The organism is Pseudoxanthomonas helianthi (genome assembly GCF_017939625.1).
In the GTDB taxonomy this organism is placed as follows: Bacteria; Pseudomonadota; Gammaproteobacteria; order Xanthomonadales; family Xanthomonadaceae; genus Pseudoxanthomonas_A; species Pseudoxanthomonas_A helianthi.
This window is the reverse complement of sequence record NZ_JAGKTC010000003.1, coordinates 1-115,343: the sequence shown is the minus strand read 5'-3', so window position 1 is coordinate 115,343 and position 115,343 is coordinate 1. Positions and strand designations below refer to the sequence as shown.

Annotated in this window: 91 protein-coding genes (1 of these 91 running past the window's edge); 55 read left to right on the top strand and 36 right to left on the bottom strand. The window is 66.7% G+C overall.

Features of this window, described 5'->3' with window-relative positions; all coding sequences use genetic code 11:
• Both J5837_RS12540 and J5837_RS12535 read right to left on the bottom strand, forming a co-directional pair.
• Positions 1–1,383, bottom strand: partial view of a hypothetical protein gene (locus J5837_RS12540; RefSeq protein WP_210537116.1) — the 5' portion only. 150 nt of this gene lie to the left of the window's left edge; 1,383 of the gene's 1,533 nt are visible here — the first part of the coding sequence; the start codon lies at positions 1,381–1,383; the stop codon falls past the left edge of the window.
• 15 nt (positions 1,384–1,398) lie between these two features.
• Positions 1,399–1,995: an NfuA family Fe-S biogenesis protein gene (locus J5837_RS12535; RefSeq protein WP_210537115.1), complete on the bottom strand. Its 597-nt coding sequence runs from the start codon at positions 1,993–1,995 to the stop codon at positions 1,399–1,401.
• Positions 1,996–2,088: 93 nt separating this feature from the next.
• Here J5837_RS12535 and J5837_RS12530 point away from each other — a divergent pair, with 93 nt between their 5' ends.
• Together J5837_RS12530 and J5837_RS12525 are read left to right on the top strand one after the other, a co-directional pair.
• Entirely contained in the window at positions 2,089–2,430 is a 342-nt protein-coding gene (locus tag J5837_RS12530; RefSeq protein ID WP_210537114.1) for a 4a-hydroxytetrahydrobiopterin dehydratase, read from the top strand.
• 7 nt (positions 2,431–2,437) lie between these two features.
• Entirely contained in the window at positions 2,438–2,851 is a 414-nt protein-coding gene (locus J5837_RS12525; protein WP_244755943.1) for an energy transducer TonB, read from the top strand.
• Between the two features lie 161 nt (positions 2,852–3,012).
• On the opposite strand, the gene J5837_RS12520 is transcribed toward J5837_RS12525, so the two are convergent.
• Entirely contained in the window at positions 3,013–3,993 is a 981-nt protein-coding gene (locus tag J5837_RS12520) for an RluA family pseudouridine synthase (RefSeq protein WP_210537113.1), read from the bottom strand.
• A gap of 428 nt (positions 3,994–4,421) precedes the next feature.
• Between J5837_RS12520 and rne the strand changes: the two genes are divergently transcribed.
• Positions 4,422–7,442 (top strand): ribonuclease E, encoded by a 3,021-nt coding sequence (gene rne / locus J5837_RS12515; protein WP_210537112.1) that lies wholly within the window; start codon positions 4,422–4,424, stop codon positions 7,440–7,442.
• 36 nt (positions 7,443–7,478) lie between these two features.
• Here the strand turns inward: rne and J5837_RS12510 are convergent, their stop codons facing one another.
• Entirely contained in the window at positions 7,479–8,126 is a 648-nt protein-coding gene (locus J5837_RS12510; protein ID WP_210537111.1) for a response regulator, read from the bottom strand.
• A gap of 128 nt (positions 8,127–8,254) precedes the next feature.
• On the opposite strand from J5837_RS12510, the gene J5837_RS12505 reads away from it, so the two are divergent.
• From J5837_RS12505 to J5837_RS12490, 4 genes are all read left to right on the top strand, one after another.
• Complete coding sequence (locus tag J5837_RS12505) at positions 8,255–9,622, top strand: FAD-dependent oxidoreductase (protein WP_210537110.1); 1,368 nt, start codon at positions 8,255–8,257, stop codon at positions 9,620–9,622.
• Positions 9,622–11,064, top strand: a complete 1,443-nt coding sequence (gene sbcB / locus J5837_RS12500; RefSeq protein WP_210537109.1) for an exodeoxyribonuclease I — start codon at positions 9,622–9,624, stop codon at positions 11,062–11,064. Before J5837_RS12505 ends, sbcB begins: the two co-directional genes overlap by 1 nt.
• A 107-nt stretch (positions 11,065–11,171) precedes the next feature.
• The gene (locus J5837_RS12495) at positions 11,172–11,858 is read left to right on the top strand and encodes a DUF2461 domain-containing protein (protein WP_210537108.1); all 687 of its coding nucleotides are present in this window, start codon (positions 11,172–11,174) and stop codon (positions 11,856–11,858) included.
• A gap of 119 nt (positions 11,859–11,977) precedes the next feature.
• Positions 11,978–12,514, top strand: a complete 537-nt coding sequence (locus J5837_RS12490; protein ID WP_210537107.1) for a DUF2939 domain-containing protein — start codon at positions 11,978–11,980, stop codon at positions 12,512–12,514.
• A gap of 121 nt (positions 12,515–12,635) precedes the next feature.
• On the opposite strand, the gene J5837_RS12485 is transcribed toward J5837_RS12490, so the two are convergent.
• The 5 genes from J5837_RS12485 to J5837_RS12465 form a co-directional block, all read right to left on the bottom strand.
• Positions 12,636–13,556: a 5'-nucleotidase gene (locus J5837_RS12485; protein ID WP_210537106.1), complete on the bottom strand. Its 921-nt coding sequence runs from the start codon at positions 13,554–13,556 to the stop codon at positions 12,636–12,638.
• Positions 13,557–13,605: 49 nt separating this feature from the next.
• On the bottom strand, positions 13,606–14,121 hold the full coding sequence (locus J5837_RS12480) for a hypothetical protein (protein WP_210537105.1): 516 nt from the start codon (positions 14,119–14,121) through the stop codon (positions 13,606–13,608).
• Between the two features lie 107 nt (positions 14,122–14,228).
• A complete protein-coding gene (locus J5837_RS12475) occupies positions 14,229–14,999 on the bottom strand; it encodes an NAD kinase (RefSeq protein WP_210537104.1) in 771 nt (256 codons plus the stop codon).
• A 26-nt stretch (positions 15,000–15,025) separates the two neighbouring features.
• Positions 15,026–15,634, bottom strand: a complete 609-nt coding sequence (locus J5837_RS12470; protein ID WP_210537103.1) for a hypothetical protein — start codon at positions 15,632–15,634, stop codon at positions 15,026–15,028.
• 90 nt (positions 15,635–15,724) lie between these two features.
• Positions 15,725–20,755 carry an NAD-glutamate dehydrogenase gene (locus J5837_RS12465; RefSeq protein WP_210537102.1) on the bottom strand — a complete coding sequence of 1,677 codons (5,031 nt, stop codon included), beginning with the start codon at positions 20,753–20,755 and terminating at the stop codon, positions 15,725–15,727.
• Positions 20,756–20,897: 142 nt separating this feature from the next.
• Between J5837_RS12465 and J5837_RS12460 the strand changes: the two genes are divergently transcribed.
• From J5837_RS12460 to J5837_RS12425, 8 genes are all read left to right on the top strand, one after another.
• Positions 20,898–21,107 carry a hypothetical protein gene (locus J5837_RS12460; protein WP_210537101.1) on the top strand — a complete coding sequence of 70 codons (210 nt, stop codon included), beginning with the start codon at positions 20,898–20,900 and terminating at the stop codon, positions 21,105–21,107.
• A 23-nt stretch (positions 21,108–21,130) separates the two neighbouring features.
• On the top strand, positions 21,131–21,784 hold the full coding sequence (locus tag J5837_RS12455; protein ID WP_210537100.1) for a TetR/AcrR family transcriptional regulator: 654 nt from the start codon (positions 21,131–21,133) through the stop codon (positions 21,782–21,784).
• Between the two features lie 42 nt (positions 21,785–21,826).
• Complete coding sequence (locus tag J5837_RS12450; protein ID WP_210537099.1) at positions 21,827–23,023, top strand: efflux RND transporter periplasmic adaptor subunit; 1,197 nt, start codon at positions 21,827–21,829, stop codon at positions 23,021–23,023.
• Positions 23,024–23,032: 9 nt separating this feature from the next.
• Complete coding sequence (locus J5837_RS12445; protein ID WP_210537098.1) at positions 23,033–26,182, top strand: multidrug efflux RND transporter permease subunit; 3,150 nt, start codon at positions 23,033–23,035, stop codon at positions 26,180–26,182.
• Between the two features lie 125 nt (positions 26,183–26,307).
• Positions 26,308–26,838, top strand: a complete 531-nt coding sequence (locus tag J5837_RS12440; protein ID WP_210537097.1) for a GNAT family N-acetyltransferase — start codon at positions 26,308–26,310, stop codon at positions 26,836–26,838.
• A gap of 143 nt (positions 26,839–26,981) precedes the next feature.
• A complete protein-coding gene (locus J5837_RS12435) occupies positions 26,982–27,344 on the top strand; it encodes a DUF2946 family protein (protein WP_210537096.1) in 363 nt (120 codons plus the stop codon).
• 61 nt (positions 27,345–27,405) lie between these two features.
• Complete coding sequence (locus J5837_RS12430; RefSeq protein WP_210537095.1) at positions 27,406–29,736, top strand: TonB-dependent receptor; 2,331 nt, start codon at positions 27,406–27,408, stop codon at positions 29,734–29,736.
• 148 nt (positions 29,737–29,884) lie between these two features.
• Positions 29,885–30,766, top strand: a complete 882-nt coding sequence (locus J5837_RS12425; protein WP_210537094.1) for a TolB family protein — start codon at positions 29,885–29,887, stop codon at positions 30,764–30,766.
• A gap of 31 nt (positions 30,767–30,797) precedes the next feature.
• Here the strand turns inward: J5837_RS12425 and J5837_RS12420 are convergent, their stop codons facing one another.
• Together J5837_RS12420 and J5837_RS12415 are read right to left on the bottom strand one after the other, a co-directional pair.
• Positions 30,798–32,669: a DUF885 domain-containing protein gene (locus J5837_RS12420; protein WP_210537093.1), complete on the bottom strand. Its 1,872-nt coding sequence runs from the start codon at positions 32,667–32,669 to the stop codon at positions 30,798–30,800.
• A 352-nt stretch (positions 32,670–33,021) separates the two neighbouring features.
• Positions 33,022–34,218, bottom strand: a complete 1,197-nt coding sequence (locus J5837_RS12415; protein ID WP_244755942.1) for an acyl-CoA dehydrogenase family protein — start codon at positions 34,216–34,218, stop codon at positions 33,022–33,024.
• A gap of 71 nt (positions 34,219–34,289) precedes the next feature.
• On the opposite strand from J5837_RS12415, the gene J5837_RS12410 reads away from it, so the two are divergent.
• The 5 genes from J5837_RS12410 to J5837_RS12390 all read left to right on the top strand — a co-directional run bounded on the left by J5837_RS12410 (position 34,290) and on the right by J5837_RS12390 (position 41,095).
• Entirely contained in the window at positions 34,290–35,219 is a 930-nt protein-coding gene (locus tag J5837_RS12410; RefSeq protein ID WP_210537091.1) for an ArsR/SmtB family transcription factor, read from the top strand.
• The gene (locus J5837_RS12405; protein WP_210537090.1) at positions 35,216–36,319 is read left to right on the top strand and encodes a homocysteine S-methyltransferase family protein; all 1,104 of its coding nucleotides are present in this window, start codon (positions 35,216–35,218) and stop codon (positions 36,317–36,319) included. The genes J5837_RS12410 and J5837_RS12405 overlap by 4 nt, the downstream gene beginning before the upstream one ends.
• Positions 36,316–39,003: a methionine synthase gene (gene metH, locus J5837_RS12400; protein ID WP_210537089.1), complete on the top strand. Its 2,688-nt coding sequence runs from the start codon at positions 36,316–36,318 to the stop codon at positions 39,001–39,003. Before J5837_RS12405 ends, metH begins: the two co-directional genes overlap by 4 nt.
• Before the next feature lie 192 nt (positions 39,004–39,195).
• A complete protein-coding gene (locus tag J5837_RS12395; RefSeq protein ID WP_210537088.1) occupies positions 39,196–39,891 on the top strand; it encodes a hypothetical protein in 696 nt (231 codons plus the stop codon).
• A gap of 4 nt (positions 39,892–39,895) precedes the next feature.
• The gene (locus J5837_RS12390) at positions 39,896–41,095 is read left to right on the top strand and encodes an MFS transporter (RefSeq protein ID WP_210537087.1); all 1,200 of its coding nucleotides are present in this window, start codon (positions 39,896–39,898) and stop codon (positions 41,093–41,095) included.
• 160 nt (positions 41,096–41,255) lie between these two features.
• Here the strand turns inward: J5837_RS12390 and J5837_RS12385 are convergent, their stop codons facing one another.
• The 5 genes from J5837_RS12385 to J5837_RS12365 form a co-directional block, all read right to left on the bottom strand.
• Positions 41,256–41,876, bottom strand: coding sequence for a DUF2058 domain-containing protein (locus tag J5837_RS12385; protein WP_210537086.1), 621 nt, complete (start codon positions 41,874–41,876; stop codon positions 41,256–41,258).
• Positions 41,877–41,886: 10 nt separating this feature from the next.
• Positions 41,887–42,138 (bottom strand): SlyX family protein, encoded by a 252-nt coding sequence (locus tag J5837_RS12380; protein WP_210537085.1) that lies wholly within the window; start codon positions 42,136–42,138, stop codon positions 41,887–41,889.
• On the bottom strand, positions 42,128–43,480 hold the full coding sequence (locus tag J5837_RS12375) for a UDP-glucose dehydrogenase family protein (RefSeq protein WP_210537084.1): 1,353 nt from the start codon (positions 43,478–43,480) through the stop codon (positions 42,128–42,130). Before J5837_RS12375 ends, J5837_RS12380 begins: the two co-directional genes overlap by 11 nt.
• A gap of 28 nt (positions 43,481–43,508) precedes the next feature.
• Positions 43,509–44,423 (bottom strand): FKBP-type peptidyl-prolyl cis-trans isomerase, encoded by a 915-nt coding sequence (locus tag J5837_RS12370; RefSeq protein ID WP_210537083.1) that lies wholly within the window; start codon positions 44,421–44,423, stop codon positions 43,509–43,511.
• 76 nt (positions 44,424–44,499) lie between these two features.
• Positions 44,500–45,063, bottom strand: coding sequence for a glutathione peroxidase (locus J5837_RS12365; RefSeq protein ID WP_210537082.1), 564 nt, complete (start codon positions 45,061–45,063; stop codon positions 44,500–44,502).
• Between the two features lie 133 nt (positions 45,064–45,196).
• Here J5837_RS12365 and J5837_RS12360 point away from each other — a divergent pair, with 133 nt between their 5' ends.
• The 7 genes from J5837_RS12360 (at position 45,197) to J5837_RS12330 (ending at position 49,550) form a co-directional block, all read left to right on the top strand.
• The gene (locus J5837_RS12360) at positions 45,197–45,439 is read left to right on the top strand and encodes a hypothetical protein (RefSeq protein ID WP_244755940.1); all 243 of its coding nucleotides are present in this window, start codon (positions 45,197–45,199) and stop codon (positions 45,437–45,439) included.
• Between the two features lie 10 nt (positions 45,440–45,449).
• The gene (locus tag J5837_RS12355) at positions 45,450–45,809 is read left to right on the top strand and encodes a GntR family transcriptional regulator (protein WP_210537557.1); all 360 of its coding nucleotides are present in this window, start codon (positions 45,450–45,452) and stop codon (positions 45,807–45,809) included.
• Positions 45,806–46,678, top strand: coding sequence for an ABC transporter ATP-binding protein (locus tag J5837_RS12350; RefSeq protein WP_342345544.1), 873 nt, complete (start codon positions 45,806–45,808; stop codon positions 46,676–46,678). The genes J5837_RS12355 and J5837_RS12350 overlap by 4 nt, the downstream gene beginning before the upstream one ends.
• Complete coding sequence (locus J5837_RS12345; RefSeq protein ID WP_210537080.1) at positions 46,675–47,643, top strand: ABC transporter permease; 969 nt, start codon at positions 46,675–46,677, stop codon at positions 47,641–47,643. The genes J5837_RS12350 and J5837_RS12345 overlap by 4 nt, the downstream gene beginning before the upstream one ends.
• A gap of 64 nt (positions 47,644–47,707) precedes the next feature.
• Positions 47,708–48,355, top strand: coding sequence for a hypothetical protein (locus J5837_RS12340; RefSeq protein ID WP_210537079.1), 648 nt, complete (start codon positions 47,708–47,710; stop codon positions 48,353–48,355).
• Positions 48,356–48,370: 15 nt separating this feature from the next.
• The gene (locus tag J5837_RS12335) at positions 48,371–49,126 is read left to right on the top strand and encodes a YggN family protein (RefSeq protein WP_210537078.1); all 756 of its coding nucleotides are present in this window, start codon (positions 48,371–48,373) and stop codon (positions 49,124–49,126) included.
• Positions 49,127–49,196: 70 nt separating this feature from the next.
• Positions 49,197–49,550: a hypothetical protein gene (locus tag J5837_RS12330; protein WP_210537077.1), complete on the top strand. Its 354-nt coding sequence runs from the start codon at positions 49,197–49,199 to the stop codon at positions 49,548–49,550.
• Positions 49,551–49,759: 209 nt separating this feature from the next.
• Here J5837_RS12330 and J5837_RS12325 read toward each other — a convergent pair whose 3' ends face one another.
• A complete protein-coding gene (locus J5837_RS12325; protein ID WP_210537076.1) occupies positions 49,760–51,169 on the bottom strand; it encodes a class II fumarate hydratase in 1,410 nt (469 codons plus the stop codon).
• A 402-nt stretch (positions 51,170–51,571) separates the two neighbouring features.
• Here J5837_RS12325 and purB point away from each other — a divergent pair, with 402 nt between their 5' ends.
• From purB to J5837_RS12260, 13 genes are all read left to right on the top strand, one after another.
• Entirely contained in the window at positions 51,572–52,954 is a 1,383-nt protein-coding gene (gene purB / locus J5837_RS12320) for an adenylosuccinate lyase (protein WP_210537075.1), read from the top strand.
• 118 nt (positions 52,955–53,072) lie between these two features.
• A complete protein-coding gene (gene bla, locus J5837_RS12315) occupies positions 53,073–54,017 on the top strand; it encodes a subclass B3 metallo-beta-lactamase (protein ID WP_210537074.1) in 945 nt (314 codons plus the stop codon).
• On the top strand, positions 54,014–54,409 hold the full coding sequence (locus J5837_RS12310) for a VOC family protein (RefSeq protein ID WP_210537073.1): 396 nt from the start codon (positions 54,014–54,016) through the stop codon (positions 54,407–54,409). Before bla ends, J5837_RS12310 begins: the two co-directional genes overlap by 4 nt.
• Complete coding sequence (locus J5837_RS12305; protein WP_210537072.1) at positions 54,406–55,626, top strand: ribosomal protein uL16 3-hydroxylase; 1,221 nt, start codon at positions 54,406–54,408, stop codon at positions 55,624–55,626. Before J5837_RS12310 ends, J5837_RS12305 begins: the two co-directional genes overlap by 4 nt.
• Before the next feature lie 123 nt (positions 55,627–55,749).
• Positions 55,750–56,652, top strand: a complete 903-nt coding sequence (locus J5837_RS12300; RefSeq protein ID WP_210537071.1) for a GNAT family N-acetyltransferase — start codon at positions 55,750–55,752, stop codon at positions 56,650–56,652.
• Between the two features lie 172 nt (positions 56,653–56,824).
• Positions 56,825–59,686: a 2-oxoglutarate dehydrogenase E1 component gene (locus tag J5837_RS12295; RefSeq protein ID WP_210537070.1), complete on the top strand. Its 2,862-nt coding sequence runs from the start codon at positions 56,825–56,827 to the stop codon at positions 59,684–59,686.
• Between the two features lie 56 nt (positions 59,687–59,742).
• On the top strand, positions 59,743–60,960 hold the full coding sequence (gene sucB, locus J5837_RS12290) for a dihydrolipoyllysine-residue succinyltransferase (protein WP_210537069.1): 1,218 nt from the start codon (positions 59,743–59,745) through the stop codon (positions 60,958–60,960).
• Between the two features lie 199 nt (positions 60,961–61,159).
• Positions 61,160–62,596, top strand: a complete 1,437-nt coding sequence (gene lpdA / locus J5837_RS12285) for a dihydrolipoyl dehydrogenase (RefSeq protein WP_210537068.1) — start codon at positions 61,160–61,162, stop codon at positions 62,594–62,596.
• 73 nt (positions 62,597–62,669) lie between these two features.
• On the top strand, positions 62,670–63,263 hold the full coding sequence (locus J5837_RS12280) for an LOG family protein (RefSeq protein ID WP_210537067.1): 594 nt from the start codon (positions 62,670–62,672) through the stop codon (positions 63,261–63,263).
• Positions 63,260–63,676, top strand: a complete 417-nt coding sequence (locus tag J5837_RS12275; RefSeq protein ID WP_342345543.1) for a GIY-YIG nuclease family protein — start codon at positions 63,260–63,262, stop codon at positions 63,674–63,676. Before J5837_RS12280 ends, J5837_RS12275 begins: the two co-directional genes overlap by 4 nt.
• Before the next feature lie 107 nt (positions 63,677–63,783).
• Positions 63,784–64,779, top strand: a complete 996-nt coding sequence (locus tag J5837_RS12270) for a YhdH/YhfP family quinone oxidoreductase (RefSeq protein WP_210537066.1) — start codon at positions 63,784–63,786, stop codon at positions 64,777–64,779.
• Positions 64,780–64,863: 84 nt separating this feature from the next.
• The gene (gene pilH, locus J5837_RS12265; RefSeq protein ID WP_210537065.1) at positions 64,864–65,271 is read left to right on the top strand and encodes a twitching motility response regulator PilH; all 408 of its coding nucleotides are present in this window, start codon (positions 64,864–64,866) and stop codon (positions 65,269–65,271) included.
• 22 nt (positions 65,272–65,293) lie between these two features.
• Complete coding sequence (locus J5837_RS12260) at positions 65,294–65,608, top strand: hypothetical protein (protein WP_210537064.1); 315 nt, start codon at positions 65,294–65,296, stop codon at positions 65,606–65,608.
• 469 nt (positions 65,609–66,077) lie between these two features.
• Here J5837_RS12260 and J5837_RS12255 read toward each other — a convergent pair whose 3' ends face one another.
• Positions 66,078–66,965, bottom strand: coding sequence for a DnaJ C-terminal domain-containing protein (locus J5837_RS12255; protein WP_210537063.1), 888 nt, complete (start codon positions 66,963–66,965; stop codon positions 66,078–66,080).
• 90 nt (positions 66,966–67,055) lie between these two features.
• Positions 67,056–67,511, bottom strand: coding sequence for an Hsp20/alpha crystallin family protein (locus J5837_RS12250; RefSeq protein ID WP_210537062.1), 456 nt, complete (start codon positions 67,509–67,511; stop codon positions 67,056–67,058).
• 167 nt (positions 67,512–67,678) lie between these two features.
• On the opposite strand from J5837_RS12250, the gene J5837_RS12245 reads away from it, so the two are divergent.
• The 3 genes from J5837_RS12245 to J5837_RS12235 all read left to right on the top strand — a co-directional run bounded on the left by J5837_RS12245 (position 67,679) and on the right by J5837_RS12235 (position 69,576).
• Positions 67,679–68,158 carry a peroxiredoxin gene (locus J5837_RS12245; protein WP_210537061.1) on the top strand — a complete coding sequence of 160 codons (480 nt, stop codon included), beginning with the start codon at positions 67,679–67,681 and terminating at the stop codon, positions 68,156–68,158.
• Between the two features lie 93 nt (positions 68,159–68,251).
• Positions 68,252–68,899 (top strand): hypothetical protein, encoded by a 648-nt coding sequence (locus J5837_RS12240; RefSeq protein ID WP_210537060.1) that lies wholly within the window; start codon positions 68,252–68,254, stop codon positions 68,897–68,899.
• Positions 68,900–69,012: 113 nt separating this feature from the next.
• Entirely contained in the window at positions 69,013–69,576 is a 564-nt protein-coding gene (locus J5837_RS12235) for a ferritin-like domain-containing protein (RefSeq protein ID WP_210537059.1), read from the top strand.
• 157 nt (positions 69,577–69,733) lie between these two features.
• On the opposite strand, the gene pbpC is transcribed toward J5837_RS12235, so the two are convergent.
• From pbpC to ligA, 7 genes are all read right to left on the bottom strand, one after another.
• Positions 69,734–72,100, bottom strand: coding sequence for a penicillin-binding protein 1C (gene pbpC, locus J5837_RS12230; protein ID WP_210537058.1), 2,367 nt, complete (start codon positions 72,098–72,100; stop codon positions 69,734–69,736).
• 395 nt (positions 72,101–72,495) lie between these two features.
• Positions 72,496–77,439: an alpha-2-macroglobulin family protein gene (locus J5837_RS12225; protein ID WP_210537057.1), complete on the bottom strand. Its 4,944-nt coding sequence runs from the start codon at positions 77,437–77,439 to the stop codon at positions 72,496–72,498.
• Between the two features lie 161 nt (positions 77,440–77,600).
• Positions 77,601–80,258, bottom strand: a complete 2,658-nt coding sequence (gene gyrA, locus J5837_RS12220) for a DNA gyrase subunit A (protein WP_210537056.1) — start codon at positions 80,256–80,258, stop codon at positions 77,601–77,603.
• Between the two features lie 406 nt (positions 80,259–80,664).
• Positions 80,665–81,723 (bottom strand): S-methyl-5-thioribose-1-phosphate isomerase, encoded by a 1,059-nt coding sequence (gene mtnA / locus J5837_RS12215; RefSeq protein WP_210537055.1) that lies wholly within the window; start codon positions 81,721–81,723, stop codon positions 80,665–80,667.
• Between the two features lie 54 nt (positions 81,724–81,777).
• Positions 81,778–82,548 (bottom strand): DUF3011 domain-containing protein, encoded by a 771-nt coding sequence (locus tag J5837_RS12210; RefSeq protein WP_210537054.1) that lies wholly within the window; start codon positions 82,546–82,548, stop codon positions 81,778–81,780.
• Positions 82,549–82,646: 98 nt separating this feature from the next.
• A complete protein-coding gene (gene epmA, locus J5837_RS12205) occupies positions 82,647–83,636 on the bottom strand; it encodes an EF-P lysine aminoacylase EpmA (protein WP_210537053.1) in 990 nt (329 codons plus the stop codon).
• Positions 83,637–83,757: 121 nt separating this feature from the next.
• The gene (ligA, locus tag J5837_RS12200; protein ID WP_210537052.1) at positions 83,758–85,833 is read right to left on the bottom strand and encodes an NAD-dependent DNA ligase LigA; all 2,076 of its coding nucleotides are present in this window, start codon (positions 85,831–85,833) and stop codon (positions 83,758–83,760) included.
• Between the two features lie 86 nt (positions 85,834–85,919).
• On the opposite strand from ligA, the gene J5837_RS12195 reads away from it, so the two are divergent.
• Positions 85,920–87,050: a pyridoxal phosphate-dependent aminotransferase gene (locus J5837_RS12195; RefSeq protein WP_210537051.1), complete on the top strand. Its 1,131-nt coding sequence runs from the start codon at positions 85,920–85,922 to the stop codon at positions 87,048–87,050.
• 173 nt (positions 87,051–87,223) lie between these two features.
• Here J5837_RS12195 and J5837_RS12190 read toward each other — a convergent pair whose 3' ends face one another.
• From J5837_RS12190 to smc, 4 genes are all read right to left on the bottom strand, one after another.
• The gene (locus J5837_RS12190; RefSeq protein ID WP_210537050.1) at positions 87,224–87,715 is read right to left on the bottom strand and encodes a LuxR family transcriptional regulator; all 492 of its coding nucleotides are present in this window, start codon (positions 87,713–87,715) and stop codon (positions 87,224–87,226) included.
• 112 nt (positions 87,716–87,827) lie between these two features.
• Positions 87,828–88,295: a hypothetical protein gene (locus tag J5837_RS12185; RefSeq protein WP_210537049.1), complete on the bottom strand. Its 468-nt coding sequence runs from the start codon at positions 88,293–88,295 to the stop codon at positions 87,828–87,830.
• Positions 88,296–88,413: 118 nt separating this feature from the next.
• A complete protein-coding gene (gene zipA, locus J5837_RS12180; protein WP_210537048.1) occupies positions 88,414–89,136 on the bottom strand; it encodes a cell division protein ZipA in 723 nt (240 codons plus the stop codon).
• 186 nt (positions 89,137–89,322) lie between these two features.
• Positions 89,323–92,826, bottom strand: a complete 3,504-nt coding sequence (gene smc, locus J5837_RS12175; protein ID WP_210537047.1) for a chromosome segregation protein SMC — start codon at positions 92,824–92,826, stop codon at positions 89,323–89,325.
• A 313-nt stretch (positions 92,827–93,139) separates the two neighbouring features.
• On the opposite strand from smc, the gene J5837_RS12170 reads away from it, so the two are divergent.
• Genes J5837_RS12170 through J5837_RS12155 form a run of 4 tightly spaced genes read left to right on the top strand, consistent with a single transcriptional unit; the run spans position 93,140 to position 98,434 of the window.
• Positions 93,140–93,550, top strand: a complete 411-nt coding sequence (locus J5837_RS12170) for a GntR family transcriptional regulator (protein ID WP_210537046.1) — start codon at positions 93,140–93,142, stop codon at positions 93,548–93,550.
• Between the two features lie 35 nt (positions 93,551–93,585).
• On the top strand, positions 93,586–94,500 hold the full coding sequence (locus J5837_RS12165) for an ABC transporter ATP-binding protein (RefSeq protein ID WP_210537045.1): 915 nt from the start codon (positions 93,586–93,588) through the stop codon (positions 94,498–94,500).
• A 29-nt stretch (positions 94,501–94,529) separates the two neighbouring features.
• Entirely contained in the window at positions 94,530–96,347 is a 1,818-nt protein-coding gene (locus J5837_RS12160) for a hypothetical protein (RefSeq protein WP_210537044.1), read from the top strand.
• Positions 96,348–96,349: 2 nt separating this feature from the next.
• On the top strand, positions 96,350–98,434 hold the full coding sequence (locus J5837_RS12155; protein WP_210537043.1) for a S9 family peptidase: 2,085 nt from the start codon (positions 96,350–96,352) through the stop codon (positions 98,432–98,434).
• A 197-nt stretch (positions 98,435–98,631) separates the two neighbouring features.
• Here J5837_RS12155 and clpA read toward each other — a convergent pair whose 3' ends face one another.
• Both clpA and clpS read right to left on the bottom strand, forming a co-directional pair.
• On the bottom strand, positions 98,632–100,908 hold the full coding sequence (gene clpA, locus J5837_RS12150; RefSeq protein ID WP_210537042.1) for an ATP-dependent Clp protease ATP-binding subunit ClpA: 2,277 nt from the start codon (positions 100,906–100,908) through the stop codon (positions 98,632–98,634).
• A gap of 110 nt (positions 100,909–101,018) precedes the next feature.
• Positions 101,019–101,339, bottom strand: coding sequence for an ATP-dependent Clp protease adapter ClpS (gene clpS, locus J5837_RS12145; protein ID WP_210537041.1), 321 nt, complete (start codon positions 101,337–101,339; stop codon positions 101,019–101,021).
• Between the two features lie 139 nt (positions 101,340–101,478).
• On the opposite strand from clpS, the gene J5837_RS12140 reads away from it, so the two are divergent.
• The 4 genes from J5837_RS12140 to J5837_RS12125 all read left to right on the top strand — a co-directional run bounded on the left by J5837_RS12140 (position 101,479) and on the right by J5837_RS12125 (position 104,407).
• A complete protein-coding gene (locus J5837_RS12140) occupies positions 101,479–101,943 on the top strand; it encodes an NUDIX hydrolase (protein WP_210537040.1) in 465 nt (154 codons plus the stop codon).
• A 112-nt stretch (positions 101,944–102,055) separates the two neighbouring features.
• Entirely contained in the window at positions 102,056–103,171 is a 1,116-nt protein-coding gene (mnmA, locus tag J5837_RS12135; protein ID WP_210537039.1) for a tRNA 2-thiouridine(34) synthase MnmA, read from the top strand.
• On the top strand, positions 103,168–103,779 hold the full coding sequence (gene hflD, locus J5837_RS12130) for a high frequency lysogenization protein HflD (protein WP_210537038.1): 612 nt from the start codon (positions 103,168–103,170) through the stop codon (positions 103,777–103,779). Before mnmA ends, hflD begins: the two co-directional genes overlap by 4 nt.
• 160 nt (positions 103,780–103,939) lie before the next feature.
• Positions 103,940–104,407: an REP-associated tyrosine transposase gene (locus tag J5837_RS12125; RefSeq protein WP_210537037.1), complete on the top strand. Its 468-nt coding sequence runs from the start codon at positions 103,940–103,942 to the stop codon at positions 104,405–104,407.
• A 130-nt stretch (positions 104,408–104,537) separates the two neighbouring features.
• Here the strand turns inward: J5837_RS12125 and acnB are convergent, their stop codons facing one another.
• Genes acnB through J5837_RS12110 form a run of 3 tightly spaced genes read right to left on the bottom strand, consistent with a single transcriptional unit; the run spans position 104,538 to position 107,762 of the window.
• The gene (gene acnB, locus J5837_RS12120) at positions 104,538–107,129 is read right to left on the bottom strand and encodes a bifunctional aconitate hydratase 2/2-methylisocitrate dehydratase (RefSeq protein WP_210537036.1); all 2,592 of its coding nucleotides are present in this window, start codon (positions 107,127–107,129) and stop codon (positions 104,538–104,540) included.
• A 34-nt stretch (positions 107,130–107,163) separates the two neighbouring features.
• On the bottom strand, positions 107,164–107,565 hold the full coding sequence (locus J5837_RS12115; protein ID WP_210537035.1) for a type II toxin-antitoxin system VapC family toxin: 402 nt from the start codon (positions 107,563–107,565) through the stop codon (positions 107,164–107,166).
• Positions 107,562–107,762, bottom strand: a complete 201-nt coding sequence (locus J5837_RS12110) for an AbrB/MazE/SpoVT family DNA-binding domain-containing protein (RefSeq protein ID WP_210537034.1) — start codon at positions 107,760–107,762, stop codon at positions 107,562–107,564. Before J5837_RS12110 ends, J5837_RS12115 begins: the two co-directional genes overlap by 4 nt.
• A 169-nt stretch (positions 107,763–107,931) precedes the next feature.
• On the opposite strand from J5837_RS12110, the gene acnA reads away from it, so the two are divergent.
• On the top strand, positions 107,932–110,694 hold the full coding sequence (gene acnA, locus J5837_RS12105; RefSeq protein WP_210537033.1) for an aconitate hydratase AcnA: 2,763 nt from the start codon (positions 107,932–107,934) through the stop codon (positions 110,692–110,694).
• A 56-nt stretch (positions 110,695–110,750) separates the two neighbouring features.
• Here acnA and J5837_RS12100 read toward each other — a convergent pair whose 3' ends face one another.
• Positions 110,751–113,408 (bottom strand): S8 family serine peptidase, encoded by a 2,658-nt coding sequence (locus J5837_RS12100; protein ID WP_342345542.1) that lies wholly within the window; start codon positions 113,406–113,408, stop codon positions 110,751–110,753.
• Between the two features lie 423 nt (positions 113,409–113,831).
• On the opposite strand from J5837_RS12100, the gene J5837_RS12095 reads away from it, so the two are divergent.
• Complete coding sequence (locus J5837_RS12095) at positions 113,832–115,007, top strand: thiolase family protein (RefSeq protein WP_210537031.1); 1,176 nt, start codon at positions 113,832–113,834, stop codon at positions 115,005–115,007.
• 149 nt (positions 115,008–115,156) lie between these two features.
• On the top strand, positions 115,157–115,343 hold a 187-nt coding region (locus J5837_RS12090), incomplete at its 3' end, for a hypothetical protein (protein WP_210537030.1).

Here is a 115,343-nt window from a genome sequence, read left to right as displayed (position 1 = left end):
GCCGGGAATCGACACCTCCACCTCGCGGATGTTCCGCCGCACCCATTCCTGCAACAGGCTTTCGCGCGGATGCCAGTCCTTGTCGAACATCGTCGGTTCGTAAGGGAACGGCACGCGCTTGAGGAAAGTGTTGGCCGCCGCGTCGTCGCGGGCCTGCGCCTGGCGCGAGCCGGGTACGCCCGGTTGCGTGCTGGCATTGCCGACCGTATCGCCGGGCAGGTTCGGACGGCCGTCGGAGTTGAACAAACCATTGCCGGCTTGCGCGCCGGGCTGTCCGGCGTTGTTGCGCGTCGAATCGCCCCAGTCGTCGGCGCGGCGCGGACTGGGCAAGGCACCCGGCTTCGGACCCGTTGTCGGTCCCGACGCCGTGGCGGATGGCGTGCTGCCCGCGGCGGGCGCCGGCTTGCTCGCCTGGCTCACGCCGGACGCAGCCGGTGGCGCTGGCGTCGTCGCCGGACCGGGCTGCGGCATCGCGACCTCGCGCTCACGCACCTGCTGGGTCGGCGCGCTGCGACTGGGCACGTTGGCGATCGGCGTTTCGATCCGTTGCACGTTCGGCTGCGACAACGGCACCGACACCTCGCGTTCGCGCAGCTGCACGTCGGGCGCACGCACGCTCGGCGTCGGCAATTCGCGGGGCCGGATCGCCGGCGTCGCGGTCGGCACTTCGACCACGGTCACTTCGCGCTCGACCACGTTCTGCTGCGGCGGGCGCACCGAGGGCGTCGGTACCGGGTTCTCCCGGACCGTCGGCGGCGGCACCACGAATTCCTGCGTCGGCTGCTCGGTTTCGGTTACCTGCAACGGCTGGTCGGCCGGCGCGGGAGCGGGAACTTGGGTCGCCGGCGCGGGCGCGGCGCTGGGCGGCGGTGTACTCGCTGCCGCCGCGGGCTGGCTGCTCGACGCCGCGGGCGCGGGCGCCGAGGGAGCCGGCGGGCCGCTGCCGGTCTGTTCCGGCGTGCCTTCGCCGATGTATTCCAGCCGCGTGCGGCTTTCCTCGGCGGCGGGCGGAAACGGTTCGATGTTCACCCACGCCAGCCACAGGATGACGATGGCGAACAGCACATGCAGCAAGAGGCTGGCGAACCCGGCGAACCAGCGCAGGCCGCGCTCGTGCCGCGGCGCCGGTTCCCAACCCTGCTGGAACAGCGAACGGAACGCGCCGATGCGGCCGTATTCGATCTCGCGCGCGAACGTCGGCAACGGTCGCGTCGCCTGGTGGTCGGTCAACGCCTGCGCGCGCTCAGGAGTGATCGCGCCGCGCTTGTCGCGCAGGCTGCGCAGCCACAGGCCCCAGCCGTACGGCATGCGGGTCTGTTTTTCCAGGGTGGGCGCGGGCTTGCGTGGCAGCAGCGCGGCGATGATGTCGGCGGCTGTCGTCACGGCAGGAAGGGAAACTCAGGCCGCGTTGTCGCGAGGAATGTAGGGGGCATCGCCGCTGGCGTGGTCGGTGGCGTCGCGTACCGCCGTCACCCCGCTCACGCGCGACATCAGGGTCTTTTCGATGCCCTGCTTCAGGGTCACGTCGACCATGCCGCAACCGTGGCAGCCGCCGCCGAAGCGCAGCCACACCACGCCATCGCCATCGACCTGTTCCACCGCGACCCGGCCCTTGTGCTGGGCCAGCTGCGGATTGACTTCGTTGTCGACCACCCAGCGCACGCGCTCGACCAGCGATGCGGATTCGGCTGGCACCTTGCCCTTGATGCGCGGCGCCTTGATCGTCAACTGGCCGCCGACGCCCTGGGTGACGTAATCGATCTCCGCCGCGTCCAGCCAGTGCACGCTGGCCGCATCGACGTACAAGGTGAATCCGTCGCAGTCCACCGCCCACTCGTCGCCGGCCAGGTCGCGCGGCTCGGCGAATTCCAGCCGCGCGTCGGCGCGCGGCGTGCCCGGATCGACCGCGCTCAGGCGCACGCCCAGCCCGGGCAAGGCCTCGCGCTCGATCAGCTTGCGGAAATGCGCCTGCGCGCTGTCGGAGATCTGGATCATGCGGCTATTCTAGCCACGACCACGCGACACACCCACCGAATCCCTAACGACGTGCGTGCTACGTTCAGCCGCCGCCGAGAGAAACCCGCCGCCATGCCCGATCTCGTCCCCCTCGTCCGCGCCCACTGCCTGCCGCTGAAGGGCAGCGAACACCGGCTCAGCCCCGCACGCATCGCCGAGCTGCTGCCGCAGGTGCCGGGCTGGGAACTGGCCGAAAACGGCCACGCCCTGGTCCGCACCTTCGCCTTCGACAACTATTACCAGACCATGGCCTTCGTGAACGCGCTGGCCTTCATCGCCCACGAGCAGGACCACCATCCCGACCTGGGCGTGCACTACAACCGCGCCGTGGTGCGTTATTCGACCCACGACGTCGGCGGCCTGAGCGAGAATGACTTCATCTGCGCGGCCAAGGCCGACGCATTGATCGGCTGATCCGACCATGAGGAATGCGATGAAACACCACGGCTCCAAGCTCGGCATGCTCGCCGCCCTGCCCGCCTTGCTGCTGGCCGCCTGCGAACAGAAACCGCAGGCGCCGATCATTCCGCCGACCGAACTGGCCGCGATCAACACGCCGCCGCCCGAATATCCGGAGAAGCTGGCCTGCGCCGGCATCGGTGGCACCGTCGTGTTCCGGGTGACCATCGCCCGCAACGGCAAGCCGGCGAAGGTCGAGCAGATCGGCAGCAGCGGCCAGTCGGAACTGGATCAGTCCGCGATGAAGGCCGTGCGCGACTGGGAATTCAAGGCTGGCACCCGCAACGGCAAGCCATGGGTGCAAGGCATCCAGGTGCCGGTGACCTTCACTCCGCCGGTGGAGAAGCCGACGCGGTGCTTCCAGTACGACAAGTGATCGGCCGTTGGCGGTACCGAGCCGCTAATACTCCACGACGTGGGAGTGGTGGCGTAGCCACCGGTAAGTCGCGATGCTTTTCAGGCACCCGAGCGAAGCGCTTCGCGACTTACCGGTGGCTACGCCACCACTCCCACATCGAAGTTCAGCCCTGCCCGCCACTAACCCAACCGATCCAGCGCCGCCGCCAGGTCATCCGCCAGCGGCGCGTTGAGCACGTAGGGCGTCTTCCCGCCATCCAGCGCGAACTGCAGCGACGCGGCGTGCAGGAACAGCCGCTTCAGGCCGATCTGCTCGCGCAGCCGTTTGTTCACCGCCGCATCGCCGTACTTGTCGTCGCCGGCGACCGGGTGGCCGAGATGCTGGGCATGCACGCGGATCTGGTGGGTGCGGCCGGTTTCGATCCGCACCTCGCAATACGAATGCCCGCCACGCCGCTCTAGCACGCGGAAATGGCTCAGCGAGGGCTTGCCGGCGGCATTGACCTGCACATGGCGCTCGCCGCCCTGGCGCAGGCCGACCAGCAACGGCGCGTCGACGCTCATCACCCCGTCGGGCATGCGCCCGACCAGCAGGGTCAGGTAGCGCTTCTCGATGCCGTCTTCATGGTCCTCGCGCAGCAGCGCCTGCAATTCGGTCAGGGCCGAACGCTTCTTCGCCAGCACCAGCAGGCCGGAGGTATCCCGGTCCAACCGGTGCACCAACTCCAGCGACTGGCCGGGCCGCAGGGCACGCATGGTTTCGATGGCGCCATGGCTGATGCCGCTGCCGCCATGACTGGCCACGCCGGTGGGCTTGTTCAGCACCAGCAGGCGGGCGTCCTCGAAAACGATGGCCTGCTCCATCCGCTTCAGGAAGGCTGGCGGCGGCGGAGCCGAATCTCCCGCTTCGGCGAGACTGACCGGCGGAATCCGCACCTCGTCGCCCGCCTCCAGCTTGCGCTCGGCCTTGGCCCGGCCGCCATTGACCCGCACCTGGCCGCTGCGGACCAACTTGTAGACCAGGCTGCGCGGGGCGCCCTTGAGCTGGCCCAGCAGGAAATTGTCCAGGCGCTGGCCTTCGCGGTCGGCCGGCACCGTCACGGTGCGAACGGCACTGCGGGCGACCCCGTCGGGGCGCGGGGGCGGGGTCGGAGGGGTCATTCCGGCATTTATCTGTTACACTCGGCGGGCGAGATAAGGGTTTGATTTCGCAGGAAGTTGAAGGGCAGGCATTCACCCGAGGTGAACCGCCGGCCGGGGCCAGAAGCCCGTCTTCCCGCGAAGGCGTCCAGGGCGCAACCACCACCCACGGGGTGGCCATGTTAGCGGCTGAACGGCAAACCCGGCCATCGTCCGGCGAGTCAGACGCTGGTGCTGAACAACAGTCCCGAGCGGCGCGAAGGCTCCTGCCCCAGCTGCCACCGGCCCGCAACAACCAGAACCAAAGCGCTCCCGCGGCCTGCCGTGGTGTCGTAGCGCTGGAAGCCAAAGCCCGCCCCGCCCGCGCCTGGCGCGAGGGGCGGCGACGAGTGACCAGAAGCGAAGCCCCACGGCGTTCCGCGCGGTAGCAGCGCGCGAGGAACGCAACAATGAAGCGAATGCTGATCAATGCCACGCAGGCGGAAGAACTGCGCGTGGCCATCGTCGACGGCCAGACCCTGTACGACATCGACATCGAACAGCCGTCGAAGGAACAGAAGAAGTCCAACATCTACAAGGGCCGCATCACCCGGCTCGAACCCTCCCTCGAAGCGGCCTTCGTCGACTATGGCGCCGACCGCCACGGCTTCCTGCCGCTGAAGGAAATCTCCCGCGACTACTTCCAGCCCGGCACCGACCACAACAAGGCCGGGCTGAAGGAATTGCTGCGCGAGGGCCAGGAAATCGTCGTCCAGGTCGACAAGGAGGAACGCGGCAACAAGGGCGCGGCCCTGACCACGTTCATCTCGCTGGCCGGCCGCTACATGGTGCTGATGCCCAACTCGCCCACCGCCGGCGGCGTCTCCCGCCGCATCGAGGGCGAGGACCGGGCCGAGCTGAAGCGGGCGATGGACGCGTTGAACATCCCCGACCACATGGGCGTGATCATCCGCACCGCCGGCGTCGGCCGCGACGCGGAAGAACTGCAGTGGGACCTCGACTACCTGCTGAGCGTATGGAAGGCCATCGCCGAAGCCGCGCTGAGCAAGCCGGCGCCGTTCCTGATCTACCAGGAAAGCCGGCTGATCGTCCGCGCCCTGCGCGACTACCTGCGCAACGACATCGGCGAAATCCTGGTCGACACCGAGGACATGTACGCCACCGCGCAGGAATTCATGCAGCAGGTGATGCCGCACAACCTGCGCAAGCTGAAGCACTACAAGGACGACATCCCGCTGTTCAACCGCTTCCAGATCGAATCGCAGATCGAGGGCGCGTACGAACGCGAAGTGCGCCTGCCCTCCGGCGGCGCGCTGGTGATCGACCAGACCGAGGCGCTGACCGCGATCGACGTCAACTCGGCGCGCGCCACCCGCGGCGGCGACATCGAGGAAACCGCGTTCCACACCAACTGCGAGGCGGCCGAGGAAGTCGCGCGCCAGTTGCGCCTGCGCGACCTGGGCGGCCTGGTGGTCATCGACTTCATCGACATGGCCAGCAACAAGCACCAGCGCGAGGTCGAGAACCGCCTGCAGAACGCGCTGAAGTACGACCGCGCCCGTGTTCAGCTGGGCCGCATCTCGCGCTTCGGCCTGATGGAAATGAGCCGCCAGCGCCTGCGCCCGTCGCTGGGCGAGTCCAGCCAGATCGTGTGCCCGCGCTGCGAAGGCCATGGCCGCATGCGCAGCGTCGAATCGCTGTCGCTGTCGATCATCCGGGTCGCCGAGGAACACGCGATGAAGGAGAACACCGGACAGGTGCTGGTGCAGGCCCCGGTGGAGATCGCCAACTTCCTGCTCAACGAGAAGCGCGGCGCCCTGCGCGAGATCGAGACGCGCCACGACGCGCCGATCGTCATCGTCGCCGACGAGCAGATGCATACGCCGCACTACGAAGTCACCCGCATCCGCGAGAACGAGCTGGGCGAAGAGACTTCCAAGCCCAGCTACCAGCGCGGCACCCCGCGCAAGCTGCCGGTGCATGCGCTGACCAAGGCGCAGCTGAACATCCCCGCCGCCCCGGCAGTGACCACGGTCAAGCACGCCCAGCCCGCTCCGGTGCGCGAGGAACGCGAAGCGCCCGCACCGGTCCCGGCGCCCGCGGCAGTGGCCGCGCCCGTCGCCGCACCGAAGGTCAACGGCGGCGTGGTCGGCTTCTTCAAGCGCCTGTTCGGCGGCGAAACGCCGGCCGCCCCCGCTCCGGCGCCGCAGGCCGACAACCGCCAGCGCAACGATCGCGATCGCGGCGGCAACCAGAACCGCCGCGACGGCCGCGGCGGCCAGCAGCAGGGACGCGGCAACAACAACCCGCGGCGCGACGAAGGTCGACGCGACGACAACCGCAACAAGCCGCAGAACGCCCAGCAGGCCGAGTCGCAGAAGCAGGCGCAGGGCGGCCAGCAGCAGAAGCAGCGCAACGAACAACAGCAACAACAAAAGCAGCAGAACAAGCAGCAGCAACAGCCGAAGGCCCAGCAGCAGAAACAGCAGCAGGCGCCCAAGCCGCCACGCAACGAAGCCCCGCAGGCCGCCAAGCCGGAAACGGCCAAGCCGGAAGCCGTCGAGGCCAAGGACGTGGCCATTGCCGCCCCCGCCGCTGCTGCAGTCGTCGCCAACGAAACCGTTGCGCCGGTGAACGCCGTCGCCGTTGCCCCGACCGAAGCCGAAGCCGCGGAGACCACCACATCCGCCGAAACCACGCCTGCTGCCGAAGCCAATGCTTCCGCGGAAGGCGGTGAAGGCGGCGCGCGTCGCCGCCGTGGCCGTCGTGGCGGCCGTCGCCGTCGCCGTGGAGGCGGAGCCGCTGGCGAAGCCGCCGCGGACGCCTCTGGCGAAAACGCGGGCGACGACGATTTCGACGACGAAGAAGTCACGCCGGTCGTGCAACGCGGCAACCAGCCCGAGTTCGATTTCGACGACGTGCCGCAGGCTCCGGCCGCGCCCGTGCAGGAACCGAAGGCGAGCGTCGAAGCCACGGCTCCCGCGCAGGCCGGCACCGACGACGTATCCAGCGAAGAAGAGCTGATGTGGGCGCAACGCGAAACGAAGCCGGTCGTCCAGGCTCCGGTCGAACCCGTCGCCGAAGTCCCCGCCCCGGCCTCGCCGCCCAGCGAGCAGTTTTCGCTGATCGAACCCGTCGTCGAGCCTGTCGCGCCGGCCCCGGCGGCGGCGCAGGAAACGGCCAGCGTGGCCGCACCGGAACCGGAGCCGATCGCCGTCGAAACCGCGAAGCCCGAAATCGCGAAGCCGGCACCGGTACGCGCGCCCGCGGTGAATTCGGGTTCCCTGTTCTTCGCGATGGATGCGGACACCCCGCCGTCGGTGATTCGTCAGCTGCTGACGCCGGTGACGGCGCCCCATGCCGATACCGACGAAGACGAAGTCGAAGCCGAGGACGATGCGGCCGAGACGCAGGTCGCCGCCGCGCCGGCGCCGCAGGCCGAAGGCGAAGAAACCCGCCGCGACGCCTGATCCACGTCGCGGGAGCGGATTGGACCGCTCCCGCGATTACAGCGTGCGCGTGGGTTCGATCAAGCCGTACTGCGCGGCCAGTCGCGCCAGCGCGATATTGTCCTGCACGCCGATTTTCTCGAACAACCGGCTCTTGTGCGTGTTCACCGTCTTCGCGCTCAGGCTGAGGCGCTTGGCGATTTCTTCCTGGCGCAGGCCCTGGATCAGCAGCATCGCCACTTCCAGTTCGCGCGGCGACAGCTCGTCGAACGGCGACGCACCGCCACCCATGTTGGACAGCGCCAGGTTCTGCGCGATGTTGCTCCCCAGGTAGCGCTTGCCGCGCGCCACGTCGCGCACCGCGCGCAACAGTTCGGTCGCATCGCCGGCCTTGCCGACGTAACCGGACGCGCCGGCTTCCAGCAACCGCTTCGGCAGTGGTCCGTCTTCCAGCACCGACACCACGATCACCCGCGTGCCCTGGCCGCCGCGCACGATGCGTTCGGTGATCTCGAGGCCGCTCAAGCCCGGCAGGTGCAGGTCGCACAGCACGATGTCGGGTTTCAGTTTCCGCACCAGCGGCAGGCCGGCTTCGCCGCTGTCCGCCTCGCCGACCACTTCGATGTCGGTCTCGCCGGCCAAGATCATGCGCATGCCTGTACGAATCAGCGCGTGGTCGTCTATCAGAAAAATCCTGATCGTCATCCCTGAAATTTCCCCCTTTTCCGCGTCCTGTCCCGAGACTAGCCCCATCCTGAATACGCCGCAAGCGCAACGATGGTTGCAAGGCTTCCAGTAAGATGCGGCGTCGCCGGTCACGATCCAGGTTCCGCATGCCGCCCCCATCGCAGCGTTCCCTCAGCATCGTCGGCGCGGGCCTCGCCGGCGCCTTGTTGGCCACGCTGCTCGCGCGCAAAGGTTGGCGCATCGACGTTTACGAAAAACGCGGCGACCCGCGCGTGCAGGGGTATGCCGGCGGGCGTTCGATCAACCTGGCGCTGGCCGAACGCGGGCGCCACGCATTGCGCCAGGCCGGCGCGGACGATGCGGTGATGCGCCAGGCGGTGATGATGCGCGGACGCATGGTGCATCCGCTCGGCGGCGCGCCGCAGTTGCAGCGCTACGGCCGCGACGACAGCGAGGTGATCTGGTCGATCCATCGCGGCGACCTCAACATCACCCTGCTCGACCTGGCCGAAGCCGCCGGTGCCCGCGTGCATTTCGACCGCAGGCTCGATTCGGTCGACTTCGATGCCGGCCTCGCCCATTTCCACGACGAACGCGAAGGCATCGCCTTCGCCCACGCCTTCGACGCGCTGGTGGGCGCGGACGGGGCCGGCTCGTCGTTGCGCGCGGCGATGGGCAAGCACGAAGACCTCGGCGAGCGCAGCGAATTCCTCGACCATTCGTACAAGGAACTGGAGATCCCGCCGGCCGCCGACGGCGGCTTCCGGATCGAGCCGAACGCCCTGCACATCTGGCCGCGTGGCCGTTACATGTGCATCGCCCTGCCCAACGACGAGAAGACTTTCACCGTCACCCTGTTCCTGCCGAACGAAGGCGATCCCAGTTTCGCCAGCGTGCGCAGCAGCGCCGATGCGCGTGCGCTGTTCGAGCGCGACTTCCCCGACACCCTGCCGCTGATCCCGGAGCTGGAGGCCGATTGGCAGCGCAACCCGACCGGCCTGCTGGCCACGTTGTACCTGGATCGCTGGCACCTCGGCGGGCGCGCCGTGCTGCTCGGCGATGCCGCGCACGCGATGGTGCCGTTCCATGGCCAGGGCATGAATTGCGCGTTCGAGGATTGCGTGGCGCTGGCGCGGCAACTCGAAGCGCACGCCGACACGGCGGCCGCGTTCGCTGCGTTCGAGGCCGAGCGCAAGCCCAACGCGCTCGCGATCCAGCAGATGGCGCTGGAAAACTACATCGAGATGCGCGACAAGGTCGACGACCCGGATTTCCTGCTGCAGCGCGAGCTGGAGCGCAAACTGCAGGAACGCCATCCCGGCCGATTCGTCCCGCATTACACCATGGTCACCTTCATGCGCATCCCGTATGCGGTGGCGCTGGAGCGCAGCGACGTCCAACGCGAGATCCTCGTCGAAGCCACGCGCGGCCTGCGCTCGCTGGATTCCGTCGACTGGGCCGCGGTCGATGCACGCGTGCTGGCACGCCTGGAACCCCTGCAGGACGCCGCCTGATGCCGGCGAGTTTCCTGTTCTACGACCTGGAAACCTTCGGCGCCGACTGGCGCAAATCGCGCATCGCCCAGTTCGCCGCCGTGCGCACCGATGCCGAACTGAACCATGTCGACGAGGCGGTCAGTTTCTTCGTGCGGCCCGCCGACGATCTGCTGCCCTCGCCCGTCGCGACGATGATCACCGGCATCACCCCGCAGCGCGCGTTGCGCGAAGGCGTCAACGAAGCCGAGGCCTTCGCCCGCATCGGCGAACTGATGGCGCAGCCGGAGACCTGCACGCTGGGCTGGAACACGCTGCGCTTCGACGACGAGTTCGTGCGCTACGGCCTGTTCCGCAATTTCCACGATGCCTACGAGCGCGAATGGCGCGGCGGCAACTCGCGCTGGGACCTGCTCGACGTGGCCCGGCTGTTCCATGCACTGCGTCCGGCTGGCGTGGCATGGCCGCAGCGCGACGACGGCAAGGGCACGTCGTTCAAGCTGGAGCATCTCGCCCTCGCCAACGACGTGCGCGTCGGCGATGCGCACGAGGCGTTGTCCGACGTGTTCGCCACCGTCGGCATCGCCCGCAAGCTGCGCGCCGCCCAGCCGCGGCTGTGGGACTACGCGCTGCAACTGCGCGACAAGCGTTTCGCCGCGCGCCTGCTCGACACCGCCGCGATGCAGCCGCTGCTGCACGTATCGCAGCGCTACCCCGCCAGCCGCTTCTGCGCCGCGCCGGTACTGCCGCTGGCGCGCCATCCGCACATCGACAGCCGCACCATCGTGTTCGACCTCGAAGGCGACGCCGACGCCCTGCTCGACCTCGACGCCGCCGCCATCGCCGACCGCCTGTACACGCCCGCGGCCGCTCTGCCCGAAGGCGTGCAGCGGATCGGACTGAAGGAAGTGCACGCGAACAAGTGCCCGGCACTGGTCGCATGGCAGCACCTGCGCGAAGAGGACTTCGCCCGACTGTGCATCGACCGCCCTGCCGTCGAAGCCACGGCGGCACGGTTGCGCCCGCATGCCGCGATGCTCGCCGAGAAGATCCGGCAGGTATTCGCAGTACAACGCGAATACGCGACCCCGGACGTGGATGCGTCGTTGTACGACGGCTTCATCGGCGATGGCGACAAGCGCCGCTTCGCCGATGTGCGCGGCACGCCGCCGGAATTGCTGGGCCAGCGCGATTTCGGTTTCCGCGACCCGCGCCTGCCCGAACTGCTGTTCCGCTATCGCGCCCGCAATTGGCCCGATACGCTCACGCAGCCGGAACAGGAACGCTGGGACGATTACCGCCGCCTGCGGCTGGGCAGCGACAGCGGCCTTTCCGAAAATACCTTCGAATCGTACTTCCGTGAAATCGATGCGCTGCGCACCCAACATGCCGGCAGCGGCGAAAAACTTGCACAGCTCGACCAGATCGAGGCCTGGGGCCGCGAACTGCAGGCCACCCTGTAGGAGCGCACTTCAGTGCGCGACCGGGACAAGGGCGCCGCATGGAAAATCGGTGAATCTGAAAGATTGCGGTCGCGCACTGAAGTGCGCTCCTACATTAGGATGATGGCATGACCACCTATTTCACGGATGCCAGCTTCAAGTTCCTGCGCGGCCTGGCCCGGCACAACGACAAGACCTGGTTCGCCGCACACAAGGCGCAATACGAGGAACACGTGCGCCAGCCGTTCCAGCGCCTGCTGACCGACCTGCAGCCCGACCTGGCCAAGGTCAGCACGCATTTCCGCGCCGAGCCCAAGCCGGTGGGCGGATCGCTGTTCCGCATCTATCGCGACACGCGTTTTTCCGGCGACAAGGCGCCCTACAAGCCCTGGCAGGGCGCACGCCTGTTCCACGAACGCAGCAAGCAGGTGCCGGCGCCGTCGTTCTACCTGCACCTGCAGCCGGGCGAATGCTTCGTCGGCGCCGGCCTGTGGCATCCGGAGCCGGATACGCAGCGGCGCGTGCGCCAGTTCGTCTTCGACAATCCCGGCACGTGGAAGGCCACCGCGCACGATGCGAAGTTCCGCAAGCGCTTCGACTTCGAGGAAAGCGAAATGCTGACCCGGCCGCCACGCGGCTTCCCGGCGGATTTCGAGTTCATCGAGGACCTCAAGCACAAGAACTTCGTGTTCTGGCGCGACCTGGACGACGCGACCATCACCGGGCCGAAACTGCGCCAGGTCGTTGCCGCCGACCTGGCCGCGCTGGGGCCGTTCGTCGATTACCTGTGTGCGGCATTGGACCTGGAGTTCTGACGTTCCCTGTCGTTCCGGGCATGGCGAGGGATCGGCTTTTGCCGGTCACTCGAAGGAAGGGCAAAACAGATCCCTCGCTACGCTCGGGATGACAACATGAAGGCGCCCGGAGAATCGACATGAAAAAATGGATCGCACTCGTTCTCGTCGTATTGCTGGCCCTGCTCGGCTACGTCGCCGCGGGGCCGTACCTGGCGATCAATGGCATCCGCCAGGCGCTGGCCGAGCAGGACATGGGCAAGCTGGAGCGGCATGTCGATTTCCCCGCGCTGCGGGTCAACCTGCGCGCGCAGGTCGAGGACTGGTTGGCGCGCAAGGCGGGCCCGGACGTGCAAGGCAACGTGATCGGCTCATTCGCCCTGTCCATCGCCAACAACGTCGCCGGCCGCGGCGTCGACACGGTGGTCACGCCGTTGGGCATCGCCGGCGTGCTGCAGGGCCGCTCGTTGTGGAAACAGATGTTGCGCGAAACCGTCGATGGCGACAGCTACGGCAAGCCGATACCGGCCGACCCGTTGAAGCAGGCGCAAACCCGCTACGAATCCCTTTCGCGCTTCACCGCCACCACCACCGACGAGGACGGCAAGCCGATCGTGTTCGTGTTCACCCGCCAGGGCCTGCGCTGGAAGCTGACCGACATCCGCTTGCCGCGGTAGAGCCTGTCCGTACTCGATACGAGAGTAGTCCCGTGCCGTCATCGGAACGGAGGGATTCAGTGGTGGGCGTTGGCCCGCCATCCAAATAGATGGGTTGATCGATGGCGGGCCAGGGCCCGCCCTACGAGGCGGATGATTCGTTGGCGACGCCGTGCGGTACATGCCCGGCGGTGACATGCTGGCGCGCGCTGTCGATGTTGTGCTGGGAATCGTCGAAGAACAGGTCGGCGCCGAACGCCTCGAGGAAGGGCCCCTTGTGCCGGCCACCGAGGAACAGCGCCTCGTCCAGGCGCACGCCCCATTCGCGCAGGGTACGGATCACCCGCTCGTGCGCAGGCGCGGAGCGCGCGGTGACCAATGCGGTGCGGATCGGCGCATCCTCGCCGCTGGGAAACGCGGCCTGCAGTTCGTGCAGCGCCGAAAGGAAGCCCTTGAACGGCCCGCCGGACAACGGCTCGCGCGCGCGTTCGCGCTCGTTGCGGGCGAAGGCCTCGACGCCCTGCTCGCGCGAGACCCGCTCGCTTTCGTCGCCGAAGATCACCGCGTCGCCGTCGAAGGCGATGCGCAACTGGTCGTGGCGCTGCTGCGGGGTCTTCGCCTCGGGCAGGATGGTCGCCGCGGCGATGCCCTGCGCCAGCGCACGCCGCACCGATTCGGGGTTGGCGGACAGGAACAGGTTGGCGGCGAACGGCTTCACGTAGGGCCAGGTCGGCTCGCCCGAAGTGAACACCGCGCGCACGATGCCCAGGCCGTGGTGCTGGATCGAATTGAAGATGCGCAGGCCGGTATCGGCGGAATTGCGCGACAGCAGGATCACCTCGACCCGGGGCGCATCGGCCGGCGCTCCGGCGTTCAATGCCAGCAGCTTGCGCACCACCGGGAAGGCGACCCCGGGCGACAGCACGTCGTCCTCGCGATCGCGCTGGTAATCGCTGAAGGCGTCGACGCCTTCGCGTTCGAACAGCGCATGGCTTTCTTCCAGATCGAACAGCGCGCGCGAAGTGACGGCGACGGTCAGCAGTCGGGGGGTGTTGTCGGCCATGCGGGCATTATCCGCGCTGGCGTCTCCGCCGGCGAGAACGCCGCGCGGATCAGTCCAGGTCCAGCGAATCGATGGTCAACCTCGCCGGCGGACCGCGCAGGTTGTTGCGGGTCACCGCCCGCACCTCGACTTCCATGCGCAACGGCTGCTGCCGCCCCGGCGGATCGTCGGGCCAGAAGAACAGCAGTTCGCTGCGACGGTCGCCGGTGGTGACCGCGACGGGTTCGGCCGGGAACACCGCGTACGGCGATTGCGACGCGACCACGCGGAATTCGAAACCGACCTGGTCGATGGCATAGTCGCCGCGAGGCCAGTCCAGGCGCAGGGTCAGGATGCCCGAACCGTCGCACGTACCCGGCGCGCCGCCGATGCCCCGGTCCAACCGCAAGGCCTTCAGTTCCGGGGCGCGCACGGTTTCCTCGTCGACATCGGTCGGCGTGGTCCCGGCATCCACCTGGAACGGTACGTGGTGGCTGTTCAGTCCACAGCTCTGCGCATGCGCAGCCGCGCTGCAGGCCAAAACCAGCACGGCCACCGAACGGCCAAGCCATTGCGACGCTTTCATAACCCCTTACCCCGAAATCCGGACCCCACCGCGACGCAGGATGTTAGCGCCGCTCCCCCGGCAATGAGTATGGCATCACGAAAACGGCGCGGAAACGGAACTGCGTCTCAAACCACGAACTGCTCGCTGAGGATGCGTTCTTCGAGGTTGTGCTCGGGATCGAACAGCAAGGTGACCATGCGGTCGCGCGATTCGCGGATGGTCACTTCCACCACGTCGCGGATTTCGTGCGAATCGGCGGTGACGCTGACCGGACGCTTGTACGGGTCCAGCACACGGAAGCGTACCTCGGTGTCGGCCTTGAGGATGGCGCCGCGCCAGCGCCGCGGCCGGAACGGCGCGATCGGGGTCAGGGCGATGGTGTTCGAGCCCAGCGGCAGGATCGGTCCGTGCGCGGAGAAGTTGTAGGCGGTGCTGCCGGCCGGCGTGGCCACCATCACCCCGTCGCAGATCAGCTCGTCGACGCGGGTCTGCCCATTGAGGTCGATGCGGATGTGCGCGGCCTGGCGGGTCTGGCGCAGCAGCGAAACCTCGTTGTAGGCCAACGAAGCGGTACTGGCGCCGGATTCGGCCTGGGCAAGCATTTCCAGCGGGCGCAGCTTGGCCGGTTCGGCCGCGGCAATGCGCTCCAGCAGGCCTTCCGGGCGGAACTGGTTCATCAGGAAACCGACCGTGCCCAGCTTCATCCCGTACACCGGCTTGCCCAGTCCGCCGTGCCGGTGCAGGGTCTGCAGCATGAAGCCGTCGCCGCCCAGCGCGCACAGCACATCGGCCTGGTCGGGCTCGTGCGCGCCATGCTCGCGGACCAGGTCCGCCAGCGCCTCCTGGGCCTCGGGCGTGGGACTGGCGAGGAAGGCGATGCGGGGCGTCTGGCTCATCCGTGGCTCCGGCAAATCGGCACAGCTTACTTGCTCGGGCAGCGGGCGACGACGGAGCGGAGATCCAGTGCCCTGGCGACCTGCCCCGGTTCGGACAGCATCATGGGGCCGTGGTCGCGGGTCCAGTAGGCATAGGCCAGTTGCCTGACCTGCGGGTCGGTGATGGCGAACTCGCCGGCCGCCTCCTTCTGTTCCAGCAGCTTGCGCGTTGCGTCGAACGCCTCGACGCCGCCCTGCTGGAACAGCACGCGTCCACCGCCGAACGCGTCGTACAAGGCCTTCTGCAACTTGATATTGCCGCCCAGGCCCTGCAGGACCTTGTCGCGCATGGCCGGGTTCTCGGGCAGCGTGTAGTCGTTGCCGCTGCAGGCGGCGTACGCGCGGATATCGTCCGCCAGGCGCGTGGCCTCCTCCGCGCTCAACTTGAATTGCGCCGCATGCTGCCTGGCCCAACCCTGCACGATGGGCCTCATGAACAGGTTGCGCGCCGCCTCCGCCTGCTCCTGCGCGGTCTTGCCGACGATCTGGTCGGCGTACACGGCCTGGCCCTTCACTTGCCCGACCTGCTTGCGCGCCTGCGCGAAACCCGTGCCGGCGACCAGCAGCAGTACGACCAACCATCCGATGCGGCGCATGGGCTATTCCCGAAAAAGAAGGGGCGATCCGAAGATCGCCCCGATTCTAGCCAAGTGGGATGGCAAGCGGACAACCGCCCGCGATCATGTTCAAGCCTTCGCCAGCTGGGACAGGCGCTGCACCGCCACCGACGCGGTGGGGTAGTCCAGCGTCTTCTGCGCGGCCAGTTCGTTGAGCATGTTCATGGTGAAGCGCAGGCTGGCGTCGTCGCGTTCCAGCCAGCTCTTGACCTTGGCGTCCGGCGTGGCGCCCGGCATCGCCAGCACCTGCGAGGTCAGCGCCCGCTGGTGCGTGGCCAGTTCGTCGCGCAGCACGCCGCGTGCGACCGCATGCCAGCGTCCATCGACCTTCAGCGCGTCGATCTGCGCCTGCAGCCACGGCAGGTGCAGGGCTTCGCCGAGGCGGTAGTGCACCTTCGACACCTCGACCGGCTTCAGCTTGCGCGCCAGTGCCACTTCGATGATGTCGGCGCAAGGCTCCAGGTACGGCAACGCCGCCAACTGCTCGGCCAGCGCGTTGGGCACGCCCTTGGCCTTCCAGTCCTTCAGGCTGGCTTCGTAGGGCGGACGCAGCGCCGGCGGCAGCACGCCGCCCGCGGCGCGGATGTCGTTGAAGCCGTCGTGGTAGCGGTTGACCGCCGCGGTGATGTCGGGGATCGCGCCGGCGCGGTTCAACAGCCAGCGGGTGAACGAGCGCTGCAGGTTCCAGATCACCTGCAGGGCGTCGATCTGCACGCTTTCCTCGACCTTGCCGTCGAGCGCGTCGATCTGGGCCCATAGCGCGCGCGCGTCCAGCGTCTCGCGGGTGATGGTGAAGGCCTTCGCCACTTCCGCCGTGCTGCGGCCGGTGTCCTCCTGCATGCGCAGCAGGAAGCTGGCGCCCATGCGGTTGATCGTGGTGTTGGTCACCGCGGTGGCGATGATTTCGCGCTTCAGCCGGTGCTTCTCCATCTCGGCCGCGTACTTCTTCTGCAGCGGCTCGGGAAAGTAGCGCTGCAGCTCCTTCGACAGGTACGGGTCTTCGGGGATGTCCGAATCCAGCAACTGCTGGAACGCGACCAGCTTGGAGTACGACAGCAGCACCGACAGCTCGGGCCGGGTCAGGCCCATGCCGCGGGCCTTGCGTTCGGCCAGTTCGGCGTCGGACGGCAGGTATTCGATCTGCCGGTCGAGCAGGCCCTGCGCTTCCAGGGTCTGGATGAAGTGCTGCTTGGAACCCAGGCGCGACACGCTCATCCGTTCCATCAGGCTGAGCGCCTGGTTCTGCCGGTAGTTGTCGCGCAGCACCAGCTCGGCGACTTCGTCGGTCATCTCGGCCAGCAGCTTGTTGCGCGCGTCGAGGGTCAGCTTCTTCGCCTGGACCACGCCGCCCAGCAGGATCTTGATGTTGACCTCGTGGTCGGAGGTATCGACGCCGGCCGAGTTGTCGATGAAGTCGGTGTTCAGCAGCACGCCGTGCAGCGCGGCCTCGACGCGGCCCAACTGGGTCAGGCCCAGGTTGCCGCCCTCGCCCACCACCTTGCAGCGCAGGTCGCGGCCGTCGACGCGGATCGCGTTGTTGGCGCGGTCGCCGACGTCGGCGTTGATCTCGTTGCTGGACTTGACGTAGGTGCCGATGCCGCCGTTCCACAGCAGGTCGACCGGCGCCTTCAGGATCGCGCTCATCAGCTCGTTGGGCGACAGCGACTTCACGTTGTCGGCCAGGCCCAGCGCCGCGCGCGCCTCGGGCGCCAGGTCGATCGATTTCAGCGAACGCGGGAACACGCCGCCGCCCTTGCTGATCAGCTTGCGGTCGTAGTCGTCCCAGCTGGAGCGCGGCAGCTTGAACATGCGCTGGCGTTCCTTGAACGACTTCGCCGCGTCCGGGTTCGGATCGAGGAAGATGTGACGGTGGTCGAACGCGGCGACCAGGCGGATGTGTTCGCTCAGCAGCATGCCGTTGCCGAACACGTCGCCGGACATGTCGCCGATGCCCACGCAGGTGAAGTCCTGGGTCTGCGAGTCGCGGCCCATCGCGCGGAAGTGGCCCTTGACCGATTCCCAGGCGCCGCGCGCGGTGATGCCCATGCCCTTGTGGTCGTAGCCGACCGAGCCGCCCGAAGCGAACGCGTCGTCGAGCCAGAAGCCGTGCGCGCGGGCGATGCCGTTGGCGATGTCGGAGAAGGTCGCGGTACCCTTGTCGGCGGCGACGACCAGGTACGGGTCGTCGTTGTCGTGGCGCACCACGTCGTTCGGCGGGACGATCTTGCCGCCGACGATGTTGTCGGTCAGGTCGAGCAGGCCGTTGATGAAGCGCTTGTAGCAGGCCACGCCTTCGTTGAACCAGGCTTCGCGGTTGACCGAGGCATCCGGAAGCTGCTTGCAGAAGAAGCCGCCCTTGCTGCCCACCGGCACGATCACCGTGTTCTTCACCATCTGCGCCTTGACCAGGCCCAGCACCTCGGTGCGGAAATCCTCGCGGCGGTCGGACCAGCGCAGGCCGCCGCGCGCGACCGGGCCGAAACGCAGGTGCACGCCTTCGACGCGCGGGCCGCAGACCCAGATCTCGCGGTACGGACGCGGCTTCGGCAGGTCGGGCACCTTGGCCGAGTCGAACTTGAAGCTGAGGTAATCGGCGGGGCCGCCGTCGGCGCGCAGACCGTCGCGGTACTTGATGTAGTAGTTGGTGCGCAGGGTCGCGTCGATCACGCCCATGTAGCTGCGCAGGATGCGGTCGTCGTCGAGGCTGGACACGCCGTCGAGCAACTTGCGCAACGCCTTGTGGATGGCCTCGGCCTGACGCTCGCGGCTGTCGCTGCGAGCATCGATCACGCCCTGCAGCACGGCCAGGGTGGCTTCGTCGCCGCCGGCCAGGCCGCGCAGCTGCTGCGCGAAGCGTTCCTGGCCCTGCTTGATCTCGGCCTTGCTCTCGCGGCCGGTGGCCGGGTCGAAGCGCGCTTCGAACAGCTCCACCAGCAAGCGCGCCAGCAACGGATAGCGGGCCATCGTCGATTCGACGTAGCTCTGCGAGAACGGCACGCCGGCCTGCATCAGGTACTTGCAGTACGCGCGCAGCACCGCGACCTGGCGCCAGCCGAGGCTGGCGCGCAGCACCAGGCGGTTGAAGCCGTCGTTCTCGGCGTCGCCGCGCCAGATCGAGGCGAAGGCCTCTTCGAAGGCGAGGTGGCGCGCGTCGAGGTCGAGCGCACCGGTCGATTCGACTTCGAACTGCTGGATGTAAGCCGGGCTGCCGTCGATCTCCAGCCGGTACGGATGTTCGGAGATCACCCGCAGACCCATGTTTTCCATCAGCGGCAGCACGTCGGACAGCGGGATGTCGCTGTTGCGGCGATACAGGTTCAGGCGCAGCGGGCCTTCGCCGGCCAGCGGCGCGCGCGCGCGGTGCAGGCTCAGGCGCAGGTCGTCGCCGTCGTCCAGCGCGGCGAGGTTCTCGACGTCGCTGGCAGCGACCTCGGCCGACACCGACTCGATGTAGCCGGCCGGCAAGGCGCGGCCGAAGCGCGCGGCCAGCTTCAGGCCCTCGCCTTCGCCGCGGCGCGCGATCAGGGTTTCGCGCAGGTCGTCCTGCCAGTTGCGCAGCAGGTGGGCCAGTTCCTGTTCCAGCGCGGCGGTGTCGACGTCGACCTGGTCGCCGACCTTCGGCCGCACCACCAGGTGCAACTGGGCCAGCGGCGATTCGCCGAGCTGCACGTTGGTGTCGACGAACTCGCCGCGCAACGCCTGCTTCAGCAGCGCCTCGATGCGCAGGCGCACGTCGGTGTTGAAGCGGTCGCGCGGGATGTAGACCAGCGCGGAGTAGAAGCGGCCGTAGCGGTCGCGACGCAGGAACAGGCGGCTGCGCACGCGCTCCTGCAGGCCGAGGATGCCCATCGCGGTGCGGGTCAGTTCCTCTTCGCTGGACTGGAACAGTTCCTCGCGCGGCAGCGTTTCCAGGATGTGGCGCAGGGCCTTGCCGCTATGGCTGTTCGGCGACAGGCCGGACTGGCGCATCACGTGTTCGTGGCGCTCGCGCACCAGCGGGATTTCCCACGGCCGGCGGTTGTAGGCGCTGGAGGTGTAGAGGCCGATGAAGCGCTGCTCGGCGACCGGGCGGCCCTGGGCGTCGAATTCCAGCACGCCGATGTAGTCCATGTTGCCGGGACGGTGCACGCTGGAACGCGCATTGGTCTTGGTCAGGATCAGCGTGTCGACCGAACCGGACTGCGGCATGTAATGCGCGGCCAGGGTCTTCACCGGCCGCGCGTGCGAGCTTTCCTCGCCGCGCAGCAGGCCCAGGCCGCTGCCTTCGATCGCGTGCAGCACGCCGCCGTCGATGCGGTATTCGCGATAGCCGAAGAAGGTGAAGTGGTCGTTCGCGGCCCAGCGCAGGAATTCCTGCGCCTCGCGGCGGCCGGCGTCGCCGACCGGCATGCGCCGCGTGGCCAGGTCGTCGGACACGGCCAGCATCTTCTCGCGCATCACGCTCCAGTCCTGGACGATGGCGCGCACCTGTTCCAGCACTTCGCGGATGCGCGATTCGATCTTCGGCATCTGCTCGGCCGGCTGGCGGTCGATCTCCAGCAGCATCATCGATTCGGGCTTGCCCTCGCCGACCGCGGTCAGCTTGCCGGCCTTGTCGCGACCGACCCGGATCACCGGATGGCCGAGCACGTGCACGCCCACGCCGAGGTCGGCCAGCGCCATGCTGACCGAGTCGACCAGGAACGGCATGTCGTCGTTGGCGATCTGCAGCACCGAATGCTGCGATTCCCAGCCATGCGACTTCTGCGTGGCGTTGAACACGCGCACGTTGGCGGTGCCCGGCTTGCGGTTGCGGACGAAGTCCAGCATGTCGGCGACCAGCGCAGCCCAGCCGTCGGCGCTGTGGTGCACGTATTCGTCGGCTTCCATGCGCTTGTAGAACGCCTCGGCGAAGGCGACCGCTTCCGCCGCGCGTGCGGCCGGCAGGCGCTTGCGCAGCGCGGCGAACACCGGCTCCAGCGAGAAGCCCGCGGCGGCCTCCTGTTTCGGTGCGGCGGCGCGCGCCTTGGCGGGCGCCTTCGTCGCCTTGGCAGGCGCGCGCTTGGCGGAAGACGCGGTGGAATTCTTCGCAGGCTTTTTCGCGGGAGTGGTGCGGCTCATGTGCAACGCGGCTCGATGAAGAAAAAAGTAGTCGCACATTGTAACGACCCGTACGACGACAACATTGCTGCGAAGCGACATGAAACGCAGGCGGATCGCGCCTGCACGAACCGCATGCGACTCGCCTCGCCGTCGATTCGCAATGCGCACGATCCATTTCGACCACGAACAGCTTCGCCATCGGCGGATCGCACGCGCGACGCGAACCGGCCGCGCCGTGTCGGGACGCGATGCCATTCATGCCATCGTCGGGTTCGGCGGCGCCCGGATGCCGAAGCCCGTCGGCGGTTTCTCCGGGACGGCCGCCACGAAACCGGAAATCCCCCGCCTTGTCGGGGTGGTTATTTCTTGAACTGGACGGTATAGTCCACCGCCATGTACGCCGCCGCCCTCGCCCCCGCTGCCCAGCGTCGCTTGCGCGTGCGCCAGGCCGTTGTGCAACTGATGTCGGAACACGGTTTCCGTTTCAGCATGGATGCGGTGGCCGAACGCGTCGGCTGCTCCAAGCAGACCCTGTACTCCCAGTTCGGCAGCAAGCAGGCGCTGATGCGCAGCGCGATGCTGGAGGAACTGGCCCTGGCCACGGTGCGCCTGGACGTGGACGCCAACGACCTGCGCGCCGGCCTGCTCGGTTTCGCCACCGACCAGTTGGAACGCCTGTCCGACCCGACCCTGGTCGCAGCCTGTAAGCTGGTCAACGCCGAGGCCCACCTGTATCCGGAAGAAGCCCGCAGCCTGTTCACCGACGCCTGCGAAAAGCTGCTGGAACGGTTGGCGGCCTGGCTGCAGGCGGCGATGCGCCGCGGGCAGCTGCGCCATGACGATCCGCACATGGCGGCCGAGCTGTTGCTGAGCATGATCAGCGGGTTGGATTTCGAGCGGCAGCGCTTCAACCTGCCCTACCGCGACAGCGACGCGTCGCGGCGCCAATGGGCGGAATTCGTTGTCGATGCTTTCCTGCGCGCGTTCGCACCGGCTGCGACGCATGCGCGCGACGCTGTGCCGTCACACCGTTTTCGACAAGCTTGATCCGACAATCCCGAAAAACAACTAGATCCCGGAGCAGACCCCATGACCGCTTCCCTGCGTATCCCTGCGCTTCGCGGCGCCCCGTTGCTGGTGCTCGCGCTGGCGCTGGCCGCCTGCAAGGCGCCCCCGCAGCAACAGATGCCCCCGCCGGAAGTCGGCGTGGTCACCGTGCAGCCGCAATCGGTGCCGTTGCAGCGCGAGCTGGCCGGTCGGCTGGCGCCGTTCCGCAGCTCCGACGTGCGCGCCCGCGTGTCCGGCGTGTTGCAAAAGCGCGTCTACCAGGAAGGCAGCGACGTCAAGGAAGGCCAGTTGCTGTTCCAGATCGACCCGGCGCCGCTGCAGGCCGCATTGAGCTCCGCCCAGGCCAGCCTGGCCTCGGCCGAGGCCAGCTACGCCAATGCCCGCGTCTCCGCCAACCGCGCGCGCCAGCTGGCTCCGCAGAAGTTCGTGTCGAAGTCCGACCTGGACAACGCCGAAGCCGCCGAACGCAGCGCGGCCGCGGCCGTGCAGCAGGCCAAGGCCAACGTCACCGCGGCGCGCATCAACCTGGGCTACGCCAGCGTCACCGCGCCGATTTCCGGCCGCGCCGGCAAGCAGCAGGTCACCGAAGGCGCGCTGGTCGGCACCGGCGACGCGACCCTGCTGACCACGATCGACCAGATCGATCCGCTGTACGTCAACTTCTCCGTCGGCGCCAGCGAACTGGAACGCCTGCGCAACGCCAGCAACGTGTCGCTGGCCGGAAAGGGCCAGGCCACGGTCAGCGTGGTGCTGGGCGATGGCAGCGTCTATCCGCAGCCGGGCACGGTCGACTTCGCCGACACCGTGGTGGATCCGTCCACCGGCGCGGTGTCGTTGCGCGCGCGCGTGGCCAATCCGGAACACAAGCTGATGCCCGGCAGCTTCGTCACCCTGAAGGCGACCTTGGGCGAGCAGCAGGGCGCGTTCCTGGTGCCGCAGGCGGCGATCCAGCGCGACGCGGCGAGCGCCTACGCGATGGTGGTGGGCAAGGACGGCACGGTCGCGCGCAAGAACGTGACGATCAGCGAAGCCGGCAACGGCCAGTGGCTGGTTTCCTCCGGCCTGGCCGCCGGCGACCAGGTCGTCGTCACCGGTCTGCAGGCGATCGGCATGGCCCAGCAGATGTCGGGCGGCAAGCCGGTCAAGGCCAAGACCACGCCATGGAAGCCCGAGGCCGCGCCCGCCGGCGCACCCGCCGCCGCCGCGACCCAGCACTAAGGAGCCGTCATGTCACGTTACATGATCGACCACCCGATCTTCGCCTGGGTGGTGGCGATCCTGATCTCGCTGGGCGGGATCATCGCCATTTTCAACCTCGGCATCGAGTCGTATCCGAGCATCGCCCCGCCGCAGGTCACGGTCAACGCCAGCTATCCCGGCGCCAACGCCGAGGCGGTGGAAAAGGCCGTCACCCAGGTCATCGAGCAGCAACTCACCGGCATCGACAACCTGCTGTATTTCAGTTCGTCGTCCAGCGCCAGCGGCGGCGTCAGCATCACCCTGACCTTCCAGACCGGCACCGACCCCGACATCGCCCAGGTGCAGGTGCAGAACAAGGTCTCACTGGCCACGCCGCGCCTGCCCTCCGACGTGACCCAGCAGGGCATCGTCGTGGCCAAGGCCAGCTCCAGCTTCCTGATGGTGCCGGCATTGCGTTCCAGCAACCCGGCCATCGGCATGGACGCGCTGCAGGACCTGATCAGCTCGCGCGTGCTCGACCAGATCGCGCGCGTGCCGGGCGTCGGCAACACCCAGCAGTTCGGCAGCGAATACGCGATGAACATCTGGCTGAACCCCGACCAGTTGCAGGGTTACGGGCTGTCGGCGGCGCAGGTACTGAACGCGGTGCGCAGCCAGAACGTGCAGTTCACCGCCGGCGTGATCGGTTCGGAACCGGCCGCGCGCGGCCAGGGCTTCACCGCCTCGGTTTCGGCCGAAGGCAAGTTCACCAGCCCCGAGGAATTCGGCAACATCCTGCTGCGCGCCAATCCCGACGGTTCGGCGGTGCGGCTGAAGGACGTGGCCAAGATCGGCATCGGCGCCGGCGCCTACGGCTTCGAAACGCGCTGGAACGGCGATCCCGCAGCCGGCTTCGCGGTGATGTTGCTGCCCGGCGCCAACGCCCTGAACGTCGCGGAGGCGGTGCGCAGCAAGATGGGCGAGCTGTCCGCCAGCTTCCCGCCCGGCGTGACCTGGTTCGTGCCGTACGACACCACCGACTTCGTCAAGATCTCGATCGAGGAAGTGGTGAAGACCCTGTTCGAGGCGATCGTGCTGGTGTTCCTGGTGATGCTGGTGTTCCTGCAGAACTTCCGCGCCACCATCATCCCGACCCTGGTCATCCCGGTGGCGCTGCTCGGCACCTTCCTCGGCATGACCGTAGTCGGCTTCACCATCAACCAGCTGACCCTGTTCGGCATGGTGCTGGCCATCGGCATCGTGGTCGACGACGCGATCGTGGTGATCGAGAACGTCGAGCGCATCATGACCGAGGAAAACCTGTCGCCGCGCGACGCGACGATCAAGGCCATGCACCAGATCAGCGGCGCGGTCATCGCCATCACCCTGGTGCTGTCGGCGGTGTTCATCCCCAGCGCCCTGCAGGGCGGCAGCGCCGGCGAGATCTACAAGCAGTTCGCCCTGACCATCGCCATCGCGATGCTGTTCTCGGCGTTCCTCGCGCTGGGCTTCACCCCGGCGCTGTGCGCGACCATGCTGAAGCCGACCGGGCACCACGAGAGCCGCCATGCGGTGTTCCGCTGGTTCAACAAGTACTACGACAAGATCAGCCACACCTATGTGGGCCACATCGGTTCGGCGGTGAAGCACGCGCCGCGCTGGATGCTGGTGTTCGCCCTGCTGGCGGCGCTGTGCGGCTTCCTTTTCACCAACATGAAAGGCAGCTTCCTGCCCGAGGAAGACCAGGGCTACGCGCTGGCCATCGTGCAGCTGCCGCCGGGCGCGACCATGCAGCGCACGCAGAAGGTGTTCCACCAGGTACGCACCCAGCTGAGCAAGATGGAGGGCTTCGACGGCCTGTTCGAAGTCACCGGCTTCAGCTTCGTCGGTCAGGGCGAAAACGTCGGCATGGGCTTCATCAAGTTGAAGCCCTGGGACGAACGCAAGATCGACGCGACCAGTTTCATCCAGCAGGCCAATGGCGCGCTGTTCGGGATCAAGGAAGCGCAGATCTTCGTGGTCAACCTGCCCACCGTGAACGGCCTGGGCCAGTTCGGCGGCTTCGACATGTACCTGCAGGACCGCTCGGGCAAGGGCCGCGAGGCGCTGATGCAGGCGACCGGCCAACTGCTGGGCAAGGCCAACAACCCGCAGGCCAGCCCGGCGCTGACCGGCGTGCGGCCGAATGAGCTCGAACCTGCGCCGCAGCTCAAGCTGTCGGTGGATCGGGTGCAGGCACAGTCGATGGGCATCTCGGTCTCCGACGTGTTCAACACCATCCAGCTGATGCTGTCGCCGGTGTACGTCAACGACTTCTTCTACGACGGCCGCATCAAGCGGGTGACCATGCAGGCGGATTCTCCGTACCGCATGGGCGCGGATTCGCTGAGCCACTTCTACACGCCCAGCACGCTGGCCGCCGACGGTTCGATGATCCCGCTGAGCAACGTGGTCAAGCCGCAATGGATCACCGCCCCGCCGGCGCTGACCCGCTACAACGGCTACGCGGCGGTCAACATCGTCGGCTCGCAGGCGCCGGGACACAGCTCCGGCGAAGCGATGAAGGAGATGGAGGACATCGTCAACAAGGACCTGCCGCAGGGCTTCGGCTACGACTGGTCGGGCTTGTCGTACCAGGAAATCCTGTCCGGCAACACCGCCACCCTGCTGCTGGCGCTGTCGATCCTGGTGGTGTTCCTGTGCCTGTCGGCGCTGTACGAGAGCTGGTCGATCCCGGTCGCGGTGCTGTTGGTGGTGCCGCTGGGCGTGCTCGGCGCGATCGTGTTCTCGCTCGCGCGCGGACTGTCCAACGACATCTTCTTCAAGATCGGCCTGATCACCATCATCGGCCTGGCGGCGAAGAACGCGATCCTGATCGTCGAATTCGCCGTGGAGCAACGCCGCGAGGGCAAGACCCTGCGCGAGGCCACCATCGAGGCAGCGCGTCTGCGCTTCCGCCCGATCCTGATGACCTCGCTGGCCTTCATCCTCGGCGTGACCCCGCTGGCCCTGTCCACCGGCGCCGGCGCCAACGCCCGCCACGCGATCGGCACCGGCGTGATCGGCGGCATGATGTTCGCCACCTTCCTCGGCCTGCTGCTGATCCCGGTGTTCTTCATCGCCGTGCGCCGCGTGCTGGGCGACAAGCTGGACGAGCCCTCGAAGGAGTATCTGGCGCATCAGCACCAGGGCGATTGATCTGGCAGTGGCCTGAAACGGAAACCCCGGCGAAAGCCGGGGTTTTTCTTTATTGGCGGCACGGTACGATGAGCGGGCGATCCGCGCTCCCATTCCGTCCGCCGAAAAATCATCTCGCCTCCGCCATGCTTCTCACCCACCGACTCGCCCGCCACAGCGACCTCGATGCGCTGAAGGCCTTGATGGACGCCGCCATCTCCGAACTGCAGAAGGATTTCCTCGACGCCGGGCAGATCGCCTCGAGCCGTGCGATCATGGGGCTGGATACGCAGCTGATCGACGATGGCACCTATTTCATCGTGGAGACCGACGGCCAACTTGCCGGTTGCGGCGGCTGGAGTCGGCGCGCGACCCTGTACGGCGGCGACCACTCGCCCGGCCGCGATGCGGCGCTGCTCGATCCCGCAAGGGAGCCGGCGCGAATCCGCGCGATGTACACCCATCCCGGCCACGCGCGCAAAGGCGTCGGCCGGCTGATCCTGACCCTATGCGAGGAAGCTGCGCGGCATGAAGGCTTCCGCCGCGCCGAGATGATGGCGACGCTGGCCGGCGTACCGCTGTATCGCGCTTGCGGTTATTCGCCGATCGAGGATGTCGTCGATCGGCGCGGCGGCGCGCCGGTGCCGCTGGTGCGGATGGGCAAGGCGCTCGCATAGGCGCCGTTCCTCGATGCGTTGGTCCGGCGAGAAAAAAAGCCGGATCGACCGGGGCTTTTTACATGGCGGAAACCGCAACGCGCGGCGGCGGGATAGAATCGCCGCGAATGCGATCGCACGCCTTCCAACGTCGAATGGGCCTGATGGCGCTGCTCGCCCTGCTGCTGCTCGTGCTCATGCCGGTCGCGAGCCGGCTGCTCGCCGCGGGCGACGGTGCGGCCGGAAGCGTCTGGTCGCAGATGTGCACCACGGCCGGACTCAAGCTGGTCAAGCTGGACCTCGGCGATGCCGGGGCGAAGACCCCGCAACCCGCCGGCGACATGCCGATGGGCGACGACTGCCCCTATTGCCCCGTGCTCAACGCGATCGCTTCGCTGGCGCTGTGCATCGCTCTGGTGTTCCCGCGCATCGTCGGCGCGTTCCATCCGCGTCGCCTGCTGTCGCCGCCCGCGTTCCGCTGGCATCCCTGCGGCCTCGGCTCGCGAGGACCGCCGCTCGCTCTCTGAAGGACCACTAATCCGCGCAAGGCTTCCGCCCTGCGCGCCTTCGTGACTTTCGGAGTCTTCGATGTCGAACTACCGCTTCGCGATGCCGCGCGCATCGCTGTTGGCCGTGGCCGTTGCCATGGCCTTGCTTCCCGCCTTTCCCGCCCGCGCAGCCAACAGAGGCGCGGAGCCGCAATCCTCCGGCGAACCGCGATCCGGCGATGGCGAAACCACCACTTTCGGCACGATCCGGGTACGCGGCCCGCAACCCACCTCGCTGCCGGCGCGCATCCCCACCACGATGGAAGGCATCACCGGCGCGGAGATCCGCGACCGGATCAACGCCACCGACGCCGAGGACGCGCTGAAGTATTTCCCCAGCTTGCTGGTGCGCAAGCGCTACATCGGCGACTACGACCATGCCGTGCTGGCGACCCGCGCTTCCGGCACCGGCAACAGCGCGCGGTCGCTGGTCTACGCCGACGGCATCCTGCTGTCCAACCTGCTCGGCAACGGCGCATCGTTCACCCCACGCTGGGGTCTGGTCGCGCCGGAGGAAATCGAACGCGTCGACGTGTTGTACGGCCCGTTCTCCGCCGCCTATTCCGGCAACTCGGCCGGCGCCGTGGTCGATTACGTCACCCGCATGCCCGAACGCTTCGAGGCGCACCTCAAATACGGCCATTACCGCGAACGCTTCCGCCTGTACGGCACCGAGGCGGTCTATCCCGCCCGATCCACCTCGGCTTCGCTCGGCAACCGCTGGGGCGGGTTTTCGGCCTGGGTGTCGCTGAACCGCCTCGACAGCGATGCGCATCCGATCGCGTTCGCGACCTTGCCCGAAAGCGCGGGCACGACCGGGGGCGGCACCGCGGTGGACGGCGCCGTTGCCGGATCGAATCCACGCAACCAACCCTGGTGGCTGGTCGGCGCCAGCGGACAGACCCATACCGTGCAGGACCAGGCCAAGTTGAAGCTGGCCTACGACTTCACCCCGGAGCTGCGCCTGAGCTATGTGTTCGGGTTGTGGAAGAACGAGGTCCTGCGCGATTCGCAGGCCTATCTGCGCGACGCCGCCGGCAGGCCCGTGCATGCCGGCCACGTGCTGATCGACGGTCGCCGCTACACGCTGGCGCCGACGGCCATTTCCCTGCAGCGCGCCGGACAGGAACAACGGATGCACGGCCTGACGCTGAGGCGCAGTGGCGGCGGATGGGATTACCTGCTGGCGTGGAGCCGCTTCGACTATGCGAAAGACCTGTTGCGTTCGCCGCTGCTCGCCCGGCCCGCGGCGGACACCGGCGGCGCGGGCCGCATCGCCGATGGCCATGGCACCGGCTGGACCACGGCCAATGCGCGTGCGACATGGCAACCCGACCCGTCGCACACGCTCGAATTCGGCCTGCAGGACGATCGGTTCGAACTGCGCAGCACGGTCTTCGATACCAGCGACTGGATTCGCGGCATTCCGCGAACGCGATATTCCGCCTTCGCCGGCACCACCGGACTGCGCAGCGCCTTCGTGCAGGACACCTGGCGATGGTCTTCGCGCTGGACCGGCACGTTCGGCTTGCGTGCGGAGCATTGGACGGCGCGCGATGGCCGGATTGCCAACGCGGTATCGGAACTCGGCTTCCCGCGCCGACGGGAGAACGCGCTGTCGCCGAAGGCCGCGGTCGAGTTCGCGCCCTCGCCCGTCTGGTCGCTGAAGGCTTCGATCGGCCGCGCCGTGCGTTTTCCCACGGTCAGCGAGTTGTACCAGGGCAGCATCGCGACGAACGTCATCGTCAACAACGACCCGGACCTGGCACCGGAGCGTTCGGTCACTTCGGAACTTTCGTGGGTACGCCGCCTGGAACATGGGCGCTTCCGGGCGACGCTCTTCCACGAACGCACCCGCGATGCGCTGTACTCGCAGACCAACGTGACCGTGACGCCGAACGTCACCAGCATCCAGAACGTCGACGCGATACGCACCAGCGGCGCCGAGCTGGCGACGGAGCTGACCGGCATCGGCCTGGACGACCTCGACCTGGCCGCCAGCCTGACCTTCGCCGATTCGGTGATCCGCGAGAACCGCAACTTCCCGGCCAGCGAAGGCAAGTGGCAGCCGCGCGTGCCGCGCTGGCGCGCCAACCTGCTGGCGACGTGGCATCCGGGCGATCGCTGGAGTTTCACCGGCGGCCTGCGCTATAGCGGCCGGCAGTTCAACACGCAGGACAACGCGGACCTGCACGGCGACGCCTATACCGGCACCAGCCGGTTCCTGGTCGCCGACGCGCGCGTGCGCTACCGACACGACGCGCACTGGAGCGGTGCGCTGGGCGTGGACAACCTGGCCAACCGGACCTACTGGAACTTCCATCCCTACAACCAGCGCACCTGGTCGGCGGAACTCCGCTACGACTACTGAAAGAAAAGCCCCGGCCGTACCGGGGCTTTTCACATTGCGTAAACCGGAACACGCGTCGCCAGTGCGCGTCCAGCCACGTGCCGGATCGCACTTGTCCGCGACCGACGCCCTGCACTAGTCTCCACCGCGACCTGCCGGGAGAAGCGCGATGGCGATACGAAAGTCGGTGGTACTGGCGTCGTTGTTGGCCTGCGGCTCGGCCGTGCCGCAGGAATTCAGCATCGAGGGCATGGGCGTGGTGTCCACGCCGCAACGCGAGGTGCGCGCCAGCGTCAGCCCGGACGGGCGGCGCATCGTCTGGGGTACCGGCGAACGCGCCGGCAGCCCGGGCAGCTACGATCTGTGGCAGGCGACCAAACGCGACGGCCATTGGGCCGATCCGCGACCGCTTTCGATCGACACCCCGGCCAAGGAGTTCGACCCGTTCTTCAGCGCCGACGGCAAGTGGCTGTACTTCTTCTCCAATCGCGAAGGCGGTTTCGGCGGCGACGATCTGTATCGCGCCGCCGTGCTGGCCGACGGCGACTTCGGCACGCCGGAAAACCTCGGCCCCGGCGTCAACGGCAAGGGCGACGAATGGGCGCCGGCGACCACCCACGATGGCGAGCATCTGCTGTTCGCCAGCGACAGCTTCGGCGGCGCCGGCGGCCACGATCTGCTGATGGCGCATTGGGACGGCAAGGCCTTCACCGCTCCCCGGCCGGTGCCCGGCGTCAATACGCCCGGCGACGAATTCGACGCCGCCTGGATTGAGGACGGCAAGGCGATCGTGTACGCCTACGCCAGGGACATCGCCAAGGATCCGGTGCGCCTGCTGCTGGCGCAATGCGACGGCGAGCGCTATGTCGATCCGCAGCCGTGGGCGCTGGCGTTCAATGGTCCGCAGGACAATACCTACGGACCGTCGGTCGATCTTTCCAGGCCGGGCGAAATGCTGGTCAACGGCATCGCGAAAGCGCCGACTGCGGGCAAGCAGGACATCTATCGCGTGCGCACCCCGACGGTGACCGGCCAGAGCGGATGCGTCTAGCGGCGCATCCGCTCTGGCCTGAGCGGCCGGATCAGGCCTTCTTCGCCTTTTGCTTCGCGACCCACTGGTCGACGCGACGTTCGAGCAGGGTCAACGGCAACGCACCGCCGCCGAGCACGGCGTCGTGGAAGCCCCGGATGTCGAACTTGTCGCCCAGTTCGGTTTCGGCCTTCTTGCGCAGTTCCTGGATGCGGATCATGCCGACCTTGTAGGCGGTGGCCTGGCCCGGCATGATCAGGTAACGCCGCACTTCCGACTTGATCGCGGTCAGCGGCACCGCGCTGTTGGCGTGGAAGTATTCGACGGCCTGCTCCTCGGTCCAACCCTTGGCGTGCAAGCCGGTATCCACCACCAGGCGGATCGCGCGCCACATTTCCGAACTCAAGCGGCCGAATTCCGAATACGGATCCTGGTAGGTGCCCGGCATTTCCTTGGCCAGCCATTCCGCGTACAGCCCCCAGCCTTCGGCATAGGCGGTGAACCCCGCCTGGGTGCGGAATTTCGGCACGCCGGTCAGTTCCTGGGCGATCGAAATCTGCATGTGGTGGCCCGGAATGCCTTCGTGGTACGCGATCACTTCCAGCTCGGGCTTCGGCATCGCGTTCATGTCCGAAAGATGCGCGTAGTAAACGCCCGGGCGCGAACCGTCCGGCGTGCCGGGGTAATAGTGCTGCGCAGCGCCATCCTGTTCGCGGAACGGCTCCACCCGCTTGACCACGAGGTCGGCCTTCGGCAGCAGGCCGAAATACTTCGGCAGCACCTTCTTGATGTTGTCGATGTCGCGCGTAGCCTCATCGAGGTAGGCCTTGCGCCCCGCATCGGTGTTCGGGAACTTGAACTGCGGGTCGGTATCGATGAAGTGGAAGAAGGCCTGCAGGTCGCCCTTGAAGCCCACCTTGTCCTTCAACGCGGTCATCTCGCCCTTGATCCGTGCCACTTCCTTCAGGCCCAGCTCGTGGATCTGTTCGGCCGTCATGTCGGTGGTGGTCATCTGGCGCAGCTGGTACTCGTAATACGCCTTGCCGTTCGGATGGGTGACGCCCACGCCGGTGGCGTTGACCGCGGCCTTCGGCAGCTCTTCCTCGCTCCACGCGATGACACGCTCGTAGGCCGGCTTGAACTGCTCCAGCAGCGCCTTGCGCGCGTCTTCCTTCAGCGCGGCGGCGCGCGCCGCGTCGATCTTGCCCGCCTTCACCAGCTCGTCCGCCTTGGCCTGGGCGTCGGCCCAGATCGCCGAGTCCTTGCCCGCGGCGAAAGGCGCGCCGGCGATGACCTTCTTCGACTGCTCGATCACGCCTTCATAGGCGAACTTGGGCGGGCGGATGCCTTGCTTGGCGGAAGCGCGCGCGCGTTCCAGCAACTGGTCGAAGGCACGCCCGGTGGCCGCGATCCGCGACACGTAGGCCTTGTAGTCCGCCTCGTCTTCGACCTTGTGGAAGCTGATCAGGAAGGTCGGCAGGAAGTTCTGCGCGCCGTTCATCTGGTCGAAGGCGTAACCGTCGACGAGGAACGGCAAGCCGTCGCGCGCGTTCTCGTACTGCAGCTTCCACAAGTCGTAGGAAAGCTTGGCCTCGTCGTCGAGCTTGGCGTAGTCGAAGGACTTCTCCATCTCCTCCACGCTCGCCTTCTGCCAGGCCACCTGGTCGCGCTGGGCCTTTTCGGACATGTCGTCCAACTGGTCATACAGGTCCTTGCGGCCCTGGAAGGTCAGCTGGATCGGGCTGAAGTGCAGTTGTTCCTCGTACTTCTTCTCGAACCACTGGTTCAACCGCGCGGTTTCCGCGGTGATGTCGGCGGCGGAAGCGGTCGTGGCGGCGGCCGGACGACCGGCTTCAGGCGTGGCGGTACGGTCGCAGGCGGCCAGGGCCAGGGCAATGGCACAGACGATCAGGGTCTTGCGCATCGGTTTCTCCGGGAATTCGGGCAGAGGGGTGGCCGCACTCTAGCCCACGGCCCCTTCGCCGTCCCATGACGAAAGCTTGGCCGGCCAGGAAACTGGGCGTGGGAGCGACGTAAGTCGCGAATATCGAAGCCGCAGGCTGCCCAACGCCTGTGAGTTCCAGGATGGGAGTGGGGGCGAGATCAAGCGGCCCCGATTTTGATGGCGAGTGGAAGCCAGTCGCTTCGATATTCGCGACTTATGTCGCTCCCACTGGGAAGCCATTGGACGACCCGTCACCTGGGCCATTGAAAAGCGACCCTGCTTGACCAGCCATTCGGCTGTTGAAAGACGCGGGATCGTGAGCAAAGACGGCTCAGCGCAACCCGGTCTCGTTCCGCGCAATGACCAGGCGCTGGATTTCCGACGTACCCTCGTAGATCTCGGTGATCTTGGCATCGCGGAAATAGCGCTCCAGCGGCATTTCCTTCGAATAGCCCATGCCGCCGTGGATCTGCACCGCCTGGTGGGTGATCCACATCGCCGCTTCCGAAGCGGTCAGCTTGGCGATGGCCGCCTCGTTGCTGAAACGCCCGCCCTGCGCCTTCACCCACGCCGCGCGCAGGGTCAGCAGCAGGGCCGCATCCAGCTTGCACTTCATGTCGGCGATCTTGGCCTGGGTCATCTGGAAGGTGCCGATCGGTGCGCCGAAGGCCTTGCGCTCCTTCACGTACTCGATGGTCTTCTCGTAGGCGGCGCGGGCGATGCCGATGGCCTGCGAGGCGATGCCGATGCGGCCGGCGTCGAGCACGCCCATCGCGATCTTGAAGCCCTCGCCCTCCATGCCCAGCACGTCTTCCGGCTGGACGACGTAGTCGGTGAATTCGATCTCGCAGGTCGCCGACGCGCGGATGCCGAGCTTCGGCTCGGTCTTGCCACGGTGGAAGCCGGGCTTGTCGCCATCGATCAGGAACGCGGTGATGCCGCGCGCGCCCTTTTCGGGTTCACTGATCGCGAACAGGACGAAATACTTCGCGACCGGGCCGGAGGTGATCCAGCTCTTCTTGCCGTTGATCACGAAGCTGCCATCGGCCTGCTTCACCGCGCGGCAACGCATCGCGGTGGCGTCGGAACCGGACTGCGGCTCGGTCAGGGCGAAGGCACCGATCTCGCGGCCTTCGGCGATGGCGCGCACGTACTTCTGCTTCTGCTCCTCGGTGCCGAACTTGAGGATGCCGTTGCAGAACAGCGAGTTGTTCACCGACACGATGGTGCTGTGCGCCGCATCGCCGGCGGCGATCTCGACCATCGCCAGTACGTAGGCGACCGGATCCATGCCCGCGCCACCGTATTCCTCCGGCACTTCGATGCCCATCAGGCCGTTTTCGCCGAGCAGGCGGATGTTGTCGAGCGGGAATTCGCCGGTGCGGTCGTGGTGCTCGGCGCTGGGCGCGATCTTCTCCTGGGCGATGCGCCGGGCCACGTCCTGGATCATCAACTGCTCTTCGGTATAGCCGAAATCCACGTCCCCACTCCGTTCCAAGTCCAAGGCAATGGGTGCAATTGTAACCATTCGCCCCTTGCGGCTTGACCCCGGCCGGGTCGGGGAACAGAATATCTTTATATCGCGATAGGAAGATATTTATGGATCTGGAAGCCTGGTCGACCCGGCTGAAGGTCTTCGCCGACGCCACCCGCGTCCGCCTGCTGGCCCTGCTGGCCGGGGAAGAGCTGACCGTGGCCGAGCTGTCCTCGATCACCCAGCTGGCCCAACCGCGGGTCTCCACCCATCTGGCCAAGCTGAAGGAAGCCGGGCTGGTCCGCGACCGGCGCGCCGGCGTCTCGGCCTACTACCGCTTCGACGAGGACAAGCTCGACCCGGCCCAGCGGGAGCTTTGGCGCAGCCTGCGCGAAGGCAGCGACGACCCGCTGCTGCGCCAGGATGCCGAGCGGGTGCCGGCCGTGCTGGCCAGCCGCGCCGCCGAACAGAACTGGGCCGACAGCGTCGCCGGCGACATGGAGCGCCACTATTCGCCCGGGCGCACCTGGGAAGCACTGGCCCGCACCGTGCTGCCGCTGTTCGAAGTCGGCGACGTGCTCGACATCGCTTCCGGCGACGGCGTGCTGGCCGAACTGTTGTCGCCGCACGCCAAGCGCTATGTCTGCATCGACACCAGCGCGCGCGTGGTCGCCGCCGCCGGCGAGCGCCTGCGCCGCTTCCCCAACGTCGAGGTGCGCGAAGGCGACATGCACGCGCTGCCCTGCAAGGACAACAGCTTCGACCTGGTCGTGCTGATGCACGCGCTGACCTATTCGGCCCAGCCCGCGCAGGCGGTGGCCGAGGCCGCGCGCGTGCTGCGTCGGGGCGGCCGCGTGCTGCTCAGCAGCCTGGCCAAGCACGAACACCGTGCCGTGGTCGAAGCCTATGGCCACGTCAACCTCGGCTTTACGGCCAAGGAACTGCGCAAGTTCGCCGAGAAGGCCGGGCTGGAAATCGCCAGCTCCGAAACCGTGACCCGCGAGCGGCGCCCTCCGCATTTCGAAGTGATTTCGCTGATCGGCATCAAGAAATGAAAACTCTCCCTTGGCTGCATCCCGACCGCGTCGCCAAGCTGCAACAGGCGCTGGCACAACGCATTCTGATCATCGACGGCGCGATGGGCACGATGATCCAGCGCCACAGGCTGGAAGAAGCCGACTACCGCGGCGAACGCTTCGTCCACGGCTACGACGTTGCGCACGCCGAGAACGGCCATGTGCACGGGCCCGGTTGCGACCATGCCGGCCACGACCTCAAGGGCAACAACGACCTGCTGCTGCTGAGCAAGCCGGAAGTCATCGCCGGCGTACACGAAGCCTACCTGGAGGCCGGTGCCGACCTGCTCGAGACCAATACCTTCAACGCGACCACGATCAGTCAGGCCGACTACCACCTCGAACACCTGGTCTACGAACTGAACAAGGCAGGCGCCGCCCTGGCCCGCGCCTGCTGCGACAAGTTCGAGGCACAGACCCCGGACAAGCCGCGCTTCGTCATCGGCGTGCTCGGCCCGACCAGCCGCACCGCGTCGATCAGCCCCGACGTCAACGACCCGGGCTTCCGCAACGTCAGCTTCGACGAGTTGCGCATCGCCTACCGCGAAGCCGCCGACGGGCTGATCGATGGCGGCGCCGACACCCTGATGGTCGAAACGATCTTCGACACGCTCAACGCCAAGGCCGCGCTGTACGCCATCGAGGAAGCCTTCGACGCGCGCGGCGCGCGCCTGCCGGTGATGATCTCCGGCACCATCACCGACGCGTCCGGACGCACGCTGTCGGGGCAGACCGCCGAAGCTTTCTACACGTCGCTGGCGCACAGCCGGCCGCTGTCGATCGGCCTGAACTGTGCGCTGGGCGCGAAGGATCTGCGACCGCACGTCGAAACCTTGGCGACCGTCGCCGACAGCTTCGTCAGCGCGCATCCCAACGCCGGCCTGCCCAATGCCTTCGGCGAATACGACGAAACGCCGGAGGAAATGGCCGCCACGCTGAAGGAATTCGCTCAGAGCGGCCTGCTGAACCTGGTCGGCGGCTGCTGCGGCACCACGCCGGCGCACATCAAGGCCATCGCCGACGCGGTCGCCGGCATCGCCCCGCGCAAGCTGCCGCAGGCATTGGACCGGGCCGCATGAGCGCCACTGCCCGCCCCACCCGCCTGTCGGGCCTCGAGCCGCTGGTCATTACCCCGGAACTGCTGTTCGTCAACGTCGGCGAACGCACCAACGTCACCGGCAGCGCGCAGTTCCGCAAGCTGGTCAAGGAAGACCGCTACGAGGAAGCGGTCGAAGTCGCCCGCCAGCAGGTCGCCAACGGCGCGCAGATCCTCGACGTCAACATGGACGAGGGCCTGATCGATTCCGAGAAGGCGATGGTGCGCTTCCTCAGCCTGATCGCTTCCGAGCCGGACATCGCCCGCATCCCGGTGATGGTCGACTCGTCGAAATGGAGCGTGATCGAGGCCGGCCTGCAATGCCTGCAGGGCAAGAGCGTGGTCAATTCGATCTCGCTGAAGGAAGGCGAGGAAGCCTTCGTCGAACATGCGCGCAAGGTGCTGCGCTACGGCGCGGCCGCGGTGGTGATGGCCTTCGACGAACAGGGCCAGGCCGACACCTGCGCGCGCAAGGTCGAGATCTGCACGCGCGCCTACAGGATCCTGACCGAGGAAGTCGGCTTCCCGCCCGAAGACATCATCTTCGATCCGAACATCTTCGCCATCGCCACCGGCATCGAGGAACACGACAACTACGCGGTCGACTTCATCGAGGCCACGCGCCTGATCAAGGCGACCCTGCCGCATTGCCACGTATCCGGCGGCGTGTCCAACGTGTCGTTCTCGTTCCGCGGCAACGAACCGGTGCGCCAGGCGATCCACTCGGTGTTCCTGTACCACGCGATCCAGGCCGGCATGGACATGGGCATCGTCAACGCCGGCGCCATGCCGATCTACGACGACCTCGAACCCGAGTTGCGCGAACGCGTCGAGGACGTGGTGCTGAACCGGCGCAAGGACGCAACCGAACGCCTGCTGGAAATCGCGGAGAAGTACAAAGGCAAGAAGGGCGAAGCCAAGGCCGAGGACCTGGCCTGGCGGGAGAAACCGGTGCGCGAGCGCCTGGCCCATGCGCTGGTGCACGGCATCGACGCCTTCGTCGATGCCGACACCGAGGAAGCCCGCCAGCAGGCCGCGCGCCCGCTCGACGTGATCGAAGGTCCGCTGATGGACGGCATGAACATCGTCGGCGACCTGTTCGGCGCCGGCAAGATGTTCCTGCCGCAGGTGGTGAAGTCGGCGCGGGTGATGAAGAAGGCGGTGGCCTACCTGCTGCCTTACATCGAAGCCGAGAAGCAGAAGACCGGCGACGCCGGCAAGTCGAACGGCAAGATCGTCATGGCCACGGTCAAGGGCGACGTGCACGACATCGGCAAGAACATCGTCGGCGTGGTCCTGGCCTGCAACAACTTCGAGGTCGTCGACCTCGGCGTGATGGTGCCGGCGCAGAAGATCCTCGACACCGCCCGCGCCGAGAACGCGGACATCATCGGCCTGTCCGGGCTGATCACGCCGTCGCTGGAGGAAATGAGCCATGTCGCCCGCGAGATGCAGCGGCAGGGCTTCGAAATGCCGCTGCTGATCGGCGGCGCGACCACTTCGCGTGCGCACACCGCGTTGAAGATCGACCCGCACTACAAGGCGCCGACGGTGTGGGTGAAGGATGCCTCGCGCGCGGTCGGCGTGGCCCAGTCGCTGATCTCGCGCGACCTGCGCGCGGCCTTCGTCGCCGCCAACGACGCCGACTACGCCGAAATCCGCGAACGCCACCGCAACCGCGGCGACGCCAAGCGGCTGGTTTCCCTGGAGCAGGCGCGTTCGCAGAAATTCGACGGCGGCTGGGACGCCTACACCCCGCCAGCGCCCAAGCAACCGGGTCTGCACGTTTTCGACGACTATCCGCTCGCCGAGCTGGTCGAATGCATCGACTGGACGCCGTTCTTCAGCGCCTGGGAACTGGCCGGCAAATTCCCGGCGATCCTCGACGATGCCGTGGTCGGCAAGCAGGCGACCGAGCTGTACCGCGATGCGCGGGCGATGCTGGAGCAGATCGTCGCGGAGAAATGGCTGACCGCCAAGGCCGTGTTCGGCCTGTGGCCGGCGAATTCGGTCGGCGACGACGTCGTGCTGCGTACCGACGCCGGCGACGAAACCCTGCACTTCCTCCGCCAGCAGGTCGACAAGCCGGTCGAGCGCCCGGATTTCTGCCTGGCCGACTTCATCGCGCCGCAGGCTTCCGGCAAGCAGGACTGGATCGGCATGTTCGCGGTTACCGCCGGCATCGGCATCGACCAACACGTCGCCCGCTTCGAGGCCGACCACGACGATTACAACGCGATCCTGCTGAAGGCGCTGGCCGACCGCCTCGCCGAGGCGCTGGCCGAACGCCTGCACCAGCGCGTGCGCATCGAGTTCTGGGGCTATGACGCCCAGGAGACGCTCGACAACGAAGCGCTGATCGCCGAAAAATACCGCGGCATCCGCCCGGCGCCGGGTTATCCGGCCTGCCCCGAGCATAGCGAGAAGGCGACGCTGTTCCGCCTGCTCGACGCCGGCGGCAACGCCGGCATATCGCTGACCGAAAGCTTCGCGATGCTGCCGACCGCCGCGGTGTCCGGCTACTATTTCAGCCATCCGCAGAGCCAGTACTTCGTCGTCGGCCGAGTGTCCAAGCAACAGGCCGAGGACTACGCGCGGCGCAAGGGGGTGTCGTTGGCGCAGGTAGAGCGCTGGCTGGCCTCGAACCTGGATTACGATCCCGAATAACCCAACGAGGAAGCTCGCTCCTGCTCGTCATTCCCGCGAAGGCGGGAATCGCTCTTGCTTTTCGCGGGAGCGGGCCGTGCTCGCGATGCCTTGGTAAGAACGTGCGGAGAGCGATTCCCCCTTCGCGGGAATGACGAGCAAAGGCCGCCGCGCATCGTTTAGCATCCGTCTTCCCTACCCGCCTCCGCCCGCATGGATGCCGTCACCGACACACGCAACGCCGACTTCCTCCGCCAGCATGCCGCGCCGGGCCGCATCGGCCTGTGCGGCACCTCGGACTGGATCGGCAAGGCCATCCGCAAGGCGCAGGCGCCGCTGACCAACGACGGCCATCGCAGCCTGTGGTCGCACGCCTTCCTGTTCTGCGAACGGCGCATCGACGGCCACTGGTGGGTGCTGGAATCCGACCTGGACCTGCGCTACCGGCAGATCCGCCTGGGCGTACAGGAAAACCGCGCCGACCGTTATTTCGATGCGGAGGCTTTTCCCAACCTGGCCATCCTCGACTTCGGCCTCGATGAGGCGCAGGTCCGCAAAGTGCAAATCGCGGCGCTGGACCTGCTGGCCGGCCTGTCCAGCTATTCATTGAGCGAACTGGTCGGCACCCTGTTCGCCATGCACAGTACGCGCCTGCGCCGGCGCGGCAACCTGCTGGCCAAGGAAGGCGCGCTGTACTGCTCGGCGATGGTGCAACACTGCTATGCCGCGGCGGGCATCGAATTCATTCCCGGCGTGCACGGCAAGAACATCGCGCCGCAGGACATCTACGATTCGGAGCTGCCGCACCGGACCCATTCGCTGATCCGCGACCTGGGCATCTCGCGGCTGCGCCGCCTCGCCCACGAAACGGAAGAACTGTTGAATACCCCGGTCGAGGACCTGTTCTGAGCCGATGACGCGCAACCACGCCCCGCACCCGGTGCCGATGCTGCGCCTGGCGAGCTTCTACTTCGCCTACTACGCCGCGTTGGGCGCGTTCACGCCGTACTGGAGCCTGTACCTGCAATCGCAGGGCATGGGCGTGGCCGCGATCAGCGTGCTGATGAGCCTGTGGTACGCGACCCGGGTGCTGGCGCCGAGCGCATGGACCACGCTGGCGGCGCGTTCGTCACGGCCGATCCGCTGGCTGCACCTGGGTTGCGCGCTGACCGTGGCCAGCTTCGCCGGCTTCCTGGTGCCTTGGAAGTTCGCCGGCCTGTTCGCGGTGATGTGCGCATTCTGCTTCTTCTACAACGCGGTGATGCCGCAGTTCGAATCGATCACCCAGTCGCACCTGCACGGGCGCAGCGACCGCTATGGCCTGATCCGGGTCTGGGGCTCGATCGGCTTCATCATCGTGGTCGCGCTGTACGGCGTGCTGATCGACGAGCTGGGCGCGGCGAAGCTGCCGTGGCTGATGCTGCCGCTCTTCGCCGGCTTGCTGGTTTCGGCGTCCTGCAACCACTACGCGCAACCTCCCGCCATCGCCGCGCACGGCGCGGAAGCGGGCTTCCGCGAACGCCTGCGCCGGCCGGAGGTGCTGGCCTTCTTCGTCGCCGCGTTCCTGGTGCAGGTGTCGTTCGGGCCGTACTACACGTTCTTCTCGATCTACCTGGGCGAACACGGCTACTCGCCTTCGACCCAGGGCGTGCTGTGGAGCATCGGCGTGCTGGTCGAGATCGGCCTGCTGTTCCTGTCGCGGCGCATCTTCCGCCGCTGGGGCGCGCGGCGCCTGCTGGTGTTCTCGCTGGGCATCACCGCGGTGCGCTGGTGGGTGACGGCGACGTGGCCCGATTCGCTGGCGCTGATGATCGTCGCGCAGACCAGCCATGCCTTCAGTTTCGCCGCGTTCTTCGCCGCGGCGATGCTGCTGCTGGCCGAATACTTCCCCGGCAAGCTCAACGGCCATGGCCAGGGCGTGTTCTACGGACTGTCGTCGGGCATCGGCGGCGTGGCCGGCGCGCTGCTCGCCGGCCAGCTATGGCGCTTCAGCGGGCAGACCGCCTTCGCCGTGTCGGGTTTCGTCGCGCTGGCGGCGTTCGCCACCGCATGGCACTGGCTGTTGCGGCGACCTCGGTCGATTGCGAAAGCAATGCGGGAAACTGCTTTGTAGAGCCGAGCAAGCTCGGCTGTTTTTGCCGTTGCGGCTGTAGAAGCCGGGCTTGTCCCGGCTTGCTTTTCGTGCATCGCCGCAAAGATCAAAAGCGTGCCGGGACAAGCCCGGCGCCTACGAAAAACCAAGGGCAGCCGAGCATGCTCGGCTCTACAAAGACCTACCAGACCAGATCGTCGGGGACCTGATATTTCGGATCGGCGTAGGGATCTTCCTCAGCGGGCGCGTTCGGATCGACCTTCAAGGCAACGGACGGTGCGAACACCGATCCGGCCTCTTCCAGCGTCGCGGCGTCGACCAGCAGGTAACGGCCGTTCAACTGCACCACGCCGAGTTCGCCTGCGTTGAGCTGCTTCAGTTGCGCCGCGTTGACGTAGATGCGCTTGATCTTGCCGCCATAGGGAAAGTGCCTGGCGATGTCGGCCTCGGCATCGTTCAGCGCCTTGTCCTTGAGCAGGACTTCGAGCTTGGCCTTCGCCTCGCGGCGCAGGCGCGCTTCTTCCTGTTTCTGCCGCTCGGCCTCGATGCGCTCGTCCTTTTCCTTCTGCGCGCGCATGGCGTAGGCCTTGGCCAGGTCGAATTCCTGGCGCTGGCGCGCGGGCTGGGCCGGCTTGTTCGAGTGGGCGGGCTTGCCGGCATGCGCAGGCTTGCCCGCGCCATGGCCGCCCTTGCCGGGTACCGGCTTGCCGCCGTGCGGCTTGCGCTGTTCGGGCCTGCGTTCCGGCTTGGGCGCCGGCTTGAAACCCAGGCCCAGCAATTGGTCGCGGAGGGAATCGCTCATTGCGGAAGGATCAGTAGTGCGGTGGCGGCGGTTCGTCCTGCGCGTCGACGTGCAGACTGTTGCGCAGCTTGCCGAGGTCGGCCAGCAGGTGGCGCAGCAACTCGGCGTTGCGTGCGCCTTCGATGCGGGCGTCGGCCAGGGCCTGGCTCAGCTCCGACATCGCCTGTTCCTGGAAGGCCAGTCGCGTTTCCAGTTCGACCAGCCGTTGTTCGAGCACGCGATCCTGCGCGTGCTCGCCGTCGCGGAGCAAATCATGCTGCATGCAGCGAACGTCCCCGGCCGATGCCGTAATACGCCAGGCCCGCGGCTTCGACTTCCGCGGGGTCGTAGAGGTTGCGGCCGTCGAAGATCGCCGCGTCCTTCAACGCGACCTTCAGTCGGGCGAAATCCGGGCTGCGGAACTGCTTCCATTCGGTGACCACGACCAGCGCATCGGCACCCTGCAGCGCCTCGCTTGCCGATCCGCACAGAACCAGGTCGTCGCGTTCGCCGAAGATGCGCCCCGCTTCGTGCCGCGCTTCCGGATCGTAGGCCCGGGCCTTCGCGCCGGCTTCCCACAGTTGGGCCAACAGGCGCCGGCTGGAGGCCTCGCGCATGTCGTCGGTGTTCGGCTTGAACGCCAGCCCCCACACGGCGATGGTCTTGCCGCGCAGGCCTTCGTCCTCGCCGGTGTCGTAATGGCGCTGCATCAGTTCGAACAGATGGCCCTTCTGCGCGTCGTTGACCGCTTCCACCGAATCCAGCAACTGCGCGGTATAGCCGTGCTGCTGCGCCGTGCGCGCCAATGCCTGCACGTCCTTGGGGAAGCACGAACCGCCGTAGCCGGCGCCCGGGTAGATGAAGTGCCAGCCGATGCGCGGATCCGAACCGATGCCCTTGCGCACGTGCTCGATGTCCGCGCCGACGCGCTCGGCGATATTGGCGATCTCGTTCATGAAACTGATCTTGGTCGCCAGCATCGCGTTGGCCGCGTACTTGGTCAGTTCCGCCGAACGCACGTCCATCGTCACGATGCGGTCGTGGTTGCGGTTGAACGGCGCGTACAGGCGCTTGAGCTTTTCCACCGCGGCCGGGTTGTCGGCACCGATGACGATGCGGTCCGGGCGCATGCAGTCCTCGACCGCCGCGCCTTCCTTGAGGAATTCCGGATTGGAGACGACGTCGAACGCGACCTGCGCATCGCGCGCCTGCAACTCCGTCGCAATGGCCGCCCGCACCTTGTCGGCGGTGCCGACCGGTACGGTGGACTTGTCGACCACCACGGTCGGCCGCTCGATGTTGCGTCCGATGGTCCGCGCCACGGCCAGCACGTATTGCAGGTCGGCGCTGCCGTCTTCGTCCGGCGGCGTACCCACGGCGATGAACACGATGTCGCCATGGGCGATCGCCGCGGCCGCGTCGATGGTGAACTTCAGCCGTCCGGCGGCATGGTTGGCCTTGACCATCGGCTCCAGCCCCGGTTCGTAGATCGGGATGATGCCGTTGTTCAGGCCTTCGACCTTCGCCGCGTCGACGTCGACGCAGACCACGTCATGGCCGACTTCGGCCAGGCAGGTGCCCGTGACCAGACCAACGTAGCCGGTACCGAAAATGCTTACTCGCATGCGTTATTCCAGTTCGATGTCCGTGCGTTTATTGCACGCCCAACAATTCCACATCGAACGTGAGCGCCGCGTCGGGACCGATGCCGCCCTGCGGCTGGCCGCCCGGGCCATAGGCCAGTTCGGAAGGGATCCAGAAGCGGTACTTGGCGCCCACCGACATCAGCGGAATGCCTTCGGTCCAGCCGGCGATGACCCCGGTCAGCGGGAAGGTCGCCGGTTGCCCGCGCTTGTAGGAGCTGTCGAACACGGTGCCATCGAGCAGCTTGCCCTCGTAATTGACCTGCACCGTGCTCGAAGGCAGCGGACGCGCGCCGTTGCCCGCGCGCAGCACCATGTACTGCAAGCCGGACGGCGTGGTGATCACACCCTTCTGGGTCTTGTTCTTGGCGAGGAAGGCGATGCCTTCCGCGCGGTTCTTCGCTCCGGCCTGCGACTGCTGGCGCTGGCCGAAGGCCTGCAGGGTCGCCTGCGCTTCCTCGGGGGTCAGCAGCAACTTGCCGTTGGCGAACGCGGTGCGCACCGCCTGCATCACCAGCGGCAGGTCGATTTCGTCCTTGATCCGCGCCAGCCCCGGACCGACCGCGCGATCGCCGAGCATCAGGCCGACCTTGGTCTTGTCCACCGCCGGCGGCAGCGTGCCCGGTGCAGCGCCCTGCACTGCCATCATGCTTTTGCGCAACGCATCGTCGGTGGCCTTGGCTTCGGCTTCCGACTGCAGCGGCTGGCCGCCGGCGAAGGCGTTCTTCACCGCCTTTTCCATCGAGGCGACGTCGATCTGCTGCGAGATCGGAGCGAACGAACGCGCCACGTCCAGGCCGATCGCGTAGCTGAGTTTCTCGCGCTCGGTGGCCAACGTGGTCTTGTCCTGCGCCACCGAGTTGCCCGCCAGCAGCGCCGCCGCCAGGGCGACCCATGCGGCCAGGCCGAATACCGACTGCTTCATTCCGTCATCTCTCTTTGGTCGAGGCGCCACGGCGCGGCGCAACGCGTTCATTGTCGCATGTGCGCCGGCCGGTTCATCAATGCGCCGGGCGTGGCGCTTTCAGTTCGCGTTCGATGGCCTCTACCAGTTGCGGATCGTCCGGCTTGACCTTGCTGGGGAACTGGGCGACGACGCGGCCATCGCGACCGATCAGGTACTTGTGGAAGTTCCAGCCGGGTGCGACGCCGGTTTCCCGCGCCAGTTCGCGGTACAGCGGCGTGGTTTCCGCGCCGGTCACGTGCACCTTCTCGAACATCGGGAATTTCACCCCATAGGTCAGCGTGCAGAACTCCTGGATCTGCCGTTCGCTGCCCGGCTCCTGACCCTTGAAATCGTTCGATGGGAAGCCGAGCACGGCGAATCCCCGGTCTGCGTATTTCTGGTGCAGGGCTTCCAGACCCTCGTACTGCGGGGTGAAACCGCATTTGCTGGCGGTATTGACCACCAGCAGCACGTCGCCGGCGTACTTCTGGTTCAGGTTCACCGGGGTCTTGCCGGCCAGCGGACGGTAATTGTGGTCCAACAGGGCACCCGCCATGGCCGCGGCCGCAACAGCGCAGAGCACGACAAATACCAGAAATTTCAACAAGTTGACTCTCATTTTCAGCTTCCCAAGAGGTTGCCCGGAAGTATGCCTTTAGTTGGGGCAAGAAAGTGTTGCGGAGGCTTGACGACCGCTGTTTAGGTGTTATAGTTACATACAACACCACTCACCCCATCAACGGGAGAGCGCCATGCCAAGCAAGTCCCTCCATCTTCTGCCCACGCTCGGTGCCAGCGGCGCCGTGCTCGGCCTGGCCTTGCTGGCCAGCCTGGCGGGCTCCGGCCGGGGCCGGGCCGTCGAAGCCGAAATCGGCGCCGACCTGACCGGGACCGAGGCGATCCGGGCCGACGAAACCACGCCCCGCCGCCATCGCCGGCACTCCCTGACGATGCCCTACTTCTCCTTTGCGCAGTCGCTGCGTCCGAGGAACTGACATGATGATGATGACTTCCGTGCAATGGGCCGACGGCGCGCCGATCTACCGCCAGTTGAAGGACCGGGTGATCGCGATGATGCTGGACGGCGTGCTGAAGCCGGGCGATGCCCTGCCCTCGGTCCGCCAGGTCGCGGCCGAATACCAGCTCAACCCGATCACCGTATCGCGCGCCTACCAGGAACTGGCCGACGAGGCCCTGGTCGAGAAGCGCCGCGGGCTGGGCATGTTCGTGACCGACGAAGCGGCGAAGAAGCTGCTCGGCAGCGAACGCGAACGCTTTCTCAACGAAGAATGGCCGCCGGTCGCCGAGCGCATCCAGCGCCTGGGCCTGTCCGCCGAAGAACTACTGAAGGGGATCGCCAAGTGAACGCTGCCGCCAACAACGTCGTATCCGCGCACGGCCTGCGCAAGGCCTACAAGAACAAGCTGGCGCTGGACAACACCAGCTTCGACATCGAACCCGGCAAGATCATCGGCCTGATCGGTCCGAACGGCGCCGGCAAGACCACCGCGCTGAAGGCCATCCTCGGCCTGATCCCGTTCGAGGGCGAGCTGAAGGTGCTGGGCATGGACCCGCGCACCCAGCGCGACGAACTGATGCGCGACGTGTGCTTCATCGCCGACGTGGCGGTGCTGCCGCGCTGGTTGCGGGTGAAGGAAGCCATCGACTTCGTCGCCGGCGTGCACCCGCGCTTCGACCGCGCCAAGTGCGAACGCTTCATCGCCCACACCCAGCTGTCGCCCAACCTGCGCGTGCGCGAAATGTCCAAGGGCATGATCGTGCAGCTGCACCTGGCCCTGGTGATGGCGATCGATGCCAAGCTGCTGGTGCTGGACGAACCGACGCTCGGCCTGGACATCCTGTACCGCAAGCAGTTCTACCAGCGCCTGCTGGAAGACTACTTCGACGAGCAGAAGACCATCCTGGTCACCACCCACCAGGTCGAGGAGATCGAGCACATCCTCACCGACGTGATGTTCATCCGCGACGGCCGGATCGCCCTGACCGCGCAGATGGACGAAGTGGCCGAGCGCTACACCGAACTGCTCGTGTCCGCCGACAAGGCCGAGCAGGCGCGCGCGCTGAAACCCATCGACGAACGCGCCCTGCCGTTCGGCAAGACCGTGCTGCTGTTCGACAACGTCCCGCGCGAACAGCTCGCCGCGCTGGGCGAAACCCGCACCCCCGGCCTCGCCGACCTGTTCGTCGCCATCATGAAAGGAACCTACGCATGAACGCCGTCGCCACGCACAAGACCAACACGTTCCAGTGGCTGCTGAAGCGCGAATTCTGGGAGAACCGCGGCGGCTTCGTCTGGGCCCCGGCGATCACCGGGATCATCGCCGCGTTCTTCGCCGCGATGGCCGGCCTGATCACCACCCTGGTCCGCAGCAAGCACGACATCCACGTCGATGACCTCGCCGAGGCCAGCCGCGTCGCCGGCCAGGTCGGCGACGGTGCCCTGCTGCTCGGCATCGGCCTGGCCATGGCCGTGGTGACCTTCGTGGTGTTCTTCTACTCGCTGGGCTCGCTGTACGACGACCGCCGCGACCGCAGCATCCTGTTCTGGAAGTCGCTGCCGGTGTCGGACACGCAGATGGTGCTGTCGAAGCTGGCGTGGGCGCTGCTGCTGGCGCCGCTACTGGCCCTGGCCGCCGGCGTGCTGACCGGCGTCGCGTTCTGGCTGATCGCCGCGCTGACCTCCGCGATCAACGGCGTGCCCGGCGCGAGCGGCATCCTGACCCACTCGCATCCGCTGCGCATCATCGGCAACGTGCTGCTGTCCTTCCCGGTGCAGATCCTGTGGTCGCTGCCGACCGTCGGCTGGCTGATGCTGTGCTCGGCCTGGGCGAAGCGCTTCCCGTTCCTGTGGTCGGTGCTGATCCCGTTCCTGTTCTGCGCGATGGCCGGCGTGGTGGCGCTGATGTTCAAGATCGCCTCGGACATCGAGCTGCCCTACGGTTCCCTGCTGTACGTGGTGCTGTACCGCGGGCTGCTGAGCATCGTGCCCGGGACCTGGCTGCCGCTGATCGACAACGCCGGCCCGATGCACGAACCGGCCGACCTGGCATCCAAGCTGAGCCTGGGCACCAGTTGGCAAGCGCTGGGCCACGCCGACATCTGGATCGGCATCGTCGCCGGCGTCGCGATGATCTACCTGGCCATCCGCATGCGTCGCTGGCGCGAACTGGCCGACTGATTCCGCTTCCTTCTGTCGCTCACACGGTCGGGGACGTGTCCCCGGCCTACCCCGGAGAATCCTCATGAAAACCCTCCGCATCACCGCTCTCGCCCTGGCCCTGCTGCTGCCGTTGGGCGCCCAGGCCGGCAGCGTCCGCGACGACGTCCGCCACGACATGGCCGAAGCACGCAGCGAAGTGCGCGCCGAACTGGCCAAGGCCCGGGTCGAACTGGACACGGAAAACCTGGAAGTCGGCAACAGCTTCCATTTCGGCAAGGACGGGAAAAGAAAGGCCTCGCGCGACGAGAAACTGCCGAAGGCGGAAATCACCCCGCGCGGCGATTTCCTGATCGAAGGCAAGGCCGTGGCCGTCAATGCCGCGCAACGCCAGCAGCTGCTCGGCTATCGCGGCCTGGTCATCGAAATCGCCAAGGACGGCATCGACGCGGGCGAGCACGCGGCGATGGCCGCGATCGAGGCCACCGACACCTCGCTGTTCGGCCTGATCTGGGGCGGGATGACCGGCAGCCTGGAACGGCGCGTCGAACGCACGGTCAAGCAGCACGTCGAACCGATGGTGCGGCGGATCTGCCATAGACTGCCCGACGTGCTGGCCTCGCAGCAGCAGCTGTCCGCCAGCCTGCCGCAGTTCCGGCCGTACGCCACGCTCGAGCGCGACGACGTCGACGACTGCGAGAAGGACATCCGCAACGATTTCGCCATGCGCTGACCCGGGACCCTCGCCATGAACAGACTCCACGCCATCGCCTTCCTCGCCACGCTGTCGCTGTGCGCCTGCCACAAGGCATCCGCCCCGGCCGCCGACCCCAACGCCCCTGCGGCGCCACAGACCGCGATCGGCAAGATCGCAGCCAAGGGCATCGCGGAAGCGCGCAAGGAACTGCAGACCAAGAACCTGACCCTGAACGGCGATGGCGGCATCAACATCAACGGCCGCAGGTACGGCGGCAGGAACGATCCCAGCCTGCCCAAGGCCGAGATCACCCCGCAGGGCGACCTGCTGATCGACGGCAAGGCGGTGGCGATCACCCCCGAGCAGCGCAAGCAGTTGCTCGATTACCGCAGCAACCTGCTTGGCGTGGCCGAGGCCGGCATGACCGTCGGACTGAAGGGCGCCGACCTGGCCGGCAAGGCGCTGACCGAGTCGCTGGGCAGCATTCTCAGCGGCGATACCGACGAATTCGAAAAGAAGATGGAAGCCGAGGGCAAGAAGCTCGAAGCCGACGCGATGCAGATCTGCGCGCACCTGGGCCCGATGCTGGTCGCCCAGGACAAGCTCGCCGCTTCCCTGCCCGAGTTCAAGCCGTACGCGACGATGACGCAGGAAGACGTCGACGACTGCGGCAAGGACCACAAGGGCGCGGCCGCGTTCTCCGACGAAGACCGGGCCAAGCTGCAGCAGGAAGTGCGCGACGGCGTTCGCGATGCGGTGCGTGGCGGCGCGCAGGCTGCGACGGAACCGAAGGATACGACCCCGTGATCGACTGCAGGCCGGGATTGTTCCCGGCCTGCTGCTTCATGGATACGGTTCGACCGATGCATCAGGCGCCATGAACCGGATATCCGGGACGATCACGAAACTCGTGGCCACGGCTTTCTGGGGCGTCGCCCTGGTGGCGGCATTCGCGACTACGACGCCCCGACCCTGGTTGCTCGCGACTGTCGGCATCGGCCTGGGGTGCCTGTCCGGCCATTTCCGCTCGCGGGCCATCGAGGCGGGTACCCGCACCAGATCGATCAATGCGTTCGGCTGGCTGTGCGGTATCGGCCTCCTGGTCCTGGCCATGGCCATCGCCGAGGACATGTTCATCGGCGCCTGGGCCGCCAGCCTTGCGGGCTACTTGTTTGCGGATGGCCTGTGTTCGTTCCCGGCCGTGCGTCCCAAAGAGCGGCAGGGAACATGATATTCAACCCACTGCCACATGCGGGCCAGCGAAGCATGTGGGCGTGGGAGCGACGTGAGTCGCGAATTCGAAGCCGGGAACACTTCGATCGCGCCGCCATTCGGGAGCCGGTTACCTGATCCGGCGATATGTCTCACGGCATGGATACAGGTGATTGGCTGCATGGATTCGCGACTCACGTCGCTCCCACGCCGAAGATCACAGCTGCTTCAACCTCCGCCGCCACCCGCTTTCCCATGAATTCCGCCCTTCGCCAACGCCGCCGGATCCAGCAGCGGCTTCAGCACCTTCTCCGATAGACCGGTGATTTCCTTCGCCACTTCCAGCACCGGCCGGCCCTGCTTGTAGGCCTGCTTGGCGATGGCCGCGCCCTTCTCGTAGCCGATCACCGGGTTCAGCGCGGTGACCAGGATCGGATTGCGGTCCAGCGCCTCCTTGACCCGGTCCATGCGCACTTTCAAGCCCGCGATGGCGTCGTCGGCGAGCAATCGCGACACATTGGCCAGCAGGCCGATCGAATCCAGCAGGTTCGCCGCGATCAGCGGCAAGGTGACGTTCAACTGGAAATTGCCGGTCTGGCCGGCGATGGTGATCGCCGCGTGGTGGCCCATGACCTGTGCGCAGACCATCACCACCGCTTCCGGGATCACCGGATTGACCTTGCCCGGCATGATCGAGCTGCCCGGCTGCAACGCCGGCAATTCGATTTCGCCCAATCCGGCCAGCGGCCCCGAATTCATCCAGCGCAGGTCGTTGGCGATCTTGGTCAGCGCCACCGCCAGCGCGTTGAGCTGGCCGGAGACCTCCACCGCGTCGTCCTGCGCGGCCAGGCCTTCGAACTTGTTGGCCGCGCTTTCGAATTTCGTCCCGGTCAGTTTCGACAACTCCGCGGCGACGCGCTGGCCGAAACGCGGGTCGGCGTTGATGCCGGTGCCGATCGCGGTACCGCCCAGCGGCAAGCGGCGCAGGCGTTTCAGGCTGTCGCCCAGGCGCGCTTCGGCCGAGGCCAGTTGCGCCGACCAGGCGGAGAATTCCTGGGCGAAGGTCAGCGGCATCGCGTCCATCAAGTGGGTGCGGCCGGTCTTGACCACCTTCGACAACGAACGGCCGCGCCGGTCGATGGTCCGGCGCAGGTGTTTCAGCGCCGGCAACAGGTCCTCGACCACGGCCAGCTGCGCGGACACGCGGATCGCGGTCGGTACCACGTCGTTGGAACTCTGGCCCAGGTTGACGTGGTCGTTCGGATGCACCGCCCGCGCCCGGCCCGCACGCGACGCGAGGTGGGCGATGACCTCGTTGGCGTTCATGTTCGACGAAGTGCCGGAGCCGGTCTGGTACACGTCGATGGGGAAATGCGCGTCGTAGCCGCCATCGGCGACGGCCAGCGCCGCGCCGCGGATCGCTGCGGCCGTGCCCTTGGGCAGCAGCCCCAGCCCGGCGTTGACCTGGGCGGCGGCGGCCTTGATCAGGCCCAGCGCACGGATGAAGCCGCGCGGCATCGGCCGGCCGGAAATCGGGAAATTCTGCACCGCACGCTGGGTTTGCGCGCCCCACAGGGCGTCGGCGGGTACACGCAGTTCGCCCATGCTGTCGTGTTCGGTGCGGTAGGCCTGGCTCATTGATGGCTCCATCGGTTTCTTATCCGCCGAGGATACGCCTGCCGTTCGGGAGCCTGTGGGATAATGAGCCGTCGTCCCGGCGCAAGTCGGGATCCGGTTTTTGCTCGTCATTCCCGTGAAAGCGGGAATCCATGGACGTCGCTTCTATCCATGAAGCGTTCCGCCCTGACGGGCGGGTTACTTTCTTTGCTTGTGCAAAGAAAGTAACCAAAGAAACACACCCCGGCGGCACGCCCCGCGCTTCGCGCGGGGTTCGCGTTCGGAACGGGAATTTTCGGAAGCCGCATCCTGCGGCTCCGAAAACGGCGCACATCCCTGTGCGCCGCCCCTTCGGGGTTTACCCATTCCGAACGCCGTGCCTCAAGGGGCCCCAAAGCCAAAGCCAAGGCCACTCCTCTCCTTATGTCCGCAACCACCCAGCAAGAAGCCGCCCTGCTCGCCCTGTCTCCGCTCGATGGCCGCTATGCCGGCAAGGTCGATGCACTGCGTCCGATCTTTTCCGAATACGGCCTGATCCGGGCCCGGGTGAAGGTCGAAATCGAATGGCTGCTGGCCTTGGGCGCCGAACCGGGCATCGTCGAACTGAAGGACTTCTCCGGCGCCGGCAAGCAGAAGCTGCGCGCGCTGGCCGATGGTTTCTCGGTTGCCGACGCCGCGCGGGTCAAGGAAATCGAGCGCACCACCAACCACGACGTCAAGGCGGTCGAGTACTTCATCAAGGAACGCTTGAAAGACGATGCCGAGCTCGGCCCCGCGCTGGAATTCGTCCACTTCGCCTGCACCAGCGAGGACATCAACAATCTCAGTTACGGCCTGATGCTGGAACAGGCCCGCCGCGATGTGCTGCTGCCGGCGTTCGACGGCATCGCCAGCACCTTGCGCGCATTGGCGCAGGCGCAGGCCGCGCAGCCGATGCTGTCGCGCACGCATGGGCAGACCGCGTCGCCGACGACGCTGGGCAAGGAAATCGCCAACGTCGTCGCCCGCCTCGAACGCCAGCGCAAGCAGATCGCGGCGGTCGAGCTGACCGGCAAGATCAACGGCGCGGTCGGCAACTACAACGCGCACGTCGTCAGTTATCCCGACGTGGACTGGCCGGCGTTCGCGCGCCGGTTCGTCGAAAGCCTCGGCCTGGTCTTCAATCCCTATACCACGCAGATCGAGCCGCACGACAACGTCGCCGAGATCGGCGATGCCACCCGTCGCGCCAATACCGTGCTGGTCGACCTGGCCCGCGACATCTGGGGCTACATTTCGCTCGGCTATTTCAAGCAGCGGCTGAAAGAAGGCGAAGTCGGCAGTTCGACCATGCCGCACAAGGTCAACCCGATCGATTTTGAGAACGCCGAGGGTAACTTCGGTCTGGCCAACGCGCTGTTCGAGCATTTCAGCGCCAAGCTGCCGATCAGTCGCTGGCAGCGCGACCTGACCGACTCCACCGTGCTGCGCGCCCTGGGCACCGCCTTCGGGCATACGCAGGTGGCGCTGGATTCGCTGGCCAAGGGCCTGGGCAAGCTGGAAACCAACCCGCAACGCCTCGACGCCGACCTCGACGCGGCATGGGAAGTGCTGGCCGAAGCCGTGCAGACGGTGATGCGCCGCCATGGCCTGCCGAATCCCTACGAGCAACTGAAGGCGCTGACCCGCGGCCAGGGCATCACCGCCGATTCGATGCGCGCCTTCATCGAATCGCTGGAATTGCCGGCAGACGCGAAGCAGCGACTGCTCGATCTGACACCGGGAAGCTACATCGGCCTGGCGGACAGGCTCGCCAGGAGCATCTGACGCGCGGTATCCCGGCACAGCACAGCCCGGAATCAGCCTTCAACCGGGTTTTTCCTTCACCCGGACGGTCGCAAAAATAGCGCCGGCCTGCGCCGGGATGGCGAACTGACAATTTCCCATGAACATCCGCTCCGCACTTGTTTCCCTGCCGACAATTGCCTACATCGCCCTGGCGACAGGTTGTGCGGCCCCCCGAGCCACGCCCAGTGCCGGCAGCACAGCAACCGCAAATGCCGTCGCCTGCTTCGCCGACGCCGACCCGATGGATGGATGGAACGACCGCGCGCCGCCGCAGCGGATCTTCGGCAATACCTGGTACGTCGGCACCTGCGGCATCAGCGCCCTGCTGGTGACTTCGCCGCAAGGCCACGTGCTGGTCGACGCGGGCACCGAAAAGGCCGCGCCGCTGGTCGAAGCCAACATCCGCGCGCTGGGCTTCGACCCGCGCGACGTGAAGTTCATCGTCGGCTCGCACGAACACAACGACCATGCCGGCGGCATCGCGCAGCTGCAGCGCGACACCGGCGCTACCGTACTGGCCCGCGCCCCCGCGGCGGTGGCGCTGGAACGCGGCAACGTCGACCGCACCGATCCGCAGTTCCTGATCCACCAGCCTATGCCGGCCACCGCCAGCGTGCGACGCATCGATGACGGGCACGTGCTCGAGCTCGGCTCCCTCCGCTTGAGCGCGCATGCCACGCCAGGACATACGCCCGGCGGCACCAGTTGGACCTGGCGCAGCTGCGACGACGCCGGGCAATGCCGCGACTTCGCCTATGTCGACAGCCTGAGCGCGATCGCCGACGATGTTTTCCGCTATGGCGACGACGCCGCGCACCCAGGCTACCTGACCGCCTTCCGCAAGACGCTGGACACCGTCGCGATCCTGCCCTGCGACGTCCTGGTGACCCCGCACCCCGCGGCCAGCAAGTTGTGGAATCGCATCGGGCCCACCGCGAAGCAGCCGTTGGTCGCTGCCGACGCCTGCCGCAACTACGCTGCCGTTGCCCGCAAGAACCTCGACGCGCGCCTGGCCGGTGAGAAGTCGAAAGCGACGCCGTGAAACTGCTGCTCAACATCGATGTCGATGACCTCCAACGGGCCGAGGCGTTCTATTGCGCGGCATTCGGCCTGGTGCCCGGTCGCCGCTTCGATGGCGTGATCGAACTGCTCGGTGCGGAAGCGCCGATCTACCTGCTGCAGAAGGCACCCGGCAGCGAAGGCGCATCCGGTTCGCGGCGCGACTATGCGCGTCACTGGACGCCGGTGCACTGCGATGTAGTCGTCGACGATCTCGAAGTCGCATTGCAGCGCGCGCTGACGGCCGGCGCCGTGGCCGAGGGACCGGTTCGCGAAGCCGAATGGGGTCGCATCGTGCAGGTCGCCGATCCCTTCGGCCATGGCTGGTGCCTGCTACAGTTCCTCGGCCGCGGTTACGACGAAATCCAAAGATGAGCCCCCGCAAACCCGCGCCTTCCTTCGAGATCGACGCCAGCAAGCTGCCGCCGCTGGGCATGCCGCCGGCGCAGTTCCTGCGCGATTACTGGCAGAAGCGGCCGTTGCTGATCCGCAACGCCTTCCCCGGCTTCGTCTCCCCGATCCAGCCGGAGGACCTGGCCGGCCTGGCCTGCGAGGAAGCCGCGCTGTCGCGCATCGTCGTCCACGACCGCCCCAGCGACGCCTGGACGCTGCGCAGCGGTCCGTTCCAGGAAGAAGAATTCCCCGGCATGCCGCACCACGACTGGACCCTGCTGGTGCAGGACGTGGACAAGTGGGACGAAGACGTGCGCGCACTGCTGGCGCATTTCGATTTCCTGCCGCGCTGGCGCATCGACGACATCATGGTCAGCTTCGCCGCGACCGGCGGTTCGGTCGGCGCGCACGTCGACCAGTACGACGTGTTCCTGCTGCAGGCGCAGGGCGAACGCCGCTGGCAGATCGACGCGCGCCCGAATCCGCCCACGGCTTTCCGCGACGACGTGGAATTGAAACTGCTGCGCGAATTCAACCCGACCCACGACTGGGTGCTGCAGCCGGGCGACATGCTGTACCTGCCGCCGGGCGTGCCCCACCACGGCGTCGCGGTGAATCCGTGCCTGACCTTCTCGGTGGGCATGCGCGCGCCGTCCGCCGCCGAGTTGATCGGCGACTACCTCGATACGCTGGTCGCCGATGCCGACGAAGGCCTGCGCTACGGCGACCGCGACTTGACGCCGCCGACCGATCCGTACGAAATCGACACCGCGGCGATGGGCCGCGTGGTCGAAGCGTTGAACGCGTTGCGGATGAACGACCCGGACAAGCTGGCCGGCTGGTTCGGCCGCTTCATCACCACCTATCGCAGCGCGGGCGAAGTCGCGCCGACGCCTTCCGCTCGCTCGCGGATCGAGATCGAGTGGGACCTCGGCCATGGTGCGGAACTGCATCGCCACCCGATGTCGCGACTGGCGTGGCGGAAAGCGACGCGTTCCACGAAAGCCGGCGGTGCGCAACTTTTCTGCAGCGGCCTGGAGTTCACCCTGCCGGTAAAGGACGCGCAGCGCATCGCCGCGGCGGAAACGCTGGACGGCACCGGTTATTCCGCGTTGGGTGAAGCCGGACGCGAGGCCGTGCTGGAACTGCTGGCGCTGGGCCATTACCAGCTGCTGGGCGAAGCCGGCGACGAGGACTGAACCTGTGCAAGCGGCCTTGGCCGCGAATGCTTTCCCGGAACTCCGGTAATCGCCGAAAAGCATTCGCGGCCAAGGCCGCTCCACGAAACCCTTCCCGGCGAAGTCCGCTCCTACAATGCCGCCATGCCCGACTTCCTCGTCCAGCCCGTCGATTTCGCCACCGGCGCCGAAGACCTGCGCAAGGTCCGCGAAGCCGTGTTCGTCCTCGAACAGGGCGTACCCGCCGCGCTGGAATGGGATGGTTCGGACGCCGCCTGCCACCACGTCATCGCCCGCGATGCCGCCGGCGCGCCCATCGGCACCGGTCGCCTGACCCCGGATCGCCGGATCGGTCGCATGGCCGTGCTGCCCCAATGGCGCGGGCGCGGCATCGGCGACGCGCTGCTGCTGGCCCTGCTGGAACAGGCCCGCGCGCTGGGCTGGTCCGAAGTTTCGCTGCACGCCCAGGTCTCGGCCGAGCACTTCTATGCCCGCCATGGGTTCGTGCCGCAGGGCGGGCGATTCGAGGAAGCCGGCATCGAACACCAGACCATGCGGCGCGCGCTGCGCGGAGCCACCGCCATCGAGCAACGCTCCGCCGCCGTGGCGATGACCGCCGCGCTGGCCACGCAGGCCCGGCGCTCACTGGTCATCTACAGTCGCGACCTGGATCCCGGCCTGTTCGATGCCCCGCTGGTGCTGGATGCGTTGCGCCGGCTGGCCACGCGGCTGGGCCCGGTGGAGATCCGCGTGCTGCTGCACGACGCAGCCGCGCCACAACACGCGCTGGCCCCGCTGCTGCCGCTGGCCCAGCGCCTGCCCAGCGTATTCGCCTTCCGCGAGATCCACGACCCGGTCGATCGCGCCTGGCCCTCCGCCTTCGTCGCCAACGACACCGGCGGCTGGTACTTCCGCCCGCTCGGCCATCGCCTGGAGGGCGAAGCCCGCCTCGACGAACCTGCGCGGGCCCGCCAGCTGCAGGAAGAATTCACCCGTACCTGGGAACGCGCGCGGATCTGCACCTTGTACCGGGCCCTGGACCTGTAAACCCCGCCTTTGGTCTAAGTCGTTGATATCGAATGACGCCCCGGCCGCGGGGTGCGCGTATAATTTGCGGGCTATCGACCGTGCCTGACGGCCCGGCCTTGGTTTTCCGCCAAACCATCCGCACCGAACAAGAGCCGTCACGGCCATTCCCCCGCAAAAGCCAGCCAACATCGTGGACAACCTACTCAAGCAGTTCGCGCAATCCTCGCAACTCAACGGGGGCAATGCCTCCTACGTCGAAGACCTCTACGAGCAGTACCTGGTGGCACCCGACAGCGTCGGGCCGAAGTGGAAGGCCTACTTCGACGCCTTCAAGGGCCGCGAAGCCGGCGACGTGCCGCATTCGGCGGTCATCGCCCAGATCGCCGAGGCGGCGAAACATGCCCACAACGGCCTGGCCGCCGGCAACGGCGCCGCGGCCCCGACCGCCAGCGACGAGCGCGGCCGCAACGTCGGCCGCCTGATCACCGCCTACCGCTCGCGCGGCCACCTCGCCGCCAACCTCGATCCGCTGGGCCTGACCCCGCGGCTGGACTCGCCGGACCTCGGCCTGGCCTTCCACAACCTGTCCGACGCCGACCTCGACGGCGAATTCAGCACCGGCGGCGTCGCCGGGCAGCCGCGGATGAAGCTGCGCGACCTGCTGGCCCGGTTGAAGGCCACGTATACCGGCAGCATCGGCGCCGAGTTCATGCACATCCCGGAAGTGGCCCAGCGCAAGTGGCTGTACGAGCGCCTGGAAGCCGCCGGCGGCCGTTTCGGCCTGGATCCGGCCGCCAAGCGCCGCACCCTGGAGCGGATCACCGCCGCCGAGGGCCTGGAGCGCTACCTGCACACCAAGTACGTCGGCCAGAAGCGCTTCTCGCTGGAAGGCGGAGATGCACTGATCCCGCTGCTCGACGTGGTCGTGCGCCGCGCCGGCGCCGACAAGGTCAAGGACATCGTGGTCGGCATGGCCCACCGCGGCCGCCTCAACGTGCTGGTCAATACGCTGGGCAAGAACCCGCGCAAGCTGTTCGACGAGTTCGAAGGCAAGTTCGAGCACGCCGCCAGCGACCGCGCCCACACCGGCGACGTGAAGTACCACATGGGCTTCTCCGCCGACATCGCCACCGATGGCGGTCCGGTGCACCTGGCGCTGGCGTTCAACCCGTCGCACCTGGAAATCGTCAACCCGGTCGTGGCCGGCAGCGTGCGTTCTCGCCAGGAGCGCCGCGGCGACACCGAGCATGCCCAGGTCCTGCCGGTGCTGATCCACGGCGACGCCGCCTTCGCCGGCCAGGGCGTCAACATGGAACTGCTGCAGATGTCGCAGGCGCGCGGTTTCGTGGTCGGCGGCACCGTGCACGTGGTGGTCAACAACCAGATCGGCTTCACCACCAGCGCGCGCGACGATGCCCGCTCCACCCTGTACTGCACCGACGTGGCCAAGATGGTCGGCGCGCCGATCCTGCACGTGAACGGCGACGACCCGGAAGCGGTGGTGTTCTGCGCGCAGCTGGCCTACGACTTCCGCCAGGCGTTCAAGAAGGACGTGGTCATCGACCTGGTCTGCTACCGCCGCCACGGCCACAACGAAGCCGACGAACCGGCCGCGACCCAGCCGGTGATGTACCAGGTCATCCGCAAGCACAAGACCACGCGCGAGCTGTATGCCGCGCAGCTGGAAACCGAGGGCACGCTGAAGGCCGGCGAGGCCCAGGCGCTGGTCGATGGCTACCGCAACAAGCTCGACTCGGGCGAAGTCACCACCGAGCTGGCCACGGCCAAGGCCGAGGACTACGAACTCAACATCGACTGGTCGAAGTACCTGTCGGGCAAGCTCAGCGACAAGGTCGACACCACCTTCAAGAAGAGCAAGCTGCAGCAGCTGGCGAAGATCATCAACACGATCCCCGCCGGCGTGACCCTGCACCCGCGCGTGGCCAAGATCTACGAAGACCGCGCCAAGATGACCGCCGGCGAATTGCCGGGCGACTGGGGCTTCGCCGAGAACCTGGCCTACGCCACGTTGCTGTCGGAAAACCACCGCCTGCGCCTGGTCGGCCAGGACGCCGGCCGCGGCACGTTCTTCCATCGCCACGCGATCCTGCACGACCAGAAGACCGACAGCTACTACCTGCCGCTGCGCCAACTGGTCGACTCGCCGAACGATGCCACCGTGATCGACTCGCTGCTCAGCGAGGAAGCGGTGATGGGCTTCGAATACGGCTATTCCACCGCCGACCCGAACACCCTATGCATCTGGGAAGCGCAGTTCGGCGACTTCGCCAACGGCGCGCAGGTGGTGATCGACCAGTTCATCGCCGCCGGCGAGGCCAAGTGGGACCGCATCAGCGGCCTGGCCCTGTTCCTGCCGCACGGCTACGAAGGCCAGGGCCCCGAGCACAGCTCGGCGCGCCTGGAACGCTTCCTGCAGCTGTGCGCGCTGGAGAACATGTTCGTCTGCGTGCCGACCACGCCGGCGCAGGCCTTCCACATGATCCGCCGGCAGATGCGCATGACCACGCGCAAGCCGCTGGTGGTGATGACGCCGAAGTCGCTGCTGCGCCACAAGCTGGCGGTGTCGTCGCTGGACGAACTGGCCGACGGCGGCTTCCAGGAACTGATCCCCGACAGCAACGCCGCCGACCCGAAGAAGGTCAAGCGCGTCGTCGCGTGCTCGGGCAAGGTCTACTACGACCTGCTGGAAGACGCGCAGAAGCGCGGCCAGAACGACGTCGCCATCATCCGCATCGAACAGCTGTATCCGTTCCCGCGCGAACAGCTGGCCGCCGAACTGAAGCGCTACCCAAAGGCCACCGACGTGGTCTGGTGCCAGGAAGAACCGCAGAACCAGGGCGCGTGGTACCAGATCAAGCACCACCTGCAGGCCTGCCTGGCCGACAACAAGGGCCAGACCCTGCACTACGCCGGTCGCCTGCGCTCGCCGTCGCCGGCCGCGGGCCATTTCGCCGAGCACGTCGAGGAACAGCTGAAGCTGGTCGCCGACGCGCTGGTCAACCCGCTCGGCAACCAGATCGCCGCCGAATAAGCGCCCCCCCACTCCGCACCGCAACCCATACGAACACCCAAAGGACGCCTTTCCCCATGGCCACCGAAGTCAAAGTCCCGGTACTTCCCGAATCCGTCTCCGACGCCACCATCGCCGCCTGGCACAAGAAAGTCGGCGACGCGGTCAAGCGCGACGAGAACCTGATGGACCTGGAAACCGACAAGGTGGTGCTGGAAGTGCCCAGCCCGGTCGACGGCGTGCTGAAGGAAATCAAGTTCAAGGAAGGCGATACGGTGACCAGCCAGCAGCTGCTGGCGATCATCGAGGAAGGCGCGGTTGCCGCCGCGCCTGCACCGGCCGCCGCCGAAGCGCCGAAGGCCGCTGCACCGGCGCCTGCCGCTGCCGCCCCGGCTCCGGCCGCCCCGGCCGCGCCTGCCCCTGCGAAGGCCGCTTCCTCCGCCGCCGACGCGCTGCCGCCGGGTGCGCGCTTCACCGCGGTCACCCAGGGCATCGATCCGGCCGCCGTCGAAGGCACCGGCCGCCGCGGCGCGGTGACCAAGGAAGACCTGATCAATTACGCCAGCGGCAAGACCGCGGGCGTGTCCGGCGGCGCGCGTCCGGAAGAGCGCGTGCCGATGACCCGCATCCGCAAGCGCATCGCCGAGCGCCTGATGCAGTCGAAGGAATCCATCGCCATGCTGACCTCGTTCAACGAGGTCAACCTGGCCAAGGTCGCCGCCGCGCGCAAGGAGATCGGCGAGGAATTCCAGAAGACCCACGGCGTCAAGCTCGGCTTCATGAGCTTCTTCGCCAAGGCCGCGGCCAACGCGCTGAAGAAGTACCCGATCGTCAACGCCTCGGTCGACGGCGACGACATCATCTACCACGGCTACGCAGACATCAGCATCGCCGTGTCCACCGACAAGGGTCTGGTCACCCCGGTGCTGCGCAACGTCGAACGCATGTCGTTCGCCGACATCGAGAAGGGCATCGGCGACTACGCGACCAAGGCGCGCGACGGCAAGCTGGCGCTGGAAGACCTGCAGGGCGGCACCTTCACCATCACCAACGGCGGCACCTTCGGTTCGCTGATGTCCACGCCGATCGTCAACCCGCCGCAGAGCGCGATCCTGGGCATGCATACCATCAAGGAGCGCCCGATCGCCGAGAACGGCCAGGTCGTGGTCGCGCCGATGATGTATATCGCGCTGTCCTACGACCACCGCATCATCGACGGCAAGGACGCGGTGCTGTTCCTCGTCGACATCAAGAATCAGCTCGAGAACCCGAGCCGCATCCTGTTCGACCTCTGATCGCGCTTCGAGCCCCTCTCTCTGCGGGAGAGGGGTCGGGGTGAGGGTACGGCGAAGCGAAAACCCCTCGACTCCCGATTGCGACAACCAGCTCGAACACCACCGCTTCGCCGAACCTCACCCGCTTGATGCGGCTTCGATATCCGGCGCTTCGCGCCACCTTCTCCCGAGGGAGAAGGGAAAGGCAAAGGACACTGAAATGGCAGAACAATTCGACGTCGTCGTCATCGGTGCCGGTCCCGCCGGCTATCACGCCGCGATCCGCGCCGCGCAACTGGGCATGAAGACCGCCTGCGTCGACGCCGCGCTGGGCAAGGACGGCAAGCCCGCACTCGGCGGCACCTGCCTGCGCGTCGGCTGCATTCCGTCGAAGGCGCTGCTGGATTCGTCGCACCAGTACCACAACCTGACGCATTCTTTCGACCAGCACGGCATCAGCTTCAAGGACGCGAAGATCGACGTGGCCAAGATGATCGGCCGCAAGGACGCCATCGTGAAGCAGTTCACCGGCGGCATCGCCCAGCTGTTCAAGGCCAACAAGGTCGCTGCGTACTACGGTTTCGGCCAGTTGCAGCCCGGCAACATCGTCAAGGTCAAGCAGCACGACGGCAGCGAGGTCGAGCTGAAGGGCACCAACGTGATCATCGCCGCAGGCTCGGATTCCATCGAACTGCCGTTCGCCAAGTTCGACAACGAAAACATCGTCGACAACGTCGGCGCGCTGGACTTCACCGAAGTGCCGAATCGCCTCACGGTGATCGGTGCCGGCGTGATTGGCCTGGAACTAGGCAGCGTGTGGAAGCGCCTCGGCGCCGAAGTGACCATCCTGGAAGCCCTGCCCGACTTCCTGCCCGCCGCCGACGCGGAAGTCTCGAAGCTGGCTGCGCGCGAGTTCAAGAAGCAGGGCCTGGACATCCGCCTCGGCGCCAAGGTGTCCAAGACCGAGTTGTCCGGCAAGGGCAAGAAGAAGGAAGTCGTCATCACCTACACCGACGCTTCCGGCGAGCAAACCCTGACCGTCGACAAGCTGCTGGTGGCCGTGGGCCGCCGCGCCGCGACCAAGGGCCTGCTGGCCGACGGTACCGGCGTCAAGCTAGATGCGCGCGGCGTGATCGAGGTGGATGCGCATTGCCACACCGGCGTCGACGGCGTGTGGGCCATCGGCGACTGCGTGCGCGGCCCGATGCTGGCGCACAAGGGCTTCGAGGAAGGCATCGCGGTGGCCGAGCTGATCGCCGGCCTGCCCGGCCACGTCAACTTCGACACCATCCCGTACGTCATCTACACCTCGCCGGAAATCGCCTGGGTCGGCAAGACCGAGCAGCAGCTCAAGGCCGAAGGCGTGGCCTACAAGACCGGAACCTTCCCGTTTGCGGCGGTGGGCCGCGCGGTGGCGATGGGCGAGCCGGTGGGCTTCGCCAAGGTGATCGCCGATGCGGAAACCGACCGCGTGCTGGGCCTGCACCTGATCGGCCCGAACGTGTCCGAGTTGGTCCACGAAGGCGTGCTGACCATGGAATTCCACGGCAGCGCGGACGACCTGGCGCGCATCTGCCACGCGCACCCCAGCCTGTCCGAGGCCATCCACGACGCGGCGATGGCGGTGGACAAGCGCGCCATCCACAAGGCGAACTGATCGAACCCAATGGCACGAAAGGCTCCGCAAACGCGGAGCCTTTCGCGTTTCAGGCACGGCAACGGAGTCATCGATGAAAAGCATCTGCGTCTACTGCGGTTCCAATACCGGCGCCAAACCCGTCTACGCCGATCGCGCCGTCGCGCTCGGCCAGCGCATCGCCCGCGAAGGCCTGGCCCTGGTCTACGGCGGCGGCAACGTCGGCCTGATGGGTACCGTTGCCGACGCCGCGCTGCAGGCCGGCGGCGAAGTGATCGGCGTAATCCCCGAACAGCTGGTCGGCTGGGAAGTCGCGCACCAGGGCCTGAGCCGGCTCGAGGTCGTTGCCAACATGCACGAACGCAAGATGCGCATGTTCGATCTGTCCGACGCCTTCATCGCCCTGCCCGGCGGCTTCGGCACGTTGGACGAGATGTTCGAGATGCTCACCTGGCGCCAGCTCGGCATCGGCGACCGGCCATGCGCCTTCCTCGACGTGGACGGCTTCTACGCGCCGCTGATGGCCATGATCGACCGCATGGTCGAGGAACGCTTCCTCCACCCCGACCAGCGCCAAGACCTGTGGCACGGCGACGACCTCGACGCGCTGTTCGCGTGGATGCGCGACTACCGGCCGGCGCAGGCGGACAAGTGGATGGATGAGAAGCGGCGCAAGTCGTTGCGTTGAGCGCCGTCCCACTCGCCTTTCGTTGTGCCGTTGCTTCGCTTTTGCTCGTCATCCCGGCGGAAGCCGGGACCCAGCCTCTGCCTTTCATGGTTCAATTGGAACACGGTCTCCAATGGAAGGAAGCCATGAAAGAACCCTGCGTCTACATCCTCGCCAGCGGCTATCACGGGACGTTGTACATCGGCGTGACTTCGGACCTGATCCAGCGAATCTGGCAGCACAAGAACGATCTTGTAAGCGGATTCACAAACAAGTATCGGATTCATGAACTCGTCTGGTTCGAGCAACACGCGACGATGGATACTGCAATCGCACGCGAAAAAGCCATGAAGGAATGGAAACGGGCCTGGAAAATCGAACTCATCGAAAAGGAAAACCCTCGATGGCTTGATTTGTACCCGAAGTTGATCTGAGAGCAAAATCGAATGCTGGGTCCCGGCTTTCGCCGGGATGACGAGCAGAAGCGACGACGACAGCAACAGCAACAGCAACTACAACGACAGACTCGCAGGCAGTCACGATGCCCTCCTCGACCACCTTCAAAGCCTTCCGCATCCACAACGACACCGCCGGCTACCGCAGCGGCCTGGAACAGATCGCGCTGGACGACCTCACCCCCGGCGAAGTCGTCGTCAAGGCCGCCTACTCGTCGGCCAACTTCAAGGACGCTCTCGCTGGCACCGGCAAGGGTAAGATCCTGCGCAGGTTCCCGCTGGTCGGCGGCATCGATGTCGCCGGCCATGTCGTCGCGTCGACCGATGCGAAGTTCAAGGAAGGCGATCCGGTGCTGGTCACCGGCAGCGGCCTCAGCGAAACCCGCGACGGCGGTTATGCCGAATACGCGCGACTGGAATCGCAGTGGGTCATTCCCCTGCCCGCGGGCCTCGACCTGCGCGAAAGCATGATCCTGGGCACGGCCGGCTTCACCGCTGCGCTGGCGCTGTACCGGATGCGCGAAAACCGGCAAACGCCGGAACTGGGCCCGCTGGCGGTGACCGGCGCAAGCGGTGGCGTGGGTTCGCTGGCCGTGGATATCTTCAGCAAGGCCGGTTTCGAAGTGCATGCGATCAGCGGCAAGGCGGAACAGGCCGCTTACCTGCAGTCCATCGGCGCATCGCAGGTGCTCGGCCGCGAGACGCTGGCGACGACCCGGCCGATGGAGTCGGCGCGCTTCGGCGGCGGCCTCGACAACGTCGGCGGCCCGATGCTGACCAGCCTGCTTGCGCAGACCGCGCCGTACGGCAATGTCGCCTCGGCCGGACTGGCGGCGAGCGCCGACCTGCCGATGACGGTGATGCCCTTCATCATCCGCGGGGTGTCGCTGCTGGGCGTGGCCAGCGCCGGCACCGCGCGCGACATCCGCGAGGCGGTCTGGGAAAAGCTCGCCGGCGAATGGAAGCCGCGCCACCTCGACACGATCTGTACCCGCGAGGCGACGCTGGAGGAGCTCCCGCAGGTGTTCGACACGATGCTGGCCGGCGGTTCACTGGGCCGCACGCTGGTCCGGATTGGATAGCCTCCCGGCCAGGGCACGGAGCGGCATTGCCATCGCGCCACGGCTTCGGCCTACAATCGGGTCGACGCCCCCGAGTCCCTGGCCATGGCCCGCATCCTGATCGTCGACGATTCGCCTTCGCAACTGTTCGGCATCCAGCGCCTGGTCGAGAAGATCGGCCACGAATCGCTGACCGCCGAGGACGGCGCCAGCGGCATCGAGCTGGCCAAGCAGGCCCAGCCTGACCTGGTGCTGATGGACGTGGTGATGCCGAACCTCAACGGCTTCCAGGCTACCCGCCAGCTCAGCCGCGAACCGAGCACCCAGCACATCCCGGTGGTGCTGGTGACCACCAAGGACCAGGATACCGACCGCATGTGGGGCCTGCGCCAGGGTGCGAAGGCCTACCTGACCAAGCCGTTCGGGGAAGCCGAGCTCGCGGAGGTGATCGATCGGTTGTTGCCGATGACGGGAGCGCCCGCAAACGAAGCGCCGCCCGAAGCGACGGCATGAACTGTCACACCACTCCTACCCCATGACCGAAAATCTCGGCGCGATTCTGATCTGGGCTTCATGGGCTTACATTGCCGTTGCAGTCATCGCTGCCAGAGTGATGATCAACAAGGCGAGACGGGCGAATCCTACATATTTCCGTACTTCGCAGAATTCATCGCCTGATCCCTTCAACTTCGCAAGAGCTCGCGATATTTTGGAACTAATCGCGGACAGCTCGCCTGAGACAAAAGGATTTGATGCATCAATTCTCAGGCTAGCGCGAGTAGTCAAGGCCATGTATCTGTCTGCGCCGATTGCATTAATCCTATTTTTTATGGGAATACTAATTAGATAGGTCGGCGACCTCTCGAAACCGACTTACGCTAAAGTAGTCGCCACACCGGTGAAAGTCGGGATGGCGACATACTCCATTCAAGCCTACAGCTCGGTGGCATGCCTCCGACGCAAATGTTCAACCTAGCGCTTCCCCAAAACTCTCCGCTGGCTTGCGATAAGCCTCCCGCTGCGCCTCATCGCCCGCACGCGGCGCGGTGACTTCCAGCCGCCGTAGGTCGGGTTCACGTCGCCGACCGAATTCGACGTATGCGCTGCTGGCCATGCTGTACCGATCCACCTATCCACGCGTCGTCATTCCCGCGAAAGCGGGAATCCATGAGCGTTTCTGTTGCTGCTGCTTTCAAGGCGAAAAAGCGGATTCCTCACTATCGTTCGGAATGACAAAGCTCATGAGCAACGTCCATGGATTCCCGCTTTCGCGGGAATGACGAGCATAAAAGGGATGCGCGCCAGCGGACGATCCGGCTTTAGCCCGCCGCTTCGCCGAAACTCTCCGCCAGCTTGCGATAAGCCTCCCGCTGCGCCTCATCCGCCGCACGCGGCGCGGTGACTTCCAGTTCGACGATCTGGTCGCCCGCCGGATTGCCCGGCAAACCGCGGCCACGCAGGCGCAACTTGCGCCCCGCCTCCGAATCCGCCGGTATCTTCAATTCCACCGGCCCGCCCAGCGTCGGCACGCTCAGCGTCGCGCCCAGCGCCGCCTGCCATGGCGCCACCGGCAACACGTAGATGATGTTGCGGCCATCGACTTCGAATTGCGGATGCGCCGCGTATTCGATCTCCAGCAGCAGGTTGCCGCCGCCATTGCCCTGCCCGGCCAGACGGATCGACTGCCCCGGCTTGATGCCCTTGGGAATGCGCACGTCGAGCTGCCTGCCGTTCAAGTCGATGCGCACGCTGCCGCCGTCGTACACCGCCTGCAGCGGCACGGCGAATTTCGCCCGCGTATCGCCACGCGGCTGCGGTCCGCGCGCGCCGGACTGCGCGCGGCGGCCGAACAGGTTTTCGAAGAAATCGCTGAAACCGCCGCCGCTGCCGCCGGTGTTGCCGAAGATTTCCTCGAAATCGAAATCCTGGCCATTGCCGAAGCCGCCATGGCCGAAGTTCGGTGGCGGCCGGAATTCCTCGCCCGGGCGATAGCCCTGCGCGCGCAACTGGTCGTAGGCCGCGCGTTTCTGCGGATCGCGCAGCGCCTCATAAGCCTCGTTGACCGCCTTGAACTTTTCCTCGGCGCCGGCTTCCTTGCTGACGTCCGGATGGTACTTGCGCGCAAGGCGGCGATAGGCGGTCTTGATCTCGGCTTCGCCCGCACTGGGCTCGATGCCGAGGATGGCGTAATAGTCCTTGAATTCCATCGAATACCTCAGGGAACAAAGCGGCCCGCGGCATTGCTGCCGCGGGCCGATTCTACTCGTCGCTGGGCGTCGCGGTGGCGCCCGGCCGCATCACTGCACGGATTGCACGCCGACCTGGATCTTGCGTGGCGCGGCTTCCGGCTTCTTCGGAATGACGATTTCCAGCACGCCGTTCTTGCCGTGCGCCGAAATGCCGTCGGCATCCGCGCTGTCCGGCAAGGCGAAGCGGCGGTGGAAGCTGCCGTAACGGCGTTCGATGCGCGAGAAGCGTTCGGTCTGGGTGCTCGACTCGCTGCCGCGCTCGCCCTTGATGCTGAGGATGCCCTTGTCCATCTGCACCTCGATGTCGGCCGGATCGATGCCCGGCAGGTCGGCATAGATGACGAACCGGTCGGTTTCTTCCTTGATGTCGACCAGCGGCGCCCATTGCGCCGTGACCACGGCGGAACCATCGGTCTCGCCATTGTCGAAGAAACGATCGAACACCTGCTTGATCTCGTTCTGCAGCGCCTGGGCCGGCCACTGCTGGTAGCGGATGAGATTCATGGTTGGTCTCCTGCTGTACGTTGCGTTTGCGACGGCGACGGGCGCCGCCCTGACCACCCACGTAGGTGCCGCCCCGGGCTTTTCAAGGGGTTTTCCACCGCAGTCCGCTTGTATGTCGCGGCCCGACGGCCGATCATTCATTTTCCCGTTAGCTGCGAGGTCCCCCCATGACCATCAAGATCGGCGATTCCCTGCCCGAAGCGACCCTCAAGCGGATCGGCGAAGGCGTCGAAACCGTGGATACGCGTGCGTTGTTCGACAGCAACAAGGTCGTGCTGTTCGCGGTGCCGGGCGCATTCACCCCGACCTGTTCCGAACGCCACCTGCCCGGCTTCGTCGCCCATTACGACGATTTCCAGCAGCGCGGCATCGGCGTGTACTGCGTGTCGGTCAACGACCCGTTCGTGATGCAGGCCTGGGGCAAGGACCAGCACGTGCCCGACGGCCTGCAGATGCTCGCCGACGGCAATGGCGACTTCACCAAGGCGCTGGGCCTGGAAATGGATGCCAGCGGCTACGGCATGGGCCTGCGCTCGCGCCGCTACGCGCTGTACGCCGAGGACGGCGTGGTCAAGGGCTTGTGGGTCGAAGCGCCGGGCGAGTTCAAGGTGTCTTCGGCCGAGCACGTGCTGGCGCAGTTGGGCTGAGCCGTGTCCCGATGCCGTAGGGGGATTGGTTCGCCCGTCTCTCCGGCAACATTGCTGCGTCGACGGATCCATGTGAGCGCGCCCCGTTTGCACATGAGTCTGATCGTTGCGTTCACGGCAGGCGCAGGTTTTCTTTCTTCCGTTTTGCTGCAGGCGGCGGGCATGCAGCGCATGTGGTTGCGCTATGCACTGTGCATCGCCATCGCCTACGCCGTTTTCATCTCGCTGATCGGCCTCTGGCGGCGCTGGCGCGAATGGGATCTGTCGTTCGACTTGCCCGGTCCCGAGCATGCCGGCAACGCGCAGAGCTGGAGCGGCCAAGGTGGCTCCTCCGGCGGTGGCGGCGCTAGCGCCAGTTTCGAGGGTGTGCCGCTGGCATCCCCGCCAGAGTGCGCGGATGCCCCGGACCTGCCCGATCTGCCGGATGTCGATATCGGCGAAGGGATCTGGCTGCTGCCTCTTTTGCTGATAGCCGCGGGCATGTTGATTGCTGTGGCATGGTTGATCTGGGTCGCCCCGGTACTGCTTGCGGAAGTCGCGGTCGACGCTGCACTGTCTGCCGGCTTGTACCGCCGGCTTCGCCACTCCGATGCCGAAGACTGGCTCTTCGCAACCATGCGCCACACCTGGAAGCCCTTTCTGTTGGCCGGCGTCTGCGCGGTCATCATCGGGGCAATCCTGGGCCACATCGCGCCGGAAGCAGCTACGCTCGGTGAAGCGGTTTCACATTTGTCCCGTTAATGCGCGGAGCGATCCTGGCCTTCTCCCCTGGAGCACGTGCTGGCCGAGCTGACGCGAGGCTAACGAATGGTGGCCTAGGCTGAGCGGAGTTTTCCGCCAGCCAAAGGTCGACCATGTCCAAGCCCGCCAGGAAAGCACTCGTCACGACGCCGTTCACCGACAAGAGCACCCTCCGCGCCAACGCGCGCAGGGATATCGACAAGGGCGCCGTCACCCATACCTACAGCGCGGACCGCAAGACCGTCATCGCCAAGCTCAACGAAGCGCTGGCGACCGAGTGGGTCTGCGTGCTGCGCTATTACCGCCACTATTTCAGCGCCTCCGGCATGCTCGCCGATTCGGTCAAGGCCGAATTCCTCGAGCATGCGCAACAGGAGCTGGCCCACGCCAACCAGATCGCCGAGCGCATCGTGCAACTGGGCGGCGAACCCGATCTGGACCCGGCCACCCTCGCCGCGCGCTCGCACGCCGAATACAAGCCCGGCAAGGACCTGCGCGACATGGTGAAGGAGGACCTGGTCGCCGAGCGCATCGCCATCGACAGCTATCGCGAGCTGATCGATTACGTCGGCGACAAGGACACCACGACCAAGCGCATGCTCGAAGGCATCCTCGCGCAGGAAGAGGAGCATGCCGACGAGTTCGCCGACTTGCTGGCCGGGTGGATCGGCGATTGACCCTGCTTCCCTTCTCCCACCGGAAGAAGGTGCCCCGAAGGGGCGGATGAGGGCGGAAGTTATCAAGCACTAACGCAGCTCCCTCGCGCGTGTCGGCTTACGCCCTCATCCGGCGCTGCGCGCCACCTTCTCCCGGTGGGAGAAGGAAAGCCAGGAGCTATCGCAACACGCTGAAGCGCACCTGCTTCCACGCGCCGCTGTCGGCCAGCGCGGTGAGGGTGTGCTCGCCGGTTTCCTCGTAGTCGCGGGTGAAGGCCTGCGTGCCGTGGGTTTCGGCGATCCAGCGGCCGTCGAGCAGCCATTGCACGCGCGCTTGCGTGCCCAGCGCGCGCACCGCCAGCCGCGCGCCGTGCGAGCTGCCCGGCGCGCGGGCCAGCGTGGCGCGCTCGTTGATGCCTTCGATATGCAGTTCCTCGCCGGCATCGCGACCGTCGGCTGCGCAATCGGGCGATAGCGGCGGCAGCTTCGATTCCTGCCGCACCTGCGTCGGCAACCACGGCGACGCCAGTGCGGGCCAGCGCGCGATTTCCGCTTCGACCGCCACATGGGATTTCGTACATTCGGCGGAAAGGCGCAGGCCGGTCTTCGCGTCCTTGCGGAAACTTTCGCGCCCCGGATTCCACAGGCGCGCATCGCGCTCGGCGAAAGTGGGCGGAACCGCCCCATCCAGCGTCCAGGCTTTCATCCGGCGCTGGCAGAGACGCGGCGCGGCGGTTTCCGGCGGTAAGCCCAGCGGCCAGCAGATTTCGGCTTCGGCCACGGTGGCCGGCGGCGGCTGCGGCACGGCATCGCCGGGCGCGCGCGGCAGGCTGTCGATCGTCTCGAACATCAGCGGCAGCGCGGTCACCGCGCCGTACTGGCCCGGCAACGGCGTACCGTCCGGGCGGCCGACCCATACCCCGACGGTGTAGCGGCGCGTGCTGCCGACGGCCCAGGCGTCGCGGAAACCGTAGCTGGTGCCGGTCTTCCAGGCCACGCGCGGGCGCGCACCGACATCGAACGCGCCTTGGCCGTAACCCGGCCGCGGATTGGCTTCGAGGACCTCGCGCACGATCCACGCCGCGCCGGGCGACAGGATGCGTCGCTCCGTCTTCTCTTCCGCCTGCGTGTAACGCACGCGCCCCGCGACGCCGCCGCGATTCAGCGCGCTGTAGGCGCCGACCAGGTCTTCCAGCCGCGCGCCGGTGCCGCCGAGGATCATCGCCAGGTTCGGCTTGGCGCCGGGCGGATACTTCAACGCGATGCCGCCGTTGGCGAGCCGCGCGGAAAAGCGTGCCGGACCCACGCGGTCGAGCAGGTCGACGGCCGGCACGTTCAACGACAGGCGCAACGCTTCCGCCGCGCCGATCGGACCGTTGAACGCCGCATCGAAGTTGCCCGGGCGGTAACCGCCGAACGACTGCGGCGCATCGACCAGCAGGCTTTCGGAATGGATCAGCCCGTCTTCCAGCGCCAGGCCGTACAGGAATGGCTTCAGCGTGGAACCTGGCGAGCGCCAGGCCTGCACCATGTCGACATGGCCGAGCCGCGCCTTGTCGCCGAATTCGACGGAACCGATGTAGGCGCGCGCTTCCAGGCTGGCGTTGTCCATCACCAGCAGTGCGGCCGAAGTGCGTTCGGGCAGCTGCGAGAAATAGGCGGCGACGCGATCCTCCAGCGTGCGCTGCAGCCCGGGGTCGATGGTCGTGGCGATGCGCGCCACCGTCGGTTGCGTCTGGCGCAGGCGTTCGGCCAGCAACGCCGCATGCAGCGGCGGTTGCAGCGAACGTGCGACCACCGGCTCGATGCGCGCATCGTCGGCATCCGCCTTCGTCCATACGCCCAGGCCGACCATCCGCGCCAGTACCTTGTCGCGTGCGGCGCGTGCGGCTTCCGGGTGGCGATCCGGACGCAGGCGGCTGGGCGATTGCGGCAATACCGCCAGCAGCGCCGCCTCGGCCCGCGACAATCGCGACGCGGGTTTGCCGAGGTAGGCCCAACTCGCGGCCTCGACCCCTTCGATCGTGCCGCCGAACGGCGCGCGCTCCAGGTACAGGGTCAGGATTTCGCGCTTGGACAGGTGCGCTTCCAGCTGCAGCGCGCGCAGCAACTGCTTCAGCTTGCCCCAGGGCGTGCGCGAATGCCTGTCGAGGATGCGCGCGACCTGCATGGTCAGGGTCGAACCGCCGGACACGATGCGCCCGCCTCGGATCCACTGCCCGCCCGCGCGCAGCAGCGCCCACGGATTGACGCCCGGGTGCCGATAGAAATGCCGGTCTTCGTAATTCAGCAGAGCCTGCAGGTACAACGGCGACACGCTCTCCGGCGTGGCCGGGTAACGCCAGACGCCATCGCCGTCGGCGAATGCGCGCAGCGGCGTGCCGTCCCGCGCGACGACCAGCGTGCTGGTGTCGCGGGCTTTGGGCAGGGGCGGCGGGAAGGCGAAATCGAGGATCAACAGCGACGACAGGAAGGCGACCGCGCCCCAGCGTAGCCAGGGTAGGACTTGGCGAAAGCGTTGTTGTCGTTGCTGTTGCTGCTGCATTTGCTTTCGATTTGCCTTTCATCCCCTTGAGGCACGGCAATCGGGGCGGGTAAACCCCGCAGGGGCGGCGCACAAGGATGTGCGCCGCTTTCGGAGCCGCAGGATGCGGCTTCCGAAAGTTCCCGGCCTGATTGCGAACCCGCGCGCAGCGCGGGCGTGCCGCCGGGGTGGCTTTCTTTGGTTACTTTCTTTGCCGCCAAAGAAAGTAACCCGCCCGTCAGGGCGGAACGCCTCTGTCGGTACGACTCAAAAGCCAGATGGATCCCAGCTTGCGCTGGGATGACGAGCTAAGAGCAAGCAGAAGCATGCTCGCTTCGCTCGCGCCCCTCATCCGCCTGCGGCACCTTCTCCCCGCGCGTGGGGAGAAGGATGACCTTCGGCGGACAACCGGCTTGTCACGGCTGCACTACTGTAATCGTCGCCGGCGACACCTTGCCGATCCCACGGATGTCCGGACGATACATGTCCTCCACCAGCGGCGGCGGCACCGTGTACGTGCCCGGGGTCACCGCGCGAACCAGGTAGAACACCTTGGCCGTGCCTCCCTGGCTCAGCTTCAACGCCGCCACGTAGCGATCGTCGCGGTACTCCTCGTGCTTCACGTCGGCGGCGCTGGAGCGGTCGCTGATCCCGATGCCGTCCACCACCACGTCGGCCCATTGCTTGGCGTCGCCGAGATTGAAGTTCTCGATCTCCAGTCCCGCCGGCAACAGGTCGGTCAGCAACGCATCCGGCATCGAAGTGTCGGCGGTAATCTCGACCTTGACGATCAAGGCCTCGCCTTCCTTCAGCGCCCCGCCCTTCCACTCATTGCCATCGGTGGTGTAGTAGCTGCGCGAAATGCCGATCTTCTGGTTGTCCGGCGCCGGCGGCTTGCGCGGCACGCCGGCCGCTTCCAGGCTGACGTACAGCGGCGTCTCGCCCTTCGGCTCGAAGCGCACGCCACGCGCCAGCTGCGCGGCGTCGAAACCGCGGCCGACGATCTTCGCCGGCGCCGCTTCCACGCTTTCGTCGCCGATGCGCCAGGTACCGGACACCACGCGGCCCTGTTCGGCCATCAGCGCCCTGCCCAACCGCGCCAGCGCCACCTGTTCCTGCGTGCTCAGGTACAGCCAGCCGCTGCCGCGACGCGCGTCGATCTCGCGACCCAGCGCGACCGCACGCGCTTCGTACTCGGGCTTGGACAGCTTGTTCTCGCGCACCAGCGCCAGCATCAGCGCATCGTCGCGCAGTTGCGAGCCGTAGTCGCCCAGCCAGTACGGGCGATCCTTCTTCATCGCGAAACCAGCGGCGATGGCCGCCGCGCCACGCCGCTTGTCGCCCTGCAGCGACAGGGCGATGCCCAGGTGCACCAGCGACAGGCCGGTCAGGCTCTTGCCGCGCTCGTTGTCGTACAGCGCGCGCAGCGTGCCCAGCGGCGCGCGGTTGACCCGCGCCAGCACGTAGCCCGACCAGGCCTGGTTGGCGAAACGCAGGTGGTCGCGGTTGTCGTAGCCGTAGAACTGGTTGCCACCGGCCAGCAGGTCCTCGTTGAGCCGGTTCAGCGCCTTCTGCAGCACGTTGTCCGGCACGGCGAAGCCGGCCTGCTTGGCGTCCAGCAGGAACTCGGCCACGTACGGGGTGATGCCCGGCACGATGTAATCATCGTCGCCCCACATGCTGAAGTTGCCGTTGGCCACCTGCATCGAAGCGATGCGGCCGAATGCGCCTTCCATGCGCTCGCGGCGCTTCTTCGCATCCAGGCCGTCGATGCCCAGCATCTTCGCGGTCGGCTCGTCGAGGATCAGCCCGGCGTAACCCTTGCTGGTGGTCTGCTCGATGCAGCCGTAGGGATACTTCAACGCGCCGTCGAGCGCGCTGGCGAACGGAATCGGCGGCAAGGCGCTGACCACGATGCGCGCGTTGACCGAGCCGTTCATCAGCCCGCCGGTGAAATCGGCATCCATCGAAACCGGCGCGAGGCTGTCGAGCACCCGGGTCTGCGCGCGCACCACCTGCGGCCAGCCGGCGCGCACCGGCACGTCGTACTTGCGGTCGACCTTGAAGCCGTTGCCGTCCACGCGCACGCGGACCTGTGCAGTGGTGTAGCCCTCGCCGGCGCTGATCGGGAAGCTCAGCGTGGTCTTGGCGTTCGCGCCCAGCTTGGCGCTGCGGCCGGACTGGGCGATCGACAACGGGCCGATGCCGTCCACCTTGATGTCGAACGCACCCGGCTTGCCGGTGAAGTTCTGCACGTCCAGGGTCAGGGTGCTGCGGTCGCCCGGCGCCAGCACGCGCGGCAGGCTGGCTTCGGCGACGATCGGCGCGCGCACCAGGGTTTCCTGGTCGCGGTTGCCGTAGCGTTCGTCCGAGTAAACCATCGCCGACACGCGCAGGGTGCCGTTGAAGTCGGGTACGCGCAGCGCGATCTTGGCGTTGCCCTTCGCGTCCAGTTTCACCGGCCCGGCGAACAGGTCCACGGTCTGCACGCGCGAGGTCGGCCGCTTGGCCTGCGGCAACGCCGCCAGCGCCATGTCGCCGCCGAAGCGGATCTTGGCGCTGCCGCCTTCGAAGCTTTCGATCACCCGGCCGTATACGTCGTAGGCGTCCACGCCCAGGCGGCGCTGGGCGAAGAAATGTGCGTTGGCGTCCGGCACCGGGAAGCGGGTGATGTTGAGGATGCCCACGTCCACCGCCGAAACGGTGACGTAGGCGGGCTTGCCGGCCAGTTCCGGCGCGCTGACCGTCACCGGCAGGTCCTGCTCGGGGCGCATCTGCTTGGGCGCGTTCAGGCCCACCGCGATGCGGCGCGCCTTGCGGTCCATCGGCACGTGGGCCACGCCGACCGCGCGCGCCGGCGTGATCTTGCTCGGCGCCGAACCGCCGCGGAACACCAGCGCGGTGACGTAGACGTCATGGCGTTCCCAGTCCTTGGTCACCGGGATTTCGAAGGTGCTGCCCGGCTTAACGTCGATGTCCTGCACGTACAGCATGCGGTCGCTTTCGACGATCAGCAGGCCCTTGCCCGGGTGCGGCGGGGTCGCCGTCACCTTCAGCGTGTCGCCGGCCTTGTAGCCGGTCTTGTCCAGCGCCAGCTTGACCTTGTCGGGACGCGCATCGAGACCACGGTTTTGGTCGTCCCAGCTCCAGCCGGCATTGAACGGATAGCGTGTGGTCAGGCCGGTGGCGGGATCGAACACGTCGAGGCGGTAGCCGCCCCATTCCACCGGATAGTCGACCTTGGCCACGGTCGCGCCGACGTCGACCGCCTTCGTTTCCAGGTTCTCGAAGCGCTGGGTGTAGTCGTAGTCCCAGCCGCCGTCCTCGTCGTAGTTCCAGTGGTAGTCGCGGTGCTCGCGCACCAGGGTGACCTTCAGGCCTTTCGCCGGTTGCGGCTTGCCCGTGGCATCGACGCGGGTGATTTCGAAACGCGCGTTGCTGTTGGCGTCGGCGCCGTCCTGGTCGTCGAACAGCGGGCGCACGCCGACCAGCGCGGCGGCCGGCCACATCACCTTCTTCAGCGTGCGGTTGACCGTGCGGCCGCCGGTTTCGTAGACGCTGCCGGAAACGATGGCGGAAATCGGCGTGACCGGCTTGGCCTCGGCCGGCAGCGAGACGGCTTCCTCGTAGACGCCCTCGTCGTTGAAAGTGGCGTCGATGATGTCCTTGGCTTCCTTCGGCAGGCTCAACGTCGGGTCGCCGAAGAAGAAGCCGGGCAGTTGGTCGAGCGGATGCTGTTCCACCGCGACCGCCAGCTTGGCGGTGAAGCGGTTGCCGGCCGCCGGCGCGCCGTACAGATAGGCGGCCTTGGCCTGCAGGCGCAGCGGCTCTCCTGGCTTCAACGTCGGCTGTGCCGCATCGAGGTCCAGCTTCATCCGCTCGGGCAGGAATTCCTCGATGCGCAGGGTCATGCCCTGCACCGCTTCCTTGCTGGCCGGATCGGTGCGGAATTCGACCTCCCAACGACCGGTCGGCGCCTCGGCGGGAATCTGCTGGACGAAACTGAAATAACCCTGCGCACCCGGCTCCAGCCGGGTTTCGCGGAACACCTTGCCGTCGGGCTGCTTCAGGCGCAGGAAGATCGGCTGCGGCTTGACCGGCTTGCCGTCGTTGTCGCGCAGCAGCGCGTTGATCCGCACCGTTTCGCCCGGCCGGTACAGGTCGCGGCCGGACCAGGCGAACACGTCGAACCACGCGTTCTCGCGCCCGGACACGGCGAATTCCGACAGGTCCAGCGCCGGCTGGTTGAACGGCAGCATCGACACGTCGCTGCCCTTGCGGGCGACCAGCACGTGGCTCGCGTCCAGCTTGTAGTTCAGCAGCGCATTGCCGTTGCCGTCGGTCTCGCCCTTCAACGCCAGTTCGCCCTTGGCATCGAGGATGCGCAGCTCGACCCCGCCGGTCGCGGCGCCGCTGTTCAACGAAGCCGTATGCACGAACAGCTTGTCCTTGTACGCGCGCGCGTGCAGGCCGATGTCGCTGACGGTGAAGAACGCGGTCTCGAACTCGCCGCTGAACTTGCCGGTGCGCTTCATCACCGCGAAGTACAGGCCCGGTTCCTGCAGTTCCGCGATGTCCTGGATCGGCAGGTAGGTCAGCAGGCGCTCGTTGGGCTTGCCGCCGAGCAGGAAGCGGTTGACGTAGACCGGCTCGGCCAGTTCGCCGATCGGGGTGTGTTCGTCGTAGTCGCTGTCCAGGTCCCAGCTGCCGCGGCGCCCGCCGCGCTGGTACTCGCTGAAGAAGCGCGGCAGGTTCTTTTCCGGCACGCGCAGGAATTCGACGTCCACTTCCTTGACGTTGATCGACACCACCGGCAGGCCGCGGCTTTCGCGCGCGGGCAGCACGCTGCCCTGCGAGGCGAAGCCGACCACCGGGTCGAGCTGGCCGGTATGGACCTTTTCCTTCAGCTCCTTGCCCAGCCGGCTGCCGTCCGCGGCGAGCAGGTCGGCGCGGATCGCCACTTCGTAGTCCTTCGCCGCCTCCACCGACGGGAAGCGCAGGATCATGCCCTTGCCTTCGCCGTCGTCGTCCAGCACCCAGCTGCCCTTGACCACCGCGCCCTTGTCGTCGGTCACCGACAGCAGCGCGTCGAAGTCCTGGGTGCCGACCAGCACGCGGCTGAACTCCACGGCGATGGCGACGTTGCCGTCGTGCTGGTCCGGGTACGCCCCGACCAGGCCGAAACCCTTGACCTCGGCTTTCTTCGCCTGGATCGCCTCGCCGCTGGGCACGGGCAACTGCCCGGTCTCGCTGCGCTTGCAGCCGGCCACGGCCAGCAGCAGTACCCCGAAAAAGAAAAACGCACGCCAGCCGATGCCGCGTGCGCCCGTGCCCTGTCCCTGCCGAATAGCCGAAACCATGTCCGCTCCTGCGTGCTGTTCGCGCCACGACGCCCGCCGTGGCGTATCGAAGAAAAAGTATAGAACGTTATCCGGCCCGGATCGCAGGACAAAAAAACGCCCCTTCCGGGGCGTTTTTTTGTAACTACGCCATCATGCGCGGACGCACGGACCGACTGTCGTCAGGCTCCGGGACGCGTTTCGGTTTGCGCCGCATCGCCGGCGGTTTCCTCCTCGTCGTCCAGCGATGCGTCCAGGCGTTCCAGCGCCTGCAGCACTTCGCCCTCGCCCAGCCGGATCAGGGTCACGCCCTGGGTGTTGCGACCGACCTGGGAGATTTCCGACGCGCGGGTGCGCACCAAGGTGCCGCCATCGGAAATCAGCAGCACTTCGTGGTGGTCGGACAACTGGATCGCGCCGACCAGCCGGCCGTTGCGCTCGGTGGTCTTCAGCGCGATCACGCCCTGGGTGCCACGACCCTTGCGCGGATAGTCGGCGACCGGCGTGCGCTTGCCATAGCCGTTCTCGCTGGCGGTGAGGATGTCGCCGTCGCCGTCGACCACGACCAGGCTGACCACTTCCACGCCGCTGGCATTGCCGGCCACCGCGTCCTCATCGCCCGCGGCCGCGTCGTCCGCGACTTCGTCCGCATCGGGGGAAACCAGGCGCATGCCGCGCACGCCGGTCGCAGTGCGGCCCATCGAACGGACCTTGTCCTCTGAGAAGCGTACCGCGCGGCCATTGCTGGCGAACAGCATGACGTCGCGTTCGCCGTCGGTCAGCGCGGCGCCGATCAACGCGTCGCCGTCGTCCAGGTTGATCGCGATCTTGCCGCGCGCCAGCTTGAACGCGAACTCGGTCAGCGGCGTCTTCTTCACCGTGCCGTTCTTGGTGGCGAAGAACACGTAGCGGCCTTCGGCGTACTCGCGCACCGGCAGCACCGCCTGCACCTTCTCGCCGGCTTCCAGCGGGATCCAGTTGACGATCGGACGGCCGCGGGCATTGGGACCGGCTTCCGGCAGTTGGTGCACCGGCAGCCAGAACACCTTGCCGCGACTGGTGAAGGTCAGCAGCGTGTCGTGGGTGTTGACCAGCCACAGCTGGTCGATGAAATCCTCGTCCTTGGTCGCCGCCGCATTGCGTCCGCGACCGCCCCGGCGCTGGGCGCGATAGGCGCTGGCCGGCTGGCGCTTGGCGTAACCGGCGTGCGACAGGGTCACCACCACGTCTTCGGGCGCGATCAGGTCGAGGATGTCGAGGTCTTCCTCGCTGGGGCGGATCTCGCTGCGGCGGGCGTCGCCGAACTCGGCCTTGACGTTGAGCAGCTCGTCGCGGATCACCTGCAGCAGCACTTCCGGGTTTTCCAGGATGCGGATCAGGCCGGCGATGGTGTCGAGCAGTTCGCGGTATTCCTCGGTCAGCTTTTCCTGCTCCAGCCCGGTCAGGCGATGCAGGCGCATCTCGAGGATCTGCGTGGCCTGCACGTCGGTCAGCTGGTATTCCCCGCCAAGGAAACCGACGCCCTGCGGCAGGTCTTCCGGACGCGATGCCTCGGCGCCGGCCGCGGCCAGCAGCGAGCCGACCAGGCCCGGCGCCCAGCGCTTGGCCAGCATCTTCTCCTTGGCTTCCTGCGGATTCGCCGAGGTCTTGATCAGTTCGATCATCTCGTCGATGTTGGCCAGCGCGACGGTCAGGCCTTCGAGGATGTGGGCGCGGTTGCGCGCCTTGCGCAGTTCAAAGATGGTCCGGCGGGTCACCACCTCGCGGCGGTGGCGGACGAAGGCTTCCAGCATCTGCTTCAGGTTCAGCAGCTGCGGGCGGCCGTCGACCAGGGCGACCATGTTGATGCCGAACACCGATTCCATCGGCGTCTGCGCGTACAGGTTGTTCAGCACCACCTCGGCCGATTCGCCGCGCTTGACCTCGATGTAGATGCGCATGCCGTCCTTGTCGGACTCGTCGCGCAGCTCGCTGATGCCCTCGAGCTTCTTCTCCTTGACCAGCTCGGCGATCTTCTCGATCAGCCGCGCCTTGTTCACCTGGTAGGGGATCTCGGTGACGATGATCGCCTCGCGACCGGTGCGATCGTCGACTTCGACTTCGGCCTTGGCGCGCATGCGCACGCGGCCGCGGCCGGTACGGTAACCGGCGAGGATGCCGGCGGTGCCGTTGATGATGCCAGCGGTGGGGAAATCCGGACCCGGGATGTACTGCATCAGTCCATCGACGTCGATGGAGGGATCGTCGATCAGCGCGATCAGCCCGTCGACCACTTCGGACAGGTTGTGCGGCGGGATGTTGGTGGCCATGCCGACGGCGATGCCGGCCGAGCCGTTGACCAGCAGGTTCGGGAACCGGGTCGGCATGACCGTCGGTTCCAGTTCCTTCTCGTCGTAGTTGGGCTGGAAGTCGACGGTTTCCTTGTCGATGTCGGCCATCAGCTCGTGGGTGAGCCTGGCCATGCGCGCTTCGGTGTAACGCATCGCCGCGGCGTTGTCGCCGTCGATCGAACCGAAGTTGCCCTGCCCGTCCACCAGCAGGTAGCGCAACGAGAACGGCTGGGCCATGCGCACCAGGGTGTCGTACACCGACTGGTCGCCGTGCGGGTGGTACTTACCGATCACGTCGCCGACGATGCGCGCCGACTTGTAGTAGGGCTTGTTGCTGTGCGCGCCGAGTTCGTTCATCGCGAACAGGACGCGGCGGTGCACCGGCTTGAGACCGTCTCGGACATCCGGGAGGGCGCGGCCCACGATCACGCTCATCGCGTAATCGAGGTAGCTCTTGCGCATCTCGTCTTCGAGGTTGACGGGGATGATTTCCTTGGCGGTATCGGCCATTCGGGTTCCGTGCGGCTAGCGTTGACTGCGGCCAAAAACCGGGCCGCCGGAACGGGTCCGGCAAGCGGTTTTCAGGGGTGAATTTCGACCCCGAAATTGTACCACAGACAGGCCTGTTTCCGGTCGGGATTTGGCCGGGAAAATCAGGCATTTAGGCCTTGGTCCGCCCTTTGGAAGCCGAACCTTCTCCAGGAGCTTCCTCACGCGATGACAATCGGCGTGGGAGTGGTGGCGCAGCCACCGGTAAGTCGCGAATTGTCGAAGACTTGGAATTGGGGCCGTAGCACCCACCAACCTGGTACGAAGACCTGGTTCGCTCACCCCTCGGTTGTGGCCCGCTGAGGGAAGCTCGTAGCTCCGACATTCGCGACTCACGTCGCTCCCACGCCTACTTTTCTGGCCAAGCTCAACCGCCGAACGCCGCGCGCATCTTCTCAACGGTCGGCCGCTCGATCACGCCCTTCTCGGTCACGATGGCGTCGATCAGCTCGCCCGGGGTCACGTCGAACACCGGGTTCCAGGCGCGCACGCCTTCGGCGACCGTGCGTACGCCGCCAACGCCGAACAGTTCGCCCGGGTCGCGTTCCTCGATCTCGATCAGGTCGCCCGAAGCGGTATCCATGTCCACCGTCGAGGATGGCGCCACGACCATGAACTTGACTCCATGGTGGCGCGCGGCAATGGCCAGCGCATAGGTGCCGATCTTGTTGGCGGTGTCGCCGTTGGCGCAGATGCGGTCGGCGCCGACCACAACCCATTGCACCGCTCCGGTCTTCATCAGGTGCGAGGCGGCGGAATCGGCGATCAGGGTGGCGTCGATGCCGTCCTGCTGCAGTTCCCACACGGTCAGGCGCGCGCCCTGCTGCCACGGCCGGGTTTCACCTGCGAACACGCGCTCGATGCGCCCCTGAGCCACGCCTGCGCGAATCACGCCCAGGGCGGTGCCGAATCCTGCGGTAGCCAGCGAACCGGTGTTGCAATGGGTGAGCACACCGCTGCCCGGCGCGATCAGCGCCGCGCCGAGGCCGCCCATCCGCTGGTTGGCCGCGAGGTCTTCCTCGGCGATGGCCAACGCTTCCAGTTCCAGCACGCCGCGCCAATCGCTGCCGGCATGGGCCAGCGCCGAACGCATCCGCGCCAGCGCCCAGGCCAGGTTGACCGCGGTCGGGCGCGCGGCGTTGAGCCGTTGCAGCGCCGGTTCCAGCTTCTGCGCGGCCTCGGGACCGCTATCGGCGACGATCTCGCGCGCCGCCAGCACCGTGCCCCAGGCGGCGGCGATGCCGATGGCCGGCGCGCCGCGCACGGCCAGTGAGTGGATCGCGGCGGCGACTTCATCGCCGCTGGTGCAGCTCAGGTACTCGACCTTGAACGGCAGCAGGCGCTGGTCCAGCAATTCCAGCGCCTCGCCGGTCCAGCGGATCGGGCGGATGCGGTCGTAGCGCGCGTAATCGATGGTGTCGTTCATGGCGGCAGTTTAACCGCCGCCGATGACGAAGACCCGCTCGTCAGGCCGATTCGTTCAGTAGATCCTGAATTCCGCGCGGCAGCCGCGATCGACCCAGATGCCGCCACGGTCGTAGCCCCAGTTGTAGCCTTCCTGGCAGCGGGTCTTGGAAATCTGCCGGGTCAACTGCACGCCGCTCCGCGTGTCGGCGGGACAATATTTCTGGCGATTGTCGTTGGAGTCGCAACGGATGGTTCTTCCGTAGCCGTAACCATCGCCATTGCCCGGATAACCGCCGCCCCAGCCGCCACCGCGTCCCAGCGCGAATTCGGCCCGGCAACCGCGATCGACCCAGATGCCGCCACGGTCGTAACCCCAGTTGTAGCCTTCCTGGCAGCGGGCTTTGGATATTTGCCGGACGACGTGCACGCCTCCACGCGTGTTTGCGCGACAGTAGTTCTGCCGGCCGTCGTTCGAATCGCAGCGGATCACCTGTCCGTAGGCATTGCCATTGCCCGGATAACCGCCGTTCCAACCTCCGCCGCGTCCGCTTGCGAATTCGGCCCGGCAACCGCCACTGACCCACACGCCGCCACGGTCGTAACCCCAGTTGTACCCCTGCTGGCAACGCGTCTTCGAGACCTGCCGCACCAACTGCACGCCACCTCGGGTATCGGCCGGGCAGTAGCGCTGGCGATTGTCGTCCGAATCGCAACGGAACACTTGCCCATAGCCATTGCCATAGCCGCCCCGGTAATCCTCATAGCCACGATCCGGGTAACCGTAGGATTGGGCCATGGCGGTGGAAGCGAGCAGCATGGCGGACAAGCCCAACAACGTCTTCATGGCGAATCTCCGGGTGGCGGTTGCGACCCAGACTCACACCGTTTCGATGAACATGAACCGAAGAAACCGTTTCCGCGGAATCGATCGCTGCCGGCCGTTCAGGCGCGGGAAAACTCGAAGGCCAACACGTCGGCGATGCGAGGGCTTTGCAGCATCGCCATCAGCAGGCGATCCACGCCCAGCGCGACGCCGGCGCAATCCGGCAACTGCGGCAAGGCGTCGATCAGGCGGGTATCCAGCGGCGGCACGATCGAGCCGCGCGACCTGCGCACGGACTGGTCGCGTTCGAAACGGGCACGCTGTTCGCGCGCATCGTTGAGCTCGTGGTAACCGTTGGCCAGCTCCAGCGGACCGAGGTACAGCTCGAAACGTTCGGCGACCGGCGGATCTTCCTCCGCCTTTGCGGGGGCAGGCTCGCGGATCCGGGCCAACGCACTCTGCGAAGCCGGATAGTCGTACACCGCCAGCAGTTGGTCGTCGGGGAACGATGGTTGCAGCTTGTGGGTCATCAGCAGGTCGAGCCAGTCGTCCTTGCTCAAGCCTTCGCCATCGATGGCGATGTCGCTGCCCGCGTTGCGCAGTTCGTCGAGCGAGGCGAGCAGCGGGTCGATGCCCAGCCGCTCGCGGTACAGATCGCGGAAGCCGGTCTTCGACAACGTTGCGCTGCGCCCGACGAGTCCCAGCGCAGCCTGCACCAGTTCGGCGGTTTCGCCGATCAGACGCTGGTGATCCCAGCCGACCCGATACCACTCCAGCATGGTGAACTCGGGATTGTGGCGCCCGCCCGCCTCGCCGTCGCGGAAAACGCGGCCAAGCTCGTAGCAGTCGCCGATGCCGGCCGCGAGCAGGCGTTTCAGCGCGAATTCCGGCGACGTGCGCAACCAGCGCGTGCGCGGTGCGCCATCCGTGCGACCGGAGAATTCGAGCGGGAACGACGCGATGTTCGGATCGGTATTGCCGGCCACCGACATCACGGGCGTCTCGACCTCCAGCACGCCACGCGCGTGGAAGAACTCGCGTGCAAGGCGGTTGAATGCGGCGCGCAGGCGGATTGCATCGAACGAGGCAGATGGCTGCCAGTCGATCATTGCATTACACCCATATTAAAAAGTACGGTGTGGGAGCGACGTAAGTCGCGAACAAAAACCTCCCGACCCTCCGAACGAAAAGCTTCGCGACTTACGTCGCTCCCACGCCATGGTATCCCGCTCATGCGTTCTGCTCGAGGAACGCCAGCAACGCCGCTTCGTCCCAGATCTCGATGCCCAGCTCCTGCGCCTTGGCCAACTTGCTGCCTGCGGCCTCGCCGGCCACCACCAGCGAAGTCTTCTTCGACACGCTGCCGGATACCTTCGCGCCCAGCGCTTCGAGCTTCGCGCCGGCCTCGTCGCGACTCATCGACGCCAGGCCGCCGGTCAGCACCACGGTCTTGCCGGACAGCGGACCTTCGGTCGCGCGTTGCGGCGCGCCTTCCGGCCAATGCACACCGTTCTCGCGCAATGCGGCGATGACCTCGCGGTTGTGCGGCTGGGCGAAGAAATGGGCGATGCGCGCGGCGACCACCGGGCCGACGTCGGGCACCTGCTTCAGCGTTTCCTCATCTGCGTCCATCAACGGCTGCAACGCGCCGAAATGCCGCGCCAGGGTCTTGGCCGTGCTCTCGCCGACGTCACGGATGCCCAGTGCGAACAGCACCCGCTCCAGCGTGCTGTCGCGGCTGGCGGCGATGCCGGCGATCAGGTTCTCCGCCCATTTGGTCGCGATCTTGCCGGCCTTGACCGTCTCGGGGACGACGCCGTCGCGCTCGTCGGCGCGCTGCTTCATCTGCACGAAATCGTCCACGCCCAACTTGTACAGGTCGGCCACGGTGCGCACGTAATCGAAATCGACCAGCCCTTGGATCAGACGCTCGCCGAGGCCTTCGATGTCCATCGCCCGGCGCGAGGCGAAGTGGAACAGCGCCTGCACGCGCTGGGCCGGGCAATACAAGCCGCCGGTGCAGCGCGCGACCACCTCGCCTTCCTCGCGTTCCACGGCCGAACCGCAGTCCGGACAGGTTTTCGGCATCGTCCACGGCTGCGCGCCTTTCGGGCGGCGATCGAGGATCACCCCGACCACTTCCGGGATCACGTCGCCGGCGCGACGGATGATCACCGTGTCGCCGACGCGCACGTCGAGGCGCGCGACCTGGTCGGCGTTGTGCAGCGTGGCTCGGCTGACAGTGACGCCGCCGACGTGCACCGGCGTCATCAGCACCCACGGCGTAACCGCGCCGGTGCGGCCGACGTTGACTTCGATCGATTCGACCGTGGTCGCCACTTCCTGCGCCGGGTACTTGTGTGCGATGGCCCAGCGCGGCGCGCGCGAAACGAAGCCCATCGCGCGTTGCTGGTCGTAGCGGTCGAGCTTGTAGACCACACCATCGATGTCGTACGGCAAGCCGGCGCGGCGCTCGCCGACGCGGCGGTAATAGGCCAGCAACCCCTCGGCGCCGCTGGCGGTACCGGATTCGCTGCTGACCGGCAGGCCGAGTTCGCGCAGCCACGCCAGCGTCTGCGAATGGGTCGGCGGCAAGGCCGCGCCACGCACTTCGCCCAGCGCATAGGCGTAGAACGACAACGGCCGCTGCGCGGTAATGCGCGGATCGAGCTGGCGCAGCGAACCGGCGGCACCGTTGCGCGGGTTGGCCAGGGTCTTCTCGCCGTGTTCGCGGGCCCAGGCGTTGTATTTTTCGAACGCCGCGAGCGGCATGTACACCTCGCCGCGGACTTCCAGCACTTCCGGTGCGTCGCCGCGCAGGCGCAACGGAATGGCCTTCACCGTGCGCAGGTTGGCGGTGACGTCCTCGCCGGTGGCGCCGTCGCCGCGGGTCGCGCCGCGCACGAACACGCCGTTCTCGTAGCGCAGGCTGATCGCCAGCCCGTCCAGTTTGGGCTCGACCGAGAAACGGGGCTGCGCGTCGCCGGTTTCCTTGACGATGCGATTGACGAAATCCTGCACTTCCTCGTCGGTGAAGGCATTGCCCAGCGACAGCATCGGCACCGCATGCACGACTTCGGCGAACTTCGCCGACGGCGCGCTGCCGACGCGCTGGGTCGGGGAATCGGGCGTGGCCAGCTCGGGGTGCGTGGCTTCCAGTTCGTCCAGCTCGCGCAGCATGCGGTCGTATTCGGCGTCCGGGATGTTCGGCTCGTCGAGGACGTGGTAGCGATAGCTGGCGTCTTCCAGCTTCCGGCGCAACTCGACGGCGCGGGCGGCGGCTTGCGAATGGGATTTCGAACTCATCCCGCGATTCTACCCATCGGACCCTTGCCACTGCATGCAGGGTCGCGCTAGCTTCCCGGTAGCCGCCAAAGCGCGAGGAAATCCGCATGCACCCGACCCTGTCCCGTCGCGGTTTCCTCGATCTGTCCGCTTGCAGCCTGGCCACGGCGGGCCTCGCCCCGCTGCTCGGCGCCAGCGGCGGCGCCCGGGCGCAGATGCCGCCCACCCCGCCGGGCATGAACGATCCCGACGCGGTCTTGCTGAACTACAACGAGAACCCGCTGGGCCCGTTTCCCGAAGCCTTGCGGGCAGCCGCCGATGCGTTGCCGCGCTCCAATCGCTACCTGTTCGGCCTGCAGCGCGAGTTCACCGGACTGTTCGCCGAACAGAACAGCCTGGGAGAGGACCACGTCGCCGGGTACTGCGGGTCTGGCCTGGCGCTGGATGCGGCGGCACTGGCCTTCGCGTCGCCACGGGCGGCTGCGGTCGTGGCCGATCCGACCTTCGAATCCGTCGCCCAGATGGCCGACGCGCATGGCACGAAGGTAGTGCGCGTGCCGCTGCGCGCGGATGGCGCGCACGACGTGAAAGCGATGGCTGCCGCAGCGATGGAAGCGAAGGCCGGGTTGATCTACCTGTGCAATCCGAACAACCCGACTGGGTCGATCACGCCGCGCGCGGACATCGACTGGTTGCTGGCGAACAAACCCGCCGGCAGCGTGGTGCTGGTCGACGAGGCCTACATCCACTACTGCGACGAGCCGGGCACGCTGGACCTGGCGAAGGCTGGTGCCGACATCGTGGTGCTGCGCACGTTCTCGAAGATCTACGGCATGGCCGGCATGCGTCTGGGCTTGGCGGTGGCGCGACCGGACCTCCTGGAAAAGCTGCTGCTGTTCGGCGCGGGCAGCCTGCCGGTACCGGCGGTGGCGGCCGGGATCGCGAGCCTGAAACATCCGGAGCGGCTGGCCGAGCGCAAGCGCGCGACCACCACGATCCGCACGGAGACCGTGGCATGGCTGAAGTCACGGGATTACCAATGTCTGCCCTCGCAGGCGAACTGCTTCATGGTCGACGTGAAGGGCGATGGCCGCGAGTTCGCGCGGAAAATGGCCGCGCACAAGGTTTTCGTCGGCCGCAGTTGGCCGGTATTGCCGCGGCAGGTACGGATCACCGTGGGCACGGAGGCGGAGATGGCGAAGTTCCGCGAAGTATTCGCGAAAATGATGGCGGGCTGACCGCCATGCAATTTCGTAGGGTGGGTGGAGCGAAGCGATACCCACCAACACACCGCAGCCGATTGTTTTTTTGATGGGTATCGCTTCGCTCCACCCATCCTATGATTGCGCGGTCGCCGCAAGTCGGGGGAGCGTCCCCGGGGCGCGCGTCTCGCGTCAGGCCGACCTGTCGCTCAGGGCTGAGCGGACGCGCGATTGAAATGCGCGGTGCGCAACATCGGGGTGCCGTCTTCCTTGGCGTACGCTTCCGTCTCCGTCAAAACCTTGCCATCCGAACTCACGGAGTACACGCGCGTAGATCTTGGGATGCCCTGATAGACGAATTGCATGACCAGCACGTTGGGCGCGGGCATCTTCGCGGCGACGACATCGACCCAATAGTTCCCGGTAGCCTGTCCAGGCGTACCGTCGAGGGACAGCGTGGATTCGCCGTGCATCTTGTTGCCGCTGTTCTCGACGATCTCGACGCGCGTCAGCCACTTGCCATCGGGCGCATCGGCGAAGTCCAAGTTTACGCTCTTCGGCCGCGCCTCCGGTGGCATCGGCAAAGTATCTATGTCCAAGGTCCAGTGGCCGACCAACGGCGACTTTGTTGCCGGACTAGCTTGCGAGGGCGCGATATGGAAAACGGTGATAACCAGCAACGCAACGAATATCGCTTTCATGCGGACTCCTATTGAGCGACGTAGGGCGGAACCGCCGCAGGCGATTCCGCCGAATTTACCCGCATAGGCGGAATCCGCTTCGCGGGTTCCGCCCTACGGTCCTGGCTAGCCGTTAGGCGCCTCCTCCAATCAGACGATGCTCCTGCAACTTGACCCAGTTAGAGAAGCCCTCGGCAAGAGAAACAAATTCCGATCGCGATAGCTTCGCATGGAAAAATCCGCGCGGGCTATCCACGAGAACCTGAACCTGCTCATCAGGATCGGACAGGATAAAGCTTTTGGTATAGTCAAAAGTCTCTGAGATGTTTGTCAAAAAGTGCGTATTGAAAAGCACGGACATCACACTCGGGTGGGCGGAGATCGAAGACTCGTATATCAAGTCGTCTAAGGCGGAAAAGCGCTGTCGTGGGGTCAGGGCCTCTAGCAATGGATGCCATTGCCCTGATGGACTGGCCGCCAGGTTCAAGAGGTGATCGCTTGCCGCGCCAAGCACGCAAAGCGGTTCATCCCAGTTTCCAAATGGCTCCCCACCGACATAACAACGAATACGCCCGGCAATGTTTGCTCCAACGACGGGCATGAGAGCATTCGGCTCAAGTTGAGCTTCGATTGCGAGCTTCTCGGGATTTCCCCAGATCACGATGAGCGACTTGCCGTCATTTATTCGTCCAGCGTAGCGGATAAATAACGCACTCCAATCACCACCTCGGCGGCTTGGTCAGCGGCGGCGCCTCATGCTGACGGTCATAGGCACGCAACTCTTCGCGGATGTGCTGCACGCGCTGGCGACCGAGGGCGTTGCGGCTGTCGTCCAGCACCACGCCGTCCAGCAGTTCCGCCATCCGCTCCACGTTCGGCAGCAATTTCTCCCACGCCTCCAGCGCGCTGATCGGTGCCGGCAGGGTCAGGAAGAACGCGATGGCCGGCGTTTCCAGTTCACGGATGCGGCTCATGTCGAAACTGCCCGGCTGCATGATGTTGGCCATGCTGAAGATCGGGCCGCGTTCCGGGTGGTTCTCGACCAGGCGGTGGAACACGTTCATGTGCCCGAACACCAGTCCGGTCTTCTCCGCGGCGACGACGATGTCCTCGCCGCGCAGGGTGTGGCCGGCGCGCGCGGCGACGTACAGCGAGACGATCTTGTCGAAATCCTGGCTGGGACGCTTGCCCAGGTCGTTGTCGGCGGCGACTCCGCCCGGCAGGTCCAGCGCGGGCTGGCTGACGGTCTCGCCGCTGTAGTCGCCCTCCTCGCCCGCCCCCAGGCTGGGCTCGACCCGCGAGGTTTCGCCCTCGCCCGGTTCGGCGCGCTCGATGCGCTTGCCCTGCGGCGATTTCTTCGGCCGGCCGAAGATGATGATGGTCGCCAGCAGGATCACGCCGGCAACGAGGATGCCGATTCGGAGCAGGGCCATGTCGGACATTGGTCGGGATCTCCTTGCGGTCGATTCAGGGTATCAAATCGGGGAACAACGGGGCGTTCGTACGAGCGCCCCTGGATGCGACCACGCTCTTGGGCACGATGCGTAAACCAGTCCGGACGAAAAATCTCCGGTCGCGCCCAGGGGCGCTCCTGCCCCCGGCAAACCTGCCTTTCTGCGCGAATGCCGTCAGGCCGCGCCGGCCAGCCGGGTGGCTTCTTCCAGGTCCACGCTGACCAGGCGGCTGACGCCCGGTTCGCGCATGGTCACGCCGCTGAGCTGATTGGCCGCTTCCATGGTCGCCTTGTTGTGGCTGACGAACAGGAACTGCACCTTTTCGCTCATCTCCTTGACCATGTTGGTGAAGCGGCCGACGTTGGCCTCGTCCAGCGGCGCGTCGACTTCGTCCAGCAGGCAGAACGGCGCCGGGTTGAGGCGGAAGATCGCGAACACCAGGGCCACCGCGGTCATCGCCTTCTCGCCGCCCGACAGCAGCGAGATGTTGGACACGCGCTTGCCCGGCGGGCGCGCCATGATCGCCACGCCGGTGTCGAGCAGGTCTTCGCCGGTCAGCTCCAGGTAGGCGTGGCCGCCGCCGAACAGGCGCGGATACAGCTCCTGCACGCCGCTGTTGACCCGGTCGAAGGTGTCCTTGAAGCGGCCGCGGGTCTCGCGGTCGATCTTGCGGATCGCTTCTTCCAGCGTCTCCAGCGCGGTGGTCAGGTCGACGTTCTGCGCGTCGAGGTACTGGCTGCGCTGCTCGGCTTCGCCGTACTCGTGGATCGCGGCCAGGTTGACCGGCTCCAGCCGGCGCATGCGGCCGTCGATCTGGTTGACCGCCTGCTCCCAGTCGGACAGCGCGGCGACTTCCGGCAGCGTGTTGATCACGTCTTCCATGACGAAGCCGGCCTTGGCCACGGCCTCGGTCAGCTGCTCGGCCTTCAGCGCCAGCGCCTGCTGGTCGAGGCGACGCTGCGAGATGACCTCGCGCTGGGCGATGGCCTGCTCGTCGCGCTGGTGGCGGGTCTGTTCGTGCTGGCGCAGTTCGTTGTCGATGCCTTCCAGCGCGGCGCGCGCTTCGGCCAGCTTGCGGTCGGCGACCACGCGGTGCTCCAGCGCGGCCTGGCGCTCGGCTTCCAGCGCCTGCACCGGTGAGTCGCCTTCGTCGAGCTGCGAGGCCAGTTCGCCCAGGCGCGTGTCGAGCTGGCCGCGCTGGTTGCCCATGCGGTCCAGCGCCTGGCTCAGCGCGACGATCTGCGCACGTTGCGATTCCAGGGTCAACGCCAGCGCATGCGCGGCATCGCGCGAACCACGGGCGGCGTCGCGGGCGGCGTCGCGGGTTTCGGCCAGCTGGCGGCGTTCGCTTTCCAGCTGTTCGCGGACGTCCTGCAGTTCGGCCATGCGTTCGACCGCCGATTCGAGCCGGGCGCGGGCTTCGCGCGCCTGCTCGCGGCTGGCCTCGAGGGTTTCGGCCAGCTGGGCGATTTCCGCGTCGATCTTGTCGATGCGGTTGCGGGTCGATTCGACCCGGCCCTGCTGGCTCTGCAACTGGCCGGCCAGCTCGGACACGCTGCGATGGGCCAGGTACAGGGCGCGCTGGGCGTCTTCGCGGTTCTGCTCGGCGGCGAGCATGCGGTCGCGCCATGCGCTGATGCCGCGTTCGAGTTCCTGTTCGCGATGCTGCAGCTGGGCGATTTCCTCGCGCAGCGCCTTGATCTCGCGTTCGCGCAGCAGCGCGCCCTGCTTGGCCGCACCCGAACGCACCACGCGCACCCAGCCGGCGCCGAGGCGCTCGCCGTTGCGGGTGATCACCGATTCGCCATCGCCCAGACGCGACTGCAGCGCGCGCGCTTCGGCCAGGTTTTCGGCGACGTGCAGCTTGGCCAGCAGGCGGCGGATGGCGGCCGGGCCCTGCACCTTCGCAGCCAGCGAAGTCGCGGCGTACTGCCTGTCTTCCTGCTCGTCGGAGACCAGCGCGATGCGGCCTTCGCCGAGTTCACCCAGCGCATCGACCAGGGTTTCCGGGGCTTCGACCAGCACGCCTTCGATCAGCTGACCCAGCGCGCCTTCAACGGCGTTTTCCCAGCCGGCTTCGACCGTCAGCTTCTCGCCGACGCGCGCGGCCGAATCCAGCCCGCGCGATTGCAGCCACTGCACCGCCGCGCCCTGCTCCTGGCCCAGCGCGGCGTGCTGCAGGGTTTCCAGCGAGGCCAGCCGGCCCCGCGCTTCCTGCGCGCGCTTGCGCACGTCGGAAAGCTCGTTCTGCGCGGCGCGCTGCTGGTCCTGCAGCTCGGTGACGGTGCGCTTGCGTTCCTCGAGGTCGGCGTTCAGGCCTTCCAGCGCGGCCTTCTGCTCGTCGTGCTGGATCTGGGCCTGGGCGAAAGCCTCGGCCAGCGTGGCCAGGTCGAGGCCGGTGCGTTCGCTGGACAGCGCTTCGCGGCGGCGCTCGGCTTCGAAGGCCTGTTTGTCGAGGTAATCGACGCGGGTGCGCTCGACATCGCCCGAGCGCGCGGCCTCGGCCACCTCGCGGCTGTGCGCTTCCCAGCGCTGCTGCCAGTCGGCCAGGCGGGTTTCGGCATCGCGCAAGGCTTCCTGGCGGGCGCCGTCTTCCTCCTGCAACTGGGCCAGGCGCGGCTCGGCCTCTTCGACCGCGGCGCGCAGCACGGCGAGTTTCTCTTCGTCGCCGCTGATGTGCAGGCCCAGTTCGGCCAGCGCGTTCTGCGCTTCGTCGCGCGCCTTGTGCAGGCGTTCGGCCATCTCGCGCTGGTGCTGGATCTGCTGCTCGACCCGGGCCAGCGTGCCGCCGACCTGGTAGACCTCGGCCTGCGCGGCGTTCAACGCGTCGCTGGCGCTTTCGCGGCCGGCACGGCCGGTTTCCAGCAGGCGTTCGGCTTCGCGCTGTTCGGCGATCAACTGCTGAAGACGGGTTTCTTCCTGCGACAGGCGCTCGCGCAGCTTCTGCAGGTCGCCGTCGAGGCCGCGGAATTCCAGCGCCTTCCACTCGGCGTCCTTGACCTTGCGCTCTTCCTGCAGGGCCTGGTACTGCTCGGCCTGGCGCGCCTGGCGCTTCAGGTGCTCGAGCTGCTTGGCGATTTCCTCGCGCAGGTCGTTGAGGCGGTCCAGGTTCTCGCGGGTGTGGCGGATGCGGGTCTCGGTTTCCTTGCGCCGTTCCTTGTACTTGGAGATGCCGGCGGCTTCCTCCAGGTAGATACGTAGGTCTTCCGGGCGCGCTTCGATGATCTGGCTGATCATGCCCTGCTCGATGATCGAGTAGCTGCGCGGGCCCAGGCCGGTGCCGAGGAACAGGTCGGTGATGTCGCGGCGGCGGCACTTGGTGCCGTTGAGATAGTAGTTGCTCTGGCCGTCGCGGCTAACCGTGCGCTTGACCGAGATTTCGTTGAACGCGGCGAATTCGCCGGCGATGGCATGGTCGCTGTTGTCAAAGATCAGCTCGACCGTGGCCTGCGACACCGGCTTGCGCGCCGCGGAACCGCTGAAGATCACGTCGGTCAGCGAATCGCCGCGCAGGCGGCTGGCCGAGCTTTCGCCCATCACCCAGCGCACAGCGTCGATGATGTTGCTTTTGCCGCAACCATTGGGCCCGACCACGCCGGTCATGTTGGTCGGCAGGTGCAGGGTGGTCGGGTCGACGAAGGATTTGAAACCGGACAGCTTGATCGTGGACAGGCGCATGCGGCGTGAGTCTTCCGGACGACGCAAGCGGCTCGGGCCGGCGCGCCATCGTGTTTGGTGTTCGGGGTTGATTCCAGCGCCAAGCCTTTGATCGGATTGGCGAAGACGTCTCGAAAACAAGACGCCAACGCCTGAGTATAACGGGGTCCCGCGCGGCGCTTCCGCCCCGACCCGATGGCGTCCGTCCTCCCGGGGGATTCGACGGCGGAATCCCGGGTTCCGTCGCCGCGGGACGCTTTTCGTCGCGACAGGACTTGACGGGAGCGAGTCGTTCGTACTGTACTAGTAGACATAGTACAGATAGGACGCCCCCATGGTCCGACCCCAAGCCCTGATGATCCAGATCGCTACCGGCGATCCACGCCCGATCGGCAAACAGATCGTCGATGCCGTGCGGATGAAGATCGCCACCGGCGAACTGAAGCCCGGCAACCAGTTGCCCAGCGTGCGCGGCCTGGCCCAGCAGCTGACCATCAACCCGAACACCGTGGCCAAGGCCTACGCCGAGCTGACCACCGAGGGCTGGCTGGAATCGCGCCAAGGCATGGGCCTGTACGTGGCCGAGCCGCGCCAGCGCCTGAGCGACGCAGAACGCGAGCGCCGCCTCGACGACGCCGTCGGCCGCTTCATCAACGACGTGATCCCGCTGGGTTTCCCGCCTGACGAGGTGCAGGCGCGGATCGCCCACGAGTTTCAGCAGCTTGTTCCGCGCAAACGCGCCTGACCCCGACGACTGAACCCACTTCCGGCGAGACCGACATGGATGCTTCCACCGATTACGTCATCGAAACCCGCGCGCTGAGCAAACGCTATGGCAGCAAGCTCGCGCTCGACCACCTGGACCTGGCCGTGCCGCGCGGCCGCATCCATGCCATCGTCGGCGCCAACGGCGCGGGCAAGTCCACGCTGTTCCGCATCCTGCTCGGCTTCATGCCGCCGACCGCGGGCGAAGCGCGCATCCTCGGCCGCGACAGCCAGCGGCTGACCCCGAACGACCGCAGCCGCGTCGGCTTCGTCAACGAGGAACACACCCTGCCCGGCTGGATGCGCGTGACCCAGGTCAGCGCGATGCAGCGCAACCTCTACCCGCGCTGGAACCAGTCCGCCTTCGACGGCGTGATCGGGCATTACAACGTGCTGCCGGAACAGAAGATCAGCCAGTTGTCGCGCGGCGAGCGCGCCGGCTTCAACCTGGCTTTGGCGCTGGCCCAGGGGCCGGAACTGCTGGTGCTGGACGAACCCACGCTGGGCCTGGACGTGGTGGCCAAGCGCGCGTTCCTCGAATCGCTGATGTACAGCAACGCTACCGACGAATGCACGGTGATCTATTGCTCGCACCAGATGGAGGAGATCGAGCGGGTCGCCGACAACCTGATCATCCTCGAGCGCGGCCAGCTGAAGAACATGTCGGCGCCCGAAGACTTCTGCGCGCGGGTCACCCACTGGGTCGCCGACGTGCCGTTCAAGGGCCCCGACCCGCGCAGCGTGCCTGGCCTGCTGGAAGTGCAGCGGCTCGACGGCCTGCACCACTACCTGGTGCTGGACCAGGACGACGGCTTCGAGCAATTCCTGCGCAACAGCGGCGCGCGCAACGTGCAGTCGATGCCGGTCAGCCTGGACCGCGCCGTCAACGCCTTCCTGACCAAGAACCACGCTGCGCCGGCTGTGGCCTGAGCGCGCGAACCAGCCAAGGGGAAATCGAAATGATCAATCTGTTCCGCGGCGAGTTGCTGCGATTCCGGCTCTGGGCGCTGGTCGTGGCGGTGGCGCACGTCGCCGTGCTCGGCTTCCTGAGCCGCATCGTCGATCTGGCCCAGCAACCGCTGCAGGTCTACCAGGTATTCGCCTCAGTTTACCTGGTGATCGGCGCCCTGCTCGGCCTGTACCAGATGGGCAGCTACCGCCGGCCGAACCAATGGCTGAACCTGCTGCACCGGCCGCTGCACCGCCTGCGCATCGCCGGGGCGCTGGGCGGCGCGTCCTCGGTGCTGCTGTTCGTCGCCGCGGCGCTGCCGATTGCGCTGATCGCGCTGTACCAGGACGCGATGACCGCGCGCGTGGTCGACCTGCGCCACTGGATGATGCCACTGGCGGCATGGCTGATCGCGATGATCGGTTATGCGGCAGGCGCCCACGCGATGGTCGCCAACCGGCGCTATTCGTTCGCGGTGGTGGTGCTGCCCGCGTTGCTGATGTTCGCGCAGGCCTCCGGCGTGGCGATGATCGCGATGCAGGCCGTCGTGCTGGCCTTCCTGGCCACGCTGGTCGCCATCGCCTTCAAGCCCGATCCGTCGCTGCCGCCGCGCAACCCCGCCGGCGTGGTGGCCACCGCGCTGCCGGTGCAGGTCTGTGCGTATTTCCTGCTGTGGATGCTCGGCTTCGGCGTCGAACTGGCCTGGACGCTGAGCGGCACGCATCCGCTGAACACGCCCCTGCCGCCGAAAGGCGGACACATCGAAGCCGACCGCGCCGAGGGCAAGGACTTGCTGTTGATGGGCATCGCCGCCAGCCCGGATCCCGATGCCGCGCTGTGGCGCGAGCAGATCGCGCTGTCCGACGTGTTCACCCGTTATCCGCTGCGCAACCTGGCGCAACGCAACGCGATGACCAATCCGGCGCCGATGGAGTTCGACGATGGCGAACGCAACATCCGCTGGGTGTTCACCCACGACCGCATGCGCTACGTCGGCTACGGCACGCTGGACAAGCGGCCGCGCGGCGAACTCGGCGTGGGCGACGGACAGGCCGCCGGTTCCTCGACGGAATTCCCGGCACCCACGATGCAATATGCCGCCGGCTACCTGTTCAACGCCAACGCCGCCTACCAGTACGACACCGCGCAACAGCGCATCTTCGAACGCGTGCGACTGCCCCGGGGCGAAGTCATGGCCAGCCCGCCGGAACCTGCCGGCGACAACGTGCTCGCCCTGAGCGACCGCGCCGCGTACTTCTATCCGGGACGCGAAGCCGCGAACGGACTGGACCGGCTGCAACCGCTGATGCGCGTGGCGATGCCGGGACCGGTCGGCCAGCTCAGCCGCATGGACGTGGTCGAACTGCTCGACGGCTACCTGATCTCGTTCACCTACACCTGGGGCGTGTGGTCGAGCGAACTGCAGCGTCCCTACCAGCAGGTGCTGCGCATCGACGGCAACGGCCATGCGCGCGAAGTCGCGCGGCGCGAACTGAAACTCGACCTGCCGGTGGCCTACACCACGCGCATCTGGTGGCTGTCGCCGGTGCTGCGCCAGTTGTGCCTGGGCGCGCAGGACCTGTTCGCCGCGCCCGACCCGTTGCGCGCGAAGGCCGAACCGATGCCGCGGTCGATGGTCTGGCTGGCGCTGGCATGTTGCGCCTTGTCGCTGCTTGGCGCGATGTGGCTGACCGGCCGGCAGGCGCATTCGCGGCTCGCGCGTTGGGGTTGGGTGGCGTTCTGCGGCCTGGTCGGCCTGCCGTCGCTGCTCGCCTTGTGGCTGATGTATGCGCGACGCGAATCCCTGGCGTCGGCTGCCGGGGCCTGAGCATGGGTATCTTGCGCAAGCTTTGTGCAACGCTGGCCCTGTTCGCCGCCGCCACCGCACCGATGGCGCATGCCGAAGAAGACCACGGATCGGGTCCGGGGCAGGTTCTGCGCGCCACCGTCGCCGCGCAACGCGCGTTGCCGCCGGCGCCGCGCCTGCCGCGCACCGATTTCCTCGAGGGCCGCAGCCTGCCCGCCGTGCAGCTTTCGCCGGGCGGCGACCTGGTCGCCTACCTGCGCGAACAGGGCGAGACGCGCAGCCTGTGGCTGCTGCCGACCGATGGCGGACGCGCGCGCATGCTGCTGGCGCGCACCCAAGCCGACCAGTTGTTCTGGTCGCGCGACGGACGCTGGCTGTTCCTGCGCGGCGCAAGATCGCTGGACGGCATTTCCGTCGATGGCCGTGCCGGCATGCGGGTGATGCTCGGCGGTAGCGAGCGGCGCATACCGATCAAGGTCGATCCCTCGCAGGCGGCGGCCGTGCTGCTGCGCGAATGCGTTCGCGCGGGCACAGGGGAACGCTGGCGCATCCTGCGCATGGATGCGCACGGCAAGCGCAGCGTGCTGCGCGAGGATCCGCACTGGATCCACGATGTCGCCCTCGATGCCCGCGGCCGGGTAGTGGCCCTCGCCCGCTTCGAAGGCGACCACGACGCATTGCACCGCGTCGCCGCCGACGGTTCGCTGCACGAAGTACTGCGCCTGCGCCCGATGGAACGCGTGGCACTGCTCGCGGCTTTGCCGGACGGCAGCTTGCTGATGGAAGGCAATCCGGGCAGCGCGGCCCGGAACGGGAATTTCCGTCGCGTACTGCGCCTCGACGCGGACAATCGCCTGCAGACCCTCCACGAAGACCCACGCCACGAAGCCGACCTCGACGAAGTCGCCCTCGACCCGCGCACCCAGATGCCGATCGCGGCCAGCTATCGCAGCACCGTCGCCGCGACCTACGGCATCGACGCCGCGCAATCCATGGTCGCGGACATCGCGAAGAAGCTGCCTGGCCGCGACATCGCGGTGCAGGCCGGCGGCGGGCCGGCGGCGCGATGGCTGGTGTCGGAGCGCGCTGCCACGCTGCGCGAGCCGCGCTGGTATCTGTACGACCCGCGCAACGGCGGTCTCCGACGCATCCTGGACGATCCCGGTATCGCTGCCGCGCCAAAGGAGAACGCGCTGGCGCGCAAGCTCGCCGTGTCCTACCTCGCCTCCGATGGCCTGCGCGTGCGCGGCTTCCTGGTGCTGCCGCCCGGCGTCGATGCCGCGCGCGCGCCGTTGATCGCGCAGGTGCATGGCGGGCCGATCAGCCATTTCCGCCCCGGCTACGACGGCGTCGCCCAGTTCCTCGCGAACCGCGGCTACGTGGTGTTCCAGTCGAACTTCCGCGGTTCCACCGGCCACGGGCGCGACTACACCTTCGCGTCGAATGGCGATTACGGCAACGGCCGCGTACAGCAGGACATCGTCGAAGGCGTGCGCTGGCTGCTCGCTCAAGGCATCGGCGATGCGAACCGGGTCGGCATCGTCGGCCATTCCTTTGGCGGTTATTCGACCCTGCTGGGCCTCACGTTCCAGCCCGAGCTGTTCAAGGTCGGCGTGGCGGGCTCGCCGCCGGCGGACCTGGGCTGGTCGATGCGCTGGCTGCTGCGGGCCGGCGACCAGGGCGACCTGCCCGACCGTTCGCTCAAGCACACCCTGGCGGCCTTGTCGCTGGATTCCACCGACCCCGCGACCTATGCACGCCTGCATTCGCAATCGCCATTGGCGAACGCGGCGAAGATGCGTCGTCCGTTGCTGGTCATTGCCGGCGGCGCGGACCGCACGGTGGCGATCCGCGAAGTGGCGAACTACGCGGCGACGCTGAAGGCGGCCAAGCGTCCGATGACCTTGCTGGTGGAACCGAACGGCGCGCATTCGCCGGTCGACCCGGTACCGCGCGAGGCCTATCTGTTCGCGATGGAAACCATGCTGCAACGACACCTCGGCGGGCCCGTACCCGAACCACCGGGCCAGCGCCTGAGCGCCTATTTGCGCCAGAACCTGCGCGTGGCCGGACCGGAATTCGCGAAGTACGTGAAAAATCCGCGATAGCCTGGATCGCCGCCAGCCTGGCCATGAAATCGCGCTGTGGGAGTGATTGCGGCATGCCGCAATCGGTCAGTCGCGAATCGCTTTCGCAAAAGCATCGCGACTTACGTCGCTCCCACACCTACTTCCCAGGCCACCAAGAAAAAAGGGCGCCGGATCGACCGGCGCCCTTCCCGTTTCCTGCACTTGATCGACGGCCCTCAGACCGTCGCCGGCAACAGTTTCTCGGGTTCCGGTTGCGCATCGACGACCAGTTCGCCGTCGCGCACGTCGATGCTGACCTTGCCGCCGCCGACCAGCTTGCCGAACAGCAGTTCGTCGGCCAGCGGGCGCTTGACCTTGTCCTGGATCAGGCGCGCCATCGGCCGCGCGCCCATCAGCGGGTCGAAGCCGTTCTGCGCCAGCCAGTCGCGCGCCGCCGGAGTGGCCGACAGGCTGACGTTCTTCTCGTGCAACAGCGCTTCCAACTCGATCAGGAACTTGTCGACCACGCGCAGGATGTGCTCGAAGCCCAGCGCCTGGAACTGCACCACCGCGTCGAGGCGGTTGCGGAATTCCGGGGTGAAGCTGCGGCGGATCACTTCCATCGCATCGGTCGAGTTGTCCTGCTTGGTGAAACCAATGCTGCGCCGCGAAGCCTGCGCCGCGCCCGCGTTGGTCGTCATCACCAGGACCACGTTCTTGAAGTTGGCCTCGCGGCCGTTGGTGTCGGTCAGGATGCCGCGGTCCATCACCTGCAACAGGATGTTGAAGATGTCCGGATGCGCCTTCTCGACCTCGTCCAACAGCAGCACGCAGTGCGGGGTCTTGACGATCTTCTCGGTCAGCAGGCCGCCCTGGTCGAAGCCGACATAGCCCGGAGGCGCGCCGATCAGGCGGCTGACCGAATGCGGCTCCATGTATTCGCTCATGTCGAAGCGGACCAGTTCGATGCCCAGCTGCAGCGCGAGCTGCTTGGTCACCTCGGTCTTGCCCACGCCGGTCGGCCCGGCGAACAGGAAGCTGCCGATCGGCTTGTCCGGGTTGCCCAGGCCGCTGCGCGCCAGCTTGATCGCCGACGACAGCGTCTCGATGGCCGGATCCTGGCCGAAGATCACCATCTTCAGGTTGCGCTCCAGGTGCTGCAGCACGTCCTTGTCGGTGGCGCTGACCTGCTTGGCCGGAATGCGCGCCATCTTGGCGACGATGGTTTCGATCTCCTCGGTGTCGATCAGCTGCTTGCGCTGGCCTTCCGGCAGCAGGCGCTGGCGCGCGCCCGCCTCGTCGATCACGTCGATGGCCTTGTCCGGCAGCAGGCGGTCGCCGATGTGCTTCACCGACAGGTCGACCGCGGCCTGCAAGGCTTCGTCGAGGTAGGCGACGCCGTGGTGCGCTTCGTACTTCGGCTTCAAGCCCTGCAATATCTCGTAGGTCTCGCCGACGGTCGGCTCGACCACGTCGATCTTCTGGAAGCGCCGCGCCAGCGCGCGGTCCTTCTCGAAGATGCCGCGGTATTCCTGGAAGGTGGTCGAACCGATGCAGCGCAGCTCCCCCGAGGCCAGCGCCGGCTTGACCAGGTTGCTGGCGTCCATGGTGCCGCCGCTGGCGGAACCGGCGCCGATGATGGTGTGGATCTCGTCGATGAACAGCACCGCGTGCGGGATCTTCTTCAGCTGCGCCAGCACCGCCTTCAGCCGCTTCTCGAAATCGCCGCGGTACTTGGTGCCGGCGACCAGCGCACCCAGGTCGAGCGAATAGATCACCGCGTCGCGCAGCACTTCGGGCACGCTGCCTTCGACGATGCGCTTGGCCAGCCCTTCGGCCAGCGCGGTCTTGCCGACGCCGGCCTCGCCGACGTACAGCGGGTTGTTCTTGCGCCGACGGCACAGCACCTGGATGGTGCGCTCGATTTCATCGGCGCGGCCGACCAGCGGGTCGATCTTGCCCTGCCGGGCCAGCTCGTTGAGGTTGCTGGCGTATTCGGCCAGCGCGTCGCCCTTGCCTTCGCCGTCGCCGCCTTCGGAACGGCCTTCGCCCTCGGAGGCCGCGGGCTCTTCGCCCTCGCCCTGCTTGGCGATGCCGTGCGACAGGTAATTGACCACGTCCAGCCGGGTCACGTCCTGCTGGGTCAGGAAATACACCGCGTGCGAATCCTTCTCGCCGAAGATCGCCACCAGCACGTTGGCGCCGGTGACCTCCTTCTTGCCCGAGGACTGCACGTGGTACACGGCGCGCTGCAGCACGCGCTGGAAGCCGAGGGTCGGCTGGGTGTCGCGGCCATCGTCGTCGGCCAGCTTCGACACCGAGGCCTCGATCGCCTGCTCCAGGTCGGCGCGCAAGCGGTCGGCATCGGCGTTGGTGGCCTTCAGCACGGCCTGCGCGGACGGATTGTCGAGCAGGGCCAGCAGCAGGTGTTCGACGGTCATGAACTCGTGCCGCGCCTCGCGGGCGCGCTTGTAGCACTGGCCGATGGTCTGTTCGAGGTCTTTGCTGAACATGGGGAACTCCAAAGCGGATGTCCACAATATGCGCCCGGCGCGGCGGAATTCCATCTCCCGGCCGGATTGCAGCGTTCAGGCTATGGAAAGCCGGTCCCTCGCGGCCGGTTTCAGCCCTTCTCCATCGTGCAAAGCAGCGGATGCTGGTTCATCCGCGAGTATTCGTTGACCTGGGCGACCTTGGTCTCGGCCACCTCGCGGGTGTACAGGCCGCATACCCCGCGGCCGCGGGTGTGCACGTGCAGCATCACCTGGGTGGCCTTCTCCAGGTCCATGGAGAAGAACTGCTGCAGCACGCCGACGACGAAGTCCATCGGGGTGTAATCATCGTTGAGCAGCAGCACCTGGTACAGCGGCGGGCGCGCCACCTCGGGCTTGCCGGTCTCCACCAGCACGCCTTGCTCGTGTTCGTGTTCGGTCTTGCGCGACATGCTTGCAATTATACGGAATGGCCGCAGATTGGACGGCCACCGGACATGCCCGCACAATCCGCCTCATGGATGACGATACCGACCAGATGACGCCCGCCACGGCCGCTTTCAAGCCCGTTGCCCGCCGCGGAGGCCGCGCATGAGCTACCGCGAGGGCCGCTTCTGGCAACCGGACGTGACCGTGGCCACGGTGGTCGCGCGCGACGGCAAGCTGCTGATGGTCGAGGAATTCGCCAGCCAGCGCCTGGTCCTGAACCAGCCCGCCGGGCACCTGGAGCCGGACGAAAGCCTGTTCGAAGCCGCGTTGCGCGAGACCCGCGAGGAAACCGGCTGGGACGTGAACCTGACCGGGTTCATCGGCGCCTATCAGTGGAAAGCGCAAGAAAGCGGGCGCCATTACCTGCGTTTCGCCTTCGCCGCCGAGCCGTTGCGCCACGATGCCGACCGCAAGCTGGACGACGGCATCCAGCGGGCGCTGTGGCTGACCCCGGCCGAACTGCAACAGGAAAGCCATCGCCACCGCAGTCCGCTGGTCTGGCGGACGGTGGCCGATTTCCTCGCCGGCCGGCGCAATCCGCTGTCGCTGTTGCAACAGCTGGCATGAGTATGCGGCGGGTCATCGTCGGCGTCCCCCTCCCATCCTCCCCCGCAAGCAGGGGAGGTGAGTTCGTGCCATGCAGTAATCGCGTCGGCAGCAACCAGGGGCACGTCGCCTCATGAGCGCCCGGATTGTCGTGGGCATGTCTGGCGGCGTGGATTCCTCCGTCGCCGCGTTGAAGCTGGTCGAAGCCGGCGAATCGGTCGCGGGCCTGTTCATGCAGAACTGGGCCGACGACGGCAGCGGCGAGTGCCGTGCCGAGGAAGACCGCAGGGACGCAGTGGCGGTGTGCGGCAGGCTCGGCATCCCGTTCCACTTCCGCGATTTCTCGTCCGAATACTGGGCGGGCGTGTTCGAGCATTTCCTCGCCGAGTACGCGGCCGGGCGCACGCCGAACCCCGACGTGCTGTGCAACCGCGAGGTCAAGTTCAAGCATTTCCTCGACGCGGCGCGCGAGCTCGGCGCGGAAAAGATTGCCACCGGCCACTATGCGCAGGTCGCCGAAAGCGGCGGTCGCTGGCTGCTGCTGCGCGGCGCCGACCGCGGCAAGGACCAGAGCTATTTCCTGCACCAGCTGGGCCAGGCGCAGCTGTCGGCGACCCTGTTCCCGATCGGCGGCATGCAGAAATCCGACCTGCGGCGCGTGGCGAAGGACGCCGGCCTGCCGGTGCACGACAAGAAGGATTCCACCGGCATCTGCTTCATCGGCGAACGCGACTTCCGCGAGTTCCTCGGCCAGTACCTGCCGGCCAAGCAAGGCGAAATGCGCGACCCGCAAGGCCAGGTGATCGGCACGCATCCGGGCGTGTTCTTCTTCACCCTGGGCCAGCGCGAGGGTCTGAACATCGGCGGCGTGCGCGGCCGCGCCGCGGCGCCGTGGTACGTGGTCGGCAAGGATGTGGCCAACAACGTGCTGTACGTCGACCAGGACACCAACGGACCTTGGCTGCAATCGATGCAGTTGTGGTCGGAAACCGCGCACTGGATTGCCGGAGCGCCGCCGGCGCGGCAGTTCGAATGCACCGCGCAGACCCGCTACCGCCAACCCGACGAAGCCTGCAACGTGACCGTCAACGACGACGGCACCCTTTCCGTGCGCTTCGCCCGGGCGCAACGCGCGGTGACGCCCGGACAATCGCTGGTGCTGTACGACGGTGAGGTCTGCCTGGGCGGCGCCGTGATCGAACGCACCGATGCTCCACTCGAACAGAAATTGACCCACCGCGCCGCATGAATCCTTCGTTTCCAGACCGAGTGCTGGCCCTGGCCGGCCTCGTCCAGTCGCTGGCGCAGGTGCGCCGCATCGCCGAGCACGGCCAATCCGATCCTTCCGCGGCGAAGACCGTGCTGGACAGCGTGTTCCGCATCGATGCGCCCAGCACCGAGGCCGTGTACGGCCGCAGCGGCGCGCTGGCTCCCGGTCTGCGAGTGCTGCGCGAATACTTCGACAAACAAACCCGGGACGACGCACTGTTGCGCCTGGCCCTGTCCGTGCTGCAGCTGGAACGGCGCTTTGCCAGCCAACCCGACATGGTCAGGGCGGTCGGCGACGGCATCGCCCGCATCGCACCGCGCGCCGAAGCCGACAGCGCGCATCCCGACGTGCTCAACGCGCTCGGTGGCCTGTACGCCGAAACCCTTAGCCAGCTAAGGCCGAAGGTGATGGTGCAAGGCAATCCGCATTACCTCGCGCAACCGGCCGTGGTCGCCGAAATCCGTGCCTTGCTGCTGGCCGCGGTGCGCTCCGCGGTGCTGTGGCGGCAGCTCGGCGGCAGCTACTGGGACTTCATGCTTTCGCGCCGGGCGATGCGCGAAGCGGTCGAAGGCCGGCTGCGCGGTTGACCTGCTTTCGTAGAGTCGAGCTTGCTCGACTGCTTTTCGAACGGGCCGCGGCAAAGGCAGGGGCAGTCGAGCAAGCTCGACTCTACGAAAGCCGGATTCCTACCACCGATTCGGAACTTTCCGATGACGCACTTGGAATCGGACACTCAAAATCGGGGGCATGCCCAGTCCCCGCCTTCTGATCGGCCGCCACTCCCAGCCTTTGGCCTGGTACGCCATTACCGCCGTATCGCACGGGCGGGAATCGTTTTTCTCCAATCCTGCGATCGCAGAAGTCGTTCGCGGCGAAATCGAAGCCCTGGAAGCGGAAGGATTCATCCGTTCGGAAGCCTGGGCATTGATGCCGGACCACCTGCACTGGCTATTCCAACTGCTAGACGGCCCCATCGGAACAGCAATGCAAAGATTCAAGTCGCGCAGCGCTCGCGCTATCAGATTGCTGACAGGCGGCGCTGGACCGCTCTGGCAAAGAGGTTACTACGAACACCGATTGCGTTCCGACGAAGACCTGATTGCCCAAGCCAGATATATCATCGCCAACCCGGTGCGAGCCGGAATGGTGAAACGTATCGAGGACCATCCGTATTGGTGGGCCCGCTCGATCACCTGCTCCGCCGATCTGTTGTAGAGTCGAGCTTGCTCGACTGCTTTTCAGCCAGCGGGCAAAGAATCAAGAGCAGTCGAGCAAGCTCGACTCTACAAAAGCAAAAAAGCCCGGCAATGCCGGGCTTTTTCGTTGCAACTTGCAGGACTGCGGATCAGGCCGCGACCTTGTCCGCCACTTCCTTGTAGTCCTCGATCTGGTCGAAGTTCATGTAGCGGTAGATCTTGTCGCCGTTCGCGTTGATCACGCCGATGTCGGCCATGTACTCCTCCTTGGTCGGGATGCGGCCCAGGCGCGAGCAGATCGCCGCCAGCTCCGCCGAGCCGAGGTACACGTTGGAGTTGCGGCCCAGCCGGTTGGGGAAGTTGCGCGTGCTGGTCGACATGACGGTGGCGCCCTCGCGCACCTGCGCCTGGTTGCCCATGCACAGCGAGCAACCGGGCATTTCCATGCGCGCGCCTGCGGTGCCGAAGGTGCCGTAGTGGCCTTCCTTGGTCAGTTCGGACGCGTCCATCTTGGTCGGCGGCGCGACCCACAGGCGGGTCGGGATGTCGCGCTTGCCTTCCAGCAGCTTGGCCGCGGCGCGGAAGTGGCCGATGTTGGTCATGCACGAACCGATGAACACTTCGTCGATCTTGGCGCCGGCCACTTCGGACAGGGTCTTCACGTCGTCCGGGTCGTTCGGACAGGCCACGATCGGTTCGTGCACGTCGGCCAGGTCGATCTCGATGACCGCGGCGTATTCGGCGTCGGCATCCGGTTCCAGCAATTGCGGGTCGGCCAGCCACGCTTCCATCTTCTGGATGCGGCGCGCCAGCGAACGCGCATCGGCGTAGCCCTCGGCGATCATCCACTTCAACAGGGTGATGTTGCTGTTGAGGTATTCGATGATCGGCTCCTTGTTCAGGCGCACGGTGCAACCGGCGGCGGAACGTTCGGCCGAGGCATCGGACAGCTCGAACGCCTGTTCCACCTTCAGGTCCGGCAGGCCCTCGATCTCCAGGATGCGCCCGGAGAAGATGTTCTTCTTGCCCTGCTTGGCCACGGTCAGCAGACCCTGCTTGATCGCGTACAGCGGAATCGCGTTGACCAGGTCGCGCAGGGTCACGCCCGGCTGCATCTGGCCCTTGAAGCGCACCAGCACGCTTTCCGGCATATCCAGCGGCATCACGCCGGTGGCGGCGGCGAACGCGACCAGGCCCGAGCCGGCCGGGAACGAGATGCCCACCGGGAAGCGCGTGTGCGAGTCGCCGCCGGTGCCGACGGTATCGGGCAGCAGCATGCGGTTGAGCCACGAGTGGATCACGCCGTCGCCGGGGCGCAGGGAAATGCCGCCGCGGGTGGAAATGAACTCCGGAAGCGTATGGTGGGTCTTCACGTCGACCGGCTTCGGATAGGCCGCGGTGTGGCAGAACGACTGCATCACCAGATCGGCGCTGAAGCCGAGGCAGGCCAGGTCCTTCAGTTCGTCTCGGGTCATCGGGCCGGTGGTGTCCTGCGACCCGACCGAGGTCATCTTCGGCTCGCAATAGGTGCCTGGGCGCATGCCCTTGCCTTCCGCCAGGCCGCAGGCGCGGCCGACCATCTTCTGCGCAAGCGAGAAACCCTTGCCGGTGTCGGCCGGCTGCACCGGCAGGCGGAACAGATCGGTGGCCGGCAGGCCCAGCGATTCGCGCGCCTTGGCGGTCAGGCCGCGGCCGATGATCAGCGGGATGCGGCCGCCGGCGCGGACTTCGTCCAGCAGCACATCGGATTTCAGCGCGAACTCGGCGATCACTTCGCCGTTCTTCAGCGCCTTGCCGTCGTACACGCGCAGCTCGACCACGTCGCCGTGGTCCATCTTCGACACGTCGAGTTCGATCGGCAGCGAGCCGGCGTCTTCCATGGTGTTGTAGAAGATCGGCGCGATCTTCGAACCCAGGGTCACGCCGCCGAAGCGCTTGTTGGGGATGAACGGGATGTCCTCGCCGGTCCACCACAGCACGGAGTTGGTCGCCGACTTGCGCGAGGAACCGGTGCCGACCACGTCGCCGACGTAGGCGACGATGTGGCCCTTGTCCTTGAGCTTGAGGATCTCCTGGATCGGGCCGCGCTTGCCGTCTTCTTCCGGCACGAACGGCGCGTCGGGACGCTTGTTCTTCAGCATCGCCAGCGCGTGCATCGGGATGTCGGGGCGGGTGGTCGCGTCGGGCGCCGGCGACAGGTCGTCGGTGTTGGTCTCGCCCGGCACCTTGAACACGGTGACGGTCAGCGAAGCCGGTACTTCCGGCTTGCTGGTGAACCATTCGGCTTCGGCCCAGCTCTTCAGCACGGCCTGCGCATTGGCGTTGCCTGCCTTGGCCTTCTCTTCGACGTCGTGGAACGCGTCGAACACCAGCAGGGTGTGCTTCAGCCCGTTCGCGGCGATGGCGCCGACGGTCGCGTCGTCCAGCAGTTCGATCAGCGGATGCACGTTGTAGCCGCCGAGCATGGTGCCGAGCAGCTCGGTGGCTTTCTCGCGCGAAAGCAGCGGGGTCTTCTCGGTGCCGAAGGCGACCGCGGCGAGATACGAGGCCTTGACCTTGGCCGCGTCGTCGACGCCGGCCGGGACGCGGTGGCTGATCAGGTCGACCAGGAAGGCCTCCTCGCCGGCCGGCGGATTCTTCAGCAGTTCGATCACGTCGGCGGTCTGCTGCGCGGTCAGCGGCAACGGCGGAATGCCGAGGGCGGCGCGCTCGGCGACGTGCTGGCGATAGGCTTGCAACATGGTGGCTCCGGTCGTTCTATGGATGGGAATGCGGTTATTCGGTGGCGGGCACGATCAACTTCAGGCCCTTGAAGTAGTCGCGGTGGAAGGCGGTGTCGAAGGTGACCAGGCCGTCGCACTGCATTAGTGCGTGTGCGCCGACCAGGAAATCGGCGATGGGCCGCGCCGGACCGCCGCGCTGGCGATGCCGGCGCTGCATTTCGCCGGCGCGCAACGCCGACTTGGCTTCGATCGCGCTGAAATGCACGCCCATTTCCTCGAGCGCGGCCAGCGCGTCGGCGCCGTTGCGCAGGGCGGAGCACAATTCGGCCAGGGTTGCATCGCATAGCACCACGCGTCCGCTGCCCAGGCACTGGCGCAGGCAGGCTTCCACCGCATCGGCGCGCGGGCCATCGGTCAGCAACTCGACAAGGACGGGGGCTTCGACGGCGATCATTTGCCCTTGCCGGCCTCGCTCGCGTCGAGGGCGAACTTGCCGCGCACGCGGGAGATGGCGTCGTCGACGTTCTTGCGCAGGACGATGCGGCTGCCGTCCAGCTCGACTTTCAGCACGCTGCCCTTGGTCAGGCCCAGCGCATCGCGCACGGCCTTCGGCAGGGTGATCTGGCCACGTTCGGCGACGGTCGCTTCCATCTCTGCATGCCCTTTTGGGTATGCAGAGATGATACATACTTTTCCGGGCATACTCAATCCGGCCGCTGCCCGTGGCGAGACAATGGGCGCGCCGCCACCAAGGTCGCAGACGCATGTCACGGGCACTGGCGGATAATGAAACTGCCTTCCCCCAGCCAAGGAGCTTCCGATGAACGATTCCTTCGCCACCCGCAGCCGACTGGAGGTCGGCGGCAAGGCCTATGCCTACTTCAGCCTGCCCAAGCTGGGCCAGAAGTTCGACATCTCCCGCCTGCCCTATTCGATGAAGATCCTGCTGGAGAACCTGCTCCGGAACGAGGACGGCGGCCAGACCGTCGGCCCGGAGCACATCGAGGCGGTCGCCCGGTGGGATGCGAAGAAGGAGCCGGACACCGAAATCGCCTTCATGCCCGCCCGCGTGGTGCTGCAGGACTTCACTGGCGTGCCCTGCGTGGTCGACCTGGCGGCGATGCGCGACGCGGTGGTCAAGCTGGGCGGCGATGCCGAGGTGATCAACCCCCTGATTCCGTCTGAGCTGGTCATCGACCACTCGGTGCAGGTCGACGTGTTCGGCCGGCCGGACGCGCTGGACCTCAACGGCAAGATCGAATTCGAACGCAACCGGGAACGTTACGCCTTCCTGCGCTGGGGCCAGAAGGCGTTCGGCAACTTCAAGGTGGTGCCGCCGAACACCGGCATCGTCCACCAGGTCAACCTGGAAAACCTGGCCCGCGTGGTCATGGCCGTGGAGAAGGACGGCGAAACCCTCGCCTACCCCGACACGGTGTTCGGCACCGACTCGCACACCACGATGATCAACGGCATCGGCGTGCTCGGCTGGGGCGTCGGCGGCATCGAAGCGGAAGCGGCGATGCTCGGCCAGCCTTCGTCGATGCTGATTCCGCAGGTGGTCGGCTTCAGGCTGACCGGCAAGCTGCCCGAGGGCAGCACCGCCACCGACCTGGTGCTGACCGTCACCCAGATGCTGCGCAAGCACGGCGTGGTCGGCAAGTTCGTCGAGTTCTACGGCGACGGCCTGCAACACCTGCCGCTGGCCGACCGCGCGACCATCGGCAACATGGCTCCGGAATACGGCGCCACCTGCGGCATCTTCCCGATCGATGCGGAGGCGTTGAATTACCTGCGCCTGTCCGGCCGCAGCGACGCGCAGATCGCCCTGGTCGAGGCCTACGCCAAGGCGCAGGGCCTGTGGCATACGCCGGATTCGCCGCACGCCGAATACAGCAGCGTGCTGGAACTGGACATGGCCACGGTGAAGCCGTCGCTGGCCGGCCCCAAGCGTCCGCAGGACCGTGTCCTGCTCGAAGACGTGCATGCCAATTTCCGCGACAACCTCGGCCCGCTGGTCGCCAACCGCAAGCCCAAGGGCGTCGGCTGCGCGATCGAGGAGCTCAACGGCGAAGGCGGCGACCAGCCGCAGGCCGAACACCTGGCCGCGAACCCGATCTCCAGGATCCGCATCAACGAGCAGGACGCCGAACTGTCCGACGGTTCGGTGGTCATCGCCGCCATCACCTCCTGCACCAACACATCCAACCCGGCGGTGATGCTCGGCGCCGGCCTGCTGGCGCGCAACGCGGTCGCTCGTGGACTGAAGGCCGCGCCGTGGGTGAAGACTTCGCTCGGCCCGGGCTCGCGCGTGGTCACCGACTACCTGAAGAAGGCCGACGTGCTGGACGATCTGGAGAAGCTCGGCTTCTACGTCGTCGGCTATGGCTGCACCACCTGCATCGGCAACTCCGGCCCGCTGCCGGACGAAGTGTCGAAGGGCATCGCCGAGAACGAACTGGTGGTCGCCTCGGTGCTGTCGGGCAACCGCAACTTCGAAGGCCGCGTGCATCCGGAAGTGAAGGCCAACTACCTGGCCTCGCCGCCGCTGGTGGTGGCCTACGCCATCGCCGGCACGGTCAACATCGACCTGACCCGCGACCCGATCGGACACGATACCGCCGGCCAGCCGGTGTACCTGCGCGACATCTGGCCGTCGAACAAGGACATCGGCGACATCATCGCCGCGACGGTCGGGCCGGAGCTGTTCGCGCAGAACTACGCCGACGTCTTCAAGGGCGACACGCGCTGGAACACCATCGCCTCGCCCGACGGCGAACGCTACGCGTGGGACGGAACCTCGACCTACATCAAGAACCCGCCGTACTTCGACGGCATGACCATGACCATCGGCAGCATCGCCGACATCCACGGCGCGCGCGTGCTGGGCCTGTTCGGCGACTCGATCACCACCGACCACATCTCCCCGGCGGGCAACATCAAGAAGGATTCCCCGGCGGGCCGCTTCCTGGTCGCGCGCGGCGTGCAGCCGGCCGACTTCAACAGCTACGGCAGCCGCCGCGGCAACGATGACGTGATGGTGCGCGGCACCTTCGCCAACATCCGCATCAAGAACCTGATGTTCGGCGGCGAGGAAGGCGGCAACACGCTGTATTTCGGCGCGCAGCCGCCCGAGAAGATGTCGATCTACGACGCTGCGATGAAGTACAAGGCCGGCGGCGTGCCACTGGTGGTCGTCGCCGGCAAGGAATACGGCACCGGCTCGTCGCGCGACTGGGCGGCCAAGGGCACGATGCTGCTGGGGGTGAAGGCGGTGATCGCCGAAAGCTTCGAGCGCATCCATCGCGCCAACCTGGTCGGCATGGGCGTATTGCCGTTGCAGTTCCTCGATGGACAGAACGCGGCTTCGCTGGGCCTGGACGGCTCGGAGGTCTTCGACATCACCGGACTGGACGACGGCGCCTCGAAGGTCGCCACGGTCAGCGCGCGTCGCGCCGATGGCCGCGAAGTGCGGTTCAGCGCGAAGGTGTTGCTGCTGACGCCGAAGGAAGTCGAATACTTCCGCCACGGCGGCCTGCTGCATTACGTGCTGCGCCAGCTGGCCGCGAGGAAGGCCGCCTGATTCCCTGTCGATGGGAGCGGGCCCTGCCCGCTCCCATCGAGTCGCATTTGTCGCCGTCAGAATCCGTAACGCAACTTCGCCGACCACTGCCGGTCGTCGAAGAACGAACCGAAGCGCTGGTCGCAGCCCAGCGACAACATCGCGTGGCGCGACAATGCGGCATCGATTCCCAGGCCGAGCAGGCCGGAGGAACGCGAGAAGCCTTCGCCGTACAGCGGCGACCACGAATCCGCACCGACGAAGCTCGCCTGCGCCAGCAAGCCGTTTTCGGACAACGTGCGTTGCCATTCCGCATAGCCGCGCAGGGTCCACCCCATGCCGGAGCCGGTCGTCCACGCGCGTTCGGCACGCAGGCCGGCGACCGCCAGCGTGCGCTCGGCGATGCTGTCGTGGGTCTTCAGGCCGAAGCCGGCGGCGCCGTTTTCGATGAAACCATCGCGATCCAGGCGCGCGTAATCGACACCGGCGTAAGGCACCCACGACTTGTCCGCGCCGCCGAAGCGATAACCGGCCTCGAGGTTCGCCGTGGTGAAGTTGCCGGCATAGTCGGTCGCGACCCTGTCGGCGCGGTCGCCCAGCAGCAACGTGCGACGCAGTTGCCGCTCGTATCGCCCCGCCCCGAACTGCCCCAACGCGTACACCCTGCCGCGCGCGGTACCCACATAGAACCGGGCCTGGGTTTGCCGCTCGCGGCTGCGGTCGTAGCCGAGGAAACCATCGGTATCGGTCTCGCCGAAGGCGAAGCCTGCCACCGTATTCGCGCCCAGTTGCTGATCGCTGCCCATCAGCCAGCCGTCGTTCTGGAATTGCCCCAGCGCCGAACCACCTTGTCCTGGCTGCCCGAGCGGGCGGTACCAGTTGCCTCGCGGCGTCGATTGCCCAGCGAGTTCGCCGAAGCGGGCCGACAGGGCGCGGCGGTTGGCTTCGAGATTATCGAGGCCCGCTGCGTCGGCCACGGCATGCGATTCGCCGGAGAGACTACGCAACGAGGCTAGCGCCTGTTGCGCACTGCCAGCAGACTGGAACCTGCCCGCGCTGTCTAGAAAACCGTCTGAGATGACGCCTCCACTTCCACCCAGTTGTGAGTCAACGGTTTTGAACGCAGCTTCGACGCGTTTTGCCGAAGTGATATCGGCCGAGGTTGCATGCGGCAACGATGCCGCCGCTACTGCCACGTCGAGGCGTGTCACATTCAGATGCACCGAATACGCAGGGTAAACACTGTTGCTGTCATCACTGTACCTGAGCGTTGCATCGACGAACAATCCAGGAGCCGCATCCACACCGGAGAACGCGCCGGTTAGGCTGCCCTGGATAACTCGCATGACCGTCTGCTCCATCGGAGCACCGTAATAGCGGGTCGGTGCGGTGCCCATCACTCGCACCGTGCCTCCGTCGATGATGGCATTGCCATGAATTTCCAACCAGGTGCCGCCTAGCATCACGCCGAGATGACCGCTGGCGGTCTGATGGTAATTGCCGTTGATGTCCATCGTGACGCTCTCGTAATCCGGCAGGATGGTGCCGGAATTCTGGACATTGGCATTGAGGCTGGCATATCCGGCCAGGAGAGCGCCATCGGCGATGTTTATGCTGGCCTTCCCGGCCGGAGCGCCGGAATACAGATGCGAGCCACTGACGCGCAAAGTGCCTGCCTCGACACGAGTGCCCCCCGCGTACGAGTACTGGGGGGCGGTCAATTCCAAGGTGCCGTTGCCGCGCTTGATCAGCCCCCCGTCGCCGGAAATGCTGTTGCTCCATGTCGAAGTGACGCCATCGAAATCTGCGATGAAATCGCCCCAATCGAACCTTGCCGGCCCTTTGAGCGCCCTGGCAACATTCAGCCGCCCATAACCAAAAACCGGGTCGACACCGAGCACCCCCAGGTCATCCGCCGTCCCCAGCAACACCTGCCTAATCTGTCCGTTGGTCAAGTACGGGAACTGCTGCCATACCAGTGCCGCCGCGCCCGATACCTGGGGCGCAGCCAACGAAGTGCCAGTCCAGGACCAGTAGGTCGGGTTGCCCGGAGTATCGTTAGTTCCTGTCACCGCCACGGAGCCCGAAGCGGCCAGACAATAGTGCATTGCGATGCCACAGGCGTTGGCATAGCTGGCGAGTAGATTGTGATCGACCACGTCCAGTGCGGTCACTGCAAGCCAACCTTTTTCAAGATACGCCGCCGTCAGTACACCATTTGGTCCCTGCTGACTTGGCAACGCTGCCATGTCGTGCGGATTACTGCGGCCTTCGTTGCCGGTGGCGAACACGACCAGCCCGCCGTTTTCGTTGACGAAGCGCGAATACTCCTGCGCAATCAGCGTCGTGCTTTGCGGGTTCCTCCAGTAAAGGCCGCCCCACGAGTTGTTCATGATTTTCGCGCCATGCGCGATGAGATCGTCATGGACCGGCTGAAGTCCGAGACCCATCGGCTGCTCTGCGGTATCGACTGGATTGCCTTCGCCCGAACCATCGTCTTCAGGGCTCTTGTCCCAGATGATGCGCGCCGAGACGATCCCCGCATCCGGGGCGATGCCACCGGGCCATTGACCAAACGCCTTGCCGGCAATGACTTGCGCGACCGCCGTGCCATGGCCGACAACGTCGTCCACTGTCAGGTTGTTCGGCGGCGACGGAACATAGGTCAGATTGGTAACCCGGCCCTGCAAAGCAGGATGGTCGTGGTTTACGCCCGAATCGACCACCCCCACCACGACACCGCTCCCCGTGATGCCGTTAGCATGCGCGGCGTCAGTTTGCGTCCAGAACAGGTGATCGTTGATATACGGTCTGGCCGCATCGCCCGTGCGTTCAGGTGCCCGGTACGGGTTCGGCGAAACGGGGGGCGGTGACGTAGGCGGAGGCGACGACGGTGGCGGCGGGCTCCTTACCGCCCCACCCCCGCCTCCGCCCCCACACGCAGCCAATGCGAGCACCAGCGCCGAAACCGCAATCCATTTGCCAATAACCATCGGGCCAAATCCTATGTGCATGCTCTCCCCACGTGCGCATTCAAGGAAACATCGCAATCCACCGCTGCCGGGAATGCGGAGCCGGACCCCACCGTTTCCCCCAAACCGATCCGCTGCGCGATAATGCGCGCCAATCTCAGGCCAGTTCAACAGGAGCATGCCCCCATGTCCGACGTCGTCATCGTCGCTGCCAAGCGCACGCCAATCGGTTCCTTCCTCGGCCAGTTCACCGGCGTGCCCACCCCGACCCTCGGCGCGACCGCGATCCGCGCGGCACTGGAACAGTCGGGCGTCTCCGGCGCCGATGTCTCGGAAGTGATCATGGGCTGCGTGCTGCCGGCCGGCCTGGGCCAAGCGCCCGCGCGCCAGGCTTCGCGCGCGGCGGGCATCCCCGACGCCGCCGGTTGCACCACCATCAACAAGGTCTGCGGTTCGGGCATGAAGGCGATCATGTTCGGCCACGACCTGATCAAGGCCGGCTCGGCCAGCGTCGTCGTCGCCGGCGGCATGGAATCGATGACCAACGCGCCGCACCTGATCCCGAATTCGCGCACCGGCAACCGTTACGGCAACTTCCAGGCCATCGACCACATGGCGTGGGACGGCCTGACCAACCCCTACGACGGCCAAGCCATGGGCGTATTCGCCGAGGCCACCGTGGCCAAGTTCGGCTTCACCCGCGAAGACCAGGACGCGTTCGCCGTGGAATCGGTCAAGCGCGCCCAGGCCGCTCAGCAATCGGGCGGTTTCGAAGGCGAAATCGTCCCGGTGACCGTGGCCACCCGCAAGGGCGACGTGGAATTCGCCAGCGACGAACAGCCGGGCAAGTCGGACATCTCGAAGATCCCGACGCTGAAGCCCGCGTTCAAGAAGGATGGCACGGTCACCGCCGCCAGCTCGTCGAGCATCTCCGATGGTGCCGCCGCCACCGTACTGCTGAGCGCCGAAGAAGCGGCGAAGCGCGGACTGAAGCCGCTGGCGAAGATCGTCGGCCATGCCACCTTTTCGCACCAGCCCGAATGGTTCACCACCGCGCCGGTCGCCGCGATCGACAAGCTGTTGAAGCAGGTCGGCTGGAAGGTCGAGGACGTCGACCTGTTCGAGATCAACGAAGCGTTCGCCGTGGTCGCGATGGCGCCGATCAAGGAATTGGGCATTCCCCACGCCAAGGTCAACGTCAACGGCGGCGCCTGCGCACTGGGCCATCCGATCGGCGCCTCGGGCGCCCGCTTGGTGGTGACCCTGATCAATGCCCTGCGCAAGCGCGGCCTCAAGAAGGGCGTGGCTTCGCTGTGCATCGGCGGCGGCGAGGCCACGGCGATTGCGGTCGAACTGGTTTGATCTCCGACCCGGCTTCCTGAACGGCTTCTGAGTTTTCCGTTTTATTCACAAATATGAATACGGAATCGCTTGACAGTCGAAACCGGGTCGTCATCATTATTCGCGGCGCGCAATAGCGCGTTGCCACTTAACGACGAGGAACTGCAAAAATGACCATGAACAAGGCACTGATCGCGCTGGCCCTGGCCGCTGCCCTGGCTGCGTGCTCGAAGCCGGCCGAAGAAGCCGCTCCGGCTGCCGACGCCGCTGCTCCGGCTGCTGAAGCCGCTGCCCCGGCCGCCGACGCCCAGGCTGCCGCCGACGCCGCCGCTGCCGCCGCCGACGCCGCTGCTCCGG

Bases quoted from the DNA above. Each gene is read 5' to 3' on its own strand.
- J5837_RS12335 (WP_210537078.1), top strand. From the start codon at position 48,371: ATGAACAGACTCCACGCCATCGCCTTCCTCGCCACGCTGTCGCTGTGC.
- J5837_RS12415 (WP_244755942.1), bottom strand. From the start codon at position 34,218: ATGGTTACAATTGCACCCATTGCCTTGGACTTGGAACGGAGTGGGGAC.
- J5837_RS12475 (WP_210537104.1), bottom strand. From the start codon at position 14,999: ATGAGCCAGACGCCCCGCATCGCCTTCCTCGCCAGTCCCACGCCCGAG.
- pbpC (WP_210537058.1), bottom strand. From the start codon at position 72,100: ATGCAGCAGCAACAGCAACGACAACAACGCTTTCGCCAAGTCCTACCC.
- J5837_RS12465 (WP_210537102.1), bottom strand. From the start codon at position 20,755: ATGAGCCGCACCACTCCCGCGAAAAAGCCTGCGAAGAATTCCACCGCG.
- J5837_RS12445 (WP_210537098.1), top strand. From the start codon at position 23,033: ATGTCACGTTACATGATCGACCACCCGATCTTCGCCTGGGTGGTGGCG.
- J5837_RS12390 (WP_210537087.1), top strand. From the start codon at position 39,896: ATGACGCGCAACCACGCCCCGCACCCGGTGCCGATGCTGCGCCTGGCG.
- J5837_RS12185 (WP_210537049.1), bottom strand. From the start codon at position 88,295: ATGCCCGTCGTTGGAGCAAACATTGCCGGGCGTATTCGTTGTTATGTC.
- smc (WP_210537047.1), bottom strand. From the start codon at position 92,826: ATGCGCCTGTCCACGATCAAGCTGTCCGGTTTCAAATCCTTCGTCGAC.
- J5837_RS12210 (WP_210537054.1), bottom strand. From the start codon at position 82,548: ATGAAGACGTTGTTGGGCTTGTCCGCCATGCTGCTCGCTTCCACCGCC.
- rne (WP_210537112.1), top strand. From the start codon at position 4,422: ATGAAGCGAATGCTGATCAATGCCACGCAGGCGGAAGAACTGCGCGTG.
- epmA (WP_210537053.1), bottom strand. From the start codon at position 83,636: ATGATCGACTGGCAGCCATCTGCCTCGTTCGATGCAATCCGCCTGCGC.
- J5837_RS12495 (WP_210537108.1), top strand. From the start codon at position 11,172: ATGACCACCTATTTCACGGATGCCAGCTTCAAGTTCCTGCGCGGCCTG.
- J5837_RS12255 (WP_210537063.1), bottom strand. From the start codon at position 66,965: ATGGAATTCAAGGACTATTACGCCATCCTCGGCATCGAGCCCAGTGCG.
- clpS (WP_210537041.1), bottom strand. From the start codon at position 101,339: ATGTCGCGCAAGACCGAACACGAACACGAGCAAGGCGTGCTGGTGGAG.
- J5837_RS12420 (WP_210537093.1), bottom strand. From the start codon at position 32,669: ATGCGCAAGACCCTGATCGTCTGTGCCATTGCCCTGGCCCTGGCCGCC.
- J5837_RS12160 (WP_210537044.1), top strand. From the start codon at position 94,530: ATGATCAATCTGTTCCGCGGCGAGTTGCTGCGATTCCGGCTCTGGGCG.
- J5837_RS12270 (WP_210537066.1), top strand. From the start codon at position 63,784: ATGCCCTCCTCGACCACCTTCAAAGCCTTCCGCATCCACAACGACACC.
- bla (WP_210537074.1), top strand. From the start codon at position 53,073: ATGAACATCCGCTCCGCACTTGTTTCCCTGCCGACAATTGCCTACATC.
- gyrA (WP_210537056.1), bottom strand. From the start codon at position 80,258: ATGGCCGATACCGCCAAGGAAATCATCCCCGTCAACCTCGAAGACGAG.
- J5837_RS12095 (WP_210537031.1), top strand. From the start codon at position 113,832: ATGTCCGACGTCGTCATCGTCGCTGCCAAGCGCACGCCAATCGGTTCC.
- J5837_RS12330 (WP_210537077.1), top strand. From the start codon at position 49,197: ATGAACCGGATATCCGGGACGATCACGAAACTCGTGGCCACGGCTTTC.
- J5837_RS12245 (WP_210537061.1), top strand. From the start codon at position 67,679: ATGACCATCAAGATCGGCGATTCCCTGCCCGAAGCGACCCTCAAGCGG.
- sbcB (WP_210537109.1), top strand. From the start codon at position 9,622: ATGCCGGCGAGTTTCCTGTTCTACGACCTGGAAACCTTCGGCGCCGAC.
- J5837_RS12450 (WP_210537099.1), top strand. From the start codon at position 21,827: ATGACCGCTTCCCTGCGTATCCCTGCGCTTCGCGGCGCCCCGTTGCTG.
- J5837_RS12305 (WP_210537072.1), top strand. From the start codon at position 54,406: ATGAGCCCCCGCAAACCCGCGCCTTCCTTCGAGATCGACGCCAGCAAG.
- J5837_RS12530 (WP_210537114.1), top strand. From the start codon at position 2,089: ATGCCCGATCTCGTCCCCCTCGTCCGCGCCCACTGCCTGCCGCTGAAG.
- J5837_RS12240 (WP_210537060.1), top strand. From the start codon at position 68,252: ATGAGTCTGATCGTTGCGTTCACGGCAGGCGCAGGTTTTCTTTCTTCC.
- J5837_RS12405 (WP_210537090.1), top strand. From the start codon at position 35,216: ATGAAAACTCTCCCTTGGCTGCATCCCGACCGCGTCGCCAAGCTGCAA.
- J5837_RS12395 (WP_210537088.1), top strand. From the start codon at position 39,196: ATGGATGCCGTCACCGACACACGCAACGCCGACTTCCTCCGCCAGCAT.
- J5837_RS12410 (WP_210537091.1), top strand. From the start codon at position 34,290: ATGGATCTGGAAGCCTGGTCGACCCGGCTGAAGGTCTTCGCCGACGCC.
- J5837_RS12380 (WP_210537085.1), bottom strand. From the start codon at position 42,138: ATGCAGCATGATTTGCTCCGCGACGGCGAGCACGCGCAGGATCGCGTG.
- mnmA (WP_210537039.1), top strand. From the start codon at position 102,056: ATGAGCGCCCGGATTGTCGTGGGCATGTCTGGCGGCGTGGATTCCTCC.
- J5837_RS12360 (WP_244755940.1), top strand. From the start codon at position 45,197: ATGCCAAGCAAGTCCCTCCATCTTCTGCCCACGCTCGGTGCCAGCGGC.
- pilH (WP_210537065.1), top strand. From the start codon at position 64,864: ATGGCCCGCATCCTGATCGTCGACGATTCGCCTTCGCAACTGTTCGGC.
- J5837_RS12375 (WP_210537084.1), bottom strand. From the start codon at position 43,480: ATGCGAGTAAGCATTTTCGGTACCGGCTACGTTGGTCTGGTCACGGGC.
- J5837_RS12110 (WP_210537034.1), bottom strand. From the start codon at position 107,762: ATGGAAGCGACCGTCGCCGAACGTGGCCAGATCACCCTGCCGAAGGCC.
- J5837_RS12115 (WP_210537035.1), bottom strand. From the start codon at position 107,565: ATGATCGCCGTCGAAGCCCCCGTCCTTGTCGAGTTGCTGACCGATGGC.
- J5837_RS12260 (WP_210537064.1), top strand. From the start codon at position 65,294: ATGACCGAAAATCTCGGCGCGATTCTGATCTGGGCTTCATGGGCTTAC.
- J5837_RS12440 (WP_210537097.1), top strand. From the start codon at position 26,308: ATGCTTCTCACCCACCGACTCGCCCGCCACAGCGACCTCGATGCGCTG.
- sucB (WP_210537069.1), top strand. From the start codon at position 59,743: ATGGCCACCGAAGTCAAAGTCCCGGTACTTCCCGAATCCGTCTCCGAC.
- J5837_RS12235 (WP_210537059.1), top strand. From the start codon at position 69,013: ATGTCCAAGCCCGCCAGGAAAGCACTCGTCACGACGCCGTTCACCGAC.
- clpA (WP_210537042.1), bottom strand. From the start codon at position 100,908: ATGTTCAGCAAAGACCTCGAACAGACCATCGGCCAGTGCTACAAGCGC.
- J5837_RS12365 (WP_210537082.1), bottom strand. From the start codon at position 45,063: ATGAGAGTCAACTTGTTGAAATTTCTGGTATTTGTCGTGCTCTGCGCT.
- J5837_RS12140 (WP_210537040.1), top strand. From the start codon at position 101,479: ATGAGCTACCGCGAGGGCCGCTTCTGGCAACCGGACGTGACCGTGGCC.
- mtnA (WP_210537055.1), bottom strand. From the start codon at position 81,723: ATGAACGACACCATCGATTACGCGCGCTACGACCGCATCCGCCCGATC.
- J5837_RS12355 (WP_210537557.1), top strand. From the start codon at position 45,450: ATGACTTCCGTGCAATGGGCCGACGGCGCGCCGATCTACCGCCAGTTG.
- acnA (WP_210537033.1), top strand. From the start codon at position 107,932: ATGAACGATTCCTTCGCCACCCGCAGCCGACTGGAGGTCGGCGGCAAG.
- J5837_RS12280 (WP_210537067.1), top strand. From the start codon at position 62,670: ATGAAAAGCATCTGCGTCTACTGCGGTTCCAATACCGGCGCCAAACCC.
- ligA (WP_210537052.1), bottom strand. From the start codon at position 85,833: ATGAGTTCGAAATCCCATTCGCAAGCCGCCGCCCGCGCCGTCGAGTTG.
- J5837_RS12485 (WP_210537106.1), bottom strand. From the start codon at position 13,556: ATGGCCGACAACACCCCCCGACTGCTGACCGTCGCCGTCACTTCGCGC.
- J5837_RS12155 (WP_210537043.1), top strand. From the start codon at position 96,350: ATGGGTATCTTGCGCAAGCTTTGTGCAACGCTGGCCCTGTTCGCCGCC.
- J5837_RS12510 (WP_210537111.1), bottom strand. From the start codon at position 8,126: ATGACGATCAGGATTTTTCTGATAGACGACCACGCGCTGATTCGTACA.
- J5837_RS12435 (WP_210537096.1), top strand. From the start codon at position 26,982: ATGGCGCTGCTCGCCCTGCTGCTGCTCGTGCTCATGCCGGTCGCGAGC.
- J5837_RS12225 (WP_210537057.1), bottom strand. From the start codon at position 77,439: ATGGTTTCGGCTATTCGGCAGGGACAGGGCACGGGCGCACGCGGCATC.
- J5837_RS12470 (WP_210537103.1), bottom strand. From the start codon at position 15,634: ATGCGCCGCATCGGATGGTTGGTCGTACTGCTGCTGGTCGCCGGCACG.
- acnB (WP_210537036.1), bottom strand. From the start codon at position 107,129: ATGTTGCAAGCCTATCGCCAGCACGTCGCCGAGCGCGCCGCCCTCGGC.
- J5837_RS12525 (WP_244755943.1), top strand. From the start codon at position 2,438: ATGAGGAATGCGATGAAACACCACGGCTCCAAGCTCGGCATGCTCGCC.
- J5837_RS12190 (WP_210537050.1), bottom strand. From the start codon at position 87,715: ATGAAAGCGATATTCGTTGCGTTGCTGGTTATCACCGTTTTCCATATC.
- J5837_RS12505 (WP_210537110.1), top strand. From the start codon at position 8,255: ATGCCGCCCCCATCGCAGCGTTCCCTCAGCATCGTCGGCGCGGGCCTC.
- J5837_RS12370 (WP_210537083.1), bottom strand. From the start codon at position 44,423: ATGAAGCAGTCGGTATTCGGCCTGGCCGCATGGGTCGCCCTGGCGGCG.
- J5837_RS12430 (WP_210537095.1), top strand. From the start codon at position 27,406: ATGTCGAACTACCGCTTCGCGATGCCGCGCGCATCGCTGTTGGCCGTG.
- J5837_RS12425 (WP_210537094.1), top strand. From the start codon at position 29,885: ATGGCGATACGAAAGTCGGTGGTACTGGCGTCGTTGTTGGCCTGCGGC.
- J5837_RS12455 (WP_210537100.1), top strand. From the start codon at position 21,131: ATGTACGCCGCCGCCCTCGCCCCCGCTGCCCAGCGTCGCTTGCGCGTG.
- hflD (WP_210537038.1), top strand. From the start codon at position 103,168: ATGAATCCTTCGTTTCCAGACCGAGTGCTGGCCCTGGCCGGCCTCGTC.
- lpdA (WP_210537068.1), top strand. From the start codon at position 61,160: ATGGCAGAACAATTCGACGTCGTCGTCATCGGTGCCGGTCCCGCCGGC.
- J5837_RS12165 (WP_210537045.1), top strand. From the start codon at position 93,586: ATGGATGCTTCCACCGATTACGTCATCGAAACCCGCGCGCTGAGCAAA.
- J5837_RS12340 (WP_210537079.1), top strand. From the start codon at position 47,708: ATGAAAACCCTCCGCATCACCGCTCTCGCCCTGGCCCTGCTGCTGCCG.
- metH (WP_210537089.1), top strand. From the start codon at position 36,316: ATGAGCGCCACTGCCCGCCCCACCCGCCTGTCGGGCCTCGAGCCGCTG.
- J5837_RS12460 (WP_210537101.1), top strand. From the start codon at position 20,898: ATGCGCACGATCCATTTCGACCACGAACAGCTTCGCCATCGGCGGATC.
- J5837_RS12385 (WP_210537086.1), bottom strand. From the start codon at position 41,876: ATGAGCGATTCCCTCCGCGACCAATTGCTGGGCCTGGGTTTCAAGCCG.
- J5837_RS12300 (WP_210537071.1), top strand. From the start codon at position 55,750: ATGCCCGACTTCCTCGTCCAGCCCGTCGATTTCGCCACCGGCGCCGAA.
- J5837_RS12480 (WP_210537105.1), bottom strand. From the start codon at position 14,121: ATGAAAGCGTCGCAATGGCTTGGCCGTTCGGTGGCCGTGCTGGTTTTG.
- purB (WP_210537075.1), top strand. From the start codon at position 51,572: ATGTCCGCAACCACCCAGCAAGAAGCCGCCCTGCTCGCCCTGTCTCCG.
- J5837_RS12170 (WP_210537046.1), top strand. From the start codon at position 93,140: ATGGTCCGACCCCAAGCCCTGATGATCCAGATCGCTACCGGCGATCCA.
- J5837_RS12195 (WP_210537051.1), top strand. From the start codon at position 85,920: ATGCACCCGACCCTGTCCCGTCGCGGTTTCCTCGATCTGTCCGCTTGC.
- zipA (WP_210537048.1), bottom strand. From the start codon at position 89,136: ATGTCCGACATGGCCCTGCTCCGAATCGGCATCCTCGTTGCCGGCGTG.
- J5837_RS12520 (WP_210537113.1), bottom strand. From the start codon at position 3,993: ATGACCCCTCCGACCCCGCCCCCGCGCCCCGACGGGGTCGCCCGCAGT.
- J5837_RS12325 (WP_210537076.1), bottom strand. From the start codon at position 51,169: ATGAGCCAGGCCTACCGCACCGAACACGACAGCATGGGCGAACTGCGT.
- J5837_RS12250 (WP_210537062.1), bottom strand. From the start codon at position 67,511: ATGAATCTCATCCGCTACCAGCAGTGGCCGGCCCAGGCGCTGCAGAAC.
- J5837_RS12125 (WP_210537037.1), top strand. From the start codon at position 103,940: ATGCCCAGTCCCCGCCTTCTGATCGGCCGCCACTCCCAGCCTTTGGCC.
- J5837_RS12535 (WP_210537115.1), bottom strand. From the start codon at position 1,995: ATGATCCAGATCTCCGACAGCGCGCAGGCGCATTTCCGCAAGCTGATC.
- J5837_RS12345 (WP_210537080.1), top strand. From the start codon at position 46,675: ATGAACGCCGTCGCCACGCACAAGACCAACACGTTCCAGTGGCTGCTG.
- J5837_RS12490 (WP_210537107.1), top strand. From the start codon at position 11,978: ATGAAAAAATGGATCGCACTCGTTCTCGTCGTATTGCTGGCCCTGCTC.